89 protein-coding genes, 3 pseudogenes and 1 riboswitch (2 of these 93 running past the window's edge) are annotated in these 115,343 nt (G+C 70.9%); of the genes and pseudogenes, 66 read left to right on the top strand and 26 right to left on the bottom strand.

The genetic code is table 11. The annotated features are described in order from the left end of the window. The 8 genes from ACZ7LS_RS28355 to ACZ7LS_RS28320 form a co-directional block, all read left to right on the top strand. Positions 1-2,156: the 3' portion of a DNA translocase FtsK gene (locus tag ACZ7LS_RS28355; RefSeq protein ID WP_385134547.1), read on the top strand. 706 nt of this gene lie to the left of the window's left edge; the window shows 2,156 of its 2,862 coding nt (coding positions 707-2,862); its start codon lies off the left edge, out of view; the stop codon is at positions 2,154-2,156. A 400-nt stretch (positions 2,157-2,556) separates the two neighbouring features. After that, the gene (locus ACZ7LS_RS28350) at positions 2,557-3,330 is read left to right on the top strand and encodes a helix-turn-helix domain-containing protein (RefSeq protein ID WP_382523692.1); all 774 of its coding nucleotides are present in this window, start codon (positions 2,557-2,559) and stop codon (positions 3,328-3,330) included. 49 nt (positions 3,331-3,379) lie between these two features. Beyond that, a complete protein-coding gene (gene rimO, locus ACZ7LS_RS28345) occupies positions 3,380-4,891 on the top strand; it encodes a 30S ribosomal protein S12 methylthiotransferase RimO (protein ID WP_385134545.1) in 1,512 nt (503 codons plus the stop codon). Further along, positions 4,888-5,580, top strand: a complete 693-nt coding sequence (gene pgsA, locus ACZ7LS_RS28340; RefSeq protein ID WP_129773661.1) for a CDP-diacylglycerol--glycerol-3-phosphate 3-phosphatidyltransferase — start codon at positions 4,888-4,890, stop codon at positions 5,578-5,580. Before rimO ends, pgsA begins: the two co-directional genes overlap by 4 nt. Positions 5,581-5,729: 149 nt before the next feature. Next, the gene (locus tag ACZ7LS_RS28335; protein WP_385134552.1) at positions 5,730-6,221 is read left to right on the top strand and encodes a CinA family protein; all 492 of its coding nucleotides are present in this window, start codon (positions 5,730-5,732) and stop codon (positions 6,219-6,221) included. Positions 6,222-6,330: 109 nt separating this feature from the next. Then, positions 6,331-6,714, top strand: coding sequence for a helix-turn-helix domain-containing protein (locus ACZ7LS_RS28330; protein ID WP_030350081.1), 384 nt, complete (start codon positions 6,331-6,333; stop codon positions 6,712-6,714). A gap of 171 nt (positions 6,715-6,885) precedes the next feature. Then, positions 6,886-7,356 (top strand): Dps family protein, encoded by a 471-nt coding sequence (locus ACZ7LS_RS28325; protein WP_382671851.1) that lies wholly within the window; start codon positions 6,886-6,888, stop codon positions 7,354-7,356. Positions 7,357-7,522: 166 nt separating this feature from the next. Beyond that, entirely contained in the window at positions 7,523-7,711 is a 189-nt protein-coding gene (locus ACZ7LS_RS28320; protein ID WP_382671854.1) for a hypothetical protein, read from the top strand. Between the two features lie 114 nt (positions 7,712-7,825). Here ACZ7LS_RS28320 and ACZ7LS_RS28315 read toward each other — a convergent pair whose 3' ends face one another. Both ACZ7LS_RS28315 and ACZ7LS_RS28310 read right to left on the bottom strand, forming a co-directional pair. After that, positions 7,826-8,584, bottom strand: a complete 759-nt coding sequence (locus ACZ7LS_RS28315; protein WP_382523352.1) for an Fpg/Nei family DNA glycosylase — start codon at positions 8,582-8,584, stop codon at positions 7,826-7,828. Between the two features lie 18 nt (positions 8,585-8,602). After that, on the bottom strand, positions 8,603-13,249 hold the full coding sequence (locus ACZ7LS_RS28310; protein WP_385134543.1) for an ATP-dependent helicase: 4,647 nt from the start codon (positions 13,247-13,249) through the stop codon (positions 8,603-8,605). 81 nt (positions 13,250-13,330) lie between these two features. Between ACZ7LS_RS28310 and ACZ7LS_RS28305 the strand changes: the two genes are divergently transcribed. From ACZ7LS_RS28305 to ACZ7LS_RS28295, 3 genes are all read left to right on the top strand, one after another. Continuing rightward, a complete protein-coding gene (locus ACZ7LS_RS28305) occupies positions 13,331-14,164 on the top strand; it encodes an AraC family transcriptional regulator (RefSeq protein ID WP_385134541.1) in 834 nt (277 codons plus the stop codon). A gap of 290 nt (positions 14,165-14,454) precedes the next feature. Next, positions 14,455-15,126, top strand: a complete 672-nt coding sequence (locus ACZ7LS_RS28300) for an AzlC family ABC transporter permease (RefSeq protein ID WP_385134550.1) — start codon at positions 14,455-14,457, stop codon at positions 15,124-15,126. Then, positions 15,123-15,431, top strand: coding sequence for an AzlD domain-containing protein (locus ACZ7LS_RS28295; protein WP_382523360.1), 309 nt, complete (start codon positions 15,123-15,125; stop codon positions 15,429-15,431). Before ACZ7LS_RS28300 ends, ACZ7LS_RS28295 begins: the two co-directional genes overlap by 4 nt. A gap of 140 nt (positions 15,432-15,571) precedes the next feature. On the opposite strand, the pseudogene ACZ7LS_RS28290 reads toward ACZ7LS_RS28295, so the two are convergent. Next, positions 15,572-15,784, bottom strand: a pseudogene (locus tag ACZ7LS_RS28290) (hypothetical protein); the annotation flags it as partial. Positions 15,785-15,864: 80 nt separating this feature from the next. Here ACZ7LS_RS28290 and ACZ7LS_RS28285 point away from each other — a divergent pair. Then, a complete protein-coding gene (locus ACZ7LS_RS28285; RefSeq protein ID WP_030350089.1) occupies positions 15,865-16,059 on the top strand; it encodes a DUF3046 domain-containing protein in 195 nt (64 codons plus the stop codon). Positions 16,060-16,410: 351 nt separating this feature from the next. Then, complete coding sequence (locus ACZ7LS_RS28280; RefSeq protein WP_382523365.1) at positions 16,411-17,637, top strand: AI-2E family transporter; 1,227 nt, start codon at positions 16,411-16,413, stop codon at positions 17,635-17,637. A 103-nt stretch (positions 17,638-17,740) separates the two neighbouring features. Here the strand turns inward: ACZ7LS_RS28280 and ACZ7LS_RS28275 are convergent, their stop codons facing one another. Both ACZ7LS_RS28275 and ACZ7LS_RS28270 read right to left on the bottom strand, forming a co-directional pair. Then, on the bottom strand, positions 17,741-19,531 hold the full coding sequence (locus tag ACZ7LS_RS28275) for an FG-GAP repeat domain-containing protein (RefSeq protein WP_385134539.1): 1,791 nt from the start codon (positions 19,529-19,531) through the stop codon (positions 17,741-17,743). Between the two features lie 360 nt (positions 19,532-19,891). Further along, positions 19,892-20,023: pseudogene (locus ACZ7LS_RS28270) on the bottom strand (VOC family protein); the annotation flags it as partial. Positions 20,024-20,358: 335 nt separating this feature from the next. Here ACZ7LS_RS28270 and recA point away from each other — a divergent pair. Then, positions 20,359-21,486: a recombinase RecA gene (gene recA, locus ACZ7LS_RS28265; protein WP_382523372.1), complete on the top strand. Its 1,128-nt coding sequence runs from the start codon at positions 20,359-20,361 to the stop codon at positions 21,484-21,486. After that, a pseudogene (gene recX / locus ACZ7LS_RS28260) lies at positions 21,393-22,076 on the top strand (recombination regulator RecX); the annotation flags it as partial. The gene recA and the pseudogene recX, both read left to right, overlap by 94 nt. Before the next feature lie 210 nt (positions 22,077-22,286). On the opposite strand, the gene ACZ7LS_RS28255 reads toward recX, so the two are convergent. The 8 genes from ACZ7LS_RS28255 to ACZ7LS_RS28220 form a co-directional block, all read right to left on the bottom strand. Beyond that, positions 22,287-22,751, bottom strand: coding sequence for a rhodanese-like domain-containing protein (locus tag ACZ7LS_RS28255; RefSeq protein WP_382523374.1), 465 nt, complete (start codon positions 22,749-22,751; stop codon positions 22,287-22,289). Further along, entirely contained in the window at positions 22,748-23,347 is a 600-nt protein-coding gene (locus ACZ7LS_RS28250; protein ID WP_382523377.1) for a cupin domain-containing protein, read from the bottom strand. Before ACZ7LS_RS28250 ends, ACZ7LS_RS28255 begins: the two co-directional genes overlap by 4 nt. 75 nt (positions 23,348-23,422) lie before the next feature. Then, a complete protein-coding gene (locus ACZ7LS_RS28245; protein WP_310851512.1) occupies positions 23,423-23,494 on the bottom strand; it encodes a putative leader peptide in 72 nt (23 codons plus the stop codon). A 69-nt stretch (positions 23,495-23,563) separates the two neighbouring features. Continuing rightward, positions 23,564-25,156, bottom strand: coding sequence for an FAD-dependent monooxygenase (locus ACZ7LS_RS28240; protein ID WP_385134549.1), 1,593 nt, complete (start codon positions 25,154-25,156; stop codon positions 23,564-23,566). A gap of 384 nt (positions 25,157-25,540) precedes the next feature. Then, positions 25,541-26,422, bottom strand: coding sequence for an amino acid ABC transporter permease (locus ACZ7LS_RS28235; protein ID WP_382671874.1), 882 nt, complete (start codon positions 26,420-26,422; stop codon positions 25,541-25,543). After that, positions 26,419-27,093 (bottom strand): amino acid ABC transporter permease, encoded by a 675-nt coding sequence (locus tag ACZ7LS_RS28230; protein ID WP_382523383.1) that lies wholly within the window; start codon positions 27,091-27,093, stop codon positions 26,419-26,421. Before ACZ7LS_RS28230 ends, ACZ7LS_RS28235 begins: the two co-directional genes overlap by 4 nt. A 74-nt stretch (positions 27,094-27,167) precedes the next feature. Beyond that, positions 27,168-28,001, bottom strand: a complete 834-nt coding sequence (locus tag ACZ7LS_RS28225; protein ID WP_382523386.1) for a glutamate ABC transporter substrate-binding protein — start codon at positions 27,999-28,001, stop codon at positions 27,168-27,170. 151 nt (positions 28,002-28,152) lie between these two features. Then, entirely contained in the window at positions 28,153-28,938 is a 786-nt protein-coding gene (locus ACZ7LS_RS28220) for an amino acid ABC transporter ATP-binding protein (protein WP_129773642.1), read from the bottom strand. A gap of 296 nt (positions 28,939-29,234) precedes the next feature. On the opposite strand from ACZ7LS_RS28220, the gene ACZ7LS_RS28215 reads away from it, so the two are divergent. Together ACZ7LS_RS28215 and ACZ7LS_RS28210 are read left to right on the top strand one after the other, a co-directional pair. Next, the gene (locus ACZ7LS_RS28215) at positions 29,235-29,948 is read left to right on the top strand and encodes a response regulator transcription factor (RefSeq protein ID WP_382523389.1); all 714 of its coding nucleotides are present in this window, start codon (positions 29,235-29,237) and stop codon (positions 29,946-29,948) included. A 6-nt stretch (positions 29,949-29,954) separates the two neighbouring features. After that, a complete protein-coding gene (locus tag ACZ7LS_RS28210; RefSeq protein WP_382879824.1) occupies positions 29,955-31,346 on the top strand; it encodes a sensor histidine kinase in 1,392 nt (463 codons plus the stop codon). 61 nt (positions 31,347-31,407) lie between these two features. On the opposite strand, the gene ACZ7LS_RS28205 is transcribed toward ACZ7LS_RS28210, so the two are convergent. Continuing rightward, a complete protein-coding gene (locus tag ACZ7LS_RS28205; protein WP_385134534.1) occupies positions 31,408-32,409 on the bottom strand; it encodes a TAXI family TRAP transporter solute-binding subunit in 1,002 nt (333 codons plus the stop codon). 118 nt (positions 32,410-32,527) lie between these two features. Between ACZ7LS_RS28205 and miaB the strand changes: the two genes are divergently transcribed. Both miaB and ACZ7LS_RS28195 read left to right on the top strand, forming a co-directional pair. Continuing rightward, the gene (gene miaB, locus ACZ7LS_RS28200) at positions 32,528-34,015 is read left to right on the top strand and encodes a tRNA (N6-isopentenyl adenosine(37)-C2)-methylthiotransferase MiaB (protein WP_382523398.1); all 1,488 of its coding nucleotides are present in this window, start codon (positions 32,528-32,530) and stop codon (positions 34,013-34,015) included. 140 nt (positions 34,016-34,155) lie between these two features. Next, complete coding sequence (locus ACZ7LS_RS28195; protein ID WP_382523401.1) at positions 34,156-34,890, top strand: class III extradiol dioxygenase subunit B-like domain-containing protein; 735 nt, start codon at positions 34,156-34,158, stop codon at positions 34,888-34,890. Between the two features lie 187 nt (positions 34,891-35,077). Here the strand turns inward: ACZ7LS_RS28195 and ACZ7LS_RS28190 are convergent, their stop codons facing one another. Both ACZ7LS_RS28190 and ACZ7LS_RS28185 read right to left on the bottom strand, forming a co-directional pair. Continuing rightward, positions 35,078-35,326: an antitoxin gene (locus ACZ7LS_RS28190; protein ID WP_382523404.1), complete on the bottom strand. Its 249-nt coding sequence runs from the start codon at positions 35,324-35,326 to the stop codon at positions 35,078-35,080. 40 nt (positions 35,327-35,366) lie between these two features. Further along, a complete protein-coding gene (locus tag ACZ7LS_RS28185; protein ID WP_382523407.1) occupies positions 35,367-35,528 on the bottom strand; it encodes a gliding motility protein in 162 nt (53 codons plus the stop codon). A gap of 293 nt (positions 35,529-35,821) precedes the next feature. Between ACZ7LS_RS28185 and miaA the strand changes: the two genes are divergently transcribed. The 6 genes from miaA (at position 35,822) to hflX (ending at position 44,013) form a co-directional block, all read left to right on the top strand. Further along, entirely contained in the window at positions 35,822-36,760 is a 939-nt protein-coding gene (miaA, locus tag ACZ7LS_RS28180; RefSeq protein WP_385134531.1) for a tRNA (adenosine(37)-N6)-dimethylallyltransferase MiaA, read from the top strand. A 125-nt stretch (positions 36,761-36,885) separates the two neighbouring features. Next, positions 36,886-37,338: a hypothetical protein gene (locus ACZ7LS_RS28175; RefSeq protein ID WP_382523703.1), complete on the top strand. Its 453-nt coding sequence runs from the start codon at positions 36,886-36,888 to the stop codon at positions 37,336-37,338. Between the two features lie 34 nt (positions 37,339-37,372). Then, positions 37,373-38,374: a diaminopimelate epimerase gene (gene dapF, locus ACZ7LS_RS28170; protein WP_385134529.1), complete on the top strand. Its 1,002-nt coding sequence runs from the start codon at positions 37,373-37,375 to the stop codon at positions 38,372-38,374. Between the two features lie 117 nt (positions 38,375-38,491). Continuing rightward, on the top strand, positions 38,492-40,642 hold the full coding sequence (locus tag ACZ7LS_RS28165; protein WP_382671901.1) for a RelA/SpoT family protein: 2,151 nt from the start codon (positions 38,492-38,494) through the stop codon (positions 40,640-40,642). Positions 40,643-40,856: 214 nt separating this feature from the next. Further along, entirely contained in the window at positions 40,857-42,398 is a 1,542-nt protein-coding gene (locus tag ACZ7LS_RS28160) for a M1 family metallopeptidase (protein WP_385134526.1), read from the top strand. Positions 42,399-42,522: 124 nt separating this feature from the next. Beyond that, entirely contained in the window at positions 42,523-44,013 is a 1,491-nt protein-coding gene (gene hflX, locus ACZ7LS_RS28155) for a GTPase HflX (protein WP_382523422.1), read from the top strand. A gap of 94 nt (positions 44,014-44,107) precedes the next feature. Here hflX and ACZ7LS_RS28150 read toward each other — a convergent pair whose 3' ends face one another. Next, a complete protein-coding gene (locus ACZ7LS_RS28150) occupies positions 44,108-45,334 on the bottom strand; it encodes a trypsin-like serine peptidase (protein WP_385134524.1) in 1,227 nt (408 codons plus the stop codon). A 329-nt stretch (positions 45,335-45,663) separates the two neighbouring features. On the opposite strand from ACZ7LS_RS28150, the gene ACZ7LS_RS28145 reads away from it, so the two are divergent. The 5 genes from ACZ7LS_RS28145 (at position 45,664) to ACZ7LS_RS28125 (ending at position 53,830) form a co-directional block, all read left to right on the top strand. Beyond that, positions 45,664-47,022 carry a diaminobutyrate--2-oxoglutarate transaminase family protein gene (locus tag ACZ7LS_RS28145; protein ID WP_385134523.1) on the top strand — a complete coding sequence of 453 codons (1,359 nt, stop codon included), beginning with the start codon at positions 45,664-45,666 and terminating at the stop codon, positions 47,020-47,022. Between the two features lie 37 nt (positions 47,023-47,059). Beyond that, positions 47,060-48,973 carry an IucA/IucC family protein gene (locus ACZ7LS_RS28140; RefSeq protein ID WP_385134521.1) on the top strand — a complete coding sequence of 638 codons (1,914 nt, stop codon included), beginning with the start codon at positions 47,060-47,062 and terminating at the stop codon, positions 48,971-48,973. Positions 48,974-49,014: 41 nt separating this feature from the next. Then, positions 49,015-49,752 (top strand): GNAT family N-acetyltransferase, encoded by a 738-nt coding sequence (locus ACZ7LS_RS28135; RefSeq protein WP_382871825.1) that lies wholly within the window; start codon positions 49,015-49,017, stop codon positions 49,750-49,752. A 137-nt stretch (positions 49,753-49,889) separates the two neighbouring features. Further along, on the top strand, positions 49,890-51,821 hold the full coding sequence (locus ACZ7LS_RS28130; RefSeq protein WP_382523437.1) for an IucA/IucC family protein: 1,932 nt from the start codon (positions 49,890-49,892) through the stop codon (positions 51,819-51,821). Positions 51,822-51,859: 38 nt separating this feature from the next. After that, positions 51,860-53,830, top strand: coding sequence for an ATP-dependent DNA helicase (locus ACZ7LS_RS28125; protein WP_385134518.1), 1,971 nt, complete (start codon positions 51,860-51,862; stop codon positions 53,828-53,830). Positions 53,831-53,903: 73 nt separating this feature from the next. On the opposite strand, the gene lexA is transcribed toward ACZ7LS_RS28125, so the two are convergent. Beyond that, positions 53,904-54,689, bottom strand: coding sequence for a transcriptional repressor LexA (gene lexA / locus ACZ7LS_RS28120; RefSeq protein ID WP_030350125.1), 786 nt, complete (start codon positions 54,687-54,689; stop codon positions 53,904-53,906). Positions 54,690-55,226: 537 nt separating this feature from the next. Here lexA and nrdR point away from each other — a divergent pair. Together nrdR and ACZ7LS_RS28110 are read left to right on the top strand one after the other, a co-directional pair. Then, positions 55,227-55,736 carry a transcriptional regulator NrdR gene (gene nrdR / locus ACZ7LS_RS28115; protein ID WP_382523442.1) on the top strand — a complete coding sequence of 170 codons (510 nt, stop codon included), beginning with the start codon at positions 55,227-55,229 and terminating at the stop codon, positions 55,734-55,736. A 145-nt stretch (positions 55,737-55,881) separates the two neighbouring features. Further along, positions 55,882-58,791 (top strand): vitamin B12-dependent ribonucleotide reductase, encoded by a 2,910-nt coding sequence (locus ACZ7LS_RS28110; protein WP_385134516.1) that lies wholly within the window; start codon positions 55,882-55,884, stop codon positions 58,789-58,791. Between the two features lie 90 nt (positions 58,792-58,881). Here ACZ7LS_RS28110 and ACZ7LS_RS28105 read toward each other — a convergent pair whose 3' ends face one another. After that, entirely contained in the window at positions 58,882-59,406 is a 525-nt protein-coding gene (locus tag ACZ7LS_RS28105) for a TerD family protein (protein WP_382970961.1), read from the bottom strand. A gap of 201 nt (positions 59,407-59,607) precedes the next feature. Here ACZ7LS_RS28105 and ACZ7LS_RS28100 point away from each other — a divergent pair, with 201 nt between their 5' ends. The 6 genes from ACZ7LS_RS28100 to ACZ7LS_RS28075 all read left to right on the top strand — a co-directional run bounded on the left by ACZ7LS_RS28100 (position 59,608) and on the right by ACZ7LS_RS28075 (position 65,753). Further along, positions 59,608-60,213, top strand: coding sequence for a YdbC family protein (locus tag ACZ7LS_RS28100; protein WP_382523706.1), 606 nt, complete (start codon positions 59,608-59,610; stop codon positions 60,211-60,213). Positions 60,214-60,353: 140 nt separating this feature from the next. Beyond that, positions 60,354-61,013: a histidine phosphatase family protein gene (locus ACZ7LS_RS28095; RefSeq protein ID WP_382523450.1), complete on the top strand. Its 660-nt coding sequence runs from the start codon at positions 60,354-60,356 to the stop codon at positions 61,011-61,013. 12 nt (positions 61,014-61,025) lie between these two features. Further along, positions 61,026-61,946 carry an ADP-ribosylglycohydrolase family protein gene (locus tag ACZ7LS_RS28090; protein ID WP_385134514.1) on the top strand — a complete coding sequence of 307 codons (921 nt, stop codon included), beginning with the start codon at positions 61,026-61,028 and terminating at the stop codon, positions 61,944-61,946. A 468-nt stretch (positions 61,947-62,414) separates the two neighbouring features. Next, positions 62,415-63,968 carry a DUF4153 domain-containing protein gene (locus tag ACZ7LS_RS28085; protein ID WP_385134513.1) on the top strand — a complete coding sequence of 518 codons (1,554 nt, stop codon included), beginning with the start codon at positions 62,415-62,417 and terminating at the stop codon, positions 63,966-63,968. 297 nt (positions 63,969-64,265) lie between these two features. Further along, a complete protein-coding gene (locus ACZ7LS_RS28080; protein ID WP_382523456.1) occupies positions 64,266-64,976 on the top strand; it encodes a ribonuclease HII in 711 nt (236 codons plus the stop codon). 138 nt (positions 64,977-65,114) lie between these two features. Beyond that, entirely contained in the window at positions 65,115-65,753 is a 639-nt protein-coding gene (locus ACZ7LS_RS28075) for a hypothetical protein (RefSeq protein WP_382523458.1), read from the top strand. A gap of 95 nt (positions 65,754-65,848) precedes the next feature. Here ACZ7LS_RS28075 and ACZ7LS_RS28070 read toward each other — a convergent pair whose 3' ends face one another. Beyond that, positions 65,849-66,478 carry a hypothetical protein gene (locus tag ACZ7LS_RS28070; RefSeq protein WP_382671934.1) on the bottom strand — a complete coding sequence of 210 codons (630 nt, stop codon included), beginning with the start codon at positions 66,476-66,478 and terminating at the stop codon, positions 65,849-65,851. 215 nt (positions 66,479-66,693) lie between these two features. Then, complete coding sequence (locus ACZ7LS_RS28065; protein WP_382671937.1) at positions 66,694-68,865, bottom strand: RecQ family ATP-dependent DNA helicase; 2,172 nt, start codon at positions 68,863-68,865, stop codon at positions 66,694-66,696. A 110-nt stretch (positions 68,866-68,975) separates the two neighbouring features. Between ACZ7LS_RS28065 and ACZ7LS_RS28060 the strand changes: the two genes are divergently transcribed. The 7 genes from ACZ7LS_RS28060 to ACZ7LS_RS28030 all read left to right on the top strand — a co-directional run bounded on the left by ACZ7LS_RS28060 (position 68,976) and on the right by ACZ7LS_RS28030 (position 79,365). Next, positions 68,976-70,268: a DUF4192 domain-containing protein gene (locus ACZ7LS_RS28060; RefSeq protein ID WP_382874747.1), complete on the top strand. Its 1,293-nt coding sequence runs from the start codon at positions 68,976-68,978 to the stop codon at positions 70,266-70,268. Between the two features lie 151 nt (positions 70,269-70,419). After that, the gene (locus ACZ7LS_RS28055) at positions 70,420-72,444 is read left to right on the top strand and encodes a glycogen debranching N-terminal domain-containing protein (protein ID WP_385134510.1); all 2,025 of its coding nucleotides are present in this window, start codon (positions 70,420-70,422) and stop codon (positions 72,442-72,444) included. Positions 72,445-72,666: 222 nt separating this feature from the next. After that, positions 72,667-73,431: an NUDIX hydrolase gene (locus tag ACZ7LS_RS28050; RefSeq protein ID WP_382523470.1), complete on the top strand. Its 765-nt coding sequence runs from the start codon at positions 72,667-72,669 to the stop codon at positions 73,429-73,431. 128 nt (positions 73,432-73,559) lie between these two features. Next, positions 73,560-75,407 (top strand): ABC transporter ATP-binding protein, encoded by a 1,848-nt coding sequence (locus ACZ7LS_RS28045; protein ID WP_385134508.1) that lies wholly within the window; start codon positions 73,560-73,562, stop codon positions 75,405-75,407. 160 nt (positions 75,408-75,567) lie between these two features. Then, positions 75,568-76,455, top strand: coding sequence for a FadR/GntR family transcriptional regulator (locus ACZ7LS_RS28040; RefSeq protein ID WP_382523473.1), 888 nt, complete (start codon positions 75,568-75,570; stop codon positions 76,453-76,455). A gap of 339 nt (positions 76,456-76,794) precedes the next feature. Then, positions 76,795-78,345, top strand: a complete 1,551-nt coding sequence (locus ACZ7LS_RS28035) for an RNA polymerase sigma factor (protein WP_382671951.1) — start codon at positions 76,795-76,797, stop codon at positions 78,343-78,345. 171 nt (positions 78,346-78,516) lie between these two features. Beyond that, on the top strand, positions 78,517-79,365 hold the full coding sequence (locus tag ACZ7LS_RS28030) for a S1 family peptidase (protein ID WP_382523477.1): 849 nt from the start codon (positions 78,517-78,519) through the stop codon (positions 79,363-79,365). Between the two features lie 202 nt (positions 79,366-79,567). Here the strand turns inward: ACZ7LS_RS28030 and ACZ7LS_RS28025 are convergent, their stop codons facing one another. Continuing rightward, on the bottom strand, positions 79,568-79,798 hold the full coding sequence (locus tag ACZ7LS_RS28025; RefSeq protein WP_030350144.1) for a DUF7455 domain-containing protein: 231 nt from the start codon (positions 79,796-79,798) through the stop codon (positions 79,568-79,570). 455 nt (positions 79,799-80,253) lie between these two features. Here ACZ7LS_RS28025 and ACZ7LS_RS28020 point away from each other — a divergent pair, with 455 nt between their 5' ends. The 6 genes from ACZ7LS_RS28020 to ACZ7LS_RS27995 all read left to right on the top strand — a co-directional run bounded on the left by ACZ7LS_RS28020 (position 80,254) and on the right by ACZ7LS_RS27995 (position 87,082). After that, entirely contained in the window at positions 80,254-82,383 is a 2,130-nt protein-coding gene (locus ACZ7LS_RS28020) for a DNA gyrase/topoisomerase IV subunit B (protein WP_382523480.1), read from the top strand. Positions 82,384-82,543: 160 nt separating this feature from the next. Further along, complete coding sequence (locus ACZ7LS_RS28015) at positions 82,544-83,053, top strand: DUF1453 domain-containing protein (protein WP_385134504.1); 510 nt, start codon at positions 82,544-82,546, stop codon at positions 83,051-83,053. Continuing rightward, a complete protein-coding gene (locus ACZ7LS_RS28010; RefSeq protein ID WP_385134502.1) occupies positions 83,050-84,234 on the top strand; it encodes a sensor histidine kinase in 1,185 nt (394 codons plus the stop codon). Before ACZ7LS_RS28015 ends, ACZ7LS_RS28010 begins: the two co-directional genes overlap by 4 nt. Continuing rightward, positions 84,231-84,899 (top strand): response regulator transcription factor, encoded by a 669-nt coding sequence (locus ACZ7LS_RS28005; protein WP_382523487.1) that lies wholly within the window; start codon positions 84,231-84,233, stop codon positions 84,897-84,899. The genes ACZ7LS_RS28010 and ACZ7LS_RS28005 overlap by 4 nt, the downstream gene beginning before the upstream one ends. Positions 84,900-84,998: 99 nt before the next feature. After that, on the top strand, positions 84,999-85,493 hold the full coding sequence (locus ACZ7LS_RS28000) for a DUF485 domain-containing protein (RefSeq protein WP_385134500.1): 495 nt from the start codon (positions 84,999-85,001) through the stop codon (positions 85,491-85,493). Then, on the top strand, positions 85,490-87,082 hold the full coding sequence (locus ACZ7LS_RS27995; RefSeq protein WP_382523492.1) for a solute symporter family protein: 1,593 nt from the start codon (positions 85,490-85,492) through the stop codon (positions 87,080-87,082). The genes ACZ7LS_RS28000 and ACZ7LS_RS27995 overlap by 4 nt, the downstream gene beginning before the upstream one ends. A gap of 120 nt (positions 87,083-87,202) precedes the next feature. Here ACZ7LS_RS27995 and ACZ7LS_RS27990 read toward each other — a convergent pair whose 3' ends face one another. Then, positions 87,203-87,880: a DUF7342 family protein gene (locus tag ACZ7LS_RS27990; protein ID WP_129773601.1), complete on the bottom strand. Its 678-nt coding sequence runs from the start codon at positions 87,878-87,880 to the stop codon at positions 87,203-87,205. Next, positions 87,877-89,586 carry a sensor histidine kinase gene (locus tag ACZ7LS_RS27985; RefSeq protein WP_382671967.1) on the bottom strand — a complete coding sequence of 570 codons (1,710 nt, stop codon included), beginning with the start codon at positions 89,584-89,586 and terminating at the stop codon, positions 87,877-87,879. The genes ACZ7LS_RS27990 and ACZ7LS_RS27985 overlap by 4 nt, the downstream gene beginning before the upstream one ends. A 320-nt stretch (positions 89,587-89,906) precedes the next feature. Here ACZ7LS_RS27985 and ACZ7LS_RS27980 point away from each other — a divergent pair, with 320 nt between their 5' ends. The 7 genes from ACZ7LS_RS27980 to ACZ7LS_RS27950 all read left to right on the top strand — a co-directional run bounded on the left by ACZ7LS_RS27980 (position 89,907) and on the right by ACZ7LS_RS27950 (position 101,925). Then, on the top strand, positions 89,907-94,196 hold the full coding sequence (locus ACZ7LS_RS27980) for a galactose-binding domain-containing protein (RefSeq protein ID WP_382523498.1): 4,290 nt from the start codon (positions 89,907-89,909) through the stop codon (positions 94,194-94,196). Between the two features lie 139 nt (positions 94,197-94,335). Next, a complete protein-coding gene (locus ACZ7LS_RS27975) occupies positions 94,336-95,346 on the top strand; it encodes a LacI family DNA-binding transcriptional regulator (RefSeq protein ID WP_382523501.1) in 1,011 nt (336 codons plus the stop codon). A 228-nt stretch (positions 95,347-95,574) separates the two neighbouring features. Beyond that, positions 95,575-96,924 carry an ABC transporter substrate-binding protein gene (locus ACZ7LS_RS27970; RefSeq protein ID WP_382671974.1) on the top strand — a complete coding sequence of 450 codons (1,350 nt, stop codon included), beginning with the start codon at positions 95,575-95,577 and terminating at the stop codon, positions 96,922-96,924. Positions 96,925-96,931: 7 nt separating this feature from the next. Further along, complete coding sequence (locus ACZ7LS_RS27965) at positions 96,932-97,888, top strand: carbohydrate ABC transporter permease (protein WP_382523507.1); 957 nt, start codon at positions 96,932-96,934, stop codon at positions 97,886-97,888. A 16-nt stretch (positions 97,889-97,904) separates the two neighbouring features. Further along, a complete protein-coding gene (locus tag ACZ7LS_RS27960; RefSeq protein ID WP_382523510.1) occupies positions 97,905-98,825 on the top strand; it encodes a carbohydrate ABC transporter permease in 921 nt (306 codons plus the stop codon). Between the two features lie 38 nt (positions 98,826-98,863). Further along, positions 98,864-100,468, top strand: a complete 1,605-nt coding sequence (locus ACZ7LS_RS27955; protein WP_382523513.1) for a glycoside hydrolase family 13 protein — start codon at positions 98,864-98,866, stop codon at positions 100,466-100,468. 239 nt (positions 100,469-100,707) lie between these two features. Further along, a complete protein-coding gene (locus ACZ7LS_RS27950) occupies positions 100,708-101,925 on the top strand; it encodes a CobW family GTP-binding protein (protein ID WP_385341629.1) in 1,218 nt (405 codons plus the stop codon). A 15-nt stretch (positions 101,926-101,940) separates the two neighbouring features. Here the strand turns inward: ACZ7LS_RS27950 and ACZ7LS_RS27945 are convergent, their stop codons facing one another. Beyond that, positions 101,941-104,391, bottom strand: a complete 2,451-nt coding sequence (locus tag ACZ7LS_RS27945; protein ID WP_382523518.1) for a DNA gyrase/topoisomerase IV subunit A — start codon at positions 104,389-104,391, stop codon at positions 101,941-101,943. Between the two features lie 202 nt (positions 104,392-104,593). Between ACZ7LS_RS27945 and ACZ7LS_RS27940 the strand changes: the two genes are divergently transcribed. From ACZ7LS_RS27940 to ACZ7LS_RS27925, 4 genes are all read left to right on the top strand, one after another. After that, positions 104,594-105,961 carry a M16 family metallopeptidase gene (locus ACZ7LS_RS27940; protein WP_382523709.1) on the top strand — a complete coding sequence of 456 codons (1,368 nt, stop codon included), beginning with the start codon at positions 104,594-104,596 and terminating at the stop codon, positions 105,959-105,961. A 17-nt stretch (positions 105,962-105,978) separates the two neighbouring features. Further along, on the top strand, positions 105,979-107,361 hold the full coding sequence (locus ACZ7LS_RS27935; protein ID WP_385135816.1) for a M16 family metallopeptidase: 1,383 nt from the start codon (positions 105,979-105,981) through the stop codon (positions 107,359-107,361). Positions 107,362-107,549: 188 nt separating this feature from the next. Continuing rightward, positions 107,550-107,715: riboswitch (cyclic di-AMP (ydaO/yuaA leader) on the top strand. Between the two features lie 13 nt (positions 107,716-107,728). Beyond that, a complete protein-coding gene (locus ACZ7LS_RS27930; protein ID WP_382523520.1) occupies positions 107,729-108,505 on the top strand; it encodes a M23 family metallopeptidase in 777 nt (258 codons plus the stop codon). 193 nt (positions 108,506-108,698) lie between these two features. Further along, the gene (locus ACZ7LS_RS27925; RefSeq protein ID WP_382523523.1) at positions 108,699-109,388 is read left to right on the top strand and encodes a GntR family transcriptional regulator; all 690 of its coding nucleotides are present in this window, start codon (positions 108,699-108,701) and stop codon (positions 109,386-109,388) included. Positions 109,389-109,506: 118 nt separating this feature from the next. Here the strand turns inward: ACZ7LS_RS27925 and ACZ7LS_RS27920 are convergent, their stop codons facing one another. Beyond that, positions 109,507-109,788: an HPr family phosphocarrier protein gene (locus ACZ7LS_RS27920; protein WP_030350167.1), complete on the bottom strand. Its 282-nt coding sequence runs from the start codon at positions 109,786-109,788 to the stop codon at positions 109,507-109,509. Between the two features lie 176 nt (positions 109,789-109,964). On the opposite strand from ACZ7LS_RS27920, the gene ACZ7LS_RS27915 reads away from it, so the two are divergent. The 4 genes from ACZ7LS_RS27915 to ACZ7LS_RS27900 all read left to right on the top strand — a co-directional run. Further along, positions 109,965-112,859: a bifunctional acetate--CoA ligase family protein/GNAT family N-acetyltransferase gene (locus ACZ7LS_RS27915; protein WP_385135807.1), complete on the top strand. Its 2,895-nt coding sequence runs from the start codon at positions 109,965-109,967 to the stop codon at positions 112,857-112,859. Between the two features lie 98 nt (positions 112,860-112,957). Continuing rightward, positions 112,958-113,554, top strand: a complete 597-nt coding sequence (locus ACZ7LS_RS27910) for a DUF5998 family protein (RefSeq protein ID WP_382523529.1) — start codon at positions 112,958-112,960, stop codon at positions 113,552-113,554. Beyond that, the gene (locus ACZ7LS_RS27905; protein ID WP_382523531.1) at positions 113,554-114,750 is read left to right on the top strand and encodes an alkaline phosphatase family protein; all 1,197 of its coding nucleotides are present in this window, start codon (positions 113,554-113,556) and stop codon (positions 114,748-114,750) included. The genes ACZ7LS_RS27910 and ACZ7LS_RS27905 overlap by 1 nt, the downstream gene beginning before the upstream one ends. A gap of 69 nt (positions 114,751-114,819) precedes the next feature. After that, positions 114,820-115,343 carry the 5' portion of a thymidine kinase gene (locus ACZ7LS_RS27900; protein WP_382523534.1) on the top strand. The gene runs 118 nt beyond the window's last position, so only the first 524 of its 642 coding nucleotides appear in the window; its start codon is at positions 114,820-114,822; its stop codon lies off the right edge, out of view.

The raw sequence follows: 115,343 nt of genomic DNA, 5'->3' as shown, positions 1-115,343 counted from the left end.
TTCTGCTGCTCACCCTCTTCGGTCTGCTCGTCGTCACCGCCACCCCCGTGGCCGCCATTCCGCAACGGCTGCGGCTGCTCGGCATGAAACTGGGGATCGTCCGGCCGGACCATGAGCCGGAGCGGTTCGACGACGCGCGGTTCGACGACGAGCGGTTCGACGACGAGCGGTTCGACGACGATGAACGGTACGACGAGCAGTGGCGCGAGGCGCTGCCCTCCGGCGGCCGCCGTCCCGCCACCCGCCGGGGCGGCGGCCGCGCGGGGTACGACCCCGACCGGGCCGAGGTGGAGGCGCTCTCCACGCGGCGCCGGCCGCGCAGGGCCTCCGTGCAGCCGTCCATGGACCGTCCCATGGACGCCGTGGACGTGGCGGCGGCCGCGGCGGCGGCGCTGGACGGTGCCGTACTCAACGGGATGCCGCCCTCGCCGATCGTCGCGGACCTCACCCAGAGCGTGTCCGTGGACCGCGGGCGGAAGCCGGGGCAGCGGCCCGGCGAGCGGCAGGATCCCCCGGAAGAGCCGGCCGAGGACGCGCCAGAGCCTTCCGCACCCGTACCGACGGCGCGCGAGGCCGAGAAACCGGCCGCGGGCACCGCCGGTGTCGCGGATCTGACCAAGCCGCCGCCCGAGCGGGACAAGCCGCTGCCGCCGCGCGCCGAACAGCTCCAGCTCCGCGGGGACATCACCTACTCGCTGCCGTCGCTCGACCTGCTGGAGCGCGGCGGCCCCGGCAAGACGCGCAGCGCCGCCAATGACGCCGTCGTCGCCTCGCTCAGCAATGTCTTCATGGAGTTCAAGGTCGACGCGGCCGTCACCGGCTTCACCCGGGGCCCGACGGTCACACGGTACGAGGTGGAGCTGGGCCCGGCCGTGAAGGTCGAGCGGATCACCGCGCTCACCAAGAACATCGCGTACGCCGTGGCCAGCCCCGACGTACGGATCATCTCCCCGATCCCCGGCAAGTCCGCGGTCGGCATCGAGATCCCGAACACCGACCGGGAGATGGTCAACCTCGGTGATGTCCTGCGGCTCGCGGACGCCGCGGAGGACGACCATCCGATGCTCGTCGCGCTCGGCAAGGACGTCGAGGGCGGCTATGTGATGGCCAACCTCGCGAAGATGCCGCACGTACTGGTCGCGGGCGCGACCGGCTCGGGAAAGTCGTCCTGCATCAACTGTCTGATCACATCGGTGATGGTCCGGGCGACCCCGGAGGACGTCCGGATGGTCCTCGTCGACCCCAAACGGGTCGAGCTGACCGCGTACGAGGGCATCCCGCACCTGATCACGCCGATCATCACCAACCCCAAGCGGGCCGCCGAGGCGCTCCAGTGGGTCGTACGGGAGATGGATCTGCGCTACGACGACCTCGCGGCGTACGGCTACCGCCATATCGACGACTTCAACAAGGCGGTGCGCGACGGCAAGGTCAAGGCGCCGGAGGGCAGCGAGCGCGAGCTCTCGCCGTACCCGTATCTGCTGGTGATCGTGGACGAGCTGGCGGATCTGATGATGGTCGCGCCGCGTGACGTCGAGGACTCCATCGTCCGTATCACCCAGTTGGCCCGCGCCGCCGGAATCCATCTGGTGCTGGCCACCCAGCGTCCCTCGGTCGATGTCGTCACCGGACTGATCAAGGCGAACGTGCCCTCGCGGCTGGCGTTCGCGACGTCCTCCCTGGCGGACAGCCGGGTCATCCTCGATCAGCCGGGCGCGGAGAAACTGATCGGCAAGGGCGACGGCCTCTTCCTCCCGATGGGGGCGAACAAGCCGACCCGTATGCAGGGCGCCTTCGTCACCGAGGACGAGGTCGCGGCGATCGTCCAGCACTGCAAGGATCAGATGGCACCCGTCTTCCGGGACGACGTCGTGGTCGGGACGGCGAAGAAGAAAGAGATCGACGAGGACATCGGCGACGATCTCGACCTTCTCTGCCAGGCCGCCGAGCTGGTGGTCTCCACACAGTTCGGTTCGACCTCGATGCTCCAGCGGAAACTGCGGGTCGGCTTCGCCAAAGCCGGCCGGCTGATGGACCTGATGGAATCGAGGAACATCGTCGGCCCGAGCGAGGGCTCCAAGGCTCGCGATGTCCTGGTCAAGGCGGACGAACTCGATGGAGTGCTCGCGGTGATCCGCGGGGAGTCTCTTTCCTAGAGAGGCCGTCTCCCTCGCGGGGGAGGGGACTTCCCCGCGAGGGAATCGGAACCCCGAGGCATATCGAGGGCAACCGTTTCCCGTGCGCATACGTCAAGTTGGAGAGAGGAGAAGCGTCATGCTCCTCCACCGCGCCGTCCGGCCATTCTGATGGCGTACAAAATGCTTCCGCCCGGTTGCCCCACCCTTTCGTACCACCCATAGACTGAACGTCCAGCAGGTGGCTACACGCTCGAAAGGCGCCCCCGTGTCCATCGGCAAATCCCCCGACGGCAAGTCCCCAGACTCCCCAGACTCCTCGGACGGCAACGTTCCCGACGATCACATCGCTGATCGCGTTGACGGCCGCGCCGCGGAAAACCTCTCCGACGGCGCCGAGTCCGACGCCAACTCCCCCGCTGTGGAACGGCCTTCGATCGGCCAGGTGCTGCTGCGGGCCCGTATCGCCGCGGATCTGACGGTCGACGAGGTCAGCGGCTCCACCCGGGTGCGCATCCCCATCGTGCACGCGATCGAGGAGGACGACTTCTCGCGCTGCGGCGGCGATGTATACGCCCGCGGACACATCCGGATGATCGCTCGCGCGGTCGGGCTCGATCCCGCGCCGCTGATCGAGCAGTTCGACTCCGAGCACGGCGGGCGGCCCGTACCCACGCCCGCGGCGCCCATGTTCGAAGCCGAGCGGATCCGGCCGGAGCGCTCCCGGCCCAACTGGACCGCGGCCATGGTCGCCGCGATCGTGGCCGTGGTCGGCTTCGTCGGCTTCACGGCGTTCGGCGGCGGGGGCGACGACCCGAAGACCAAGCAGGTCGCCGAGGGGACGAAGCCCGCGAAGAACACCAAGCCGAGCCCCACGAAGTCGGCCGACCCCAAGCCCGACCCGTCCGACAGCGCCATCGCCGCCGCCCCGCTCGACAAGGTCACGGTGAAACTGTCGGCCATAGACGACAAGAGCTGGATCTCCGCCAAATCGTCCAACGGCAAGCTGCTGTTCGACGGAACGCTGAAGAAGGGCGATTCCAAGACCTTCCAGGACGACGAGCAGATCGACCTGATCCTCGGAAACGCGGGCGCGATCGAGCTCTTCGTGAACGGCAAGAAGGTCGAGGACGAGTTCGAGCCGGGCCAGGTTGAGCGACTCTCGTACACCCAGGGCGACCCCGAGGCCGGCTGAGCAACCCTGCACGGCGGGGGCGGGGCCAGGACAAAGTAGTCTTGAGCCCATGCCCGAACGCCGTACCGTCGCCCTTGTCACTCTTGGCTGCGCCCGTAACGAGGTGGACTCGGAGGAGCTCGCAGGCCGCTTGGCAGCGGATGGCTGGGAGCTCGTCGAGGACGCCTCGGGGGCTGATGTCGCCGTCGTCAACACCTGCGGGTTCGTCGAAGCCGCGAAGAAGGATTCCGTCGACGCCCTGCTGGAAGCCAATGATCTCAAGGATCAGGGCAGAACCCAGGCCGTCGTCGCCGTCGGCTGCATGGCCGAGCGGTACGGCAAGGAGCTGGCGGACGCCCTCCCCGAGGCCGACGGCGTGCTCGGATTCGACGACTACGCCGATATCTCCGACCGGCTGCAGACCATCCTCAACGGCGGCATCCACGCCTCGCACACGCCCCGCGACCGGCGCAAGCTGCTGCCGCTCAGCCCGGTCGAGCGCCAGGGCGCCGAGGTGGCCCTGCCCGGCCACGCGCAGTCCCCGGCCGAGGTGGCGCCGGCCCCCGAAGACCTGCCGGAAGGGGTCGCTCCGGCCTCCGGGCCGCGCGCGCCCCTGCGGCGGCGGCTCGACCGCAGCCCCGTCGCCTCCGTGAAGCTCGCCTCCGGCTGCGACCGGCGCTGCTCCTTCTGCGCCATTCCCTCGTTCCGCGGCTCCTTCATCTCGCGGCGCCCCTCCGATGTGCTGGGCGAGACGCGCTGGCTGGCCGAGCAGGGCGTCAAGGAGGTCATGCTCGTCTCCGAGAACAACACCTCGTACGGCAAGGACCTCGGCGACATCCGGCTGCTGGAGACGCTCCTGCCTGAGCTGGCGGCCGTCGACGGGATCGAGCGGGTGCGGGTCAGCTACCTCCAGCCCGCCGAGATGCGGCCGGGGCTGATCGACGTCCTGACCTCGACGCCCAAGGTCGCGCCGTACTTCGATCTGTCCTTCCAGCACTCCGCCCCCGGGGTTCTGCGCGCGATGCGCCGCTTCGGGGACACCGACCGCTTCCTGGAGCTGCTGGAAACCATCCGGGGCAAGGCGCCGCAGGCCGGTGTGCGCTCCAACTTCATCGTGGGCTTCCCCGGGGAGAGCGAGGCGGACTTCGCCGAGCTGGAGCGCTTCCTGACCGGGGCGCGGCTCGACGCCATCGGCGTCTTCGGCTACTCCGACGAGGACGGCACGGAGGCCGCGACGTACGCCGACAAGCTGGACGGTGACCTCATCGCGGAGCGGCTGGCCCACCTCTCCCGGCTGGCCGAGGAACTGACCTCGCAGCGGGCCGAGGAACGGCTCGGCGAGAGCCTGGACGTGCTCGTCGAATCGATCGACCCGGAGGGCGGGGAGGCGGCCGTCGGCCGCGCGGCGCACCAGGCGCCCGAGACGGACGGCCAGGTGATCTTCACCTCCCGCGAGGGCCTGCGCCCCGGCCTCATGGTCGAGGCCAAGGTGATCGGTACCGAGGGCGTGGATCTGGTGGCCGAATGTCACGATCTTCCCGGGGACGACTCCGGGATCCCGGGCGAGGAGGCTGCCAGATGACCGGAGTCCCGGCGTCCGCGGCGGGCGGCGGCGCGACACCGGTGTCCGGTGGGAACGGCTCGAAGCAGGTACCGGGCGGCAAGCTGGGGGCCGCGGCGGTCAATCAGGCCAGTCTGTGGAACATCGCCAACATCCTCACCATGATGCGGCTGGTGCTCGTCCCGGCCTTCGTACTGCTGCTGCTCCAGGACGGCGGTTTCGACCCCGCCTGGCGCGCCTGGGCCTGGGCCGCCTTCGCCGTCGCCATGATCACGGACGTCTTCGACGGTCATCTGGCGCGGGCGTACAACCTGGTCACCGACTTCGGGAAGATCGCCGATCCGATAGCGGACAAGGCGATCATGGGAGCGGCGCTGATCTGTCTGTCCGCGCTCGGTGATCTGCCCTGGTGGGTGACCGGGGTCATCCTTTTCCGTGAACTGGGCATCACGCTGATGCGGTTCTGGGTGATCAGGCATGGCGTCATTCCGGCCAGCCGCGGCGGGAAGATGAAGACGCTGGCGCAGGGGGTGGCCGTCGGGATGTACGTGCTCGCGCTGACCGGGCCGCTGGCCACGCTGCGGTTCTGGGTGATGGCCGTGGCCGTCGCGCTGACCGTGCTCACGGGGCTGGACTACGTACGGCAGGCGGTCGTCCTGCGGCGCCAGGGGCTCGCGGCGGAGCGCGCGGCGGCGGAGTCCGCGCGGTGAGTGCCGTGGAGGCCGCGGCGGGTACCGGTATGGCGGCGGGTGCCGGGGCGGAGTCCGAGTCCGGGGCCGCGGTGGTGCCCGAGTCCGGGGCCGCGGCGGTGGCGGACAGCGGCGCTTACGTGCGCTCGGCGGCCGACCGGGCGGCGCGGGTGCTGGAGATCCTGGCGGAGCGCGGCGGGACCCTGGCCGTCGCGGAATCCCTCACCGGCGGTCTGGTGGCCGCGGAGCTGACGGCGGTCCCCGGTGCCTCCCGGACCTTCCGCGGGTCCGTCACGGCCTACGCGACGGACCTCAAACGGGATGTTCTGGGCGTCGACGCGACCCTTCTGGAGGAGCGCGGCGCCGTGGACCCCGAGGTCGCGCTCCAGATGGCGACGGGCGTACGCCGCGCGCTCGGGGCGGGCTGGGGAGCGGCGACCACCGGGGTCGCGGGCCCGGATCCGCAGGACGGGCGGCCCGTCGGCACCGTGTACGTGGCGGTGGTGGGACCGGAAGGCGTGGGGAAAGTGGCCGCTCCGCGGTTGAACGGCGGCCGGGCGGACATCCGTAAAGAGAGTGTACGGAGCGTGCTCGGACTGCTCCTCAGCGAACTCTCCGGGAACGGGCGGGCACAGGATACGGAACAGAACGGGGGGAATTGATGTTTGCAGCCCTGAGTGAACACGACATCGCTCCCCGCACGGCCGCGGCACTAGGCGGTACGGTGGGGCGTGAAGGATGCGGCTACGCGGTCCGAGGAGGGAGCCACCGATGATTCTGCTCCGTCGCCTGCTTGGTGACGTGCTGCGTCGGCAGCGCCAGCGCCAGGGCCGTACTCTGCGCGAAGTCTCCTCGTCCGCCCGGGTCTCGCTCGGCTATCTCTCCGAGGTGGAACGGGGGCAGAAGGAGGCTTCCTCCGAGCTGCTCTCGGCGATCTGCGACGCGCTTGACGTACGGATGTCAGAGCTCATGCGTGAAGTGAGCGACGAGCTGTCGTTGGCCGAGCTGGCCGCGTCGGCGGCGGCGAACGAGCCGGTGCCCGCGGCAGTACGTCCAATGCTCAATTCCGTCTCTGTGACGTCGGTGGCTGGAGTGCCGACGGAACGGGTGACGATCAAGGCGCCTGCGGAGGCGGTGGACGTCGTCGCCGCCTGATCAAGCTGATCAGGCATGGAAGCTTTGACCTGAGCCCCGGTCGGCAGCGATGCCGAGGCCGGGGCTTTTGTCTGCTCCCATATGCCCGTTTTGATGTGGTTGTGTCATGGTGGAAAGTGCGTGCGCGCCGAACTGTGAACGAAGAACCGTGAGCGGAATGGGAGGACATGCATGTCTGTCGTGAAGAGTCCCCTGCCCGAGGAAGACCTGAAGCTGGTCGGCGAGGCACTGCAAGGTGCCCTCGTGGACCTGGTGGATCTTTCGCTCGTCGCCAAGCAGGTCCACTGGAACATCGTCGGGCCACGCTTCCGCTCCATACACCTGCAGCTCGATGAGGTCGTCTCCACAGCCCGGAAGCACTCGGACACGGTTGCCGAGCGGGCCTCCGCGCTCGGGGTGACACCGGACGGGCGGGCCGCGACGGTGGCGGCCACGAGCGCGATCCGCACGGTGCCCAACGGCTGGATCGCGGACGTGGACGCGATACGGACCTTGGTGGACGCGCTCGGCGCGGTCATCGAACGGATGCGTGAGCGCGTCGAGGTGACGGACAAACCGGACCCGGTGACGCAGGACACCCTGATCCAGGTGACCGCCGACCTTGAGAAGCACGCCTGGATGTTCCAGGCGGAGAGCGCCTGACCGGGCCGGAGTCCCGGTCGAAGGGCGAGGGGCCGGCCGCGCCCCTGCCGCGTTGTCGCTGCGGCAGGGGCGCGACCGGTGCCGCACGCGCACGCCGGGGAGTGCATCCGATGCGCTCTCCCGGCGGCTGATCGTTCCTTACTAGGGTCGGCCGGAGGAGGGAGCCATGGCGAGACGGTGGATCCTTCTCCCTGCGCTCGCACTGGGCGGGGTGTGGTGGTGGGCGGTCCTGCGCATCGTGCTGGTGCCCGAGAACGCCGGACTGGTGGAGGGAGCGGTGGCGGCGGGCGGCTGGGGGCTGAGCCTGCTGCCGGTGCATGTCACGTCCGCGCGGCAGCGTCGTCCCCGGTTGTGACGCGTCGTCGGCTGACGCGGCGACGGGCCGACGGGTATCACCTCGCGTTTCGACCGCGTCACCTCGCCCGTCGACCTGTCACCTCGTCCGTCCGTTCACGGGGCTGTCCGTGCGTCAACTGGCCTGGTCCGGCTGGCAGAGCGGGCACCAGTACGTGGGCCGGCCGTCCTGTTCTGCCGTACGGACCGAGGTGCCGCAGCGGGGGCAGGGGCGGTCCGCGCGGCCGTAGACATACAGCCGACGGGAGCCGCCCGGACGGTTCCGGTTCGCTTCGAGCAGCTTCTTCGCCGCGGTCACCAGCCGCTCGGGCGAGGGGAGTTCGCCGACCCGGAGCCACGGGTTCGCGCGAACGAGGAAGCAGGTCTCGGACTTGAAGATATTGCCGACTCCGGCGAGGTTGCGCTGATCGAGCAGAGCCTCCCCGACCGGGCGCGCGGGGTCGGACAGGAGGTTGCGCAGGGCCGTGGCGGCGTCCCAGTCCGGACCGAGCAGATCGGGGCCGAGATGCCCCACCACCCGCTCCTCGTCGCTGGTACGCAGCAGTTCGAGGACGGGGAGGCGATAGCCCACGGCCGTGCGGTCGGTGGTACCGAGGATCGCCCGGATCTGGTGCGCCGGACCGCCGCGCCAGCGCTCACCCGGGGCGTAGACCTTCCAGGAGCCCTCCATGCGCAGATGCGAGTGGAGGGTGAGGCCGCCCTCGATACGGGTGAGCAGATGCTTGCCGCGCGGGGTGACATCGAGGACGGTCCGGCCGGTGAGATCGGCCGTCGCGAACCGGGGCACCCGCAGGTCCGAGCGGATCAGCCGGTGCCCCGCGAGCGCGGTGTGCAGGCGCTGGGCGGCCTGCCAGACGGTGTCTCCCTCGGGCATGGCTTCAGGCTCGCACGGTCAGGCCCGAAGGCGCAGGCCCCGGGGGGTGGCATGGAAGCCCGCGGACTCCAGAGCACGCCCGAGAGGGGACGTCAGGGCAGGGGCGCCGTTCGTACGCTCCACCGTGACCGTACCGAGCGCCCCCGCGCGGGCCGCGCTCGCCAGGGCCTCCGCGGCGGACCGGAGCGAGGGGTCCTCCGGATCGGTGGGCCAGGCCAGCAGCGTCTTGCCGCCGCGCTCCATGTAGAGCGTCAGCTCGCCATCGACGAGAACGACGAGAGAACCGGCCTTGCGGCCCGGTTTGTGGCCGGCGCCGTCCGGGGGATCCGGCCAGGCAAGCGCGGCCCCATAGGCGTTGGCCGGGTCGGCGGCGGCCAGCACCACGGCGCGGGGCGAGGGGTGCGCGTCGGCGCGGTCACGGGCCGTCGCCGCCGCCCGCAGCCGGTCGACGGCGCCGTCCATCGCGAACTGGGCCGCGCCCAGGCCCTCCACGACATAGCCGCGCCGTGCCTGGCCGCTGTCCTCGAAGGCGGACAGGACGCGGTACACCGCCGAGAAGCCGCCCACGACCCCCTCGGCCGCGACCGCGCCCCGGGTCACCACCCCATGGCGGTCGAGGAGCGTGCGGGCCAGCGCGTGCGCGCGATGCGTGGGCTCGGGCTCCTGGGCGGGCAGCAGCGACCAGCGGCCGCTGACGGTCGGCGGGCCCGTACGGGAGGCGGGGCCGGCCGCGGCCGTGAGCGTGCCGTACCGCCCCCGGGGCACCGGCCGCCGGGCGCGGTGCGCCGTGGAGCCGGCGGTACGGCCCGAGCCGAGCAGCGAGCGCAGCGGCGCCAGCGTGTCGTTGGTGAGCCGGCCCGACCAGGCCAGGTCCCATACGGCGTCGGCCAGTTGAGGATCGGTCGCGTCCGGGTGCGTGGTGGCTCGGACCTGATCGGTGATCTGCCGGAAGAACAGGCCATAGCCGCCCGAGAGCGTGGCCAGCACCGATTCGTGGAGGGCGGTCAGCTCCAGGGGGTGCGGGGGCGGGAGCAACAGCGGTGCGGCGTCGGCGAGATAGAGCGAGACCCAGCCGTCCTTGCCGGGCAGGGCGCCCGCTCCGGCCCACAGGACCTCGCCCGTGGTGGTCAGTTCGTCCAGGAGCGCGGGTGTGTAGCCGGCGACCCGGGACGGCAGGATCAGCTTCTCCAGCGCCGACGCGGGAACGGGAGCGCCCTGCACCTGCTCCACGGCACGGGCGAGTCCGTCGATACCGCGCAGGCCGTTGCCGTTCAGATGCTGCCACTGCGGGAGGAAGGCGGCGAGCGCGGCCGGCGCCACCGGCTCCAGCTCCTGGCGCAGCGCCGCCAGCGAGCGGCGGCGCAGCCGGCGCAGGACCGTGGCGTCGCACCACTCCTGGCCGATGCCGGACGGATGGAACTCGCCCTGTACGACCCGGGAGCTCGCGGCGAGGCGCTGGAGCGCCCCGTCCGTGACGGCCGCGCCCAGGCCGAAGCGCTCGGCCGCCGCGTGCGAGGTGAACGGGCCGTGCGTACGGGCGAAACGGGCGAGGAGATCGCCCAGGGGGTCCTTCACCGGCTCCGTGAACGCCTCGGGGACACCGACCGGCAGCGCCGTGCCCAGGGCGTCCCGCAGCCTCCCCGCGTCCTCGATCGCCGCCCAGTGGTCGGCTCCGCCGATCCTGACCCGGATGGCGCGGCGGGCGGCGGCGAGATCCTCCGCCCAGGACGGCCGCGCGCCGCGCTCGGCCAACTCCGCGTCCGTGAGCGGGCCGAGGACCCGCAGCAGATCGGCGACGCCTTCGAGGTCCTTGACGCGGCGGTCCTCGGTGAGCCACTGGAGTTCCCGTTCCAGCTCGGTGAGGACCTCCGGATCGAGCAGCTCCCGCAGCTCCGCCTGGCCCAGCAGCTCGGCCAGCAGCCGGGAGTCCAGGGACAGCGCGGCGGCCCGCCGCTCCGCGAGGGGGGAATCGCCCTCGTACAGGAACTGCGCGACATAGCCGAAGAGCAGCGACCGGGCGAAGGGGGACGGCTCGGGGGTGGTGACCTCGATCAGCCGGACCCGCCGGGACTCGATGTCCCCCATGAGTTCCGTGAGACCCGGGACATCGAAGACATCCTGGAGGCACTCCCGGACCGCCTCCAGCACGATGGGGAACGAGCCGAACTCGCTCGCCACCTGGAGGAGCTGGGATGCCCGCTGGCGCTGCTGCCACAGCGGGGTGCGCTTGCCCGGGCTCCGGCGGGGGAGCAGCAGCGCCCGCGCGGCGCACTCCCGGAACCGGGAGGCGAACAGCGCGGAGCCGCCCACCTGCTCGGTGACGATCCCGCGGATCTCGCCGCCGTCGAAGGCGACATCCGCGGCTCCGACGGGTGCCTGTTCGCTGTCGAAAGCCGTGCTGAGACGGTCCGGCTCGTCATCGAGGAGGTCCAGGCCCATCAGGTCGGCATCGGGGAGCCGCAGCACGATGCCGTCGTCGGCGTGCATGACCTGCGCGTCCATGCCGTACCGCTCGGAGAGGCGGGCGCCGAGGGCCAGCGCCCACGGCGCGTGCACCTGGGCGCCGAACGGGGAGTGGATCACCACGCGCCAGTCGCCCAGCTCATCGCGGAACCGCTCGACGAGGATCGTCCGGTCGTCGGGGACATGCCCGCAGGCGCGGCGCTGCTCGTCCAGATACGACAGCACATTGCCGGCGGCCCAGGCGTCGAGTCCCGCGGTCAGCAGCCGCAGTCTGGCGTCCTCCTCAGAGAGAGCGCCCACCTCGCGCAGGAACGCGCCCACCGCGCGGCCCAGCTCCAGCGGACGGCCCAGCTGGTCGCCCTTCCAGAACGGCAGCCGCCCCGGGGTGCCGGGAGCCGGGGTGACCAGGACCCGGTCACGGGTGATGTCCTCGATCCGCCAGGAGGTCGTGCCCAGCGTGAAGACATCGCCCACCCGGGACTCGTACACCATCTCCTCGTCCAGCTCACCGACCCTGCCGCCGCCCTTCTTCGGGTCGGCTCCGGCGAGGAAGACACCGAAGAGCCCCCGGTCGGGGATCGTGCCCCCGGACGTGACGGCGAGCCGCTGCGCGCCCGGCCGGCCCGTGACCGTACCGGCCACGCGGTCCCACACCACGCGGGGACGCAACTCCGCGAAGGCGTCGGAGGGATAGCGCCCGGCGAGCATGTCCACCACGGCGGTGAACGCCGATTCGGGCAGCGACGCGAACGGCGCGGCGCGGCGGGTCAGGGCGAGCAGATCGTCGGCCTGCCGGGTGTCCAGCGCGACCATGGCGACCAGCTGCTGGGCCAGCACATCGAGGGGATTCGCGGGAATGCGCAGGGCCTCGATGGCGCCGGTGCGCATCCGCTCGGTGACCACGGCGGCCTGGACGAGATCGCCGCGGTACTTGGGAAAGACGACGCCCGTGGAGACCGCGCCCACCTGGTGTCCCGCGCGGCCGACCCGCTGGAGGCCCGAGGCGACGGAGGGCGGCGACTCGACCTGGATCACCAGATCCACCGCGCCCATGTCGATGCCCAGCTCCAGACTGGACGTGGCCACGACGGCGGGCAGCCGGCCCGCCTTGAGGTCCTCCTCGACCTGGGCGCGCTGCTCCTTGGAGACCGAGCCGTGGTGCGCGCGGGCCAGCAGGGCGGGCGCTCCTCTGGCAGCGCCGGACTGTCCCATCAGCTCGGCCGGGGAGTGGTCCTCGGGCATCGTCGGGGCGGAGCCGGGCGCGTCCGGAACCGCGCCCATGGCCCGTTCGTACGCGATCTCGTTCAGCCGGTTGCACAACCGCTCAGCCAGGCGACGGGAGTTGGCGAAGACGATCGTGGAGCGGTGCGCCTGGACGAGGTCCGCGATCCGCTCCTCCACATGCGGCCAGATCGACGGCTTCTCCCCGCCGTCCGTGTCCGAGGCGGGGGAGCCGCCCAGCTCGCCCAGATCCTCGACCGGCACGACCACGGAGAGATCGAACTCCTTGCCGGACCGCGGCTGGACGATCTCCACCCGGCGCTGCGGGGACAGATAGCGCGCCACCTCCTCCACCGGACGCACCGTCGCCGACAGACCGATGCGGCGTGCGGGGCGCGGCAGCAGCTCGTCGAGCCGCTCCAGGGACAGGGCGAGATGGGCGCCCCGCTTCGTCCCGGCGACGGCGTGCACCTCGTCCAGGATCACCGTCTCGATCCCGGCGAGCGCGTCCCGGGCCGAGGACGTGAGCATCAGGAAGAGCGACTCGGGGGTGGTGATCAGGATGTCCGGCGGCTTCGTGGCGATCGAACGGCGCTCGGCGGCCGGGGTGTCACCGGAGCGGATCCCGACCCGGACCTCGGGCTCCGGCAGGCCGCGCCGCACGGACTCCTGCCGGATTCCCGTGAGCGGGCTGCGCAGATTGCGCTCCACGTCCACGGCGAGGGCCTTGAGCGGTGATACGTACAGCACCCGGCAGCGCTTCCTCGCCTCGGCGGGCGGCGGCTGCGAGGCCAGCTGGTCCAGCGCGGCGAGAAAGGCGGCCAGCGTCTTGCCCGAGCCGGTCGGGGCCACGACCAGCACGTCAGACCCCTCCTGGATGGCACGCCAGGCCCCCTCCTGCGCCGCGGTGGGCGCGGAGAAAGCCCCCGTGAACCAGCCGCGGGTCGCGGGGGAGAAGGAGTCGAGCGCGGAGCGTGCCATGCCCCCCATCGTGCACCCCGCCACTGACAATCGCCCGGACCTGGGCAAACGCCCGGCGGACCGGCGGCGCAGAATGGATTCATGGCACCGCGGGAGCAGGCACGGCACTGGCGCTATTCCGAGCTGCCCGGCGTCGATCTGCTGCGGGCGCGCTACATAGACAAGGCGTTTCTGCGGCACACCCACGAGAGCTTCGTCATCGCCGCGATCACGGACGGAGTCGACGTCTTCCACCACGGAGGGGGCGATCAGTACGCCGGTCCAGGCTCGCTCGCGCTGATCAACCCCGAGACCCCGCACACCGGCCACGCCCAGGGCCCCGAGGGCTGGCGGTACGGGGCCGTCTATCCGGCCGTCGATGTCATCGCCGCCATAGCGGCGGAGACCACCACGATCCGCGGCACCCCCGGATTCGTCGCCCCCGTCGTGGACGATCCGTACACCACGCGCCTCGTCCACCAGGTGCTGCGCGCCGCCGACGAGGGCAACGCGCTCGCCGCCGACACGCTGCTGAGGGTCGCGGTGACGCGGCTGCTGCGGCTGAACGGCGGGAGGCTGCGGCAGCGCCAGGTGCGGGGCGCCGGGGCGCGGAACGCGGCACACGCGCGTGCCGTGCTGGAGGAGCGGATGGCGGACCCGCCGTCCCTGGAACGGCTCGCGGCGGACCTCGGCACCAGCCCCTACGCGCTGCTGCGGGCCTTCAGGAACGCCTATGGGCTGCCGCCGCACAGCTGGCTGACGGACGCGCGGGTGCGCCGGGCCCGACGACTGCTGGACGGCGGTACGACACCGGCCGAGGCGGCCGTGGCCGTCGGGTTCACCGACCAGCCGCACCTGAACCGCCATTTCACCCGCATGGTCGGAGTGCCGCCCGGTGCGTACCGCAGGGAGCGGACGGCCGCCGCGGAGGGCTGAGCGGGCGCTGTGCGGGCGCGGGGCCGGGCGCTGGGTGAGTGCGGCGCGCGGCGCGGGGCGCGGGGCCGGGCGCTGGGCGCTGGGCGCAAAAACGTACAAGACCCGGCCCGCGCACCCCGCGTAACGTCCCTGACGTGGCAGAACAGATAGCGTCCGCGTCCGCGGACATACCGGCGTACGGTCCCTCCCGGAGTGCCCAGGGGCCTGGCTCCGTCCCCGACCCCGCTCCCACTTCCGACCCCGCTCCCGCACCCGCACCCGCACCCGCACCCAAGTCCGACTCGGCCGTCGTGCGCGACGCCCTGGGCGTCGGCATCGCCGTCGGGCTCTCCGGCTTCGCCTTCGGCGTCACCGCGGCGGGCGCGGGGCTCACCGTCCTCCAGACCTGCGCGCTCAGCCTGCTGGTCTTCACCGGCGCCTCCCAGTTCGCGCTGGTCGGCGCCCTCGCGGCGGGAGGCAATCCGCTCACCGCCGCCGCGGGCGCGTTCTTCCTCGGCGTACGCAACGCCTTCTACGGGCTCAGACTGTCCCAGCTGCTGAAGCTGCCGGGGTCGGTACGTCCGTTCGCCGCCCAGTGGGTGATCGACGAGACCACCGCCGTCGCGCTCGCCCAGCCCACCCGGCGCGGCGCACGCATCGGCTTCACCGTCACCGGGCTCACGCTCTATGTCCTGTGGAACCTCACCACCCTGGGCGGGGCGCTGGGCGCCGAAGCACTCGGCGACACCGACGCCTGGGGACTCGACGCGGCAGGACCCGCCGTCTTTCTCGCCCTGCTCGCGCCGATGCTCCGTACGGCCACCGAGCGGGCGGTCGCCGGGATCGCCGTCGTCCTGGGGCTCGGCTTCCTGCCCGTGCTGCCCGCCGGTGTCCCGGTGCTCGTCGCGGCGCTGGCCGCACCCGCCGTCCTCTGGCTCGAAGGCCGCAGGCTCGGCGCACGTCGGAAGGGAACGGACCGTTGACCATCTGGATCGCGATCGGCGCGACCGCCGTCGGCTGCTACCTCGTCAAACTTCTGGGCCTGCTCGTGCCCGCGGGCGCGCTGGAACGCCCTCTCGTCCAGCGGTTGTCGGCCCTGCTGCCCGTGGCCCTGCTCGCCGCGCTGACCGCTCAGCAGACCTTCAGCGCGAACGGCGCACTCGTGCTGGACGCCCGGGGCGCGGGGCTCGCCGCGGCGGCTCTCGCGCTGGTGCTGCGCGCCCCGTTCCTGGTGGTCGTCGCCGCGGCGGTGGTCGTCACGGCGGGGGTGCGGGCGCTCGGCGGATAAGGCGGCGGGGGGCTTGGCGGCCAGGGGTTTTCCAGGCCTCCGGCTTCCGGCTTTCGTCTTCCGGCTTTCCGTTGAACCTCGTCAGGGCCTGACGAGGTTCAACCGATGGCGCGCCCCTCGGCGCCGTCACCCCGACCGGTCCCTCCGTCCAGGAAGTGATGGGCGAACCGTCGCTGTTCGAGCACCCGGGCCGTGAGCCAGATGAAGCGCTCGGCCCGGGAGACGGGAGACGGGCGACGAGGGGACGCCGAGAGCGCGGAGGACGCCGAGAACGCCGAGGACGGGGAAGGCGGGGAAGACCGTGACGGCAGTGGGGACGCGGAGGACTCAAAGGATGCGGCGGTGCCGGCCATGATCCGAACCGTAGGTCGGAAGCGGTTCCCGGCACGGCGGGACGGCAGGGCTGCACTCTCGGGGGCGCGATACTGGTGGCATGCGGTTGACGATTTTCTGGGAGCGCATGGCGGACCACTTCGGGGCGGCCTATGCCGACTCGTTCGCCCGTGATCATGTGATGGCGGAACTGGGCGGTCGTACGGTGCATGAGGCGCTGGAAGCCGGCTGGGAGGCGAAGGACGTCTGGCGCGGGGTCTGCGTCGCCATGGGGATTCCGCCCGAGAAGCGCTGACGCGCCCGGCCGGAGAGAGTCCCGGGAGGCGGGGGCGGCACAGAGCCCGCGGGGGCGATGTGATTTCGTCCGGCCGCGGGGCCGGTTGTCACCGCGGTAGGCGACACTTGCTCAGTGGCACCGACCGACAACTCCGCACCGGACCTCCCACCGCCGATCCCTCCGCCGGATCCCGCACCGGACACGCCTCCCGAGACGCCCGAGACGTCCTCCGCGGCGTCTTCGACGGCGTCTTCGGCGATTCCTTCCGCTGCTTCTCCACTGACGGCTCCCGCGGGCTCCTCCACGGGCTCCGCGAGCCCCGCGGGCGGGCCGGCGTCCCCTGCGAACGGGGACGAGCTGCGGCGTCAGATGCCCCGCTGGCTGCCGCGTGCCATGGTCCTCGCGCTGGCGCTCATAGCCTGCTTCCAGCTCGGCAGCTGGGCGTTCCATCAGCTCATCGGGCTGCTGATCAATATGCTGATCGCGTTCTTCCTGGCACTGGCGGTCGAGCCCGCCGTGAGCCGGATGGCGGACCGGGGGATGCGGCGTGGACTCGCCACTTTCCTGGTCTTCTTCGCGGTCCTGATCGCCAGCGCCGGCTTTGTGGTGATGCTCGGCTCGATGCTGGCGAGCCAGATCATCGAAATGGTCGAGTCCTTCCCCGAGTACCTCGACTCGGTGATCAACTGGATCAACGACACCTTCCACACAGAGCTGTCCCGCGTCGCCGTCCAGGACAGCCTGCTGCACTCCGACTGGCTCCAGCGCTATGTGCAGAACAGCGCGACGGGTGTCCTCGACATCTCCACCACCGTGCTCGGTGGGCTGTTCCGGCTGCTGACGATCTTCCTGTTCTCCTTCTACTTCGCGGCCGACGGGCCCCGGCTGCGGCGCGCCCTCTGCTCCGTACTCCCGCCGGCCCGTCAGTCCGAAGTCCTGCGGGCCTGGGAGATAGCCGTCGTCAAGACCGGCGGCTATCTCTACTCACGCGGGCTGATGGCCCTCGTCTCCGGCGCCGCGCATTACGTACTGCTGGAGATCCTGCGGGTGCCGTACGCACCGGCGCTGGCGATCTGGGTAGGGCTCGTCTCCCAGTTCATCCCGACGATCGGCACCTATCTGGCGGGCGCCCTGCCGATGCTGATCGCCTTCACCGTGGACCCCTGGTACGCGCTCTGGGTACTCGGGTTCGTGGTGTTCTACCAGCAGTTCGAGAACTACATGCTCCAGCCCAAGCTGACCGCCAGGACCGTCGACATCCACCCGGCCGTGGCCTTCGGGTCGGTCGTCGCGGGTACGGCGCTGCTGGGCGCGGTCGGCGCCCTGATCGCGATCCCGGCGGTCGCCACGCTCCAGGCGTTCCTCGGGGCGTATGTGAAGCGGTACGACGTGATGGACGATCCGCGCGTGCACGGCCGCGGAAGGCGCGACAGCGTGCCGCTCCTGCGCCAGATACGCCGCGTACTGCATACGGACGCGGGCACGAGCGGAGGGACGCGAACGGACGCGGACACGCGAACGGACGCGGATATACGCACCGACACGCGTACCGACGCGGAATCGGGCACGGACGACGAGCAGCGGCCGCGGCCCTAGGTCCTGTCCGCCCAGGAGGGCCGTACCGCCGTCCGTCGTCGGCGGTGGACCGTTCCCGACGGCCCCCCGGCCGGTGCACCGCACCGGCCGGGGGTTCGGATGCTCAGAGCAGGTCGGCGTACTGGTTCCAGCCGCCGCTGCCGATCTTCACCCGGGCCTTCAGGGGCGCGGACGCCTTGCCGGTGCCCGCGTAGAAGTACAGCTCGCCCGCCGAGTTCGAGGCCAGCAGGTCGGCGACACCGTCGCCGTTGAGGTCACCGGGAGCCGCGATGTTCTTGTACTGGCTCCAGCCCGCACCACCGACCTGCGTCTTCGCGCCGAACGGTGAACTCGCCTTGCCGGTACCCGCGTACAGGTACAGGCCGCTGGAGCTGCGCGCGAGGAGGTCGGCGCGGCCGTCCCCGGTGAGGTCACCCGCACCGACGATCTTGTTGAACTGTGACCAGCCGCTGCCACCGATCTGGACACGGCCCTTCACCGACATGCCCGTGCCGTTGCCCGCGTAGAAGTACAGGGCGGTGGAGCTGCGGGCCAGCAGGTCGCTCTTGCCGTCGCCGTCGAGATCCCCGGGGCCGATGACCAGGTTGTACGACTTGGAGCCGCCCGCCAGCTCGGGGTCGGACGAGGCGTAGGAACCGGCGTTGTACAGGTGGCCGTCGTACGTGCTGTGCTCGATCAGGTCCGAGCTGCCGTTCGCGCGCAGTGACACCGCGTGGGTCAGCCGTACCAGCGAGCGGTCCCAGCCGTCGCCGATCAGGTACTTCGAGGTGAGACGGCCGGTGCCGGTGGTGCCGTAGTAGTAGAGCGTGCCGCCGGAGGTACGGGCGAAGACGCCGGCCTTGCCGAAGTGCGGCCGGTTGCCCGCGCCCGCGTACTGGGTCACCAGTCCCCAGCCCGTGCCGACCTGCTCCCGGGCGCCGAACGCGCCGGCGCCGTTGCCCTCGTAGAGGTAGAGGGTGCCGTCGTACGCGCGGGCCACCAGGTCAGGGGTGCCGTTGCCGGTGTAGTCCGTGCCGCCGACCAACTGGTTGTACTTGTTCCAGTCGGCGCCGCCGATCTGGATCCGGTCCTTGAACGGGTAGCCGGTGGAGCTGCCGTTGCCGGGGTAGACGTACAGCCCGGTGGCGTTGCGCGCGAGGAGATCGGCCAGGCCGTCGCCGTCGACGTCGTCGACGCCGACCAGCTGGTCGAACTGGCTCCAGCCGGCGCCGCCCACCTGTATCCCGGCCTTGAAGCCCTTGCCTGTGCCGGGGAAGAGGAACAGTCCCGAGGACTTGCGGGCCAGCAGGTCCGGTGTGCCGTCACCGGTCAGATCGCCGGGGACGACCAGCTTGTCGTACGCCTGCCAGCCGGTGCTGAGCGTGGTGTACGCGGTCATACCGTCGTAGAGGGTGGCGTTCGTCCCGCTGTGCAGCCGCAGGGATCCCGTGGGCGTCACGGTGAGCAGGTCGGCCTTGCCGTCGCCGGTGAGGTCACCGGGCAGCAGCAGGTCCTTGACCTGGGAGTCGTCCGCGGAGATCACGGCCGCGCCGTCGGTGCCCCAGTCGGCCCAGACCTCGCCGTAGTCGGTGCGGTACATCAGGTCGCCGAAGCCGTCGCCGTTCAGGTCGCCGCGCTGTGCGGGAGTGTCCGCCGCGGCCCGGCCTGCGGCGAGACGGCGGTCCTGGCCCTTGGCGGCGGCTGAGGCGTCGCGGCCCGGGACACTGAAGGTGGGCCGGGTGGACGGCGGAACAGGAAGGGTGACGGCGCCGTGCGGTCCGGTGCCCGGTGCGTCGGCCGCGGAGGCCGTGGTGACCATCAGCGAACCGCTCACCAGCAGCCCGGCGCAGCCGAGCACGGCCGAGCGGGCGATCCTGCGGGGCCACTCGGCCCCGGGTCTTGCGTGGATGGACATGCTGCCTCCGGTGAGGTGTGAAGGAGCGAGCCCGGGGATCAGCGGCGGCACACGCCGGGCACGGCGGTGCGCGGGTCGCGGGGCGTCAGGTGGTGTCGCACCACTGGAATCGTCGTTGAAGTGCCGTCGGCCCATGGCACGACGGGAACCGCCCCCACAGCGATGGAACTGCCCCCCACAGCGATGACGCCCTCCCCAGGTCGTGAGGTAGGTGTATCCGGCCATGGGTTCTGTCGGCAAGTCAGTTGTGAAGTCCCGGTGGATATTTTGTTAACGAAGACGGGAAAAGAGATGAATTGCCGTGCGGGATCGAGGTCGGGGCGGCGGCCTCGTCGGGCCTGGCCGAACGCGCGCGAACGATCAGTTTCTGACCAGGCAGAAGGGATGTCCGGCCGGATCGGTGAGGACCCGCCATCTGTCCTCGTTCGGCTGGTGGTCCGGCTTGCCCGCGCCCAGCTCCAGCAGCCGGGCCTCGGCCTCGTCCAGGTCGTCGCCTCTCGCGAACCACACCCTAGAGGCGGCCACTCGCCGGCCGGACTCCGTTGGGCGGGACATGTGGACGGGTCATCTGGGCGGGGCATGCGGACGGGACATGTGACGGGGTGCCGCGTGGTGCGCTTGACAGTAAAATCGAACATCCATTCTCATGGATGACTGCCGGTGCCTCCCGGGGCGGGGCCGGCGGTGTGGTGCGGTGGGCGGGGCGTCCGGAGAGGTTGGCCGGCGGAGTTTTCCACAGGCCAGGAGGTCGTCGGGACGCGTTGTCAGTGGCAGGGGATAGCGTCTTTGACGTGAAGCGATCGACTCAAGCAAATCGGGTGGAACCCATGGCAGGAACCGACCGCGAGAAGGCGCTCGACGCCGCTCTCGCACAAATTGAACGGCAATTCGGGAAGGGCGCGGTGATGCGCCTCGGCGAGCGGCCGAACGAACCCATCGAGGTCATCCCCACCGGGTCGACCGCGCTCGACGTCGCGCTCGGCGTCGGTGGCCTGCCGCGCGGCCGTGTGGTGGAGGTCTACGGGCCCGAGTCCTCGGGAAAGACGACCCTGACGCTGCACGCGGTGGCGAACGCGCAGAAGGCCGGCGGCGCGGTGGCCTTCGTGGACGCCGAGCACGCCCTCGACCCCGAGTACGCGAAGAAGCTCGGTGTCGACATCGACAATCTGATCCTGTCCCAGCCGGACAACGGCGAGCAGGCGCTCGAAATCGTGGACATGCTGGTCCGCTCCGGCGCGCTCGACCTCATCGTCATCGACTCCGTCGCCGCCCTGGTGCCGCGCGCGGAGATCGAGGGTGAGATGGGCGACTCGCACGTCGGTCTCCAGGCGCGGCTGATGAGCCAGGCGCTCCGGAAGATCACGAGCGCGCTCAACCAGTCCAAGACCACCGCGATCTTCATCAACCAGCTCCGCGAGAAGATCGGCGTGATGTTCGGCTCGCCGGAGACCACGACGGGTGGCCGCGCGCTCAAGTTCTACGCCTCGGTGCGTCTCGACATCCGTCGTATCGAGACCCTGAAGGACGGCACCGACGCCGTCGGCAACCGCACCCGCGTCAAGGTCGTCAAGAACAAGGTCGCGCCGCCCTTCAAGCAGGCGGAGTTCGACATCCTCTACGGCCAGGGCATCAGCCGCGAGGGCGGCCTGATCGACATGGGCGTGGAGCACGGCTTCGTACGGAAGGCCGGCGCCTGGTACACGTACGAGGGCGACCAGCTCGGCCAGGGCAAGGAGAACGCGCGCAACTTCCTCAAGGACAACCCCGATCTCGCCAATGAGATCGAGAAGAAAATCCTGGAGAAGCTGGGCGTCGGCGTGCGGCCGGACGCGGTGACGGCCGAGTCCGCGGCGGCCCCGGCGGGTGCTCCGGCTCCTGCCGAGGACCCGGCCAAGTCCGTGCCCGCTCCTGCCTCCAAGGCCAAGTCGGCCAAGGCGGCCACGGCCAAGAGTTAGTCCGTCCTGTGCCTTATGCGAAGAGGCGGCGGACGGAAAGGCCGGGCGACAGCTCCGACCCGTCGAGGGCCGGGCAGGAGCTGTCGCCCCAGGATCCGGCGGAGCGGGCGCGGGGGATCTGCCTGCGCCTGCTCACGGGGACACCCCGTACCCGCAAGCAGCTGGCGGACGCGCTGGCCAAGCGGGAGATCCCCGAGGACGTGGCGCGGGAGGTGCTCTCCCGCTTCGAGGACGTGGGGCTGATCGATGACGCGGCGTTCGCGGACGCCTGGGTGGAGTCACGGCACCATGGCCGGGGCCTGGCCCGGCGTGCGCTCGCCCGTGAGCTGCGTACGAAAGGGGTGGACGCCACCCTGATCGACGAGGCGGTCGGACAGCTGGACTCCGACCAGGAGGAGGCGACCGCCCGCGAGCTGGTCGCCCGCAAACTCCGCGCCACCCGCGGTATGGAACGCGACAGAAGGCTGCGCAGGCTCGCGGGCATGCTGGCCCGCAAGGGCTATCCGGAAGGCATGGCGCTCCGGGTGGTCCGGCAGGCGCTGGAGGAGGAGGGGGAGGACACCGAGGGGCTGGACGAGGGCTTCTCCTAGGTCCCGTCCGGGACTGGGCCCAGGTCCCGTCCGGGCCTAGGCTCCGTCGTCCGGCATCGGCACGGCTTCCCTGCTGCTTGTGCTGGTCGCCCTCGCCCGTCCTGGCCACGGCCGCGCTGCCGGGCCGGGCGGTGCTTCGGAGGATCCGTCCGGTCGTCGACGCGACGGCGGTCGGGCGATGAGCAGGCCCGGAATCCCGCTCCGCCCGCCCTACGCCGGATCCCCGGCCTCCGCGCCGTCCCCTGCCGCGACTACCGGCAGGCCCTCGGCCCGCCACGCCTGGAATCCCCCGACGAGGTCGGTCGCGCGGTGCAGTCCCAGCCGGCGCAGGGACACCGCCGCGAGGCTCGACGCGTACCCCTCGTTGCAGATCACCACCACGCGCAGATCGTGGCTCGTGGCCTCGCGTGCGCGATGGCTGCCCTGGGGGTCGAGCCGCCACTCCAGCTCATTGCGCTCGACGACCAGCGCGCCCGGGATCAGCCCGTCGCGCTCGCGCAGCGCCGCGTACCGGATGTCCACCAGCAGCGCGCCGTCCGCGGCGGCCTCGGCCGCTTCCCTCGGCCCTATTCGGTCCAGGTCCTCACGGACCTGTTCCAGCAGCTCATCGATCCCCACGCGTTCGGGCTCCACGCGCTCGGTCACGGCCTGCTCGGTCACGGCCGGGTCCGTCACTGCCACTCCTCGGGACGCTCGACCTGCTCAAGGCGGAGCACGGCGCCCGTGCGGCTGTAGCGCCGCATCAGCGGCAGCGGCGGATAGTAGGCGTGTACGGAGACGGCGTGCTCGGCCCCGGACTCGTTGCGCACCTCGTGCACATGGTGCCTGCCGAACGCCCTGCCCTCGCCGGCCGTCAACTGCCGCTCACGGTCGACGCCTTCGGCCAGTTCCAGGGTCTTCCACCCCTCGGTGGGCAGCCGGGCCGCGAGCGAGTCCTCCTTGAGCGTGCCCGACGCCGTGGCGAACGCGCCGTGCGAGCCGCCGTGGTCGTGCCAGCCGGTGCCCGTGCCGGGCGGCCAGCCGATCAGCCATGCCTCGCTGCCCGCAGGACCGTTGAGCCGGATCCAGGTACGGCCCTCCGGGTCCAGCGGGAGGGAGGAGACCAGCTCGGCGTCCGCCACGCTCCTGCGGACGAAGTCGAGCAGCTCGGCGGGGGTGGGCCCGGCGGCCGAGGGCTTCACACCGGCGTCGACAGTGCCAATGGCATCGGCGGCGCGACCGGCATCAGCGGCGTCGGTGCCGGATGTGGAGGTGCGTACGGGTAGAGACATGGTGACCGTCCTGGGAAGTTCGCGAAGAGGTGCTGCCGCGGCGCCGCGCGGCGAGCGTGTGGAGAGAAGGGCGAATCAACAGGACGGGCGACACACGCAGCCCGCATAGCGGAGCAAGTCCATATGGACTCTCCGCCACAGGCGCACATCGGTGTCAGTCACGTTCCGGAGTACACCATGCGAGCCCGCGACGGTCAATCGATGTTCGCAGTGTGGTCAGGGGGCGTCCGCGGGAACCTCAGTCGGGGCGGAAGGACTGCCTCCGCGCGCCGCGTCCGCCGCCGCGTAGAGATCGGCGGGGCGCACCCCGCCGAAGGCCGCCACCAGATGCCCGTCCGGCCGCACCAGCAGCACGGTGTGCGCGGACGCTCCCGGGTACGCCTCCGTGACCAGCAGCTCGGCGCGTACCGGCAGGGCGGTCACCGCCGCCGCCAGCCGCGGCATCACCCCCGCCGTCAGCCAGTGCCGCCGGTCCCACACCCCGGTGCCGGGCGCGACCAGTACCACCAGGTGCAGGCCACGGCCGAGCCGGTCCCCGAGCCGTACGGTCGTGCCGTCCGGCGCGGTCACCCGTACGTCCTCGACGGCGGCGCCGGGGGGCGTACCGACAGCCGTCTGCGTCGGGGCGTGCGGAGGCGCGAGGGGGGAGTGCGGATAGGCGGGCGGTGCCCCCAATGGCCCGTGCCCCAGATGCCCGTCGGCGAGCAGGGTGTCGTGTCCGCGTGTGGCGCCCGGCATGTACGTACGCAGTCCACCGCCGCCCCGCAGTATCGGCAGCGACTGGTCGGCCGCGCGCAGCCGGGCGGCGACGGCCGTGCGCCGCTCCGCCTGGTAGCTGTCCAGCAGGGTCTCCGACGCCCCGTGGTGCCAGTCCTCGGCGATCTTCCAGGAGAGGTTGCTGACGTCCCGCAGTCCCTCGTCGAGCCCCTGGGTGCCCACCGCGCCCAGCAGATGGGCGGCGTCCCCGGCGAGGAAGGCCCGGCCGGCGCGCCAGCGCCTGGCCAGCCGGTGATGCAGGGTGTAGACGCCCGTGTCGAGCAGTTCGTACGGCGGTGTCTCGCCGCACCAGCCGGCCAGGGTGTCCCGTAAACGCGTCACCAGCGCGTCGGGCGTGACCAGCTCGCCCCGGGAGGGCAGCAGCCAGTCGACCCGCCACACACCGTCCGCGAGCGGCCTGGCGGACACTTCCTCGCCGCTGCCGGGCCAGGGCGGCTGCCGGTGGAGCAGTGCCTCGCCGGGCCACGGCAGCTCGGCGCGGAGCGCGGCGACCGCGTGGCGCTCCACCGCCGTACGCCCGGGGAAACGGATGCCGAGCAGCTTGCGGACCGTGGACCTGGCGCCGTCGCAGCCGACCAGATGGCTGCCGCGCCACCAGGTCGCCCCGGGGCCGCGGGTGTGCACGGTGACACCCCGGGCGTCCTGCTCCAGTGAGTCGAGCCGGTCGCCGGTGACCACGCGCACCAGCTCCTGGCCCGCGATGGCGCTCCGCAGCCCGCGCGAAAGGGCGTGCTGGGGGATGTGCAGGGGCGTGGGGGCGCCGTCCTCGCCGAGCGGCAGCTCCCGCATCAGCTGCTTGCGCCGCATCAGACGCCAGCCGGTCCAGCGCGCGCCCTCGTCACCGAGGGTGGTGCAGCCGAGCCGGGCCACCAGGGCGGCGGTGTCGGGCCGCAGTATGGCGGTACGGGCCGGACGCGGATCGTCCGTACCGGTCCCCTCGTCCAGGACGACGGAGGGGACACCCTGCGCGGCGAGCGCCAGAGAGAGCGCGAGACCGACGGGGCCCGCGCCGGCGACGATCACCGGGTCCACGGCGCGACCCCTCCGGCCCATGTGGTCATACGGTCAGGGGCGCTGGGGCGTGTTTCGAAAGCGGCGCCGTCCGCCCGACGGGTGGGCTCGGCGGCGTCCGGTGTACCGCGCTCGCTGCGCTCACTCCGTCTCGGCGCCTGATTCCCCCTTCGGATGCCGAGCGGCGATCGCACGACGGACGGGCGCCCCAGTACTGGACGTACTGGGGCGATGGCAACGCCGCGAGCGTGCGGGCCGGGCGTCGCCGAGCAGGCGGGACTTTGAAGACAGGCCCTGGGAGCCCGGTGCGTGATCACAGAACGTATGCAACCGACTGGGGGTGCCCGCGTCAAGCGACGGCCTGGGCGGCGCGTACGCCGCCCAGACCCGCCAGTCCCGTCTGTCTCAGATGTCCCCGACGTAAGTTCCGGCGTTGACATCGGGGAGCACCGCGCCCGTGCTCTTCTTGCCCCGGCGCAGTCGCCTCTCCAGCCAGCTCGCGAACGTGGTGAGGATGAAGTTCAGCACGATGTAGATCAGCGCGATGACGACGAGCGTGGCGATGGTGTTGGCGCCGTAGTTCGCGGTGATCGTGCGGTTCTGCGAGAGCAGTTCGGACAGCCCGAGGATCGCGCCGCCCAGCGCGGTGTCCTTGACGATGACGACGAGCTGGCTGACCAGGGCCGGCAGCATCGCCGTCACGGCCTGGGGCAGGAGCACGTACGCCATGGTCTGGCCCTTGCGCATGCCGATCGCCTTCGCGGCGTCGGTCTGGCCGTTGGGCAGCGTGAGAATGCCTGCCCGGACGATCTCGGCGATGACCGAGGCGTTGTAGAGCACCAGGCCCGTCACCACGGCGTACAGCGGCCGGATGTCGGACGAGACATCGGTGAAGTGCGCGTACGCCGTGGCGGCGAACAGCATCATCAGCAGGACGGGGATGGAGCGGAAGAACTCGACGACGGCGCCGACCGGTACCCGTACCCAGGCGTGGTCCGAGAGCCGGCCGATACCGAGCAGCGCGCCGAACGGCAGGGCTATCACGATCGACAGCGCCGCCGACTTGAGGGTCTCACCGAGCCCCGGCAGCAGATAGGTCGTCCATACCTTGGCGTCCGTGACGAACGGACTCCACTTCTCGGACGCCAGCTGGTTCTTGTCGTTCATCTGAACGAGAACCCACCAGGCGGCGAGCACGAAGACGACCAGGAACACGATCGTGTAGAGGATGTTGCGCCGCTTGGCGCGCTTACCGGGAGCGTCGTACAGAACGGACGTGGCACTCATCGCTTCACCGCCACTCGCTTGCTGACCCAGCCCAGGAGCAGACCGGTCGGGAGGGTGAGAACGACGAATCCGAAGGCGAACACCGCGAACACCATGAAGAGCGCGCTGGTTTCGTTCTCGATCATTGTCTTCATCAGCGCCGACGCCTCGGCGACGCCTATCGCCGCGGCGACCGTCGTGTTCTTGGTCAGCGCGATCAGCACGTTGGCCAGCGGTGCCACCACGGAGCGGAACGCCTGGGGGAGCACGATCAGCCTCAGCACCTGGAAGAAGCTCAGACCCAGGGCGCGGGCGGCTTCGGCCTGCCCCACGGGCACGGTGTTGATACCGGAGCGCAGGGCCTCGCAGACGAAGGTGCTCGTATAGGCGATCAGGCCCAGTACGGCCAGCCGGAAGCCGATGGACTCGAAGTCCCCGCCGCCGAGCGTGATCTGGAGGGTCTGGCCGAGCCCCAGCGAACAGGCGACGAGGACCACGGTCAGTGGGGTGTTACGCACTATGTTGACGTAGGCGGTACCGAAGGCACGCATCAGCGGCACGGGACTGACACGCATCCCGGCCAGCAGCGTTCCCCATATGAGAGAACCAACTGCGGAGTAGAGGGTGAGCTGCACCGTCACCCAGAAGGCGCCGAGCAGGTCGTACTGCCCGGAATCAAGAAAGTCGAACACGATGCCCCGCGCTCTCCCCTGGTTGGCTGGTCGGTACGCGCCGCCGGACCGGCCGGCGGCGCGTCACTGCTGTCTCAGCTGCCTTCGGTGATCTTCGGGGCAGGCTCGTTCTTGTAGTTGGCCGGACCGAAGTTGGCCTTCACGGCCTTCTCCCAGGAGCCGTCCGACTCCATCTTGGTCAGCGCGGCGTTGATCTTCTTCTGAAGGTCGGTGTCGCCCTTCTTGAGGCCGATGCCGTAGGGCTCGTCGCTGAGCTTGAGGCCCGCGAGCTTGAACTTGCCCTGGTGCTCCTGCTGCGAGGCGTAGCCCGCGAGGATGGAGTCGTCCGTGGTCAGGGCGTCAACGGCCTTGTTCTCCAGGCCGGTCAGGCACTCGGAGTAGCCGCCGACGTTCTGGAGGTCGGCCTTCGGCGCGAAGTCGTTCTTGACGTTCTGCGCCGAGGTGGAGCCGGTCACCGAGCAGAGCTTCTTGGAGTTCAGGTCGGCGGCCTTGGTGATGGAGCTGTCGTCCGAGCGGACCAGCAGGTCCTGGTGGGCGAGGAAGTACGGTCCCGCGAAGTCGACCTTCTTCTTGCGCTCGTCGTTGATCGTGTAGCTGGCGGCGACGAACGTCACGTCACCGTTGGAGATCAGGTTCTCGCGCTCGGCGCTGGGCGACTCTTTCCACTCGATGTTCTTGGCGTCGTAGCCCAGTTCCTTGGCGACATAGGTCGCGACATCGACGTCGAAGCCCGCGAACGTACCGTCCGGCTTCTTCAGGCCGAGGCCCGGCTGGTCGAACTTGATACCGATGGTGATCTTGTCGCCGCCACCGTTGCCGCTGTCCGCGCTGTCGCCGCCGCAGGCGGTGGCGGTCAGGGAGAGGACGACAACGGCGGCCGCCGCGGCGCTTGCCTTGCGAAGCTTCATGCGTGAACTTCCCTCGGGTGAGACGTGAACGAACCGGTTCTGCCGCACTCGGCAGAACCGTAAGCAGAGCCGTGATGAGCCGTGCGAACGATCCGGACGAAAGGATCCGGGCGAAAGAACCCGGGTGAGTGATCCGTGTCCAGAGCGGGGATCAGTGATGCAGGATCTTCGACAGGAAGTCCTTGGCGCGGTCGCTGCGCGGGTTGCTGAAGAACTCGTCGGGCGTGGCCTGTTCGACGATCCGGCCGTCCGCCATGAAGACGACCCGGTTCGCCGCGGAGCGCGCGAAACCCATCTCATGGGTGACGACGACCATCGTCATTCCGTCGCGCGCCAACTGCTGCATGACCTCAAGTACTTCATTGATCATCTCGGGGTCCAGCGCGGAGGTGGGCTCGTCGAAGAGCATCACCTTCGGGCCCATCGCCAGCGCCCGCGCGATGGCGACACGCTGCTGCTGGCCGCCCGAGAGCTGGGCCGGGTACTTGTCGGCCTGCGAGCCGACGCCCACGCGGTCGAGCAGCGCGCGCGCCTTCTCCTCGGCGTCCGCCTTGCTCGTCTTGCGGACCTTGATCTGGCCCAGCGTGACGTTCTCCAGCACCGTCTTGTGTGCGAAGAGGTTGAACGACTGGAAGACCATGCCGACATCGGCGCGCAGCCGGGCGAGCTCCCTGCCCTCCTCCGGCAGCGGCTTGCCGTCGATCGTGATCGCGCCCGAATCGATCGACTCCAGGCGGTTGATGGTGCGGCACAGTGTGGACTTGCCGGACCCGGAGGGCCCGATGACGACCACGACCTCGCCACGGGCGATGGTCAGGTCGATGTCCTGGAGCACATGCAGCGCGCCGAAGTGCTTGTTCACGTTGCTCAGTACGACCAGGTCACCCGTCGCGGGCACGGCGCCCTCGGCGCCCTTGGTCACTGACACTCCGCTCATCGGCTTTTTGCTCCGTCCTCCTCGGTTGGGAGGACCTTAGTCACGCACTGCGATCAGCGTCATTACATCTGAGCGGAAATTGAGCATAACGATCCGGCCGCAACCGGACACTCCGCGTGAAGAGGGCGGTGAGGGGAGTACCGGGTGGGTAACGGAAACCTTGGCGTAACGGGAAGACCCTTGACTGACCGTGCGCGATCGGCGTGGATGCCTGGTACGTACTAAGAGTGCGCGCAGAGTGCGACGTATTGACACGACCGACGTCGCGACCCGAACCGCGACCGTGAAGGGGGCCCGTGAGACTGCTGCTCGTGGAGGACGACGACCATGTGGCCGCCGCCCTGTCGGCCGTGCTCGCCAAGCATGGATTCCAGGTCGTACATGCCCGCAGCGGTGAGGAGGCGCTCCAGGCGGTGCTGCCCGCGGCCAACGTGGGCAAGACGCCGTTCTCGGTCGTCCTGCTCGACCTCGGACTGCCCGACCAGGACGGCTACCAGGTCTGCGGCAAGATCCGCAGGATCACCTCGACCCCGGTGATCATGGTGACCGCGCGGGCCGATGTCCGCTCCCGGATCCATGGCCTCAACCTGGGCGCCGACGACTACGTGGTCAAGCCGTACGACACCGGCGAACTGCTCGCCCGTATCCACGCCGTCAGCCGGCGCACCGTGAGCGGGGACGAACCGGCCCCCGCCCCCGAGGGCGCCCAGCGGCTCGGGCGCCTCAGCCTCGAACTGCCCACCCGGCGCGTGAGCGTGGACGGCACGGCCGTCCAGCTGACCCGCAAGGAGTTCGATCTGCTGGCCCTGCTCGCCCAGCGCCCCGGTGTGGTGTTCGGCCGCGAACAGATCATCAGCGAGGTCTGGCGCACCAGTTGGGAAGGCACGGGCCGCACGCTGGAGGTTCATGTGGCCTCCCTGCGCGGCAAGCTCGGTATGCCGGCGCTGATCGAGACCGTCCGGGGCGTCGGCTACCGCCTGGTCGTCCCCGGCGCGCACCAGGGGCCGTAACGCCCCGTGCGCACCCGACTGCTTCCGCTGCTCATCATCCTCATGGCGGGCGTGCTCCTCGCTCTGGGCTTCCCGCTCGCCGTGAGCCTCGCCGCCGCCGAGCAACAGCGTGTCGTCATCGACCGGATCGACGACACCTCGCGGGTCGCGGCCCTCGCCCAGTTCGTCTCCGAGAGCCGCCCGGGCGCCCAGGAACGGCGCGCGATGCTGGACGCGGAACTGACCAGGTACTACGAGGTGTACGGGGTCAGGGCGGGCGTCTTCTACCGCGACAACGGCGTCATGGCCCGCGCCCCGGAGGGCTGGAGCGTCCCCGCGGAGGGCCCCGCCCGGCAGTCCTTCGAGGAGGCGCTGCTCGGCCGCCGCAGCGGCGACCCCGAGCAGGTCTGGCCCTGGCAGAACGGCCGGCTGATCGTCGACTCGCCGGTCGTACGGGACGGAGACGTCGTCGCCGTCGTGGTGACCGACTCACCGACCGGCCAGATGCGTTCGCGCGTTCTCCGCGGCTGGCTGATCATCGCCGCGGGCGAGGCGGCGGCCATGCTGCTCGCCGTCGGGGCCGCGATCCGGCTGACCGGCTGGGTGCTCCGTCCGGTACGGGTACTGGACGCGGCCACCCACGACATCGCCACCGGCCGGATGAACTCCCGGGTCGCCGCGGCCGGTGGTCCGCCCGAGCTGCGACGGCTGGCCAGCTCCTTCAACGAGATGGCCGACAACGTCGAGGATGTGCTGGAGCAGCAGCGCGCCTTCGTGGCGGACGCCTCGCACCAGCTGCGCAATCCGCTCGCCGCGCTGCTGCTCCGTATCGAACTGCTCGGCCTCGAACTGCCCAAGGGGAACGAGGAGATCGCCTCCGTACGGACCGAGGGCAAGCGCCTCGCACAGGTCCTCGACGATCTGCTGGATCTGGCGCTGGCCGAGCACACCGCCGCGGATCTGCGGCTCACCGACATCGGTGAGCTGGCGGCCGAGCGGGTCGCCGCCTGGCGGGCCCTCGCCGAGGAGAAGGGCGTCAGGCTCACCGAGCACCGCGCCGCGGTCACCGCCTGGGCCGACCCCATCGCGCTCTCCAGCGCCCTGGACGCCGTGATCGACAACGCGCTCAAGTTCACCCCGGCCGGTGGGGAGGTCACGGTGACGGTGGCCCGCAACGGCACGACCTCGATGGTCGTCATCAACGACGGCGGTCCCGGTCTCACGGATGACGAGCTCGCCAGGATCGGGGACCGTTTCTGGCGCAGCAACCGCGACCAGAACATCAAGGGATCGGGCCTCGGCCTGTCGATCGCACGGGCCCTGCTCGCGGCCGGCGGCGGTTCGATCGACTACGAGCACGGCGAACCGCGCGGACTCCGGGTCACGCTCAGCGTTCCGAGATCATCCCCGACGGCCTGACCACAGCCCGCCCATGGCCCGACCCGACGGCATGATCAGGCGCTTGCCCGGCTGACGGGAGCTACGGCTTCTCCGACCGGTAGTACCGCTTGGCGCCCTCGTGCAGCGGCAGCGGGTCCGTATAGATCGCGGTCCGCAGATCCACCAGCTGGGCGGGATGCACCTCGTCGCCTATCCGGTCCCGGCTGTCGATGACCGTGCGGGTGAAGCCCTCCGTCAGCCCGGCGCTCATCCGGTCGGTGGTCACCAGCAGATTCGCCACCGCGACCGTCGATACCGCCGTGCCGTTCTGCGCCTTGCCGTACGCGTCGGCGGGTATCACCGCGGAGCGGTAGTAGCGGGACGCCGCCTCGCCCGAGGCATGCAGCCTGTCGACCAGCGCGGGCTCCAGCGGCACCAGCCGGATGTCGAAGCGCTCCGACAGGTCCTGTACCGCGCCGGTGGGCAGCCCGCCCGACCAGAAGAAGGCGTCCAGCTCGCCCCGTTCGAGCAGGCCCGGCATCGTGTCGATCCCGACCGAGAACGGGACGATGTCCTTCCGCGGATCGAGATCCGCCGCCGAGAGCACCCGGTCCGCTATCAGCCGGACCCCCGAGCCCTCCTGCCCCACGCCCACCTTCTTACCGCGCAGACCGGCGGTGGAGCGGATGTCCGAGTCCTTCGCGACGACCAGCTGCACATAGTCGTCGTACAGCCGGGCGCAGCCGCGCAGCCGGTCCGCGTCAGGCTTGCCGTCCTTCTGGTACTTGGCGACGGCGTCCGCGGTGGCGATGGTGAAATCGGCCTCGCCGGCCGCCACCCACGCGATGTTCTGCTGCGAGCCCTCGCTGGTCCTGAGCTGTATCGACACATCCGGCAGATCACGGGCGAGATCCTGCTTCAGGAGCGTTCCGTACCGCTGGTAGACCCCGGTCTTCACGCCCGTGCTGAACGTGACCGAGCCGGCCGGCGAGGACGTCCCGATCGGCAGCAGCCACCACAGCAGCAGCCCGAGCAGCACCAGCACCGCGGCGGCGCCCCGGAGAGCGCGGCCGCGGCTGATACGGGACACGGGGCCGAACATGTCCCGATCCTGTCAGCTCACTCCCCGTAATGGCCAGGCCTTGTCTTCTGCTCGCCACGGGCGCCGGGGGGAATCCCCGGGCAGCCGAACCGGGTGACCCCGTACCCTGGTGGGCGAGATGAGCGCGAAGACTTACGAGGTACGCACCTACGGGTGCCAGATGAACGTCCACGACTCCGAGCGGCTGTCGGGCCTGCTGGAGGGAGCCGGATACGTCCGCGCGCCCGAAGGCTCCGACGGGGACGCGGATGTCGTTGTCTTCAACACCTGCGCGGTGCGGGAGAACGCCGACAACAAGCTCTACGGCAATCTCGGCCGGCTGGCGCCGATGAAGACCAAGCGGCCGGGCATGCAGATCGCCGTCGGCGGCTGCCTGGCGCAGAAGGACCGCGACACGATCGTGACGCGCGCCCCCTGGGTCGATGTCGTGTTCGGTACGCACAACATCGGCAAGCTGCCGGTGCTCCTGGAGCGCGCACGGGTCCAGGAAGAGGCCCAGGTCGAGATCGCCGAGTCGCTGGAGGCCTTCCCCTCCACGCTGCCGACCCGCCGCGAGTCCGCCTACGCCGCGTGGGTCTCCATCTCCGTCGGCTGCAACAACACCTGCACCTTCTGCATCGTCCCCGCGCTGCGAGGCAAGGAGAAGGACCGCCGCCCCGGCGACATCCTGGCCGAGATCGAGGCGCTGGTCGCCGAAGGCGTCTCCGAGATCACGCTGCTGGGCCAGAACGTCAACGCGTACGGATCCGACATCGGCGACCGCGAGGCCTTCTCCAAGCTGCTGCGGGCCTGTGGCGCGATCGAGGGCCTGGAGCGGGTCCGCTTCACCTCACCGCACCCGCGCGACTTCACGGACGACGTGATCGCGGCGATGGCCGAGACGCCGAACGTGATGCCGCAGCTCCATATGCCGCTCCAGTCGGGCTCGGACACCATCCTGAAGGCGATGCGCCGCTCGTACCGGCAGGACCGGTATCTCGGCATCATCGACAAGGTGCGCGCCGCCATCCCGCACGCCGCCATCTCCACCGACATCATCGTGGGCTTCCCGGGCGAGACCGAGGAGGACTTCGAGCAGACCATGCGGGTCGTGCGCGAGGCGCGCTTCGCCCAGGCGTTCACCTTCCAGTACTCCAAGCGCCCCGGGACCCCGGCCGCCGAGATGGAGGGGCAGATCCCCAAGGCGGTCGTCCAGGAGCGCTATATGCGGCTGTCCGCCCTCCAGGAGGAGATCTCCTGGGAGGAGAACAAGACACAGGTCGGCAGGACGCTTGAGGTCATGGTCGCGGAGGGTGAGGGGCGCAAGGACGGTGCCACGCACCGGCTCTCCGGACGCGCCCCCGACAACCGCCTCGTGCACTTCACCAAGCCGGACGAGGAGGTGCGTCCCGGCGATGTGGTCACCGTCGAGATCACCTACGCCGCGCCGCACCACCTGCTCGCCGAGGGACCGACACGGAAGGTACGCCGTACCCGTGCCGGAGACGCCTGGGACCGGCGTAACGCGACCGAGGCGGCGAAACCGGCGGGTGTGCTGCTGGGGCTGCCCACGGTCGGGGTGCCGGCCCCGCTGCCGGCGGTGACGGGCGGCTGCTCCGTCGAGTGACGGGCCACCGCCCGCCGGGCGGACGCGCCTTCTCACCTGACGCGCCTTCTCACCTGACGGGCCCTCTGACCCGACGGGCCTTCTCACGGACAGGTCTTCTCACGGACGAGCTTCGGATCCGCTCGTCTAGGCTGCGGATCATGCTCGTAGCCGCCGCCGTGTGTCCCAGCCCGCCCCTGCTCGTACCCGCCGTGGCCGCCGGAGCCGCCCCCGAGCTCGATGCCGCGCGCGCCGCGTGTGCCGATGCCCTCGGGGTGCTGGCGGCCGCCAGGCCGCAACGGCTGATCGTCGTCGGGCCCGCCGAACGGGACCGCCGCGGGGAGCACCCTCCGGGGACCGCCGGGTCCTTCCGCGGCTTCGGCGTGGACCTCGATGTCGTACTGGGCGCGGGCCCGGCCGCGGCGGAAGCCGGCTCCGGTGAAAGCCCAGGTCGGGAACTCCCCGCGTCCCTGGCGGTCGCGGCCTGGCTGCTCGCACACACCCACTGGACCGCCGCTCCCGTCAGCGGACTGGGCGTGGGGGAACGCCTCGACGCCGAACGGTGCCTGCGGACGGGACGGGGGATCGCCGCGGAGGACGGCCGGGTGGCGCTGCTGGTGATGGGCGACGCCAGCGCGTGCCGCTCCCTGAAGGCGCCGGGCTATCTGGACGAACGGGCGGCCGGATTCGACAAGGAGGCCGCCAGGGCCCTGGGTACGGCGGACGTGGCGGCGCTGAAGGCGCTGGACGCGGAGCTGGCGTACGAACTCAAGGTGGCGGGCCGGGCGCCCTGGCAGGTGCTCGCGGGCGCCGCGGAAGAGGCCGGCCTGGGCGGCGAGCTGCTGTACGAGGCCGCGCCCTACGGCGTGGGGTATCTCGTCGCGGCCTGGTCGTAGAGCCTTCCCGGTACCGACGGGCCGTGACGGCGCCGATGGGCCGTGACGGCAGGCCCGGTCCGGAGTGCACAGCACCCGTGGGCGGACAAGGCGACGGCCGCGAAGCGCTGCGCGGCGCCCCGCGGCCGTCCCGGCCGGTGGTGTCCGGCCATTCTGTGCCGAGGATCAGGACAGAAACAGGAGAGGATCAGGAAGCGGGCGGCGGTGGCGGCGGAGTGGTGCCGTCATCCTTGTGAGCGAGCTTGCCCAAGGCGTCCTTGGCCTTGCCCGTCCCGCTGTCGATCTTGCCGCTGTACTTGCCCTTGGTCTTCTGATCGACCGTACGGGCGGCCTTCTCCAGCCCGTGCTCGATCTTGTCCCCGTGCTGCTGAGCGAGGTCAGCGACCTTGTTCTTGGCCGGGCCGATCTTGGCCTTCAATGAATCCAGGAAGCTCATGGGCCACCTTCCCTCGGAGAGACAACAGCCTACTTGCAGCCTACTTGCGGGTGCTCTTCCCGGCCTCATTGTCCGCCGCGGCCTCCGCCGACTGCTGCTTCGGGATCTCCAGGCCCTCGGCCGCCGCCGTCCCGGACCCGGCGCTCTCCGCAGGCTCGGCCGTCGCCGCTCCGGTCTCCCCGGATTCCGCCTCCGCCGCCACGACAGCGCTGTCCGCGGCGGAATCGGCCGTCGGAGTGGTGGCCGGTGCCTCTGGGGTTGACGCCTCGGACGCGGCTACCGACTTCCGGCGAAACCGTGAAAAAACACCCATATCTTCTCCATACATTACTCGTGGGGGCGAAATTCCGCGCCGCCCGGAGCGTCCCATTGCGCCGCCCAGGGGCACCGGCCAGAAAACCGGCGGCCGGAACCTCGCAACAGGCAACGAAGCCGACCGTGTGCCGTCACGTAACTCGTTCGGGGAGCGGCCTGTGTGTTTGCGAGACTGGGACAGTGAGAAGCGCAGCTACCCCACCGCGGGTCATCGCCGTCGTCGGTCCCACCGCGGCCGGCAAGTCAGATCTGGGCGTTCATCTCGCCCGGCAACTCGACGGTGATGTCGTCAACGCCGACTCCATGCAGCTCTACCGGGGGATGGATATCGGCACCGCCAAGCTGACGGCGGAGGAGCGTGCCGGCATCCCGCATCACCTCCTGGACATCTGGGAGGTCACCGAGACCGCCAGCGTCGCCGAGTACCAGCGGCGCGCGCGGGCGGAGATCGACCGGCTGCTCGCCGCGGGCCGTACCCCCGTCCTGGTGGGCGGCTCCGGACTGTACGTACGCGGTGCCATCGACGCCCTCGACTTCCCCGGCACCGACCCCGAGGTGCGCTCCCGGCTGGAGAGCGAGCTCACTTTGCGCGGGTCCGGCGCCCTGCACGCCCGGCTGTCCGCCGCCGATCCCCAGGCCGGCCGCGCGATCCTGCCCAGCAACGGCCGCCGTATCGTCCGGGCACTGGAGGTGATCGAGATCACCGGCAAGCCGTTCACCGCCAATCTGCCGGGCCATGACTCGGTCTACGACACCGTGCAGATCGGCGTCGATGTCGCCCGCCCCGAGCTGGACGCGCGGATCACACAGCGCGTGGACCGGATGTGGGACGCGGGACTGGTGGACGAGGTACGGGGCCTGGAGGACCGGGGCCTGCGCCAAGGACGCACCGCCTCGCGCGCGCTCGGCTACCAGCAGGTGCTCGCGGCGCTCGCGGGGGAGTGCACCGACGACGAGGCGCGCGCCGAAACCGTACGCGCCACCAAGCGCTTCGCGCGCCGCCAGGACTCCTGGTTCCGCCGCGACGCGCGGGTCCACTGGCTGGGCGGCGGATCGGAGCACAGGGAGGAACTGCCGCGCCGGGCGCTGGCGTTGGTCGAACGAGCGGTCACAGCCTGATCACGTGATGGCATCGGGACGCTCCGTGCGCCCTCGCGGTACCTCCGGGCGTGCCATCATCGAGCATCGATCGACCATCGGGCATCGATCGACCAGTGAAGTCCGATTGGGGAGGGCGCGTGGCGATGGAGGCCGGCCCTCGCGACAGAGAACCCACGGCACCGGGCATTCCGGAAGCCTCTCCCGGGCTGAGCCCGGACGGGCCGGAGGACGAGACCACGCCCCCGGAGGTCGAGACCCCGGAGGTCGAGGTCGAGCTGCGTCCCCAGCGTCGGCTGCGGATCTGGCAGCTCGCCCCGATCGTGGGGCTCGCCGCGATCGGCTCGCTGATGTTCGCCTTCCCCCTCGCCTTCGGCACCGGGGACGGCGGCGCGGTCGTCGCCATGCTGGGGCTGCTGATCAGCTGCTGCGCGGCGGGCTGGGGCATGATGGCCGCCCGCAGGGTCGGCCACACCTGGCCGGGCCTGCCGACCCGCGCCTCCGGCGAACGCCCCGACTGGCGGGTCATCGCCCTGTACCTCTCCGTGGCCGCGGCCCTCGTCGCCCTCGCCGTCTGGCGGGTCGCCCGGCTGCGCTGACCGCGCGGTCGTGATGTCGGACCCGGCTCGTACGATGGATCCCGTGAGCACTTCCCCGACCACGCCGGTCGCCTTCCTCAAGGGACACGGGACCGAGAACGACTTCGTGATCGTGCCCGACCCGGACAACGCCATCGACCTGCCTCCGCATGTCGTCGCCGCCCTGTGCGACCGCCGGGCCGGCATCGGCGGCGACGGGCTGCTGCATGTCGTACGGTCCGCCGCGCATTCCGAGGCGCGCGCCATGGCAGGTGAGGCGGAGTGGTTCATGGACTACCGCAACGCCGACGGGTCCGTCGCCGAGATGTGCGGCAACGGCGTGCGGGTCTTCGCCCGCTATCTCCAGCGGGCCGGCCATGTGACGGCGGGCGATCTGCCGGTGGCCACGCGCGGCGGCGTGAAGTGGGCGCATCTCCCCAAGAGCGCCGCGAGCGCCGCGAGCGCCATGAGCGGCACGATCACCGCGAGCACGGACGACAGCGCGGACAGCGCGGCAGGGGCCGAGGACGGCGGCATCACGGTCCGTATGGGACGTGCGGTGCTCCCCGCCGACGCGGTGACCGTGGCCGTGGGCGGCCGGGAGTGGCCCGCGCGGAACGTCAACATGGGCAATCCGCACGCGGTCGCCTTCGTGGAGGAGCTTGCACACGCCGGGGACCTGTTCTCCGAGCCGCCGGTCAGCCCCGCGTCCGTCTACCCGGACGGAGTGAACGTCGAATTCGTCGTCGACCGCGGCCCCCGCCATGTCGCCATGCGCGTCCATGAGCGCGGCTCGGGCGAGACCCGCTCGTGTGGTACGGGCGCCTGCGCCGTGGCCGTCGCCGCGGCCCGCAGGGACGGCACCGATCCCGCGGTGACCGGAGCCCCCGTCACCTACACCGTGGACCTGCCCGGCGGACGGCTCGTCATCACGGAGCACCCGGACGGCGAGATCGAGATGACAGGACCCGCCGTCATCGTCGCGGAGGGGCACATCGATCCGGCCTGGCTCGAAACGGCCTTCGCAACTCGCCCTGAAGCTCGCTCGAATGGGTGATCCGTTTCACGCCGGGCGAGAGCGGGACTGCTCCACGTGGTGGGCTCGGTAGCATCAAGCACCGGCCCGGAGGGCGCCCTTGCTCTTCACCGCCGGTCGAAGCTGCCGGAGGTGCCCATGAGTGCAGAGGCCGCCAACCCTGGTGCCCAGATCAGTCGCAGACGCGGCCTTCCCCGGATCGACCTGCGCAGAATCGGCCGGGCCGCGTTACTGGGCCCCACCTCAAGGGGCCGGCTGCCCGACGCCATGGGCCATGTCGCGGACGCCCACCGCGCACACCACCCGGACGCCGACCTCGGCGTGCTGCACAAGGCGTATGTCCTCGCCGAGGCCTCGCACCGCGGGCAGTTCCGCAAGAGCGGCGAGCCGTACATCACGCATCCGCTGGCCGTGACCCTGATCCTCGCCGAACTGGGCGCCGAGACCACGACTTTGACGGCCTCTCTCCTCCACGACACCGTGGAGGACACCGACGTGACGCTCGATCAGGTGCGCGCGGAGTTCGGTGAAGAGGTCTGCTATCTGGTCGACGGGGTCACCAAACTGGAGAAGGTCGACTACGGCGCCGCCGCGGAGCCCGAGACGTTCCGCAAGATGCTCGTGGCCACTGGCAACGATGTCCGAGTGATGTCGATCAAGCTCGCGGACCGGCTGCACAACATGCGGACCCTCGGTGTGATGCGCCCCGAGAAACAGGCCCGTATCGCCAAGGTCACCCGCGACGTCCTCATCCCGCTCGCCGAACGCCTCGGTGTGCAGGCCCTCAAGACCGAGCTGGAGGACCTGGTCTTCGCCATCCTCCACCCCGAGGAGTACGCGCACACCCGTGCCCTGATCGCCGACAACGCCACCGCGGGGGACGCTCTCGCGGCGATCTCCGAGGACGTCAGGAAGGTGTTGCGCGAAGCGGGCATCGCCGCCGAAGTCCTCGTACGGCCGCGGCACTTCGTCTCCGTACACCGGTCCGGGCTGAAACGCGGCGAGCTGCGCGGCACGGACTTCGGACGGCTGCTGGTGCTCGTCGGCGAGGACGCCGACTGTTACGCGGTCCTGGGCGAGCTGCACACCTGTTTCACGCCGGTCATCTCCGAGTTCAAGGACTTCATCGCCGCGCCCAAGTTCAACCTGTACCAGTCGCTGCACACCGCGGTGGCCGGCCCCGACGGGGCGGTCGCCGAAGTCCTCATCCGTACGCACCAGATGCACAAGGTCGCCGAGGCGGGGGTCGTCGCCCTCGGCAATCCGTACGCGTCCGTGGAGAACGCGAACGCGCCGGACGGTACGGGATCCGCCTCCGGGACCGCCGCCCCGGCCGGTACCGCGACGGAGTCCGCCGGGGAGCCGCAGGACGGCGAGCGCGCCGACCCGACCAGGCCCGGCTGGCTCTCGCGGCTGCTGGAGTGGCAGCAGGCGGCGCCCGACCCGGACACCTTCTGGACCACGCTCCGCGCGGACCTCGCCCAGGACCGGGAGATCAGCGTCTTCCGCGCCGAGGGCGGCATGCTCGGGCTCCCGGCCGGGGCGACCTGCGTGGACGCCGCGTACGCGCAGTACGGCGAGGCCGCGCACGGCTGCATCGGGGCGCGCGTCAACGGCCGGCTGGCGACACTCAGCACCGTCCTGAGCGACGGCGACACCGTCCAGCTGCTGCTGGACGGCGACGCGGTCTCGGGGCCGTCCCCTGAGTGGCTGAGCCACGCCCGTACCGCCGCCGCCCGGATCGCGATCACGGGATGGCTCGCGGCGCACCCGGAAACGGTGGGGCTCCCCGCCGCCACGCCCCGCGCGGCCCTCGCCGTCAGCACGGGCCGGCGGGACGTCGCCAACGCCGTGGTGGACCTGCCGGGCGCGACGGTCCGGCTGGCGGGCTGCTGCACGCCCGTACCCCCCGACGCCGTCACCGGCTTCGCGGTCCGCGGCGGCGTGGTCACCGTCCACCGGCAGGAGTGCCGGGCGGTGGAACGGATGCGGGCTCTCGACCGCGCCCCCGTCGCGGTGAGCTGGGGAGACGCGCCGGAGTGCCGGGTCACGCTGTACGCCGAGTCCTTCGGGCGTCCGCGGCTGCTCGCCGATCTCACGGAAGCCATCGCCACGGCGGGCGCCGCGATCGTCGCGGCCACCGTGGAGCCCCCCAGCGAACAGCGCGTACGGCACACGTACACGCTGGAGCTGCCGGACGCGGCGGGCCTGCCCGGTCTGATGCGGGCGATGCGCGACGTACCGGGGGTGTACGACGTCAGCCGCGCCCAGCAGCCGGCGACGGCCTGACCCTTCCGCCGGGTGTGTCCGTCGATCACGACGGCGCTCGTCCGATCACGACGGCGCTCGTCCGGCCACGGGAGTGCTCGTCCGGCCAGGACGGTGTTCGTCAACCGTGTGCCGATCGGCATCCGGCCCGTGCCCGCGCTCTGACCTGCCCCTTTCGGGTGGGTGCGGAGCGCGCCGTCACGGTGCGCCAGGGAGGCGCTGGTAGCCGTGGGGCATGCTCCTCACCAACCGCCGACTGCGCGCCGCCCTGCTGGCCGCCGCCTCGGTCTCCCTCGTCGCCGCGACCCTGCCCGCCCCCGAGCCGCTCGGCATCGGCGATCCGCTCTTCCCGCGGCTCGGCAACCCCGGCTACGACGTGCTCACCTACGACCTCGACTTCACCTACGGCGGCGACAACACCAAGCCGCTGGACGCCGTCACCAAGATCGACGCCCAGACGACCCAGCGGCTGCAACGGATCAACCTGGACTTCACCCACGGAAAGGTCCGCTCGGTCCAGGTGAACGGCGCGGCGGCGCGCTTCGCGACGGCCGGTGAGGATCTGGTGATCACCCCGGCCGCGCCGGTCGAGGACGGCGCGCGGATGCGGATCACCGTCAGCCACACCAGCGACCCCACGGGCAACCGCGGCGGCTGGGTACGGACCGGCGACGGACTGGCGATGACCAACCAGGCCGACGCCGCCCACCGCGTCTTCCCCAGCAACGACCACCCCGCCGACAAGGCCTACTTCACCTTCCGGATCACCGCGCCCGCACGGCTGACCGCCGTGGCCAACGGCGTACAGGAAGGCAGGGCACGCGCGGGCGCGATCGCCACCTGGACCTACCGCACCCACCACCCCATGGCCACCGAACTGGCCCAGGTCTCCATCGGTGACTCGGCCGTGGTGCGTCGCCAGGGGCCCGGCGGACTGCCCGTACGGGACGTGGTGCCGGCCGCGGACCGCCAGAGGCTGGAGCCGTGGCTCAAGAAGACGCCGGACCAGATCGGCTGGATGGAGCGGCAGGTCGGGCCGTACCCGTTCGAGAACTACGGTGTGCTGGTCGCGGGCGCCGACACCGGCTTCGAGCTGGAGACCCAGACCCTCTCGCTCTTCGAGCGCTCCCTGTTCACCCAGCCCGGATACCCGGAGTGGTACGTCGACTCGGTCATGGTCCATGAGCTGGCCCACCAGTGGTTCGGCGACAGCGTCTCCCCGCGCAGGTGGTCCGACCTCTGGCTGAACGAGGGACACGCCACCTGGTACGAGATGCGCTACGCGCAGGAGCACGCCGGGCAGTCGATGGAGACCCGGATGCGGGAGGCGTACCGGCAGTCCAACGGCTGGCGCGCGGCGGGCGGCCCTCCGGCGAGCCCGAAACCGCCGGTGGAGGGGCAGCCGATCAGCCTGTTCCGGCCGGTGATGTACGACGGCAGCGCGCTGGTGCTGTACGCGCTGCGCCATGAGGTCGGCGAGCAGGCCTTCGCCCGCCTGGAACGGGACTGGGTACGGATCCACCGGGACGGGACGGCGACGACGGCGGACTTCACCGAACTGGCGTCGTCCGTCGCGGGGCGTGATCTGTCCGCGTTCTTCACGGCGTGGCTGTACCGGCAGAAGACTCCGCCGATGCCCGGCCACCCCGACTGGCGCTCCGAGGCACCGGCCGGCAACCAGAACGCCCCGCGGAACCGGCACGCCGTACCGGACCGGACGCCCCACGGCACCGGGGCACCGCACGGCACCGGGGCGCCGCACGGGAACAGGGCGTGAAACCCGAGTGACGGCCGGACGGAACCGTGTCACCATCGAATGGTCGACGACGCGGTCGGGAATCATTTCCCGTCGTCACGCGTTGTGACTGACGTAGCGGATTTCTCTTCGACGTAAGGATCCAATGACCTCCTCTTCCTCCCCTTCCCAGGACGTACAGCGTTTCGCGGACCCCCGCACGGAAAGCCTTCGGGCCGATGCCCTGATGGAAGAGGACGTCGCCTGGAGCCAAGAGATCGACGGAGACCGGGACGGCGATCAGTTCGACCGTTCCGAGCGCGCCGCGCTACGGCGTGTGGCGGGCCTTTCCACAGAGCTGGAAGACGTCACCGAGGTCGAGTACCGGCAGCTGCGCCTGGAGCGCGTGGTGCTGGTCGGCGTATGGACCTCGGGGACCGTACAGGACGCCGAGAACTCACTCGCGGAGCTGGCGGCGCTCGCCGAGACGGCGGGTGCGCTCGTGCTCGACGGTGTGATCCAGCGCCGTGACAAGCCGGATCCGGCCACGTACATCGGCTCGGGCAAGGCCCAGGAGCTGCGGGACATCGTGCTGGAGAGCGGCGCCGACACCGTCGTCTGCGACGGTGAACTGAGCCCCGGCCAGCTGATCCATCTCGAAGACGTCGTCAAGGTCAAGGTCGTCGACCGTACGGCCCTGATCCTGGACATCTTCGCCCAGCACGCCAAGTCCCGTGAGGGCAAGGCGCAGGTCGCGCTGGCACAGATGCAGTACATGCTGCCGCGCCTGCGCGGCTGGGGTCAGTCGCTGTCCCGTCAGATGGGTGGCGGCGGCGGTGGCGGCATGGCCACCCGCGGTCCCGGTGAGACCAAGATCGAGACGGACCGGCGGCGCATCCGCGAGAAGATGGCGAAGATGCGCCGGGAGATCGCGGCCATGAAGACCGGCCGCGAGATCAAGCGGCAGGAGCGGCGGCGCAACAAGGTGCCGTCGGTCGCGATCGCCGGATACACCAACGCGGGCAAGTCCTCACTGCTCAACCGGCTCACCGGCGCGGGCGTGCTGGTGGAGAACGCGCTGTTCGCCACCCTCGACCCGACCGTGCGCCGGGCCGAGACCCCGAGCGGCCGGATCTACACCCTGGCCGACACGGTCGGATTCGTCCGGCATCTGCCGCATCACCTCGTCGAGGCGTTCCGCTCCACGATGGAAGAGGTCGGTGACTCCGATCTGATCGTGCACGTGGTGGACGGTTCGCACCCCGCGCCGGAGGAGCAACTCGCCGCCGTGCGTGAGGTGATCCGCGATGTGGGCGCGGTGAACGTACGCGAGATCGTGGTGATCAACAAGGCCGACGCGGCCGATCCGCTGGTGGTCCAGCGGCTGCTGCGCGCGGAGCGGTACGCGATCGCCGTCTCGGCGCGTACCGGCCAGGGGATTGGCGAGCTGCTCACGCTCATCGACGAGGAGCTGCCCAGGCCCGAGGTCGAGGTCGAGGTGCTTCTCCCGTACACCGAGGGCTCGTTGGTCTCCCGGGTCCATGCCGAGGGCGAGGTGCTCTCCGAGGAACACGCCCCGGAGGGCACGGTCCTCAAGGCGCGTGTCCATGAGGAGCTGGCCGCCGCGCTCGCTCCGTATGTACCGGTGGCCGGCTGACCGCAGGCCCCGGGGTCCGTACAGGACGAAGCCCGCCCCTTCCGTGAGGAGGGGGCGGGCCTTCGTGCGTACGGGCCCCGGACGGGCCCGCGCGTCACTGACCGGCGAACTTCTCGCTGACGCCGTCGAAGACGCCCTCGGCGACCTCACCGAGACGCGGTCCGGCGAGCCAGCCCGCCGTGACCGGACCGATGGAGGTGTTGGACACCAGGGCCGGCCTGCCGTCCGCGCCGTTCGCGACCCAGCCGCCACCGGACGAGCCACCGGTCATGGTGCAGCCGACCCGGTACATCGTCGGGTCGTCGGCCGTCAGCGACAGCCGGCCCGGCTTGTCCTGGCACTGGAAGAGCTTCTGGCCGTCGAACGGCGGCGCCGCCGGGTAGCCGGTCGCCGTCATGGCGTCGATCTGCGGGGTGGCCGGAGCGTTGAACTCCACAGGCAGCGCAGAACCGACCGTCTCCTCCAGGGACTTGCCGGTGCCGCCCTTCTCCGGAGTGACATGGACGACCGCGAAGTCGTACGGAGCCCCCTGGCCGCCGGTCGAGGCGCCCTGCGAGATCCACTGCTCGGAGGTCTGTGCCCAGTCGGCCCACCACACGCCCTCCGGAGCGATCTGCTCCTTGGGGGCCGTCTCCAGATCGGCCGTCGACAGACCGCTGTTGTTGTACGACGGGACGAAGGCGAGGTTGCGGTACCAGCCGCCGGTCCTGCCCGCGTGCACGCAGTGGCCCGCGGTCCACACCAGGTTGGACTTGCCGGGGTGGGCCGGGTCCTCGACCACGGTCGCGGAGCAGACCATCGACCCCTCGGGGCCGTCGAAGAACAACTTGCCCGCCTCGGCGGCGTTCTCGCGGTACGGCGCGTTCACGGCCTGCGCGGTGACCGGATCCGGAGTCGGGTCGGTCACGCCCGCGTCGCCGGAGATGTCCTGTTCCGCGACGGCCTTCTCCGGCGGCTTCTCCGCGTCCCGCATCCGGTCCGGGTCCCAGAGACCCTCGATGATCGGGTTGATGTAGTCCTTGGCCTCACGCAGCCAGGTGTCCTTGTCCCAGTTCTTCCACTCGCCGTTCCTCCACTTGTCCAGATCGAAACCGCGCTCCTTGAGCCGGTCCTTGAGCTCGTCGGGTATCTGGATCTTGCCGTCGGACGAGGCGGTGGCGGCGTCGCTCGCCTGACCGGTGGCGTTGTCCTCCTCCGGCCCGCAGGCCGTGGCCGTCAGCGCGAGCGCCGCGGCCATCGCCGCCGAGGCGAGGACGGGGGAGGTTCTGCGCCGTGGGCTCCTTCCACGGCGTGCGGCGAGCGTGGTGCGAATGGGTCGCATGGCGTGATCCCCCTGGGACTTCGGACAATTCGGAACGGTGAAACGTATGGTGCGCCCCGGTCGCGGTACCGGAGCCGGGACGACGGCCCCCCACTATGCCGGTGCCGATGGCGACGGCGTGCGGCAGGGCGGCGGTTCCGCGTCCCAAGGATCTTTCAACTGCCCGTGATCCCGGGCACTTCCCGTCGTTTGTACGTAAGGGACGGGCGCCCCGTCTCACGTCGGCGTGCACCGGTCGAACATTCGGCGGGCGAGCGCCGTACTGACAGACGACGAACGACAACTGACTGACTGTGACACGAAGTGTGACAACGGGAGGACCGACAGCCGTGGCCGTGACCGAACCCCTTCCAGCGGCACCGACCGTCGCCCACGAGGGCATTCTCCGGCGGCAGTCCTTACGGGAATCGGCGGCCCGCACCTATGCGAGGTCCCTGCCCATCGTGCCCGTGCGCGCGCGGGGACTGACCATCGAAGGCGCCGACGGGCGGCGGTATCTGGACTGCCTCTCCGGCGCGGGCACGCTGGCCCTGGGGCACAACCATCCGGTCGTGCTCGACGCGATCAGGAAGGTCCTCGACTCCGGGGCCCCGCTCCATGTCCTCGACCTGGCGACACCCGTCAAGGACGCGTTCACCACCGAGCTGTTCGCCACCCTGCCACCGCGGTTCGCCGACAACGCCCGGGTGCAGTTCTGCGGCCCCGCGGGCACCGACGCCGTCGAGGCCGCGCTCAAGCTCGTCCGTACCGCCACCGGCCGTTCCGGGCTCCTCGCCTTCACCGGCGCGTACCACGGGATGACGGCCGGAGCCCTCGCCGCCTCCGGAGGAGCCGAGGACGTACGGGTGACCCGGCTGCCGTATCCGTACGAGTACCGCTGCCCGTTCGGCATCGGCGGGGAGCGCGGTGCCGAACTCGCCGCCCGCTGGACCGAGAACCTCCTCGACGACCCCAAGGGCGGCCTGGCCACCCCCGCCGGGATGATCCTCGAACCGGTGCAGGGCGAGGGCGGGGTGATCCCCGCCCCCGACAACTGGCTGCGCAGGATGCGCGAGATCACCGCCACCCGTTCCATCCCCCTCATCGCCGACGAGGTGCAGACCGGGGTCGGCAGGACCGGCACCTTCTGGGCCGTCGAGCACAGCGGGATCACCCCCGATGTGATGGTGATGTCCAAGGCCATCGGCGGTTCCCTCCCGCTGGCCGTGATCGTCTACCACTCGGATCTCGACTGCTGGCCGCCCGGCGCCCACGCCGGCACCTTCCGCGGCAACCAGCTCGCGATGGCGGCGGGCGCGGCCACCCTCGCCTACGTACGGGAGAACCACCTCGCCGACCGCGCCGCGATCCTCGGCGCGCGCATGCTGGGGCAGCTCCAGGGGCTGGCGGCCAGCCATTCCTGTATCGGAGACGTGCGCGGCCGTGGTCTCATGATCGGTGTGGAACTCGTCGTCCCGGAAGCCGGTGACCCGGCCCCGCCGGATCCGGCCCTCGCCACAGCCGTCCAGCGGGAGTGTCTGAGCCGCGGCCTCATCGTGGAACTGGGCGGACGTCAGGCAGCCGTCGTACGGCTGCTCCCGCCGCTCACGCTCACCGACGAGCAGGCCGTCGCGGTCCTCGACCGCTTCGCCGACGCCCTGGCCGCCGCCGAGCGCGCCGCACTCCGCCGGAAAGAAACCGGCCCCTAGAACTGCCCCCGGACACCCTCACAAGGAAGCCCCCGCCGTGAACTCCACCCCCGCACCTGATGTGCCCGAGGCCGCCGGCCGCCCCACCGCCCACCCCGGAGAACACGACCGGGGGCAGGACGCGTCCCGCGCCTCCGGCACCGTCGAGCCGACGACGGTGCCACGGCAGCCGACGGGCGGCTTCGACGGCCAACTCGCCACCGGTGCCGACACATTCGCCGGAGTCCCGGTGGCCGACCAGCTCGACCACCCCGATCCGCTGAAGGCCGCCGACGCGGCGGCCGTCGAGAATCTGCTGCGCTGCTGGGTCAGGGAGAACGATCTGCCCCGCCCCGAGGACCACGTCCTGCGGATCCCCCTCCACGCCAGCGGCACCGCACTGCTCGTCCCCGTCCGGTACTGGTCGGTGACGGGCTGGCACCGCTTCGGGATGCCATTCCTGGAAAGCGCCCCCCGGGACGCCCCCGCCGCCGAGGCCGTCACCGTCGCCGCCCTCCTGGGCCGGGAGTCGGGCCGCTACCAGGGCGGAGAACTGGTCGGCAGAGTCGCCAACTCCCTGCTCCACACCGCCGACTTCCTCACCGAGCGGCGACGCCGCCCAGAAGCCGCGCCCGACGCCGACCTCTTCCTCACCGCCGAGCAGTCGCTCCTCCTCGGCCACCCCCTGCACCCCACGCCCAAGAGCAGGGAAGGGCTCTCCGAGGCCGAGGCACGGCTCTACTCACCGGAGTCGCGCGGCTCGTTCCCGCTGCACTGGATGGCCGTCGACCGGTCCGTACTCGCCACCGACTCCGCCTGGACCGAGCAGGGCCGCGTCCTGCCCGCCGAGAAGCTCACGGCGCGCCTGCTCGGCGACGTCCCCCTTCCCGAACACACCGTCGCCCTGCCCCTCCACCCCTGGCAGGCACGTGAGGTGAGGCACCGCCCCGCCGTGGCCCGCCTCTTCGACGCCGGTCTCCTCCACGACCTGGGCGCCCACGGCGCACCCTGGCACCCCACCTCCTCGATCCGTACCGTCTACCGGCCCGGCGCCCCCGCCATGCTCAAGCTCTCCCTCGGGGTACGCATCACCAACTCCCGCCGCGAGAACCTCCGCAAGGAACTGCACCGCGGCGTGGAGGTCCAGCGGCTGCTGCGCAGCGGACTCGCCAAGGAGTGGCAGGCCGCCCACCCCGGCTTCGACATCGTCCGCGACCCCGCCTGGCTCGGCGTCGACACCGAGGACGGCGAAGCCGTGACCGGACTCGACGTCATGCTGCGCCACAACCCGTTCACCGCCGGGGACGACGCCGTCTGCATCGCCGGACTCACCGCGGCGCGCCCCTGCCCGGGCCGCACCGGCATGCGGTCGCGGCTGGCCGGGATCGTCTCCACGCTCGCCGCCCGCACCGGCCGCTCCGGCGGGGCCGTGGCCGCCGAGTGGTTCCTGCGCTACCTGGACCAGGTCGTACGCCCGGTGCTCTGGCTGGACGGTACGGCGGGCATCGCCCTGGAGGCACACCAGCAGAACACCCTGGTCCTCCTGGACGCCGCGGGCTGGCCCGTCGGCGGGCGCTACCGCGACAACCAGGGCTACTACTTCCGCGAGTCCCACCGTGCCGCGCTGGAACGCAGGCTGCCCGGCATCGGCGCCGCCAGCGACACCTTCGTCTCCGACGACGTCACCGACGAGCGTTTCGCCTACTACCTCGGCATCAACAACGTCTTCGGTCTGATCGGCGCGTTCGGCGCGCAGGGCCTCGCCGATGAACGCGTACTGATCGCCGCCTTCCGCCAGTTCCTCGCCGGGGCGGCCGGGCTCGGCTCACCGCTGCCCGAGCGGCTCCTGGAGGCCTCCACCCTCCGCTGCAAGGCCAACATGCTCACCCGGCTGCACGGCCTCGACGAACTCGTCGGGCCCGTCGACACCCAGTCCGTCTACGTCACCATCGCCAACCCCCTTCGCCGTTGAAGGGCATGAATCGTCCACACCGCCGAGAGGAGAACTCCCCTGTGTCTCCCACCGATGCCGGCACCGACACCGGAGCCGGCCCCACCCCGCGTACGGGCGGGGGCACCGACGACACCCTCGACATGCGGTGGTCCGACGAACTCGTCGCACTGTTCGGAGAGGGTGATCCGATGGCCCTGACCCCGTCGCGCGACGACCCCGCCGGCGGAGATCTGCTCGACGCCCCGGCCGGATGGGGTCCCGCCGCCACTTCCACGGGTGTCTTCCAGCTCGTGCCGGTACGCCTCGCCCGCGATGTGGCGCTGATCAGCCGCTGGATGAACGACCCCGCCGTCGCCGCCTTCTGGGAGCTGGCGGGGCCGGACGAGGTCACCGCCGCCCACCTGCGCCCGCAGCTCGAAGGCGACGGCCGCAGCGTCCCCTGTCTCGGTGTGCTCGACGGGGTCCCGATGAGCTACTGGGAGATCTACCGCGCGGACCTCGACCCGCTCGCACGGCACTACCCCGCGCGCCCGCACGACACCGGGATCCATCTCCTGGTGGGAGGCGTCGCCAACCGCGGCCGCGGAGTCGGCACGACCCTCCTCGGAGCCGTCTCCGATCTCGTCCTCGACCACCGTCCGCGCTGCGGGCGCGTGATCGCCGAGCCCGACCTCCGTAACACGCCCTCCGTCTCCGCCTTCCTCAGCGCCGGCTTCCGGTTCTCCGCGGAAGTCGATCTGCCCGGCAAACGAGCCGCTCTCATGGTCCGCGAACGTGCCCTGCGCGACCTGCTGTGAACGATCGGCTCCCCTTGGCCGGCCCGCCTCGACGCTCAGCCCGCCGCGACGCCCCTTCCGCCGCGATGCCCGCCCCGCTCGATCGACCTACAGCTCGATGACCTCGTTCCCATCGGTTCCCTCCCCGAGGAGTCCACGTGCCGACGTCCCCTGCGACCCATGACTCCGCCGGCCCCACCGGCCCCATATCCCCCAGCGAATCCAGCGGCTCCAACGGTTCCACTCGTGCCACCGAGCCGGGCGGGCTGTTCTCCCCACCCGAGCTGAACCCGCGGGCCTGGGAGCGGGCCGCCGGCCGCCTTCTCGCCAAACTGATCGGTGAGTTCGCGTACGAGGAGATCATCGAGCCGGCACCTGTCCGGGGAGCGGCAGAGCCGGCGGTCCCGGCGGCGGCACCGGTCCCGGCGGCGGACGGACTCCCGTACGCCCTGACTCTCGACGGCGGTGAGACGCTCACCTTCCGCGCGACACGCGGCGCCTACGGCAGCTGGCGCGTCGAGCCCGGCTCCCTCGCCTGCGACGGCCGCCGCTTCACCGATCCCCTGCGCTTCCTGCTGCTGTCCCGCCGGCTGCTCGCCCTCGACGGCGCGACCCTCGGCCATCTCGTCCGCGAGCTCACCACCACCATCGCGGCCGACGCGAAGCTCGACCACACCGCCCTCAGCGCCGCACGCCTCGCCGACCTCGGCTACGCCGAACTCGAAGGTCACCAGACCGGCCACCCCTGGATCGTCCTCAACAAGGGCCGGGGCGGCTTCTCCGCCACCGACGCCGACCGCTGGGCGCCCGAGGCCCGTACGCCCACCCAGCTGCCCTGGATCGCGGCCAGCACCTCGCTCGCCACGTACCGGGGAGTCGGCTCGCTGGACACGCCGGACCGGCTCTACGCCGGCGAGCTCGACGACGCCGTCCGCGAGCGCTTCGACTCCGTACTCCGCGGCCGGGGGCTCGACCCCGCCGGCTATCTCTACCTCCCTGTGCACCCCTGGCAGTGGGACGAGGTACTGCTCCAGCTCTACGCCCCCGCCATAGCCGAGGGAGCGATCGTCCCGCTCCCCACCGACGGTGATCTCCGGCTGCCGCAGCAGTCCATCCGTACCTTCCTCAACCTCGGACGGCCCGACCGGCACACGGTCAAACTGCCGCTGTCCATCCTCAACACCCTCGTCTGGCGCGGCCTCCCCACGGAGCGCACGCTCGCCGCCCCCGCCGTCACCGCGTGGATGCACGGGGTGCGCGACTCGGACACCTTCCTCCGCGACGAATGCGGGGTGATCCTGCTCGGTGAGGTCGCCTCCGTCACGGTTGAACATCCCCTCTACGATCACCTCCCCGAGGTCCCGTACCAGTACAAGGAACTGCTCGGCGCGATCTGGCGCGAGCCCCTCCAGACCCGCCTGGCCTCCGGTGAGCGCGCCCGTACACTCGCCTCCCTCATCCATACGGATCCGCACGGCCTGGCGTTCACCGCCGAACTGGTCGCGCGTTCGGGACTCACGCCCGCCGACTGGCTCCAGCGGCTCTTCGCCGCGCTGCTGCCGCCCCTGCTGCACTTCCTCTACCGCTACGGGACGGTCTTCTCCCCGCACGGTGAGAACGCCATCGTCGTCTTCGACGGCCAGGACGTGCCGGTACGGCTCGCGATCAAGGACTTCGTCGACGATGTGAACATCAGCGCGCGGCCGCTGCCCGAGCACGACTCGATGCCCGAGGACGTGAAGAGCGTCCTGCTGACGGAAGAGCCGTCCTTCCTCACCCAGTTCATCCATTCAGGGCTCTTCGTCGGCGTCTTCCGCTATCTCGCACCGCTGTGCCAGGACCAACTGGGCGTGCCCGAGGACGAGTTCTGGTCCCTCGTACGGGCGGAGATCCTCCGGTACCAGTCACGGTTCCCCGAACTGAAGGAGCGGTTCGAGACATTCGACCTGCTCACGCCCCGCATCGAGCGCCTCTGCCTCAACCGGAACCGGCTGCATCTCGACGGCTACCGGGACCGTTCCCACCGGCCGCACGCCGCCGTGCACGGTACGGTGCCGAACCCGCTCGCCGTCCGGCGGGCGGGCGAGTGACCTCCGTTGTCAGCGGGGCCCCGTAGGGTGGTCGGGCTATGACGAAGCCATCACTCCCCGAGCTCCTGCACGCCGCCGTCAGCTCCGTCGGCGGTGTGGAACGGCCAGGCCAGGTCACCATGGCCGAGGCCGTCGCCGAAGCCATCGACGCCCCGTCCCATCTGCTCGTCCAGGCCGGCACCGGCACCGGTAAGTCACTGGGCTATCTGGTGCCGGCCCTGGCCCACGGCGAGCGGGTCGTGGTGGCCACGGCCACCCTGGCGCTGCAGCGCCAGCTCGTGGAGCGAGACCTTCCGCGTACGGTCGACGCCCTGCATCCCCTGCTGCGGCGGCGGCCGGAGTTCGCCATGCTCAAGGGCCGCTCGAACTATCTCTGTCTGCACCGGCTGCACGAGGGGGTGCCGCAGGACGAGGAGGACGGCCTCTTCGACCAGTTCGAGGCGGCCGCGCCCACCAGCAAGCTGGGCCAGGACCTGCTGCGCATACGGGACTGGGCGGACGAGACGGAGACCGGCGACCGCGACAATCTGACCCCCGGGGTCTCCGACCGCGCCTGGTCCCAGGTCTCCGTCTCGTCGCGGGAATGCCTGGGGGCGACGAAATGCGCCTATGGCGCGGAGTGCTTCGCCGAGCTGGCGCGTGAGCGCGCCAAGCTCGCCGATGTCGTCGTCACCAACCACGCGCTTCTGGCGATCGACGCGATCGAGGGCGCCCCGGTGCTTCCGCAGCACGAGGTGCTGATCGTCGACGAGGCCCATGAGCTGGTCTCGCGGGTCACCGGAGTCGCCACCGGCGAGCTGACCCCGGGGCAGGTCCACCGCGCCGTGCGCCGCTCGGTGAAGCTGGTCAACGAGAAGGCGGCGGACGCCCTCCAGACGGCGGCCGAGACCTTCGAGCGGCTGATGGAGCTGGCCCTCCCCGGGCGGCTCGAAGAGATCCCCGAGGACCTCGGCTACGCGCTGATGGCGCTGCGCGACGCGGCCCGTACGGTCATCTCGGCGCTCGGCTCGACCCGTGACAAGTCCGTCCAGGACGAGGATGTCGTACGGAAGCAGGCGCTGGCCTCCGTCGAATCCGTCCACAGCGTGGCCGAGCGGATCGCCAACGGTTCCGAGTGGGACGTGGTCTGGTACGAACGGCACGACCGGTTCGGCGCGTCCCTGCGCGTCGCCCCGCTCTCGGTCTCGGGGCTGCTGCGGGAGAAGCTCTTCACCGACCGCTCCGTCGTGCTCACCTCCGCGACGCTGAAGCTCGGCGGCGACTTCAACGGCGTGGGCGCCTCGCTGGGGCTGGCGCCGGAGGGCACCGAGGGCGACGACGTCCCGCAGTGGAAGGGCATCGATGTCGGCTCGCCCTTCGACTACCGCAAGCAGGGCATCCTCTATGTCGCACGCCATCTGGCCACGCCCGGCCGGGAGGGCTCACGCGACGACATGATGGATGAGCTGGCGGAGCTGGTGGAGGCGGCGGGGGGCCGTACGCTCGGGCTCTTCTCCTCGATGCGGGCCGCCCAGGCGGCCGCCGAGGAGCTGCGGGGCAGGCTCGACGCCCCGATCCTGCTCCAGGGCGAGGAGACGCTCGGCGAGCTGATCAAGGCGTTCGCCGCCGATCCGAAGACCTGTCTGTTCGGCACGCTGTCCCTGTGGCAGGGCGTCGATGTGCCGGGCCCCAGCTCCCAGCTCGTGGTGATGGACCGGATTCCCTTCCCCCGCCCCGACGATCCGCTGATGAGCGCACGGCAGAAGGCGGTCGAGGAGGCCGGCGGCAATGGGTTCATGGCCGTGGCGGCGACGCATGCCGCCCTGCTGATGGCCCAGGGCGCCGGACGTCTGGTGCGGGCGAGCGGGGACCGGGGCGTCGTGGCCGTACTGGACCCGAGGCTGGCGAACGCGCGGTACGGAAGCTTCCTGCGGGCGTCACTGCCCGACTTCTGGTACACCACGGACCGTAATCAGGTACGGCGCTCCCTCGCGTCGATCGACGCGGTGGCCCAGGCCGAGGGGCACTGAGGTCCCCGACACACAGCAGGGCCCCGGAACCGGCGCAGTGGGTTCCGGGGCCCGGTCGGAGCCGGTGGAGTGCTCACACCCGGCGCAGGACCGCCACCACCTTGCCGAGGATCGTCGCCTCGTCACCGGGGATCGGTTGGTACGCCGCGTTGTGCGGGAGCAGCCAGACATGACCGTCCTCGCGCCGGAAGCGCTTGACCGTCGCCTCGCCGTCCAGCATCGCGGCGACGATGTCGCCGTTCTCCGCGACCGGCTGACGGCGGACCGTCACCCAGTCGCCGTCGCAGATCGCGGCCTCGATCATCGAGTCACCGACGACCTTCAGTACGAACAGCTCTCCGTCACCCACCAGCTGGCGGGGGAGCGGGAAGACATCCTCGACGGACTCCTCCGCGAGGATCGGTCCGCCTGCGGCGATCCGGCCGACCAGCGGGACATACGAGGCGGCGGGCTTGCCGGTCGTGTCCGTCTGCTGGGTGCTCGGCTGGTCGGAGCCGCGCACCTCGTACGCCCGCGGCCGGTGCGGGTCACGCCGCAGGAAGCCCTTGCGCTCCAGAGCCATCAGCTGATGGGCGACCGAAGAGGTGCTGGAGAGGCCCACGGCCTGGCCGATCTCCCGCATCGAAGGCGGGTATCCGCGCCGCTGCACGGAGTCACGGATGACCTCGATGACCCGTCGCTGCCGGTCCGTGAGACCCGAGCTGTCCGCCCTGATTCCTGGAGGTCGGCCGGGCAACGAACGTGTGGGCTTGGCGCCCTCCGGGTTCGTGAGTACGTCATTCATGGCATGCACCGGCTCGAGTCGGCTCTGGGAGCGGTCCTGGGCAGTGATGGTGGCGCTGTCTGCGGTGGTGGTCACGTCGGCCCCTCTCGAAATGTTCTCCCTAGCTGGACAACGGTAGTAGCTTTCGAAAGGTTGCGCCAAACACACGTTCGAGTGAAAAATTGCGGAGAGACCGTCTTGAGCATCTGACTGGGTGTATAGGCAGGCTCAATGGTCGCGGTGCGGGGCCGGTCGCCACCGTACCGTCCTGCTCCCGGCCGCCGCCCTCCGCGGCGGGGCCAGTGTTCCACCGGGCGGCCCGGAAGGCCGTGCGCCGCGCCCTTCCCGTACTCTCGTGGCCGGTCCGCCCGGCCCCGTGAATCCGCCGCCGGATCCGGCCCCGCGCCCTCCCGGCGCCCGTGTCGGCACCCGCCTCGACACGCGACACGCGCCGGGGCATAGGATGCGGTCAAACCCCAGATCTAGTGGTTGGATTGTCGCAGCCACCCAGAAGTTGTGGTCCCCCCGCTTTCGGGGGTGAAGCCATCGCCTATGCTGGAGGTGCTTCGAGGGGCTCGTTTCCGGGCCCTGACGGGGCTATTCAGTCGCGCTGTGTAAGGAGGGTAGGGAACCATGCACTGTCCCTTCTGCAGGCACCCCGACAGCCGTGTCGTCGACAGTCGCACCACCGACGACGGGACGTCGATCCGCCGCCGTCGTCAGTGCCCCGACTGCTCCCGCCGTTTCACCACGGTGGAGACCGCCTCACTGATGGTGATCAAGCGCAGCGGCGTGACCGAGCCCTTCAGCCGTACCAAGGTCATCTCCGGCGTGCGCAAGGCATGCCAGGGACGGCCGGTCACCGAGGACGCCCTCGCGCAGCTCGGCCAGCGGGTCGAGGAAGCGGTGCGCGCCACCGGGAGCGCCGAGCTGACCACCCACGACGTGGGACTGGCCATACTCGGCCCACTGCAGGAACTCGACCTCGTCGCCTACCTGCGCTTCGCATCCGTGTACCGGGCGTTCAACTCGCTCGAAGACTTCGAGGCCGCCATCGCGGAACTGCGCGAGCGGCCCCCCTCAGAGGAAACCGGCGTCGACGGGGGCCGTGCGGTCCCCGTACCCGCCATCGCCGCGGACTGACCGGCCGGCCCGATCCTGGCCGCTCCGCGGTGACGAAGACCTGTCACGGGTGCGCCTGTGCGCACCCGAGGCATCAGACACACACGCCGTGCCACGGGAAGAACATGGCACTTCGGCGCGTTTTTGTACGTATATGGGAGGCGGCATGACAGAGACGGCGAGCGGCTCGGCACGAGGTTCCCGAGCCAAGGGGGCCAAGGCCGGCGGCAAGGGGCTGCGTATCGAGCGCATTCATACGAGCCCCGGCGTGCACCCGTACGACGAGGTGGCCTGGGAGCGCCGTGACGTCGTCATGACCAATTGGCGCGACGGCTCGGTCAATTTCGAGCAGCGTGGCGTCGAGTTCCCCGACTTCTGGTCTCTGAACGCGGTCAACATCGTCACCAGCAAGTACTTCCGCGGGGCCCTCGGCACCCCGCAGCGCGAGACCGGCCTCAAGCAGCTCATCGACCGGATCGTGAAGACGTACCGCAAGGCCGGCGAGGACCACCAGTACTTCGCCTCGCCCGCGGACGCCGAGATCTTCGAGCACGAGCTGGCGTACGCCCTCCTGCACCAGGTCTTCAGCTTCAACTCGCCGGTGTGGTTCAACGTCGGCACGCCCCAGCCGCAGCAGGTCTCCGCCTGCTTCATCCTGTCCGTCGACGACTCCATGGACTCGATCCTCGACTGGTACAAGGAAGAGGGGATGATCTTCAAGGGAGGCTCGGGCGCCGGTCTGAACCTCTCCCGGATCCGTTCCTCCAAGGAACTCCTCTCCTCCGGAGGCAACGCCTCCGGCCCGGTCTCCTTCATGCGCGGCGCCGACGCCTCCGCCGGAACCATCAAGTCCGGTGGCGCCACCCGCCGCGCGGCCAAGATGGTCATCCTCGATGTCGACCACCCCGACATCGAGGACTTCATCCAGACCAAGGTCAAGGAAGAGGAGAAGATCCGCGCCCTGCGTGACGCGGGCTTCGACATGGACCTGGGCGGCGACGACATCACGTCCGTCCAGTACCAGAACGCCAACAACTCGGTCCGGGTGAACGACGAGTTCATGAAGGCCGTCGAGGCCGGCGGCAAGTTCGGGCTGCGCGCCCGGATGACCGGTGAGGTCATCGAAGAGGTCGAGGCGAAGTCACTGTTCCGCAAGATGGCCGAGGCGGCGTGGGCCTGCGCCGACCCGGGCATCCAGTACGACGACACCATCAACCGCTGGCACACCTGCCCCGAGTCCGGCCGGATCAACGGCTCGAACCCGTGCAGTGAGTACATGCACCTGGACAACACCTCGTGCAACCTGGCCTCGCTGAACCTGATGAAGTTCCTCAAGGACGACGGCAAGGGCACCCAGTCCTTCGAGTCCGAGCGCTTCGCCAAGGTGGTCGAGCTGGTCATCACCGCGATGGACATCTCCATCTGCTTCGCGGACTTCCCGACGCAGAAGATCGGTGAGAACACCCGCGCCTTCCGTCAGCTCGGCATCGGTTACGCCAACCTCGGCGCCCTGCTGATGGCCACGGGCCACGCGTACGACTCCGACGGCGGCCGCTCGCTGGCCGGCGCCATCACCTCGCTGATGACCGGCACCTCGTACCGCCGCTCCGCCGAGCTCGCCGCGGTCGTCGGCCCGTACGACGGATACGCCCGCAACGCCGAGCCGCACAAGCGCGTCATGAAGCAGCACTCCGACGCCAACGCCACCGCGCCCCGGGTCGACGACCTGGACACCCCGGTCTGGGCCGCGGCCACGGAGGCCTGGCAGGACGTGCTCCGGCTGGGCGAGAAGAACGGCTTCCGCAACGCGCAGGCCTCGGTCATCGCGCCCACCGGCACCATCGGTCTCGCGATGTCCTGCGACACCACGGGACTGGAGCCCGACCTCGCGCTGGTCAAGTTCAAGAAGCTGGTCGGCGGCGGCTCGATGCAGATCGTCAACGGCACCGTCCCGCGGGCCCTGCGCCGGCTGGGCTACCAGGAGGAGCAGATCGAGGCGATCGTCGCCCACATCGCCGAGCACGGCAATGTGATCAACGCGCCGAGCCTGAAGACCGAGCACTACGAGGTCTTCGACTGCGCGATGGGCGAGCGCTCCATCTCCGCCATGGGCCACGTCCGCATGATGGCGGCGATCCAGCCGTGGATCAGCGGCGCGCTGTCCAAGACGGTGAACCTGCCGGAGACCGCCACCGTCGAGGACGTCGAAGAGGTCTACTTCGAGGCGTGGAAGATGGGCGTCAAGGCGCTCGCCATCTACCGCGACAACTGCAAGGTCGGTCAGCCGCTCTCCGCGAAGAAGAAGGACGAGAAGAACGAGAAGGTCGCGGAGAAGGCCGAGGACACCATCCGCCAGGCGGTGGAGAAGGTCATCGAGTACCGCCCGGTCCGCAAGCGTCTCCCGAAGGGCCGCCCCGGTCTGACCACCTCCTTCACGGTGGGCGGCGCGGAGGGCTACATGACCGCCAACTCCTACCCCGATGACGGTCTCGGCGAGGTCTTCCTCAAGATGTCCAAGCAGGGCTCGACCCTCGCGGGCATGATGGACGCCTTCTCGATCGCGGTCTCGGTCGGTCTGCAGTACGGCGTCCCGCTGGAGACCTACGTATCGAAGTTCACCAACATGCGCTTCGAGCCGGCCGGCATGACGGACGACCCGGACGTAAGGATGGCGCAATCGATCGTCGACTACATCTTCCGCCGCCTCGCGCTGGACTTCCTCCCGTTCGAGACCCGCTCGGCCCTCGGTATCCACTCCGCCGAGGAGCGTCAGCGTCACCTGGACACCGGTTCGTACGAGCCGTCCATGGACGATGACGACATGGACATCGAGAATCTGGCCCAGTCGGCCCCGCGTCGCCAGGAGACGCTGAAGGCGGTCACCCCGACGCCGGCCGGGCCGTCGGCGGCCGTGGTCCCGGCGCCCAAGGAGGCGCACACCTCGGCCGAACTGGTCGAGATGCAGCTCGGTATCAGCGCCGACGCGCCGCTCTGCTTCTCCTGCGGCACGAAGATGCAGCGGGCCGGGTCCTGCTACATCTGCGAGGGATGCGGCTCCACCAGCGGCTGCAGCTGAGCCGTGGCGCGGTAAGTCCCCCCGAGGGGCGGTGGCCCGAGTGGCCGCCGCCCCTCGGGGCCGTCGCGGTCAGGCGCCGCCCATCGCGGGTCAGGCGCCGCCCATCAGGGCGCCGAAGGACTGGAGGTCGGTGTCGAATCCGCGGATCGCCGTACGGAAGTGCCAGGCACCCGAGGCGTCCCGGGTGAACTCCGCGAACGTGGCAGCCGTGGAACCGGTCACCCCGGCGAAGTCATGGGCGGCCAGCTCCGTGTACCCCTCCAGGACACGGACCGAGGCATTGACTATGTCGCTGAACGTCCGCCGCCCGTCGCGCTGCTGGATGGCCACGCCCACCAGGACGCGGGTGTAGGAGGGCGCCAGCCGCACCAGCTCCAGCGTCATCTCCTCGTCGGAGCCGAATCCCTGCCCCGTCCGGCTCTGCCGGTCCAGCGTGATCGTGCCGTCCGGCGAACGGCTGTCGAAATGGACCAGATAGGCGGGAGCGCCACTGGGGGCGTCGGAGGTGTACGTCGCGGCGACCAGGTCGAGATCGTGCGGGGGAGCGCCCAGGGGACTGGGGTCCCATTTGAGCGTGACCTCGATCTTCTCCACCCCTCTGTTGAGGCTGTTCACCAGTCTTCCCCCTCTTCCGAACCTGGCCGGATCTCCGAGCCTTGGGACAAGGCTAGTCCGGGGCGCTGACAACTCGCCTCGCGATCTGTCCAGTTGACGCCACGTTGGCCGATACTCGCCTCGTCGGCCGTCGGAACGGCGGCTCTGTCCCGTCCACGAGGAGCGTGACCGATGCCACGTTCCGCGCCGTACGATGGCGCGGTGCTGGTCAAGTGGATTCGCTGCACCGTGACCGACCGTCGCGGTTTCGAGCGCGGGCAGCGGAAATGGGCGGGGTTGCTCGGTGAGCCGGGGTTCCGGGGGCAGAGCGGAGGATGGAGCAGAGCGAGGCCGGGCGTCGCGCACGTCTTCTCGTTCTGGGAGAGCCGCGCGTTCTACGACTCGTTCATGGCGCGCTCACACGACCGGCTCGCCGCCGCACAGTCGGGAACGCATCGCGACATTCAGGTCAAACTCTTCGATTACCGCTTCGATGTGAAGACCGGTTTCGAGCCGCGCTTCACCGACGCCGACGTGGTGCGCGTCGCGCACTGCAGGGTGCACGAGGACCGGGTCGAGCACTTCGCGCTGATGCAGGAGAAGGTCTGGAACCCCGCGATGGCGGGGTCGCCGGGAATGGTGCGCGGGCTGTTCGGAGAGGCGCCCGGCCACGAGTTCATAGTGCTGTCCATGTGGCAGTCGGCGGCCGAGCACGGAAAGTACCGGGTCGAGCGGGTGGAGCGGCTGACGCTGCGCGCGCAGACGGCCGCGGATGTGGCCGCGCTTGCGGGTGACGTCGTCGACCTCGAATCGACCTGGACGGTGTGATCAGGTCGCCAGGCCTTGCCCGGGAGGCCGCTGTCGGCCGCCTGCGACCGCCCGGCCGCCCGGGAGGCCGCTACGCCGGATGGTCTCCCTCCGCACCGGGCGGTGACACGGCGCGATCCGGACCGTTCTAGGGTCGTTGCATGGCACGACCACGGCGCATCGTCCTCGTCCGGCACGGCGAGTCGGTAGGCAACGACGACGACACGGTGTACGAACGCGAGCCCGACCATGCCCTGCGGCTCACCGAGAAGGGCAGGCGGCAGGCCCTGGAGACCGGCGTACGCCTGCGTGAGCTGTTCGGCCGGGAGCCGGTCAGCGTCTTCGTCTCCCCCTACCGCCGCACCCACGAGACGTTCGAGGCGTTCGGCCTCGACCCCGACCTGGTGCGGATACGGGAGGAACCCCGGCTGCGCGAGCAGGACTGGGGGAACTGGCAGGACCGGGAGGACGTGCGGCTGCAGAAGGGCTACCGGGACGCGTACGGGCACTTCTTCTACCGCTTCGCGCAGGGCGAGTCGGGCGCCGATGTCTACGATCGCGTCGGCGCGTTCCTGGAATCCCTCCACCGGAGCTTCGAGACACCGGACTCGCCGGAGAACGTGCTGCTGGTGACCCACGGACTGACCATGCGGCTGTTCTGTATGCGGTGGTTCCACTGGTCGGTGGCGGAGTTCGAGTCCCTGTCCAATCCGGGCAACGGGGAGACCCGCACCCTGCTGCTTGGCGCGGACGGGCGATACACGCTTGACCAGCCGTTCGAGCGCTGGCGCACCCCCGAGCCCTACGGGCGTACTGGATAGAATGACCGTGCGATGACCGCTGATTCCACACCCGCCGAATCCTCAACCGGCCGGCCAACCGATCCGCGCTACGACCGCGCCGTGGCGAGCCTGCGCGGGCTGGCGGTGGGCGACGCTCTCGGTTCCCAGTTCTTCGTCCCCTCGAACTATCCGCTGCTGAAACGGCGCGAGCTGCCGCCGGGGCTCTGGCAGTGGACCGATGACACCGAGATGGCCGCGTCGGTCCTGGCCGTCCTGGCCGCGCATCACCGTGTCGACCAGGACGCACTGGCCCTGTCCTTCGCCGCGCACCATGACTTCGACCGGGGTTACGGGCCCGCCGTGAACCGTATGCTCCGGTTGATCAGGGAGGGCGGCGACTGGCGCGAACTGGCCGCCGAGCTGTTCAACGGGCAGGGCTCGTGGGGCAATGGGGCCGCCATGCGGATCGCTCCGCTCGGCGCCTGGTACGCGGACGATCCGGAGCAGGCCACGCATCAGGCCGAGATCTCCGCCTACACCACTCACCAGCACCGCGAGGCCGTGGTGGGCGCCATGGCGGTCGCGGCGGCAGCGGCTCTCGCCGCGGATCCCGCGGGGCCCCCGGCGCCGGAGGCGCTGCTCGACGGTGTGGTGGCGCTCGTACCGCGCAGCGCGGTCGGGGCGGGGCTGCGCCGGGCGCGGGACATGCTGGACTACGCCGACGCGGGCACGGTGGCCGCGGTTCTCGGCTGCGGTCGGCGCACCAGCGCGCATGACACCGTGCCGTTCGCCCTCTGGTCGGCGGCGCGGGCTCTCGGCGATTTCGAGCGCGGTTTCTGGACCACGGCCCAGGTCGGCGGCGATGTGGATACGACATGCGCCATCGCGGGGGGCGTGATCTCCGCGTCGAGGACCGGGGCGCCGCCGGCGCGTTGGCTGGAGCGGACGGAAGCGCTGCCGGGCTGGCTGTGAGCGCCGTAGGCGGCGCCCGTGGCTGACCGCCCGTGGTCGACGGCGGTAGCCGTCCGCCCGTGGGTGTCCGTCCGTAGGTGTCCGCCCGTAGTTGTCACGGTCCTGCCACACCTGCTCCCGCAACCGGGGAAGGCGCGAGAGCGCGCGGTTACTCTGTCGGCCACGCCGCCCCGGTGATCTTCGAGGGGCGTGCGCCGACAAGACGCCGGGCCGTACGCGCCACTCCGCTGCCGCGAAGGGACCCGGCCGGGAGGGGGTCCCGTGACAGATCCGGGCAGAAGACAGGAATCCGACGGGGAGCGGGGGCGGGAGCCGGCCGACAACCAGGGACCGGCCGACACTCAAGGGCGCAGCCGCGCGCAGGGGCGGGGCGGCGCGCAGGGGCGGGGCGGCGCGCACGCGCCGGGGGGTGCGCAGGCGCCGGGCCGCGCGCGGAGTGAAGGAGACGCGGCCGCTCGGTCCTCCGCCGTGCCCGTGCTCACCAAGCAGCGCCAGGGTGGTCCGCCGCCGCCCGACTGGCAGCAGTGGCAGCCGCGCCCAGGAGAGCAGTCCCGCCGGCTCACCGAGATACAGCCCGCCGGCCCTGCCCCGGTCCGTGCCGCCACCCTCTGGTCGGTCCTGGCGACCGCCCTGCTCAGCGCCCTGGTGCTGGGGGAGGGACTCGGCCTGAATCTGCTGATCGTGGCCGTGCCCGCGGCGCTCGCCGCCTACTTCGCGGCCCAGGCCGCCGGCCGCCGCCCACGCCCCTGGACGCTGGTCTGGGCTGTCGGCGGCATCGCTCTGCTCGCCGTCCCCGCACTGCGGGACGCCGGGCTGCCGACCTTCCTGGCGGTCGTCTCCGCGCTGGCGCTCGGCTCGCTCGCCCTGCACGGCTGCCGTACCTGGCCGGGTGTCGTGTTCGGCCCGCTGGGCCTGATCGGTTCCCTCGGGCCCGGCATGTTCTGGGGGTGGGCCGGCCTGCGGGCACGCGCCGGGGGCTCGCGCGGTCGTGTGATGCCGGCCGTGCGCGCCGTCGCGGTCGCGGTCGTGCTGTTGATCGTGTTCGGCACCCTCTTCGCCAACGCCGACGCGGCGTTCGCCGATCTGCTGGGCCAGTTGACCCCCGACGTCTCGCTCGACGACGGGCCCTGGCGGTTCGTGGCGTTCCTGGTAGGAGCCGTCGGCGCGCTCGCCGCCGCCCACACCGCCGCCGCGCCGCTGCGCTGGGACCGGATCACCGTACGCCCCGGGCGGGCCCGCGGCCGGATGGAGTGGGCGCTTCCGCTCATCGTCCTCAATCTGCTCTTCGCGGCCTTCATCGCCATCCAGCTCGCCGTGCTCTTCGGCGGGTACGACAAGGTCCTCAGCGAGACCGGTCTGACCTACGCCGAGTACGCGCGCCAGGGCTTCTGGCAGCTGCTCTGGGCCACTCTGCTCGTCCTGCTCGTGATCGGGCTCGCCCGGCGATGGGCCCCGCGCGACGGAGCCGGTGACGCCGCGCTGGTCCGGGCCGTGCTCGGTGTCCTCTGCGTGCTGACCCTGGTCGTGGTGGCCGCGGCGCTGCGCCGGATGGATCTGTACGTCGACGCCTACGGGCTGACCCGGCTGCGGGTCTCGGTGGCGGCGGTGGAGATGTGGCTCGGTGTGGTGATCGTCCTGATCCTGGTGGCCGGGGCGCTCGGCGGTCGGTGGCTGCCGCGCGCCGTCGCCGCGAGCGCCGGGGCCGCCGTCCTGGCCTATGGCCTGATCTCGCCCGACGCGCTGGTCGCGGAGCGGAACGTGCAGCGGTACGAACGTTCGCACAAGATCGACATCGACTATCTCCAGGAACTCTCCGCCGATGCCGCACCGGCGCTCGACCGGCTCTCCGAGCCGCTGCGTTCGTGCGCTCTGGCCGGAATCGACCGGAATCTCAGGGGCGCGTCCGAGCCGTGGTACGCGACGAGCTGGTCGGAGAGCAGGGCCCGCGAGATCGTGGCGAAGCGCGAGATCGATCCGTCCTCCACCTGCTACGGGCTGGGGCGTGAACTCGACAGGCCATGAGCGCTGGTGGGTACGGGACGCCCCTCCGGACGTCCCGTACCCGGCGTCAACCGCCGTGCGATGCCACGGGCTGATTCCCGCCGGTGCCGTCGAGCCGTGCGCCAGGCTCGTCGAGGGCGTACGCCCGGCTCGTCGAGGGGGTGGTGAACCGGGGGTCCCGCGAGGTGAACCCGCCATCCCGCACGGCGAACCCGGGCGGTCCCGCGTCGCGACGCGCGTCCCGATGACACCGGCGGACACCACGGCCGGTACCCGGTCTGTCGCGTGGCGTTCGGGCGGCGTAACCTGGCTGGTGCCATGCCGTACGAAGCACCCACGCACACTGTCGAGCGCTCGCTGCGCGCCACCACCGAGGCCAGGATCATCGCGGGCGTCGATGAGGTCGGGCGCGGAGCGTGGGCCGGTCCGGTCACGGTGTGCGCGGCCGTCACGGGGTTGCGCAGACCTCCGGCCGGCCTCACCGACTCCAAGCTCATCAGCCCCAAGCGCCGTACGGAGCTGGCCGATGAGCTGGCGGGGTGGGTCACCTCGCACGCGCTGGGACACGCCTCCCCCGAGGAGATCGACGCCCTGGGGATGACCGCGGCGCTCAGGCTCGCCGCCGTACGCGCCCTGGAGGCGCTGCCGGTGCGGCCCGACGCGGTGATCCTCGACGGCAAGCACGACTACCTCGGAGGACCCTGGCAGGTGCGTACGGTCATCAAGGGCGATCAGTCCTGTGTCTCGGTGGCGGCCGCCTCGGTACTCGCCAAGGTGCGCAGGGACGCCATGATGGCCGAACTCGGCGCGGGGGCCGAGGAGTACGTCCCCTACGCGTTCGGCGCCAACGCGGGCTACCCCTCACCGGTGCACAGAGCGGCGCTGGAGGAGTGGGGGCCCACACCGCACCACCGGCTCTCATGGGCCTATCTCGACGCGCTGCCCCGGTGGCGGCACCTCAAGAAGGTCCGGGTCTCCGCGGAGGCCACCGCTATGGAAAGCGGGGGCCAACTCGGCTTCGACTTCTGAACTGCCGATTTTCTGGAAGGTCCGACTTCCGGAACTTCCGGTGAACCTTGAATCTGTGTGGCTCGCGCCCGCAGACATGGGTACAAATATCCCCACCTGCCGATGCTTTTCGCACCGGTGTTTGATAGACATCCAGTCATGCCTCTCATCCCTCAGGAGCCTCAGATTCACGAGAGAGCCCAGGGTGCCAGCGCCACTCCGGCCACCGGCCGTACGGCGCCGACCCCTCGTCCTGTACCCGGTCCGCGTCCCGTCCCCGGGCCGCGCTCCGCGACAACACCGCGGCCCGGACGTCCGGGCCCCGGTCCCGCGAGGCCCGCGCCGCCGGCGCAGCGCTCGCACAACTCCGCCGGGCAGCCCCAGGCTTCCGGCGCCACGACTCCTTCCGTCCCTCAGATCCAGCTGATTCCGGCTCCGGTCGGCGGTGCGCTCGACGCCGCCGAGGAAGCGGTCGATCTGCTGCTGGAGGCGGGGCGGGCGCCGGGCGACATCCTGGTGCTCACCACCGGGGAACAACACCCGTGGGCCACCCACGAGCTGTCCTTCGGTGAGGCCTCCTACTGGGCTCAGCACGACGCCCGCGAGGACGTGTTCTTCGCGGACGGCGGCGCCGTCGCCCGTGCGCAGTCACGGCCCGTCGTGGTCGTCGCCGTCAACGGAGGCGGTGACGACGCCATCGCCCGGGTGCTTCCGCAGGCCAGGGAGAAGGCCGCCGCGCTGCTTGTCGTGTGCGGTGGCTCGGAGCGGATCAACACCGTGCTGGGCGCGGGCGTCTGAGCCGTACGACGCCGGTCCTGCCGTGACCCGGCTGCCCGTTCAGGGGGCGGCCGGGCCGCTGTGACGGGCCTGACGGGCGGCGGGCGCCCGGCTGCTCAACGGGCAGCCGTGCGCCGCAGTACCTCCACCGCACCGCCGCCGCCGCGCGCCGGCGACGGGTCGGGGTCTGCCAGCGTCTCGGACAGATCCGCGGGCGGGCTCTCGGAGCTGGGCCGCCGCCCACCGCGGCCTTCCCCCAGCACCTGCCAGCCGCCGCGGGTCAGTGTGATGTACGCGCCGCAGCGCAGCCCATGGAGTGTGCAGGCGTCCCGCAGCCCCCACATCCAGGCCCCGTCCTCCTCCGTCCAACGCCCGTCGCCTTCGCGGCAGTAGAGCAGGACGGCGGTGCGTACGGGCGTACGACGGCGCAGGTCGTGCGGGATGACCCGGCGCAGATGCGCCAGCAGCGCGTTGCGGAACTCCCATCCGTCGACCGGTGCGGCACGCGGTGCGAACGAGGCGCTGGCGGTGAGCCGTTCCTCGTAGTCGAGTACGGCCACGACAGCGGTCGACGGGGTCGGCCGGTGCCGGCTGTGCAGACCGCTGACCACCTCACGGGGGTTGCGCAGCAGTGGAATACCCGCCTCCGCCCATTCGGCGGGTTCGAGCATTCTGGCGAGGCGGCTGACGGAGTCGGCGGGTGTGCTGACCGAAGTGTCCGCGGACGGAGCGAATCCGAAGGTCACGTTCCTCCCTTCGCATACGCGCCCACAGTGCGGGCTGGGTCGGACGGGGGCGCGCCGCGGCACGGCCTTGACGGACGGCGAGGGACCGTGCGGGGGCAGTGCCAATTCTCGCTGGCGTATCGGCGTGCGGCAACGAGCAATTGGCGCTGTCGTCCCGAATGCGGGGATATGGCAGTCATATCCCCGCCTGAACTCGCCACTGGTGCGATGACGCGTCACGTCTGAACGGCGAGGACCAGCGGAAACACCCCCTCTGCTCCGGCCTTGCGCAGCAGCCGCGCCGCCACCGCGAGCGTCCAGCCACTGTCCGAGAGATCGTCGACGAGCAGTACGGGGCCGCCCGCGGAGACCAACGCCTCGGCCAGTTCGGGCGGTACGGTCAGCGTCTCGTGCAGGGCCCGTACACGTTGCGCGCTGTTGGTGCGGGAGATCCGGGAGTCGGCCGTGCCCGGCGCGTACGCGACGGTGCCGAGCAGCGGCATCCTGCCGGCCTCCGCGATCCGGCTGCCGAGCGACCCCACGAGCCGGGGCCTGCCGTGCGACGCCACGGTGACCACCCCGACGGGCCTGTGCGGCGCGTCGGGCGCGCCGGAGGCCCAACCACCGGGCCCCTTCGCCCAGTCGGCGAGCACACTCACCACGGCGGTCACCACATCGTCCGGTACCGGAGCGTCGGCGGCCTGCGGCGCGAGCATCGGCCGCAGCCGGTTTCCCCAGCCGATGTCCGACAGCCGGCCGAGCGCCCGGCCCGGGAAGTACTGCTCACCCGCCGGAATACGTCCCTTGAGGTCGACGCCGACGGCGGTGAGCCCGGTGGGCCACATCTTCCGCGGCTCCACCTCCACGCCCGGCCTGCCCAGCTCGCCGCGCGCCGCGTCGAGGGCGGCGGCGGTCACCTTGTCCTCGAACCGCGCCCCCGCGCAGTTGTCGCACCGCCCGCAGGGGGCCGCCTCCTCGTCGTCCAACTGCCGCCGCAGGAACTCCATCCGGCACGCGGTCGCCGACGCGTAGTCGCGCATCGCCTGCTGCTCGGCGTCGCGCTGGCGCGCCACCCAGGCGTACCGCTCGGTGTCGTACACCCACGGCCGGCCGGTCGAGGTCCAGCCGCCCTTCACGCGGTGCACCGCCCCGTCCACGTCGAGGACCTTGAGCATCGTCTCCAGCCGCGTGCGCCGCAGCTCGACCAGCGGCTCCAGGGCGGGCAGCGACAGCGGCCGGTCCGCCCGGCCCAGGACATCGAGCGTGCGCCGGACCAGCTCCTCGGGCGGAAAGGCGACCGAGGCGAAGTACTTCCAGATCGCCTCGTCCTCCCGGCCGGGCAGGAGCAGCACCTCGGCATGCTCCACCCCGCGGCCCGCGCGGCCCACCTGCTGGTAGTAGGCGATGGGGGAGGAGGGCGAACCGAGATGCACCACGAATCCGAGGTCGGGCTTGTCGAACCCCATGCCCAGCGCGGACGTGGCGACCAGCGCCTTGACCCTGTTCGCCAGCAGATCGTCCTCGGCCTGCTGCCGGTCGGCGTTCTCGGTACGGCCGGTGTACGACGCGACCGTATGCCCGCACTGGCGCAGATACGCCGTGACCTCCTCGGCCGCGGCGACCGTCAGCGTGTAGATGATCCCGGAGCCCGGCAGCTCGCCCAGGTGGTCGGCCAGCCAGGCCAGCCGGTGCGCCGCGTCCGGCAGCTTGAGGACATGGAGGCTGAGACTCTCCCGGTCCAGCGGCCCGCGCAGCACCAGCGCGTCCGTCCCCGCCCCCGTACCCAGCTGCTCGGCGACATCGGCGGTCACCCGGGCGTTCGCCGTGGCGGTCGTGGCGAGGACCGGAACGCCCGCGGGCAGTTCGGCGAGCATTGTGCGCAACCGCCGGTAATCGGGCCGGAAGTCATGGCCCCAGTCGGAGATGCAGTGCGCCTCGTCGACCACCAGCAGGCCGGTGGCCGCCGAGAGCCGGGGCAGGACCTGGTCGCGGAAGTCCGGATTGTTCAGCCGCTCCGGGCTGACCAGCAGGACATCGACATCACCCGCGGCGATCTCGTCCTGGATCGTCTCCCACTCCTCCGCGTTGGACGAATTGATCGTCCGGGCGCGGATCCCGGCCCGCGCCGCGGCCTCCACCTGGTTGCGCATCAGCGCGAGCAGCGGCGAGACGATCACCGTCGGGCCCGCGCCGAGCTCGCGCAGCAGGGAGGTCGCGACGAAATACACCGCGGACTTGCCCCAGCCCGTGCGCTGCACGACCAGTGCCCTGCGCTTGTCGGCGACGAGCGCCTCGATGGCCCGCCACTGGTCTTCGCGCAGCCGGGCGGTGCCGGTGGTGTCACCGACGAGGCGGGCGAGTACGGAGTCGGCCGAGGCCCGGAGAGCCGTGCGGTCTGCGTTGGTCATGCCCCCATGCAACCCGATGGCTCCGACAAACCGCGAATGCCCCGTCCAGCCTGTGGATAAAGTTATCCACAGGGGTCGCGGGATCCGGCCCGGCGCGGGACCGTCGAGCCATGAACAAGCACCACGAACCGACCGGATCCGCCGACGAGCAGCAGATCACCCTGCGCAGTCCCGCGGAACTCGCCGACGCTCTCCCGTATTTGCTCGGATTCCACCCCACCGATTCCATCGTCATGGTCGCGCTCCAGGGTGACCGGGGGCGCTTCGGCGGGCGGCTCAGGCTCGGTATCCCGCGCTCGCCGAAGGAATGGCCACCGGTGGCCGATCAGCTCGCCGAGTGTCTGATCGAGGGCAGCGAGAAGCGTGGCGGCCGTCCCGGGGGAATCGTCGTCTTCCTCTGCCAGGACCCGGCGGCGGGGGAGACGGGCCGGCAGGTGATGGAGCGGCTGCGCCCCCTCGCGCAGCGGCTGCGCACCGCGTGCGGGAGTCTCGACGTTCCCGTGCACGAGGCGCTCTGTATCTCCGACGGGCGTTTCTGGTCCTACTGCTGCCCGGATGTCCGCTGCTGTCCGCCCGAGGGGACCGGGCTGGCCCTGCCCGGTACGTCGGTGATGGCGGCGGCCGCCGCGTACGCCGGTGTCCAGGTACGCGGATCGCTGCGGGAGATGGAAGCCCGTCTGGAGCCCTGGCGTACCCCCGCCGCGGCGGAACAGGAACGGGCGCTGGACGACGCGGGCGCGGCGCTCGTGCCCAGGATCCTGGGCGGCGGAAGCCGGGAGCGGGTCGGTGAGGAGACACTGCGGCTGGCGCGCGCCCTGATCGGGCGGCTGAGGCAGGCTCCGGGCGCGGGCCGGGCCGACACGGACACCGAGGACGACCGGCTCATCACCCACGAAGAGGCGGCCACCGTCATCCTCGGACTCCAGGACAGGCAGACCCGCGACCGCGCCGCCGAGTGGATGGAAGGGCCCGAGGCCGCGCCCGCCCTGAGGCTCTGGCGCGCACTGTCCCGGCGCTGCGTCGGTTCGTACGCGGAGCACGCGACCGCCCCGCTCACCCTGGCCGGCTGGGTCGCCTGGTCCACCGGCGACGAGCCGAGCGCGCGGGTCGCCCTGGGACTCGCGCTGCGGCTCGATCCCCAGTACGTCTTCGCGCGACTGCTCCACCAGGCATGCAACGAAGGACTGGATCCCGAGACGCTGCGCCGTTGTCTGCGCGAGGAGCGCGGGGCACGGGCGCTGCCGGGCCCGCGCGGGACGAGTGGGCGGCCCAAGCTCCGTCCGGTGCGCCGGCCCGTTCCCCGGAAGAGTCTTCCGCCCAAGGGGTCCGTGTCCGGTGCGCCGGCTGCGCGCGAGCGACGAGCCAGGCGCAGCGGCCGGCGCGGGACCAGGAGTGGCCGATGAGAGCCGTGACCCGGCCGCCCGGCCAGCCGTTCACCTCTGTGGCGAAGTCGTACGAGCCGCGCCGCCGTACACAGCGCGGCTCTCCGGAGCGCACAGAAGGCAGAGCAGAGCACCCATGGCCCTCACCGCCCTTCCCTCACACACCCCTGGCATGTCGAGCGGCGACCCGTCGCGTGCCGCACCCTCGCGTGCCGCACCGTCCGAAGTCGTACGGAGCGGTGCCCCACCGCGTGGCGAGCTGCCCGACGTGCACCGCGCGCTCCTCTGCGTCGCGCTGCCGCGTCTCGCCGTCTCGGCCGAGCACGGACAACTCACCGGCCAGGGGCTGGAGGGCTTCTACCAGTCGGGCCGCCGTCTCCTCGCCCGCTGCCTGCTGCGGATCGCCGGACGGGAACCCCTCCCGTTGCAGGGGCGGATGGTCGCCGCCGACCGGGCGCGGTTCAGCGCGGTGGTCCGTACGCCTGCGGACGCCGGACCCGATCCGGAGATCAGTGTCGAACGGATCCGGGACGCCGACGGCACCGAACGCATCACGCTGCACAACGCGGCCCGCGGAGTCCGCCGGTTCCCGGTGGAGATCACTCTGGGGACGGATCTGGCGCAGCTGGCCGCGATCGCGGTCGGCCGCGCGGGGCCCGAACTCCCGGCGAGCGTCCACGCCGCGGGTCTGCGCTGGGCCGCGGCCGACGGCGGACACGCCATCGTCTCCGCCGACCCGGCCCCGCGCGACGCGATGGCCACGGCCGGACTGCTCCGCTGGGACCTGGAGCTGGCCCCTGGGGCCTCTCGCACCATCGAGCTGCGGATCCGTACGGACCGGCCCGCGCGGCCGACCGGCCGGACCGCGAGCAATCCCCTGCCGGAGGCGAGCGCCGAGGGCGACGACCCCAGGGTGCGGCCCCTGTTCGCCGCGAGCCTCGACGATCTCAGGGCGCTCCTGCTGCGCGGTCCGGGCGGTTCCACGGATGTCCATCCCGCCGCGGGTGTGCCCTGGCGCTGCGGGCCTCCGGCCGCGGAGACCCTCTGGGCGGTGCGGATGGCTCTCCCGCTCGGCACCCGGCTGGCCGCCGGCACGATGCGCACGCTCGCCCGCACCCAGTTCCGCGGCTCCGGAAGGGACTTCGGGCGTATTCCCGGACCGCTGCGGGACGCCGGGCCCCATCTGCCCCCGAGCTGTACGGGAGTTGAGGCCACGCTCGCCTTCCCCGCGGTCCTCGCCGAGGCCCGCCGCTGGGGTCTTCCCGAGAGCGACCTCGCCGAACTGCTCCCCACGGCGGAGCGCTGTCTGCACTGGCTGCGTACCGCCCTCGGTGCCGACGGGCTGCTCGGGGAGCCGGGCCCCGCCGGGCCACGGCGCGTCGAGACCCAGGCCCACGCGCATCGCGCCGCGCTGCTCGGGGCGGATCTGCTGGAGTCCTGCGGACGGCCGGGGGCCGACGGCTGGCGGGAGTGGGCGGGCGCGCTGCGGCTGCGGTTCCGGCGGACATTCTGGGCCGACGGGTCCACGGGCGGACGCCCCGCCGCGGCGCGGTGGCCCGACGGCCGGCTGCTTCCCCATCCCAGCGCCAGCGCGGCCCATCTGCTGGACACGGGCCTGCTCGGCGGAGGGAAGCGGGCCCCTGGGCTGCTGGACGCGCAGGAGACCGAGCGGCTGGTCGGCATGGTCAGGGGAGCGGAGCTCGACTCGGGATGGGGGCTGCGCGGCCTCGGGGGCAAGGAGCACGGACACAATCCGTTCGGCCACCGCGCGGGGGCCGTACGGGTCCATGAGACGGCCGTCGCGATCAGCGGTCTGATCGCGGCCGGGTACGAGGAGGAGGCAAGTTCACTGCTCCGGGGCGTGCTGGACGCGGCGGAGGCGTTCGGTCACCGGCTCCCCGAGATGTACGCGGGAGAGCGGCGTACCGCGGGCGGCGCTCCCGTACCGCACCCCGCCGCGTGCCGTCCGGCGGCCGTGGCGGCCGCCGCCGGAATCCATCTGCTCACCGCTCTCGCCGGTATCCGCCCGGACGCGCCCGCGCGCACCGTCGCGCTGCGTCCGGTCCGCGGCGCCCCGCTCGGGGCCCTGCAGCTCACCGGATTGCGGGTGGCGGAGGAGCCGTTCTCCGTACGGGTCAGCGGACTCGGGCTTGGCATGGTCGAGGAAGCGGCCCCCGGCCTTCAACTGGGCCTCTGAGACGGGGACGTCCGTAGTCCCGTCCACCCCGTCCGCCCGGGAGGGGACGGGACTACCTCGGCCGCGTCCCGGACCCGGCGGAGCCCCGTCTCGGACCCGGCGGCCACGCGGGCCGGGCCCGGCCCGCGAAGATCACGAGGACGGCGGGAAGACGGCGAAGAAGTGGGTAGCGCGAGTGACGGAAGGAGTGTTTATCGTCAGGCAGACGACTATGATCGCGGCATGTCGCCCTACGACCCGTCGGCCTTCCCCGCGTTCGCTGTCACCGTCGACCTGGTCGTGCTCACCGTGCGCCGCCACGCGCTCTGCGCGCTGGTGGTACGGCGCGGAGAGTCGCCGTTCCAGGGCCGGTGGGCGCTGCCCGGCGGTTTCGTCAGGGAGGACGAGGACCTCGCCGGCGCGGCGGCGCGCGAACTCACCGAGGAGACGGGCCTGTGCGCGCACGACCCGGTCTCCCCGGCGCCCGGGAACGCGGCCCATCTCGAACAGCTCGCCACCTACGGGGATCCCGGGCGTGATCCCCGTATGCGGGTGGTCAGCGTGGCTCATCTGGCGCTCTCGCCCGACCTTCCCGCGCCCCGCGCCGGAGGCGACGCCAACAGCGCCCGCTGGGCCCCGGTGGACGCGCTGCTCCACCAGGAGGGCGGTTTCGCACGCGAGGACGAACAGCCGGCCCAACTCGCCTTCGACCACGCCCGGATCCTCGCGGACGGGGTGGAACGGGCCCGTTCCAAGATCGAGTACTCCTCGCTCGCCACCGCGTTCTGCCCCTCCGAGTTCACCGTCGGTGAGCTGCGCCGGGTGTACGAGGCGGTGTGGGGCGTGGCGCTCGATCCGCGCAACTTCCACCGCAAGGTGACCGGCACGCCGGGATTCCTCGTCCCGTCGGGCGGGACCACGACCCGGCAGGGCGGCAGGCCCGCGCAGTTGTTCCGGGCCGGCGGGGCGACCGTACTCAACCCGCCGATGCTGCGCCCGGAGGTCTGACGGGGGCCACGTGCCGGACGTCTGACACCCGGAGACGCCGCCCTGCGCCACAAGTCGGACATGTCGCGTTATCTTGCTGCGGTAACCGCCCAGCCGCCGAGCGGTCTCACCTCCCCGCGAGAGAAGCGATGCTCCAGGCCATCGGACTGACCAGCAACCCCCGTCGAGACCTCCCGCCCGCGGTTGACGATCTGACCTTCGAGGCGCGGTCCGGCTCCGTCACGGCGCTTCTCGGCGCCCCCGGCGCGGGCAAGACCACCGCGCTCCGGCTGATGCTCGAACTCGAACCAGGTCGCGGGGTCACCTACTTCCGCGGTCGCCCCCTCCACCGCATCGTCCATCCCGCACGTGAGATCGGGGTGCTCCTCGGGGACGTGCCGGGCCATCCCGCGCGCTCCGTCAAGGGCCAGCTCCGGATGCTCTGCGCCGCCGCCGGAGTACCCGCCTCGCGCGCCGACGAACTCCTCGACGTCGTCGGTCTCGGCGGTCTGCGCGACGAACGGCTCGGCTCGCTCTCGGTCGGCATGGACCGCAGACTCGGGCTCGCCTCCGCGCTGTTGGGGGATCCGCACACCCTGCTGCTCGACGCGCCGTCGGCCGATCTGTCACCCCGCGAGAACAGCTGGCTGTTCGGACTGCTGCGCGCGCACGCCGACCACGGCGGCACCGTTCTCTACACCACACAGGACGCCAAGGAGGCCGCGCGCACCGCCGACCGTGTCGTCACCCTCGACGAGGGACGTCTCGTCGCCGACCAGGACGTGGTCTCCTTCGCCCGTACCCGGCTGCGCCCCCGCGTCGCCGTCAGGACGCCGCACGCCGCCCGCCTCGCCGACGCGCTCAGCCGCGAAGCACGCGCGGACCGGCGTTCCGTCGAGGTGGTCTCCGAGCCCGGTGTGGGCAGTCTGCTCACCGTCTACGGCAGCAGTTGCCCGGAGATCGGTGAGACCGCCTTCCGTAACGGCGTCCTCGTCCATCAGCTCTCCGACGAGTTCGGCGACACAGGTCCCGCGCCGGTTTCCGTGCCCGTGCCGTCCCCGGCGCCCTCCTACGACTCCGCCTGCGACTCCGCCTTCGAGCCCGCTTTCGAGTCCGACCGCGGCTACGGCTACGAGGGCGGGCCCGACCACGGCCATGGGGACGGCGGCGCCCCCCGGCGGCGCGACCGCGGTCCGCTCCCTGCGCCGCTGCCGTCGGGGCCGGTGCGCAGTCCGCTCCGGCCGCTGCGCTACGAACTCCGCCGTATGTTCGGGATCCGCACCACCGCGCTGATCGCCATCGCCGTCCTCGTCGCCTCCATGGTCCTCGCCGTGCCGCTCGCCCGTACCGGCAGGACCCCGCTCGCCGGCCTGCTCGCCGCCTGGCCCGCGTTCCTTCCCCTGCCGCCCGCGGCGCTCGGCGCGGGGCTGCTCGGCGCGTACTCGTTCGGTGACGAGTACCGCTATCCCGCGCTCGCCGGCGCACGCGGTACCGTCCCGCGCCGCCTCGGGCTGCTCCTCGCCAAGCTCGCCGTGACAGCGGCGGCGGCGCTGGCGCTCGCGTTCGTGACCGTGGCCGCCGACGCCGGGGCCCTGCGCCTGGTCTACGGCGCCGACGCCGTGCCCGTCCCGGGCAACTGGTTCGCGCTGAGCGCCGGTTGGGCCGGACTGACCGTCGGCTGCGCCTGGGCGGGCCTGCTGGGGGCCGGGGTCTTCCGGCTCACGGCCGCGGGGATGACCGCGGTCGTCGCGGTACCGACCCTCGTCGTACCCCTGGTTCAGCGGGCGCTCGCCGGTCCGTCCGCGCGTTCGGCCGTCGGACTCCCGGGCCGGTTGCGCGAGCTGGCCTGGCTGGACTGGCCGCGTCAGGCCGACCACTGGCTGATGGCCACGTTCAGACTCGTCGCCCAACCGGTCGCCGCCGCCCTGACGTTGTCGCTCTCGGCCCTGCTCTGCGCATATCTGCTCACCGGCCTTCGCCGCAGGGCCCGTTGGTGACCATGGAACGACCGGACCGTTCCCCGGTGTTCGCAACTCCCCTGACAGTGCCCGCTTCTTTCCGATAAGGCGTCAATCGAAGGGCGAGCGCCGATCACCCTTTCGTGTGCTTTTCACCAAAGACCTCAAGGGTCGTGGAAGCAACGCCGACAAAGGATGCGTGAGTACCCTTGCGCACACCATGATGACCGCCGCCCGTTCCGTCGAGTCCGGCCTCGCCGAGCCGGGTGAACTCGACCGCTACCCCTTCGCGGAGGCGCCCGGCGCCGACCGCGTCGCCGCCCCCGTCTGGGAGGGCGCAGACACCGACTTGGGCCGGGTGGGACGACGTACGACGAGCAGCCGTGGCCGCGGGCTGCACGGCCAACTCGTCCAGCAGCTCGGCCAGATGATCGTCTCCGGTGACCTGGGCGCCGACCGGCCGCTCGTACCCGAGGAGATCGGCCAGCGCTTCGAGGTCTCCCGCACGGTGGTGCGGGAGTCGCTGCGCGTGCTGGAGGCCAAGGGCCTGGTGAGCGCCCGGCCCAATGTCGGTACCCGTGTCCGTCCGGTGAGCGACTGGAACCTGCTCGACCCCGACATCATCGAATGGCGCGCTTTCGGGCCGCAGCGCGACGATCAGCGCCGCGAGCTGAGTGAGCTGCGCTGGACGATCGAGCCCCTCGCCGCGCGGCTGGCGGCCGGCCACGGCCGGGCCGATGTCCAGCAGCGGCTCTCCGACATGGTGGGGATCATGAGCCACGCCCTCGCGCAGGGTGATTCGATCACCTTTTCGCGTGCGGACGCCGAATATCACTCCCTGCTGATCCAGCTCGCCGGCAACCGCATGCTGGAGCATCTCTCGGGCATCGTCTCGGCGGCCCTCCAGGTCTCCGGCGGCCCGGTCACCGGATGCGACCGGCCCACCGAGGCGTCGCTCGCGCACCACGCGCGGATCGCGGACGCCCTCGCCACCGGTGACGCGCACGCCGCCGAATCGGCCATGCGCCAACTGCTCACCGTCCAGCCTGAGGTGGAGCGCGTCGTTCCGGCCCCGCGCGAGCACTGAGCGCCGCCGAAGGCCGGGCATAGGGGATGTACGCATCGTGTGTCGCCGGACCCAGGGGGGTCCGGCGACGCGATTGTGGGGCCTTAAATCCCCCTTCTGGTCATTTGTCGCAAATGGAGTGTGACTCGGGCCACGTGGAATGGGCGTAACACTCCTGGAGACAGCGCGATGACCTAAGAGGTGACAGCCGAGGAGGGAATACGTCCGCCGCGCATGGCGCTGTATTCACCTCTGAGGCCCAAGCCCGCGCCGTCGGCACATCCCCAGCCGACGGTCGTCGGCTCCGGCCCGATCCTGGGCGGGGCCGGAAGCCGTTTCCATCGTTCCGAGAGGTTGTTCGTGTCGGCCAGCACATCCCGTACGCTCCCGCCGGAGATCGCCGAGTCCGAGTCTGTGATGGCGCTCATCGAGCGGGGAAAGGCTGATGGGCAGATCGCCGGCGATGACGTGCGTCGGGCCTTCGAGGCCGACCAGATTCCGCCAACCCAGTGGAAGAATGTTCTGCGCAGCCTCAACCAGATCCTCGAGGAAGAGGGTGTGACGCTGATGGTCAGTGCCGCGGAGTCGCCGAAGCGCACCCGCAAGAGCGTCGCAGCGAAGAGCCCGGTCAAGCGCACCGCCACCAAGACCGTCGCGGCCAAGACGACCACGACGAAGACCGTCGCGGCCGCCACCGCGGCTCCGACGGCAGAGATCGTGGAAGCCGCGGCCGATGAGGCCGGAGCCCCTGCCAAGAAGGCGGCCGCGAAGAAGACCGTGGCCAAGAAGGCCACGGTCAAGAAGACCGCCGCGAAGAAGACGACGGCCAAGAAGGCCGTCGGCAAGAAGGACTCCGACGAGGCCGCCGACGGCGAAGAGCCCACCGATGAGGTGCAGGGCGGCAAGGGCGAGGAGGAGGAGACCGAGGGCGAGAACAAGGGCTTCGTACTCTCCGACGACGACGAGGACGACGCGCCGGCCCAGCAGGTCGCAGTCGCCGGTGCCACCGCCGACCCGGTCAAGGACTATCTGAAGCAGATCGGCAAGGTCCCGCTCCTCAACGCGGAGCAGGAGGTCGAACTCGCCAAGCGCATCGAGGCCGGTCTCTTCGCCGAGGACAAGCTGGCCAACTCCGACAAGCTCGCGCCGAAGCTCAAGCGCGAGCTGGAGATCATCGCCGAGGACGGCCGCCGGGCCAAGAACCACCTGCTGGAGGCCAACCTCCGACTGGTGGTCTCGCTGGCCAAGCGCTACACCGGCCGCGGCATGCTCTTCCTGGACCTCATCCAGGAGGGCAACCTCGGTCTGATCCGCGCGGTCGAGAAGTTCGACTACACCAAGGGCTACAAGTTCTCCACGTACGCCACCTGGTGGATCCGTCAGGCGATCACCCGCGCCATGGCCGACCAGGCCCGCACCATCCGTATCCCGGTGCACATGGTCGAGGTCATCAACAAGCTCGCGCGTGTGCAGCGCCAGATGCTCCAGGACCTGGGCCGCGAGCCCACCCCGGAGGAGCTGGCCAAGGAACTCGACATGACCCCCGAGAAGGTCATCGAGGTCCAGAAGTACGGCCGTGAGCCGATCTCGCTGCACACCCCCCTGGGCGAGGACGGCGACAGCGAGTTCGGAGACCTCATCGAGGACTCCGAGGCGGTCGTCCCGGCCGACGCCGTGAGCTTCACGCTCCTCCAGGAGCAGCTGCACTCGGTGCTCGACACGCTCTCCGAGCGTGAGGCGGGCGTGGTCTCCATGCGCTTCGGTCTCACGGATGGCCAGCCCAAGACGCTGGACGAGATCGGCAAGGTCTACGGCGTGACGCGTGAGCGCATCCGCCAGATCGAGTCCAAGACGATGTCGAAGCTGCGCCACCCGTCACGTTCGCAGGTTCTGCGCGACTACCTGGACTAGGCCCCGCTGCCTGGAGCGGGCGCGGGCGCTCCCGAGGGGGCGCGCGAAGCACGAGTGAAGGCCCGGATGCCACCGAGGATCCGGGCCTTCGCGTTGTGCGCGGGGGTGCGAGACTCGACCGGTGGGATGACTCTGGGTAGATCGGAGTCCACCGGAGAGTCAGGAGACTGTATGCGTCGTTCCGTAGCCCGAGTGCTGACCGGAGGACTGGCCGTGATCACCACGGGGGCGGTACTGCCACTCGTCGCGCCTGTCTCCGCCGCCGCCGATCGGGTGATCATCGGTGGTCAGGCGGTGCGGATCGCCGACAGTCCATGGGTCGTGGCCCTGTCCAGCCGTGACCGCTTCGGGGGTACGCGTGCGGGCCAGTTCTGCGGAGGCGTGGTGGTGGCGCCGACGAAAGTGCTGACCGCCGCCCACTGCGTGGGCCGGGACGTCCTCGGGGCGGCCCCGAAGGACGTACCGGACCTCCGGGTCATCGCGGGCCGTGAGCAGCTGCGGGGGTCCGGCGGGCGTGAGATCGCCATTCGGTCCGTCCAGGTGGATCCGGCGTACGAGCCGCGCACGAACACGGCGGATCTCGCCGTACTGACGCTCGCGCGCGCCCTGCCCGAGGAGTACGCGATCCGGCCGGCGGAGCCGGGTGATCCCGCCTCGGCGCCGGGCACCGACGCGGCGGTCTACGGCTGGGGTGACACCTCGGGTGACGCCGACTACGCGCAGGTGCTGCGCTCCGCGCCTGTGAAGGTCCTGCCGGACTCCAGCTGCGAGCGGGCGTACCCGGGAGGCTCAGGGGACCGTTACGAGGCCTCCACGATGCTCTGTGCGGGCGATCCCCGGGGCGGGCATGACGCGTGCCAGGGCGACAGTGGCGGGCCGCTGGTGGCCCAGGGACGGCTTATCGGGCTCGTCTCCTGGGGGAGCGGCTGCGGGCGCGCGGACAGTCCGGGTGTCTACACCAGGGTCACCACGGGTGCGCGACCCGTCGCCGACGCGGTCGGGGCACGGGCCCCACGGTGACGGGCGGCGGCCCGCGCCGGTCGTCGTGGGTCTCCCCTGACCGGAACGGGCACGGCTGATCAGAACGGGCATGACAGCCGGAAAGGCCATGACGGGCCCGGACGGCCACGACGACGAGAACGGGCGGTCACCCTGCGGTACAGGGGTGGCCGCCCGTCGGCCGGCTCGGGGCCGACCCTTGGCTCGTCGTGGATGCGAGGTGTCAGTGTTCCTCTTCACCGCCGCCGGCCGGTACGGCCGTCAGTCGGTCGGTCTCATCCTGTATTTCCGCGGCGATCTTCTTGAGTTCCGGCTCGAACTTGCGCCCATGGTGGGCGCAGAAGAGCAGTTCACCACCGCTGGACAGGAGGACGCGCAGATAGGCCTGGGCGCCGCACCGGTCGCAGCGATCAGCCGCGGTCAGCGGGCTCGCGGGGGTCAGAACAGTAGTCACGTCGCCTCTTCTCTAGCTCGACGAGCTGTCGTACCAGGGTCAACATCCAACCAGGCCGGAAACGTTCCCGCTCCCGGCTTTTCCTCGAATATTTCTTCCGTTGTGGCTGACTGCTGACGATTGGCGGCGAATGGGCCGTATTGCTCGCGGGGCTTCGCACTACGGGTTTCGCGTTGCTTGACGTTGCTTGTCAGGGGGATCGCCCTCGCCGGCCGGCTTGCCGGTTGTTGATGAGGACGTGCCCGGAGCCTAAATGGTTCATGCCTGGAAGGGAACGTGATGTGTGCTTCACTCCATCGAAGGATCGAACACCTATGCGACCTTGGACTAGCATGAGAATTCGCGAGGGTGGCGTGACAACGGCTCTACCAGGCCTCTGTACCCTCTGACCGGTGACAGACGCCGGGCCTTTACCCCACGGGGGCCCATCTCAAATTCAGCGAGGAGCGAACCGCGTGACCGCCGATACGTCCGTGCCGTCCACTGCGCTGCTGACCGCAGACCGTGACGGCTCCAACTACACCGCGCGGCACCTGCTCGTCCTTGAAGGGCTCGAAGCGGTCCGCAAACGCCCCGGAATGTATATCGGCTCGACCGACAGCCGCGGCCTGATGCACTGCCTCTGGGAGATCATCGACAACTCCGTCGACGAGGCCTTGGGCGGCTACTGCGACCACATCGACGTGATCCTCCACGAGGACGGCTCGGTGGAGGTCAAGGACAACGGCCGGGGCATCCCCGTCGACGTCGAGCCCAAGACCGGCCTCTCCGGCATCGAGGTCGTGATGACCAAGCTGCACGCCGGCGGAAAGTTCGGCGGCGGCTCGTACGCCGCGTCGGGCGGTCTGCACGGCGTGGGCGCCTCCGTCGTCAACGCCCTCTCCGCCCGGCTGGACGTCGAGGTGGACCGCAGCAGCGTCACGCACTCGATCAGCTTCCGGCGCGGTGTCCCGGGGATGTTCACCGAGCAGGGCCCCGACAGCCCCTTCGATCCGGCGAACGGGCTGCGCAAGGCCAAGCGGGTGCCCAAGAAGACCCGTAACGGGACGCGCGTGCGCTTCTGGCCCGACCGGCAGATCTTCCTCAAGGACGCCAAGCTCTCCCTGGACACGCTCCACCAGCGTGCGCGGCAGACCGCCTTCCTGGTGCCGGGACTGACGATCGTCGTCAGGGACGAGCGGGGCCTCGGCGAGAGCGGGGGCGACGGCCCGGTCGAGGAGACGTTCCGGTTCGACGGCGGCATCAGCGAGTTCTGTGAATATCTCGCACAGGACAAGGCCGTCTGCGATGTGCTGCGGCTGACCGGCCAGGGCACCTTCAAGGAGACCGTGCCGGTCCTGGACGACCGCGGGCACATGACCCCCACCGAGGTCACCCGCGAGCTGGGCGTCGATGTCGCCCTGCGCTGGGGCACCGGGTACGACACCACCGTCAAGTCGTTCGTGAACATCATCGCCACCCCCAAGGGCGGCACCCATGTGAGCGGATTCGAGCGTTCCCTGACCAAGACCGTCAATGAGGCGCTGCGCTCGGCCAAGATGCTGCGCGTCGCGGAGGACGACGTCGTCAAGGACGACGCCCTGGAGGGCCTCACGGCCGTGGTCACGGTCCGGCTCGCCGAGCCGCAGTTCGAGGGCCAGACCAAGGAGGTCCTCGGTACGTCCGCGGCCAACCGGATCGTCGCCAACGTCATCGCCAAGGAGCTCAAGGAGTTCCTGACCTCGACCAAGCGCGATGCCAAGGCGCAGGCGCGCGCCGTGCTGGAGAAGGCCGTCGCCGCCGCCCGTACGCGGATCGCGGCCCGCCAGCACAAGGAGGCGCAGCGCAGGAAGACGGCGCTGGAGTCCTCGTCGCTGCCGGCCAAGCTCGCCGACTGCCGCAGTGACGACGTGGAGCGCAGCGAGCTGTTCATCGTGGAGGGTGACTCCGCGCTCGGTACGGCCAAGCTCGCGAGGAACAGCGAGTTCCAGGCGTTGCTGCCGATCCGGGGCAAGATCCTCAACGTCCAGAAGTCATCCGTCTCGGACATGCTCAAGAACGCCGAGTGCGGGGCGATCATCCAGGTCATAGGGGCCGGCTCGGGCCGGACCTTCGACATCGACGCCGCCCGCTACGGCAAGATCGTGCTGCTGGTCGACGCGGATGTCGACGGCGCCCATATCCGCTGCCTGCTGCTCACGCTCTTCCAGCGCTACATGCGGCCGATGGTGGAGGCGGGCCGGGTCTTCGCCGCCGTGCCGCCGCTGCACCGGATCGAGCTGGTCCAGCCCAAGAAGGGCCAGGACAAGTACGTCTACACGTACTCGGACAACGAGCTGCGGCAGACGCTGCTGGAGTTCCAGCGCAAGAACGTGCGCTTCAAGGACTCCATCCAGCGCTACAAGGGCCTCGGCGAGATGGACGCCGACCAGCTGGCGGAGACCACGATGGACCCCCGCCACCGCACCCTGCGGCGGATCAACATCGGGGACCTGGAGTCGTCCGAGCAGATCTTCGATCTGCTGATGGGCAATGAGGTCGCTCCCCGCAAGGAGTTCATCACCAGCTCGGCGGCGACGCTGGACCGCTCGCGCATCGACGCCTGAGGCGCGCCCCCGGGACCCGTGGAAGTCCCGTGGACGTACGGTCTCCACCCGTGGGTGGAGACCGTACGTCCACCTGTGGTCAACCCCCGCGCCGATGCTCTGACCAGGTGTTTCTCCGTAGCGTCGAAGTCGTTGAACTTCTTCGTCCCCGGAGGCCCCGATGTCCTCGCTCGTCAATGTGCTGGTGGCCGTCGCGGTGGTCGCCCTGATCGCCGCCCGTCAGCTCAAGCCCCAGCGGATCACCGCCGACGGGCACCGCTGGCTGGTGCTGCCCGTCATCCTGGTCGTGATCGCGCTGCGCGAGCCCGGCCTCCTCGACGCACGGGATCTGCCGCTGTCGGCGCTGCTGCTCGGCGCCGAACTGGTCGTGGGGGCTCTGATGGGCGTCGGCTGGGCCCGCACCAGCCATGTCTGGACCGAGCGGGACGGCTCGGTGTGGTCGAAGGGCACGAAGGCCACCGTCGGGGTCTGGATCGCCGGTATCGCCCTGCGGCTGGGACTCATGGGCGTCGGCGCGCTGATCGGCGTCCGTCAGGGCACCGGCGCGATCCTGCTCGCGCTCGCCGCCTCGGTGCTGGTCCGCAGGGGGCTGCTGGTGCGGCGGGCCCGCGCGGGCCGGGCGTCGTACGGTGACGGCGTAGCCGCCGCACCGTGGAAGGACCGTGTGTGACCCCCGAGGCCTGGACGGACTGGCCCTCCCGGGAGGCTCTCTCCCGGGAGCGCCGCACCGATGCCCGGCGATGGCTGAGTCGCGGGGTGCGCGTGCTGGCCCTCGGCGCCCTGATGTGGTCCACCTTCAGCGAGCGCCGGGTGGACGGCTGGGCCGCGGTCGCGGCCGTCGCCGCGGTGCTGCTCACCGGGTTCCTCGTCTGGTGCTTCTTCCGTACCACGCTGCGCAACGATCTCTGGCCGTCGGTCGGGCTGCTCGTCCTGCTGATGGGCGGGACGGTCGCCGCGCGGCATGGCGGGTTCGAGGTCGCGGCGACGGTGCTGTGGAGCGTCTGCGCGATCGTCGCCATGGAACGGCTGCCGCTCGTCGCCGCGCTGCCCACCGCCCTCGCCGCCCTCGGCGGCCTCGTGGCGTACAACCAGGAGCACTGGATCACCACCACGATCACCACCGCCGGGCTGCTCCTCGCCGGATACGTCCTGCGGCTCGACGCGGAGGCGCGCGGCAACGCCCAGCGGCTGCTGGCCCAGGAACGCGCCGCCCGCGCCGCCGAGGCGGAGTCGGCCGCCCTCGCGGAACGGGCCAGGATCGCCCGGGACATCCATGACGTCCTGGCGCACAGCCTCTCCGCGCAGCTCGTCCATCTGGAGGCCGCGCGGCTGCGGATCGAGAGCGAGCCGCACAGCCCGTTCCGCGACCAGATCCTGGAACGGGTCGTCGCCGCGCGCTCCATGGCGCGCGAAGGGCTCGCCGAGACCCGCCAGGCACTCTCCGCGCTGCGCGGTGAGATGGCACCACTCGGCGACTATCTGCGCGAACTGGCCGCCATGGACGGCGCCGAGGTCGAGATCGGCGGTGCTCCGCGGCCACTGCCCGCGGAGGCGTCCCAGACGGTGCGCAGGGTGGTGCAGGAGGCGCTGACCAACGTACGGAAACACGCCCCGGGCGCGCGGGTGCTGATCCGGCTCACGTACGGCGCGGACGAGGTGACACTGGAGGTACGGAACACCGGCGGGAAGGGCGCGGCCCCGGCCGGGCTGGGCGGGTCGGGCTCCGGGTACGGTCTGCTGGGGATGAAGGAGCGCGCCGAGCTGCTCGGCGGCACTCTGGAGGCCGGTCCCGGAGGCCCCGAGGACCCCGGCGAGAAGGGTTTCAGCGTGCGTTTGCGAGTGCCCGCATGACGGCGAGGGTGATCGTCGCCGACGACCAGTCCGTGGTGCGCGAGGGCATCGTGATGCTGCTGGGGCTGCTGCCGGGCATCGAGGTCGTCGGTGCGGCGGGAGACGGCGAGGAAGCCGTGGCCCTCGTGGCCGAACTCGCTCCCGATGTCGTGCTGATGGATCTGCGGATGCCGCGCTGCGACGGCGTGGAGGCCACCCGCCGTATCCGCGCGGAACACCCCGGCACGCAGGTCGTGGTGCTCACCACGTACGCCGACGACGACTCGCTGTTCGCCGCGCTGCGGGCCGGCGCGCGCGGCTATCTCACCAAGGACGCGGGCGGCGAGGAGATCGTCCGGGCCGTCGACGACGTACTGGCGGGGCAGGCCGGGCTGGCTCCCGCCGTACAGCGCCGGCTGCTGGACCGGGTCACGGCCCCGCCCGCGGCGCCCGCCCCCGCGGAGCTGCCCGACGGGCTCACCGCCCGCGAGGCGGAGGTGCTCTCGCTGGTCGCCGAGGGGCTCTCCAACAAGGAGATCGCGCAGCGGCTGCACATCGGGGCGGCCACGGTGAAGACCCACATCAACAACCTCTTCGCCAAGACCGGCGTGCGCGACCGCGCGCAGGCCGTGCGCTACGCCTATCAGCGCGGACTCATCCCGCCTCCCGGGCCGGCCATCACCTGATGGAGTGAAGCCGGGGGAGAGGGGAGTCCGGGATCTTCCCCCTCTGTCCATCCTTCTTGCACGCGGCCGAAACGGTTCGCCGACAAGGAGAGTTGACCGGTGGAGAAGCAGGAAGTGCGTCACGCCGCGGCGGTGCGGCTCGGCGACCCGTGGTACGAGGCACTGTCCCCGGAGTGGCGCGAGTGGGCCGGTACGGGCGGCTCCGCGGCGCCCGCCGTGCGGGACCCCGGGGCCCCGGGCGGCGCGGCCGGGGCCGAGGCCGCCGGGATCTACGCGGAGATCCAGCGCGGCGCGGCCTTCCGGGAAGTGCGCGGCCGGTACCGCCGGTTCGTCGTCCCCGCCTCGCTCGCCTTCCTCGGCTGGTACCTGGTGTATCTGGTGGCGGCGACGGCCGCGCCGGAGCTGATGGCGCGGCCGGTCGCGGGCGCGGTGAATGTGGCGATGGTCGCGGGCCTCGGCCAGTTCCTCTCCACCTTCCTGCTGACCTGGGCGTACGCGCGCCATGCCCGGCTGCACCGGGACCGCGCGGCGCTCGAACTGCGCTGGGCCGTGTTCGACCGGCGTACGCCCGGCGGGGAGGGAGAGGGACGGTGAGCGGCGGCCACCAGACCCTCGCGCTGGTGCTGTTCAGCGCGTTCGTCGCGGTCACGCTGGGGATCACCACCTGGGTGAGCCGCCACCGGCGCGGTTCCGCCGAGGAGTTCTACGCGGGCGGCCGGCTCTTCTCGCCCATGGAGAACGGATTCGCCATCTCCGGGGACTACATGTCCGCGGCCTCCTTCCTCGGGATCTCGGGCCTGATCGCGCTCTTCGGCTACGACGGTCTGCTCTACTCGGTCGGCTTCCTCGTCGCCTGGCTGGTCGTGCTCTTCCTGGTGGCCGAACTCGTCCGTAACGTCGGCCGGTTCACCCTCGCCGATGTGGTCGCGGCCCGGATGCGGGAGCGTCCCGTACGGATCGCCGCGGGCACCTCCTCGGTGACCGTCTCCGTGCTCTATCTGGTCGCGCAGATGGTCGGCGCGGGCAGCCTGGTCGCGCTGCTGCTCGGCGGCACGAGCGGCGCGGCACGCACCTGGACCGTGATCGGCGTGGGCGCGCTGATGGTCGTCCACGTCTCGCTCGGCGGGATGCGCGCCACCACCTGGATCCAGATCGTCAAGGCCGTCCTCCTGATGGCCGGCGCGATCGCGCTGACGGTGCTCGTCCTGGTCCGTTTCCACGGAAACGTCAACGACCTGCTCAACACCGCGGCGGCACAGAGCGGCCACGGCAAGGATTTCCTCGCGCCGGGACTGCGGTACGGCGGGGACTGGACCGCGCGAGTCGACTTCATCAGCCTCGGGCTCGCGCTCGTCCTCGGCACGGCCGGACTGCCGCACATCCTGTCGCGCTTCCACACCGTGCCGACCGCGCTCGCCGCCCGCCGTTCGGTGATCTGGTCCATCGGGCTGATCGGCGGCTTCTATCTGATGACGATCGTGCTCGGGTTCGGCGCGGCGGCGCTGGTCGGCACGGACGCGGTACGCGCCTCCAACGCGGCCGGGAACACCGCGGTCCCGCTGCTCGCCCTCGATCTCGGCGGCGGGGCGGGAACGACCGGCGGAACGGTGCTCTTCGCGGTGGTCGCGGCGGTCGCCTTCGCGACCATCCTCGCCGTCGTCGCGGGCATCACGCTCGCGTCCTCGGCCTCCGTCGCCCATGATCTCTACGCCTCGTTCAAGCGCGCGCACACGAAGGAGCGTGACGAGGTGGCCGTGGCGCGCCTTGCGGCGGCCGGAATCGGCGCGGTGGCGATCGCGCTCAGCCTGCTGGCCCAGAACCTGAACGTGGCCTTCCTGGTCGGGCTCGCCTTCGCGGTCGCGGCCTCGGCGAATCTGCCCGTACTGCTCTACTCGCTGTTCTGGCGGAACTTCACCACGCGCGGCGCGGTCTGGTCCGTGTACGGCGGGCTGATCCCGGCGGTCCTGCTGGTGGTGGTCTCGCCGGTGGTCTCGGGGAGCCCCGAATCGCTCCTCCCCGGCGCCGACTTCGCGTTCTTCCCGCTCCAGAACCCCGGTGTGGTCTCCATTCCGCTGGGCTTCCTCGCGGGCTGGCTCGGTACGGTCACCTCCACCGAGCCGCCGGACGCGGCCAGACACGCGGAGACCGAGGTCAGGTCGCTGACCGGGGCGGGAGCGGTCTGAGGGTGCGAGTGGCATGGGAGCGGGTACGAGGGCGGGCCCCGGCGCGGCGCCGGTGACACGGCCCCGCCGCCCGGGGGACACACGGCCCTGTCCCCGGGCACGGGCCGGCGACAGGGCTTCTCAGCCGCTCGTCGCCCAGGCGTACCGGTGCTCCGGCCGCCCCGTCTCCCCGTACCGCAGTGTGAGCCGTACCCGCCCGGCCCGCTCCAGCAGCTTGAGATAGCGCTGCGCGGTCTGCCGGCTCATGCCCGCGCGCTCCGCGATCTCCTGCGCCGAGAGCGGTCCGTCGGCGCCCATCAGCACCTTGCGCACCACCTCGGCGGTGGTGGGGGAGTGGCCCTTGGGGAGGGCGGGGGCGCTCGCCGCGGAGAGCGCCCCGAACATCCGGTCCACCTCCGACTGTTCCGCCTCGCCGCCGCCCTCCAGGGTGCGGCGCAGCGTCGCGTACGCCTCCAGCTTGGCCCGCAGTCCGGCGAAGTTGAAGGGTTTGACCAGGTACTGGAGGGCGCCGTGGCGCATCGCGGACTGGACGGTGGCGACATCGCGCGCCGCCGTCACCATGATCACGTCGGTCTGATGGCCGAGGCGCCGCAACTCCCGTACCACCGCGAGCCCGTTCTCGTCCGGCAGATAGTGGTCGAGCAGGATGAGATCGACGGGGTGACCGGCGATCCGGTCCAGAGCCTCGGCGGCGGTGTGGGCCTGCGCCACCACCCGGAAGCCCGCGACCTTGGCCACATAGGCCGTATTGATCTGCGCGACCCGGATGTCGTCGTCCACGACCAGTACGTCGATCATCGCGTCTCCCCTGCCGTGGCCTGCTCACGGGCCGTCCCGGGCGCCGCGCCGGGTCCCGTGGTCCCGTCCGGCTCCATGCTCCCGCCCGGTCCGTCCTCCGTCAGCGCCTCCGGCAGCACGACCGTGAACTCCGCACCGCCGTGCGCCCCCGCGCCGACCCGTGCGCTGCCGCCCTGCCGTTCGGCGAGTCTGCGCACCAGGGCCAGCCCGAGTCCGCGTTTGCCGTGGGCCGGTGGCTCCTTCGTCGACCAGCCCTCGGAGAAGACCAGTTCACGCTGGTCGGGCGGGACACCGGGGCCGCTGTCGGAGATCACGAGCACGACCGTACGGCCTTCGGCGCGCAGTTCCACCTCGATCCGCGGATCCTCGGAGCCGGCCGCCGCGTCCAGCGCGTTGTCGACGAGGTTGCCGACGACCGTGACCAGACCCTGCGGGTCGATCAGCCGGTCCGGCAGCAGCGTGCCGGGGGAGAGCCGCAGCGAGACGCCCCGCTCCGCGGCGACCGTGGCCTTGCCGACCAGCAGCGCGGCCGGCAGCGGATCATGGATGCGCTCGGTGATCTGCTCGGCGGTGGCCCGGTGCACCCCGACGACCTCGGTGACGAACTCCACCGCCTCCTCGTGCATCTCCAGCTCCAGCAGCCCCAGCAGCGTATGCATCCGGTTCGCGTGCTCGTGGTCCTGGGCGCGCAGGGCGTCGATCAGTCCCTTGGTGGCGTCCAGCTCCCGGCCGAGCCGCTCCAGCTCCGTACGGTCGCGGAAGGTCACCACGGCGCCCCCGTCGTCCGTGGGCATCCGGTTGGCGACCAGGACGCGGCTGCCCTGGACGGCCAGCAGGTCCTCGCCGACCACCCGCCCCGCCAGTACCTCGGTGGTGCGCCCGGTGCCGAGCACCTCGTCCAGCGGCCGTCCGATGGCCTCGGGGCCGAGCCCGAGCAGCCGCTGCGCCTCGTCGTTCATCAGCCGGATCCTGCCGGTCCCGTCCAGCGCCACGACGCCTTCCCGCAGGCTGTGCAGCATGGCCTCGCGCTCGGTGAGCAGCGCCGAGATATCGGAGAAGGCCAGGTCGTGGGTCTGCCGCTGGAGCCGCCTGGAGATCAGATAGGCGGCGAGCGCCCCGGCGGCCAGCGCACCGCCCGCGTACGCGAGCAGCCCGGGGATCGCGGCCAGGAACCGGTCACGGACGCTGTCGTACGCGATACCGACCGAGACGGCCCCGACGATCCGCCCGCTCTCGTCGCGCAGCGGCACCTTGCCCCGGGCGGACCGGCCCAGCGTGCCGTTGTCCAGCTCCATGATGTCGTTGCCCGCGAGGGCGTCGCTGGGATCGGTGGAGACGACCCTGCCGATCTGGTCCAGGTCGGTGTGCGACCAGCGCACCCCGCGTCTGTCCATGATCACCACGTACTCGGCGCCGGTGGACTGTCTGATGCGCTCGGCCTCGGCCTGTACGGGACCGTCGGCCGCCGGGTCCGTGGCGACGAGGTCGGCGGCCACATCGGTGGACGCCGTGGTCTCGGCGATCGCCAGCGCGCGGCGCATCGCCTGGTCGTCCAGCTCGGCGCTGAAGGGCGCGAGGAAAAGGCCCGTGGCCAGCACGGTGACGCCCGCGGCGATGGCGAGCTGCATCAGCAGCACCTGCGAGAAGACCCGGCGTGGCCAGCCGAATCGCCGTCGTCTGCCCGCGGTGCTCGGAGCGGCGTTCATATGTACGAACGGTAGAGGGCTGGGCGCCCTTTTCGAAACTTCCACAATCACGCAAATGGCTTGCGTTATTTGCGGCGCGCTTACGCTTCCCTGCTGAGCGGCCGGAAACGGGCATGTGGGGCGCGCGGGCCGTCAACTCGGGTGGGGATCCTGGTGATTTCGTTCTGTCCGAGCGGTGGACGCACTCGCATTTCTCTGCAACTCTCTGACCGCAAAACGCAAAAGACTCTGTTCAGCAATGCAGAAATGCCTGTCATGCAGGTACGCAGCCAGAGCCGCGCCCTCGTCGCCCCCGCGCCGAGGCCGAAGATCGGGGATCCATGAGATCGCTACGCCGGAGATGGCGGGTCCTCTCCGCCGCCATAGCCACCAGTCTGTTGATGATCGGCTGGCCGTCGATGACCGCGATGGCGGCCGACGGTCCCAACATCGCCGCGGGGCGGACCGCGGCCGCGAGCACGACGTCGGGCGACGGGACCGCCCGGAACGTGACGGACGGGGATCAGTCCACGTACTGGGAGGGTGACGGCAAGAAGTTCCCCCAGTGGGTGCAGTCGGACCTGGGGTCGAGCAAGCGCGTCGACCAGGTGGTGCTGAAGCTCCCCGCAGGGTGGGAGTCCCGTAAGCAGACGCTCTCCCTCCAGGGGAGCGCGGACGGCACCAGCTTCGCGACGCTGAAGTCCTCCGCCACGTACACCTTCAGCAAGGGCGCGGGCAACAAGGTCACCGTGTCCTTCCCGGCCACCAAGGCCCGCTTCGTACGGGCGAACATCACGGGCAACACGGCGGGGAAGAAGGCCCAGCTCTCCGAGCTGGAGGTGCACGCGGCCGCCGCGGCGTCGGTGAACCTCGCCCTCGGCAGGACGCTCACGGCGAGCAGCTTCACCGAGGTCTACGGCCCCGGCAACGCCAATGACGGCAACAAGGCCAGCTACTGGGAGAGCAGGAACAACGCCTTCCCGCAGTGGATCCAGGCCGACCTCGGCTCCTCGGTCCGCGTCAACCAGGTGGTGCTGCGGCTGCCGGACGGCTGGGGAGCCAGAAACCAGACGCTGAAGATCCAGGGGAGCGAGAACAACTCCGCCTTCACGGATCTGACCGCGTCCAAGGCGTACACCTTCAACGCCGCGGGCGGACAGGCGGTGACGATCCCCTTCGACGCCGTCACCACGCGCTATGTCCGGGTGCTGATCACGGCCAACACCGGCCAACCCGGCGGTCAGCTCTCCGAGCTGGAGATCTACGGCCCCGAGACCGGTGACACGCAGGCGCCCAGCGCGCCCGGCGGGCTCGCCTTCACCGAGCCGGCCACCGGCCAGATCAAGCTGACCTGGAACGCGTCCACCGACAACACGGGCGTGACCGGCTACGACATCTACGCCAACAACGAGCTGCGCACCAGCGTCGCCGGCGATGTCACCACGTTCACCGACACCCAGCCCGCCGGTACGACCGTCTCGTACTACGTACGGGCCAAGGACGCGGCCGGAAACGTCTCGGGCAACAGCAACACCGTCACCCGCCAGGGCGACAGCGGTGACACCCAGGCGCCCACCAGCCCCGCCAACCTCGCCTTCACCGAGCCGTCCTCCGGTCAGATCAGGCTGACCTGGGGCGCCTCGACGGACAACAGGGGCGTGACGGGGTACGAGGTCTACGCCAACAACGTGCTGCGCCAGACCGTGGCCGGCGACGTCACCACGTACACGGACACCCAGCCCGCCGGTACGACCGTCTCGTACTACGTACGGGCCAAGGACGCGGCGGGCAACCGCTCCGGCAACAGCAACACGGTCACCAGGAACGGCAGCAGCGGCTCGGCGTCGAACCTCGCCGTCGGCAAGCCGATCTCCGCGTCCTCGGTGATCCACACGTTCGTCGCGGAGAACGCCAACGACAACAGCGTCACCACCTACTGGGAGGGCGCGGGCGGCAGCTACCCCAACACCCTCACCGTGAAACTGGGCGCCAACGCCGACACCCAGAGCGTCGTCGTCAAGCTCAACCCCGACAGCAGCTGGGGACCGCGGACCCAGAACATCCAGGTCCTGGGGCGTGAGCAGAGCGCCTCGGGCCTCACCAGTCTGGTGGCCGCCAAGGACTACGCGTTCAGCCCGGCGAACGGCAACGCGGTGACCATCCCGGTCAGCGCGCGCGTCGCGGACGTCCAGCTGAGGTTCACCTCCAACACCGGCTCGGGCGCGGGACAGGTGGCGGAGTTCCAGGTGCTCGGCGACCCGGCGCCCAACCCCGACCTCCAGGTCACGGCGGTCAGCGCGGCCCCCGCCGCGCCGGTCGAGTCGGACCCGATCACCCTGTCGGCGACCGTGCGCAACGCCGGAGCGGTCGCCGCGCCGGCCAGCACGGTCGAGTTCCAGCTCGGCGGCAGCAAGGCCGCCACCGCTTCGGTGGGCGCCCTGGCGGCCGGGGCCTCCGCCACCGTCACGGCGGACATCGGCCCGCGTGACGCCGGTTCGTACCAGCTTGGCGCGGTCGCGGACCCGGCCAACACGGTCATCGAGCAGAACGAGACCAACAACTCCTACACCAGCCCCAGCGCGCTGGTGGTGAGGCCGGTCTCCAGCTCGGACCTGGTCGCAGCGACCGTCTCCACCTCACCGTCCTCGCCCTCGGCCGGGGACACCGTCACCTTCTCGGTGGCGATCAGGAACCAGGGCACGGTGGCCTCCGCGGCCGGCGCCCATGGCATCACGCTCTCCCTGCTCGACTCCAAGGGCGCCACGGTCAAGACCCTGACCGGCGCGCACAACGGCGCCATCGCCGCCGGGGCGACCACTCCGCCGGTGGGCCTGGGCACCTGGGCCGCGGCCAACGGCTCGTACAGCGTGAAGGTGGTCCTCGCCGACGACGCCAACGAACTGCCGGTGAAGCGCGCGAACAACACCAGCACACAGCCGCTGTTCGTCGGGCGCGGCGCCAACATGCCGTACGACATGTACGAGGCCGAGGACGGCACGGCGGGCGGCGGCGCACAGGTCGTCGGCCCGAACAGGACCGTCGGCGACATCGCGGGCGAGGCATCGGGCCGTAAGGCCGTCACGCTCAACAACACCGGCAACTACGTCGAGTTCACCACCAGGGCCAGCACGAACACGCTGGTCACGCGGTTCTCGATCCCGGACTCCGCGGGCGGCGGTGGTATCGACTCCACCCTGAACGTCTATGTCGACGGCACCTTCCTCAAGGCGATCGACCTCACCTCCAAGTACGCGTGGCTGTACGGGGCGGAGGCCGGCCCCGGCAACTCGCCCGGCTCCGGTGCGCCCCGGCACATCTACGACGAGGCGAACATCATGCTGGGCAAGACCGTCCCGGCGGGCAGCAAGATCAAGCTCCAGAAGGACGCGGCCAACACCACCACCTACGCGATCGACTTCATCAACCTGGAGCAGGCCGCGCAGATCGCCAACCCGGACCCGGCCACGTACACGGTCCCGGCCGGATTCACCCACCAGGACGTGCAGAACGCCCTGGACCGGGTCCGGATGGACACCACGGGGAAGCTGGTCGGTGTCTATCTGCCGCCCGGCGACTACCAGACGGCCAGCAAGTTCCAGGTGTACGGGAAGCCGGTCAAGGTCGTCGGTGCCGGGCCCTGGTACACCAGGTTCCGCGCCCCGGCGACGCAGGACAACACCGATGTCGGCTTCCGCGCGGAGGCGGCGGCGAAGGGCTCGTCCTTCTCCGGCTTCGCGTACTTCGGCAACTACACCTCGCGTATCGACGGTCCCGGCAAGGTGTTCGACTTCTCGAATGTCACCGACATCGTGATCGACAACATCTGGAACGAGCACATGGTCTGCCTCTACTGGGGCGCCAACACGGACAACATCACGATCAAGAACTCCCGGATCCGCAACATGTTCGCCGACGGCATCAACATGACCAACGGCAGCACGGACAACCACGTCGTCAACAACGACGCGCGGGCCACGGGCGACGACAGCTTCGCGCTGTTCTCGGCGATCGACGCCGGGGGCGCGGACATGAAGAACAACGTCTACGAGAACCTGACCTCGACCCTCACCTGGCGGGCCGCGGGTGTGGCCGTGTACGGCGGCTACAACAACACCTTCCGCAACATCCACATCGCGGACACGCTCGTGTACTCGGGCATCACGGTCAGCTCGCTGGACTTCGGTTATCCGATGAACGGCTTCGGGACCGATCCGACGACGATCGAGAACGTGTCGATCGTCCGGGCCGGCGGCCACTTCTGGGGTGCGCAGACCTTCCCCGGGATCTGGCTGTTCTCGGCGTCCAAGGTGTTCCAGGGGATCCGGATCAACAACGTCGACATCGTCGATCCGACCTACAGCGGCATCATGTTCCAGACCAACTACGTGGGCGGTCAGCCGCAGTTCCCGATCAAGGACACCATCCTCAGCGACATCTCGATCTCCGGGGCGCGCAAGAGCGGTGACGCGTTCGACGCCAAGTCCGGCTTCGGGCTGTGGGCCAACGAACTGCCGGAGGCGGGTCAGGGGCCGGCCGTCGGTGAGGTCACCTTCAACGGTCTGACGCTCAACAACAACGCCGTCGACGTGAAGAACACCACGCCCAACTTCAAGATCCACATCAACCCGTAGGAGGGGGCAGGGGCCCCTGGCGGGCCGTAGTGTGGTGCCGGCCGGTCGCTTCCGGCCGGCACCTCGCTTACCGGCGCCTTTACGCTCGAATTACGCTCTCAAGCAAGTAGCTTGCATGCCTTGCGATAGTCTTGCGTGTATGACGCGACGACTTGCTCAGGTGGCGAAGAAGGTTGGGGTCAGCGAGGCCACGGTCAGCCGGGTGCTCAATGGCAAGCCGGGGGTCTCCCAGGCCACGCGCCAGTCGGTGCTGACCGCGCTCGACGTCCTGGGTTACGAGCGGCCGACACAGCTGCGGGGCGAGCGCGCCCGGCTCGTCGGTCTGGTGCTGCCGGAGTTGCAGAACCCCATCTTCCCCGCGTTCGCCGAAGTGATCGGCGGGGCACTGGCCCAGCAGGGCCTGACGCCGGTGCTGTGCACCCAGACCAAGGGCGGCGTCTCCGAGGCGGACTATGTGGAGCTGCTGCTTCAGCAGCAGGTCTCCGGGGTGGTCTTCGCCGGCGGGCTGTTCGCGCAGGCGGACGCCCCGCACGACCACTACCGGCTGCTCGCCGAGCGCAAGATCCCGGTCGTCCTGATCAACGCGCCGATCGAGAACCTCGACTTCCCCTGTATCTCCTGCGACGACGCCGTGGCCGTCGAGCAGGCCTGGCGCCACCTCGCCTCGCTCGGCCACGAGCGCATCGGTCTCGTCCTCGGCCCGTCCGACCATGTGCCCTCCCGGCGCAAGCTGGCCGCGGCGCTGGCGGCGGCGAAGGCCGCCCGGACGAAGCTCCCCGACGAGCACGTCGAGCGGACCATGTTCTCGCTGGAGGGCGGGCACGCGGCGGCGACACGGCTACTGGACCGCGGTGTCACGGGCATCATCTGCGCGAGCGACCCGCTGGCGCTCGGTGCCGTACGGGCCGCCCGCCGGCGCGGTCTCGACGTACCGCGTGAGGTGTCCGTCGTCGGCTTCGACGACTCCGCTTTCATGAATTGCACCGAGCCGCCGCTGACCACCGTCCGGCAGCCCATCGAGGCCATGGGGCGGGCGGCCGTCGAGATGCTGAGCGCCCAGATCCAGGGCGGCGCGGTGCCCTCCGGTGAGCTGCTGTTCGAGCCGGAGCTGGTGGTACGCGGTTCCACGGCGCAGGTCCCGCGCGGCTGACAAGGCGGGCACGCCACGATCCGGGCCCCGCACGCGAACAGCGTGCGGGGCCCGCCGCGTTGCGGGGTCGTTCCGCATATAGATGACCGGACATGCGCACCAACTGTCAAGTATTTGCGAAATCGGGGCGACATATTGCGGACATCCGTAGTTGGTGGTTGAGTGAGCGCCGCCACACAGCGAGCAGCTGTGGGTTTCCCACGCTCCTGCCCAAGAGGGGTCCCACCGATGAGACGTTCCGGGTTCCGCCGTACCTGCACCGCCGCCATAGCCTCCGCGCTCGCCCTCACTGGTCTGGCCGCGTGCGGCTCGGGCAGCGAGGACACCGCCGGGGGCAAGACGAGCATCACCGTGAACTGCATGCCGCCGAAGAGCGCCAAGATCGACCGGCAGAACTTCGAGGACGACATGAAGACGTTCGAGAAGGCGAACCCGGACATCGACGTCGTCGGCCGTGACGCCTTCCCCTGCCAGGACCCGAAGACCTTCGACGCGAAGCTCGCCGGCGGTCAGATGGAGGACGTCTTCTACACCTACTTCACGGACGCCAAGCACGTCGTCGACATCAACCAGGCGGCGGACATCACGTCGTACGTGAAGGACATGAAGGGCTACAGCGACATCCAGCAGTCGCTGCGCGACGTCTACACCGTCGACGGCAAGGTCTACGGCGTTCCGCGGACGAACTACTCGATGGGCCTCCTCTACAACAAGAAGCTCTTCCAGCAGGCCGGACTCGACCCCGCCAAGCCGCCGGCCACCTGGGAAGAGGTCCGCGCCGCCGCCAAGAAGATCGCGGGACTCGGCAAGGGCTACGTGGGATACGCCGACTACAGCGCGCAGAACCAGGGCGGCTGGCACTTCACCGCCGAGATCTACTCGCAGGGCGGCGACGTCGTCACCGCGGACGGCAAGAAGGGGAGCGTCGACACCCCCGAGGGCAAGGCCGTCCTGCAGACCCTCAAGGACATGCGCTGGACCGACAACTCGATGGGGACCAAGCAGCTCCTGATCCTCAACGACGTCCAGCAGATGATGGGCTCGGGCAAGCTCGGCATGTACATCTCCGCGCCCGACAACGTGCCGATCCTGGTCAAGGAGAAGGGCGGCAAGTACGAGGACCTCGCGCTCGCCCCCATGCCGGGCGGCAAGGGCACGCTCATCGGCGGCGACGGCTACATGTTCAGCAAGAAGGCCTCCCCCGAGCAGATCAGGGCCGGCCTGAAGTGGCTGGAGTTCCAGACGAACGCCCCGGGCACCGGGCTCAACAACTGGAAGCGCGCCGCCGATCTGAAGGCCCCGGTCGGTCTCCCCGAGCCCCGGCTGTGGACCGGCGCCACGGACGCCAAGGACCAGGAGCTGAAGAAGCAGTACGCCAACGTCCCGGTCGAGAACTACCAGGCGTTCCTGGACGGCAGCCAGCAGCTCAGCGCGAAGCTGGAGCCGCCGAAGGCCCAGCAGATCTACTCGGTCCTCGACGGAGCCGTCTCCTCGGTCCTCACCAAGAAGGACGCCGACATCGACGGTCTCCTGAAGGACGCGCAGTCCAAGATCGACGGAATCCTGGCGCGAGGCTGACGCGTCGATGAAGACTGCCCAGGCCCCCCACCGGTCCGCCGCCGCGCCGCCCGCCACCCCGGGGCCGCGCCCGGCGGGCCGCGCCGCCGCGGGCCCCCTCCGCCGCAGGCTGTCCCATCAGGCGCGCGCCTACGGGTTCCTGATCGGCGGCCTCATCTGCTTCGCGCTGTTCTCCTGGTACCCGGCGATCCGCGCGGTGATCATCGCCTTCCAGAAGTACACCCCCGGATCGGCTCCGGAGTGGGTCGGAACCGCCAACTTCACCCATGTCTTCGCGGACCCCGAGTTCGGGGCGGCCTGGCGCAACACGCTCACCTTCACCCTGATCGCCCTGCTGATCGGCTTCGCGGTCCCGTTCGTGATGGCGCTCGTCCTCAACGAACTGCGCCATGCCAAGGCGTTCTTCCGTGTGGTCGTCTATCTCCCGGTGATGATCCCGCCGGTGGTCAGCGCCCTGCTGTGGAAGTGGTTCTACGATCCGGGCGCCGGTCTCGCCAACGAGGCGCTGCGCTTCCTCCATCTGCCCACCTCGAACTGGACCAACGGCGCCGACACCGCGCTCCTCTCGCTCGTCATCGTCGCGACCTGGGCGAACATGGGCGGCACGGTCCTGATCTACCTCGCCGCGCTCCAGGGCATCCCGGGCGAGCTGTACGAGGCCGCGGAGCTGGACGGCGCGAGCATCTGGCAGCGCGTGCGCCATGTGACCGTTCCGCAGACCCGCTTCATCATCCTGATGCTGATGCTGCTCCAGATCATCGCCACGATGCAGGTGTTCACGGAACCCTTCGTGATCACCGGCGGCGGACCGGAGAACTCCACGGTCACGATCCTCTATCTGATCTACAAGTACGCGTTCCTCTACAACGACTTCGGCGGGGCCTGCGCCCTGAGTGTGATGCTGCTGATCGTGCTCAGCCTCTTCTCCGCCCTCTATCTGCGGCTCACCCGCACCGACGACTGAGAGAGGAGCGCGGCGCATGATCCGACGTACCTCGGCCGTACGTACCCCCGCTGTACGCACCCCGGCCGTACGCACCCTCGTCTCCCCGCTCGCGCTCGCGAGCACCCGGGGCAGGACGCTCTACTGGATCGTCTTCGGCGGTGTCGTCCTCGCGTTCGTCCTGGCCTTCCTGTTCCCGGTGTACTGGATGGCCTCCGGGGCCATGAAGTCCCCGGACGAACTGGTGCGGACGCCGCCGACGCTGATCCCCGACACCTGGCACCTCAGCGCGTACACCGACGCCTGGGACCTGATGCAGCTGCCCACCCATCTGTGGAACACGGTGGTCCAGGCCACCGGCGCCTGGATCCTCCAGCTCGTCTTCTGCACGGCGGCGGCCTACGCCCTGTCCAAACTGAAGCCGGCGTTCGGGAAGGTGATCCTGGGCGGCATCCTCGCCACCCTGATGGTTCCGGCCCAGGCGCTGCTCGTACCGAAGTACCTGACCATCGCCGATCTGCCGCTGATCCACACCAGCCTGCTCAACGACCCGCTGGGGATCTGGCTGCCGGCCGTGGCCAACGCGTTCAATCTCTATTTGCTGAAGCGTTTCTTCGACCAGATCCCGCGCGATGTGCTGGAGGCGGCCGAGATCGACGGCGCGGGTAAGCTCCGTACGCTCTGGTCGATCCTGCTGCCCATGTCACGGCCGGTGCTCGGGGTGGTCTCCATCTTCGCGCTGGTCGCCGTCTGGCAGGACTTCCTCTGGCCGCTGATGGTCTTCTCGGACACCGACAAACAACCCATCAGCGTCGCGCTGGTCCAGCTGTCGCAGAACATCCCGCTGTCGGTACTCATCGCCGCCATGGTGATCGCCAGTATCCCGATGGTCCTGATGTTCCTGGTGTTCCAGCGCCACATCATCGCCGGCATCAGCGCCGGCAGTACCAAGGGCTGACCAGGACCCCAGGGCCGAACATCGTGAAAGGAAGTCGCATGAAAGGCAGCCCTCTGGCGCCCGCCGACTCGAACTGGTGGCGCGACGCCGCCATCTACCAGATCTACGTACGCAGCTTCGCCGACGGTGACGGAGACGGCACCGGAGATCTCGCGGGTGTACGGGCGAGGCTGCCGTATCTCGTGCAACTCGGTGTCGACGCCATCTGGTTCACCCCCTGGTATCTCTCGCCCCTCGCCGACGGCGGCTACGACGTGGCGGACTACCGCGCCATCGACCCCGCCTTCGGCACCCTCGCCGAGGCCGAGAAACTCATCGCCGAGGCACGGGAACTGGGTATCCGTACGATCATCGACGTCGTACCCAACCATGTCTCCGACCAGCACGCCTGGTTCAAGGCCGCGCTCGCCGCGGGCTCCGGCAGCCCCGAGCGCGAACTGTTCCACTTCAGACCCGGGCGCGGCGAGAACGGTGAGATCCCGCCGAACGACTGGACCTCCGAGTTCGGCGGCACCCCCTGGACCCGGCTGGACGACGGCGAGTGGTACCTGCATCTCTTCGCCTCCGAGCAGCCCGACCTCAACTGGGCCCATCCCGCGGTGCGCCGGGAACACGAGGACGTCCTGCGCTTCTGGTTCGAGCGCGGCGTCGCCGGCGTACGGATCGACTCGGCCGCGCTGCTCGCCAAGGACCCGGCGCTGCCGGACTTCACCGCGGGCCGCGACCCGCACCCCTACATCGACCTCGACGAACTCCACGACATCTACCGGTCCTGGCGTTCCATCGCCGACGAGTACGACGCCATCTTCGTCGGCGAGGTCTGGCTGCCCGACACCGAGCGCTTCGTACGCTATCTGCGGCCGGACGAACTGCACACGGCGTTCAACTTCAACTTCCTGGCCTGCCCCTGGGACCCGGACCTGCTGCGGACCGCGATCGACGAGACGGTCGCCGAACACGCGCCCGTCGGCGCCCCGGCCACCTGGGTGCTCTGCAACCACGACGTGACCCGCACGGTCACCCGGTACGGACGCGAGTCCAGCGGCTTCGACTTCGCGGCCAAGGCGTTCGGCACCCCGACCGACACGGACCTCGGCACCCGCCGGGCGCGCGCCGCCGCGCTGCTCTCGCTGGCGCTCCCCGGCGCCGTCTATCTCTACCAGGGCGAGGAACTGGGGCTGCCCGAGGTGGAGATCCCGCGCGACCGGATCCAGGACCCGATGCACTTCCGCTCCGGCGGCACGGACCCGGGGCGTGACGGCTGCCGGGTGCCGCTGCCCTGGACGGCGGGCGAGCCGTACGCGGGATTCGGCTCGACGGCCGAACCGTGGCTCCCGCAGCCGGAGTCATGGGCCTCGTACGCCGCGGACCTCCAGGGGGCCGATCCGGCGTCGATGCTCACCCTCTACCGCGAGGCCCTGCGGCTGCGCCGTACGGAACCGGGCTTCGGGGACGGGCCGATGAGCTGGCTGGAGGCCGCTCCTGGGGTGCTGGCCTTCGCCCGTACCGACGGTCTGGTCTGTGCCGTCAACCTCGCGGAGGAACCGGCGGAACTGCCCGCCCACACACGTGTCCTGCTCACCAGCGGCCCGTTGGACGACGGGCGGCTGCCGCGGGACACGGCGGCCTGGCTGCGGAGCTGAGCCGCCGGACCCACTCGTCCGGGCACCCCGCCAGGCCCTGCCGTACGGCCCTCGTCCGCTCAGGACGGGGGCCGTTGTGCCGCCCGACGCGGTCGGCCGGAGCGCCCATATCCTGGAGCGGGCGGTGGATTCCACGATCATCCGCCCGGCGGCCCGGTACGTGGGACCGCCCCCGCCCCGCCGGTGCCGGCACGGCTGAGCGGGACGCACCGGACCCGGCACGGCACGGAGGCGCGCGCGTGAGCAGGAAGCAGATCCCGGTGGTCGTCCTCACCGGCTTTCTGGGATCGGGCAAGACGACCTTGCTCAACCATCTGCTGCGCCGCCGCGCGGGCAACAGGATCGCGGTGGTCGTCAATGACTTCGGCGCCATCGAGATCGACACGATGACGGTCGCCGGGCAGGTCGGCTCGACGGTCTCGCTCGGCAACGGCTGTCTGTGCTGCGCCGTGGACGCGAGCGAACTCGACGGCTACCTGGAGCGGCTGACCCGGCCGTCCGCCCGGATCGACATCGTCGTCATCGAGGCCAGCGGACTGGCGGAACCGCAGGAACTCGTCCGGATGATCCTCACCGGCGACCATCCGCACGCCGTGTACGGGGGGCTGGTCCAGGTCGTCGACGCCGCCGAGTTCGACGCCACCCGCGCGCGCCATCCCGAGATCGACCGGCATATCTCGATCGCCGATCTCGTCGTGCTCAACAAGACCGACCGGGTCCCGGAGGCGGAACACCGGCGCATCCTCGCGACCCTGGACGGACTGGGCCCGGGGACGCCGGTGGTCTCCGCCTCGTACGGCCGGATCGACCCGGAACTGCTCTTCGATCCCGCGGTCCGTCCCGACGAGGAGGAGAAGGTCCGCCAGCTCTCCTTCGAGGACCTGTACGAGGACCTGTACGAGGACCTGTACGAGGACACGCGCGACGCACACGACGACCACTTCGCACACGACGGACACGCCTCCCACGACGGCCACCTTCACGCGGCCTACGAGAGCGTGTCCTTCACCGCCGGGGCCCCGATGAACCCGCGGCGGCTCATGGCCTTCCTCGACTCCCGGCCCCCGGGGCTCTACCGGATCAAGGGATTCGTCGACTTCGGCGCGGCCGACCCGGCCAACCGCTATGCCCTGCACGCGGTCGGCCGGTCGCTGCGCTTCCACCCGGCGCCCTGGGGCGGCGGTGCGGAACGCCTCACCCAACTGGTGCTGATCGGCTCGGGGATCGACCGGGAGGCCCTGCTCAAGGAGCTGGAGGCCTGCGAGGAGCGGGAACCACGGGCAACGCCGGCGCGGGACGCCGTCGTCGACGAGAGCGGTATGTGGGGCGTCCTGCGCTACGTACCCGACCTGACCGAGCCCGAGGACGGGGCCGACCCCGGGTCCGATCCCGAGCACGGAGGCGACTCCGGGTCCGAGCCCGAAGGCCCGGACCCGGAGTCGCCGTACATGCCGTGAGCTGACCGGCCGCCGTCAGTGCGCGGGGCCCGCCAGTGTCTCGACCGCCTTCGCGAACGGCGTGCCCGAACCGTCCCTGCGCGGGTCGGGCTCCGGCAGCTCCACCGGAGCACCGGTCTTCGTCGCCGCCCGCGCCGGACTCGCGCCCGCCCAGGCCAGGACCAGCATGTCCTCGCCCTTCAGGAACCGGTGACAGCGCACACCGCCCGTCGCCCGGCCCTTGCGCGGGTACTGGTCGAACGGGGTGAGCTTGGCCGTACGCACCGAATCGTCCAGCGTGCCGTGCGACCCGGTGATCGTGAAGACCACGCCGTCCGCCGCCGGATCCACCGCGGTGAACGAGATCACCGAGGCGCCCTCGGTGAGCTTGACTCCCGCCATACCGCCCGCGGGCCGGCCCTGCGGCCGTACCTGCGAGGCCGGATAGCGCAGCAACTGGGCGTCGGAGGTGATGAAGACCAGATCCTCCTCGCCCGTCCGCAGCTCCGCGCCGCCGACGATCCGGTCGCCCTCCCTGAGGCTGATGACCTCCAGCTCGTCCTTGTTGGACGGATAGTCGGGCACCACCCGCTTGACGACGCCCTGGAGCGTGCCCAGCGCGAGCCCCGGGGACGACTCGTCCAGCGTGGTCAGACAGACCAGCTTCTCGTCACCCTCCAGCGCGAGGAACTCCGAGACCGGCGCCCCGCCCGACAGATTCGGCGCCGAGGCCGTGTCCGGCAGCTGGGGCAGGTCGATCACCGCGATCCGCAGCAGCCGGCCGGCGGAGGTCACCGCGCCGACGTCACCGCGCGCCGTCGCCGGCACGGCCGAGACGATCACATCGTGCTTGACGCGCTTGCCGTCGCCGCCCTCCAGCGGCTCGCCGTTGGCCGTACGGGCCAGCAGACCGGTGGACGAGAGCAGCACCCGGCACGGGTCGTCCGCGACCTCCAGCGGCACCGACGCGACGGACGAACTCGCCGACTCCAGCAGCACCGTGCGCCGCGGGGTCCCGAACTTCTTGGACACCGCGGCCAGTTCGGACGAGACCAGCTTGCGCAGCTCGGTGTCCGACTCCAGGATGCCGGTCAGCTCGTCGATCTCGCCGTTGAGCCGGTCGCGCTCGCTCTCCAGCTCGATCCGGTCGAACCGGGTGAGCCGGCGCAGCGGCGTGTCCAGGATGTACTGCGTCTGGATGTCGCTGAGCGAGAAGCGCTCGATCAGCCGCTCCTTGGCCTGCGCGGAGTTGTCGCTCGACCGGATGAGCCGGATGACCTCATCGATGTCGATGAGCGCGACGAGCAGTCCCTCGACCAGGTGAAGCCGGTCACGCCGCTTCGTCCGCCGGAACTCGCTGCGCCGCCGCACCACCGTGAAGCGGTGGTCGAGGTAGACCTCCAGCAGTTCCTTCAGACCCAGCGTCAGCGGCTGGCCGTCGACCAGCGCCACATTGTTGATCCCGAAGGTCTCCTCCATCGGCGTCAGCTTGTAGAGCTGTTCGAGCACCGCCTCGGGCACGAAGCCGTTCTTGATCTCGATGACCAGCCGCAGTCCGTGCGCGCGGTCCGTGAGGTCCTTGACGTCCGCGATGCCCTGGAGCTTCTTGGCGGAGACCAGATCCTTGATCTTCGCGATCACCTTCTCCGGACCGACCGTGAACGGCAGTTCCGTGATGACCAGGCCCTTGCGGCGCGCGGAGACGTCCTCCACCGTCGCGGTGGACCGGATCTTGAACGTCCCCCGGCCCTTCTCGTAGGCGTCCTTGATGCCGGTCAGCCCGACGATCCGGCCACCGGTGGGCAGATCGGGACCCGGCACGAAACGCATCAGCGTGTCCAGGTCGGCGCCGGGGTGCTTGATCAGATGGCGCGCCGCCGCCACGACCTCCCCGAGATTGTGCGGCGGCATGTTCGTCGCCATCCCGACCGCGATCCCGGAGGCGCCATTGACCAGCAGGTTCGGATACGCGGCCGGAAGCGTGACCGGTTCCCGCTCCTGGCCGTCGTAATTTGACTCGAAATCGACGGTGTCCTCGTCGATCGACTCCGTCATCAGTGACGTGGCGTCGGCCATCCGGCACTCGGTGTAACGCATGGCGGCCGGCGGGTCGTCGTTGCCGAGCGAACCGAAGTTGCCATGGCCGTCCACCAGCGGCAGCCGCATCGAGAACGGCTGCGCCATGCGGACCATGGCGTCGTAGATCGACGCGTCTCCGTGTGGGTGGAGCTTGCCCATCACCTCACCGACGACACGCGCGCACTTCACATAGCCGCGGTCGGGGCGCAGGCCCATCTCGTTCATCTGGTACACGATGCGGCGGTGCACCGGCTTCATACCGTCGCGGGCGTCCGGCAGGGCCCGGGAGTAGATCACCGAGTAGGCGTACTCGAGGAAGGAGCCCTGCATTTCATCGACCACGTCGATGTCGAGGATCTTCTCCTCGAAGTCCTCCGGCGGCGGGGTCTTCGTGCTGCGGCGGGCCATCGCTGCTGCGGCTCCTTCACAGGTTCTGAACGGCAACTTCTCTGACTGACGCGGACCATTGTGGACCGCGCCACTGACAACCCCGACCTCGACCCGTCGTTGAGCACGCGCCGGGGGTGTGCGGCACCGGGAACTTCGCCAGGTGCGAGCACGCTTGCATACAGTGGCAGGACTTCTCCATATCGCGATCGAAGGGACGTACATGCCCATGGGTCACACGGCCACAGCGCAGGCCGGTTCCGGCGGCCTGACAGCGACCGAGCACCGCCTGGCCAACGGCCTGCGCGTGGTGCTCTCCGAGGACCACCTGACCCCGGTCGCCGCGGTGTGCCTCTGGTACGACGTCGGCTCACGGCACGAGGTCAAGGGCCGTACGGGACTCGCCCACCTCTTCGAGCACCTGATGTTCCAGGGCTCGGCGCAGGTGAAGGGGAACGGCCACTTCGAGCTGGTGCAGGGGGCCGGCGGCTCCCTGAACGGCACCACCAGCTTCGAGCGCACCAACTATTTCGAGACGATGCCCACCCACCAGCTGGAGCTGGCGCTCTGGCTGGAAGCCGACCGGATGGGCTCGCTGCTCGCCGCGCTCGACGACGAGTCCATGGAGAACCAGCGGGACGTCGTCAAGAACGAGCGCCGCCAGCGGTACGACAACGTGCCCTACGGTACGGCCTTCGAGCGGCTGACCGCGCTCGCGTACCCCGAGGGCCATCCGTACCACCACACCCCGATCGGCTCGATGGCCGACCTGGACGCGGCGACCCTGGAGGACGCCCGCGCGTTCTTCCGTACGAACTACGCGCCGAACAACGCGGTGCTCTCGGTCGTCGGCGACATCGACCCCGAGCAGACGCTCGGCTGGATCGAGAAGTACTTCGGCTCGATCCCCTCCCACGACGGCAAGCAGCCGCCGCGCGACGGTTCGCTCCCCGACACCATCGGTGAGCAGTTGCGCGAGGAGATCCACGAGGAGGTCCCGGCCCGCGCCCTGATGGCCGCGTACCGGCTGCCGCACGACGGCACCCGCGAGTGCGACGCCGCGGACCTGGCGCTGACCGTCCTCGGCGGCGGCGAGTCCTCCCGGCTCCATAACCGGCTGGTGCGCCGCGACCAGACCGCGGTCGCCGCGGGCTTCGGACTGCTGCGCCTGGCGGGCGCGCCCTCCCTCGGCTGGCTGGACGTGAAGACGTCCGGCGGGGTCGAGGTCCCGGAGATCGAGACAGCGGTCGACGACGAGCTGGCACGCTTCGCCGCGGAGGGCCCGACCGCCGAGGAGATGGAGCGGGCCCAGGCCCAGCTGGAGCGCGAGTGGCTGGACCGGCTCGGTACGGTCGCCGGCCGCGCCGACGAACTGTGCAGGTACGCCGTGCTCTTCGGCGACCCGCAGCTGGCGCTGACCGCCGTGACCCGCGTCCTGGACGTCACCGCGGAAGAGGTACGGGCCGTCGCCGCGGCGCGGCTGCGCCCCGACAACCGCGCGGTGCTGGTCTACGAACCGGTCACCGCCGACGGCGACGACGCCTCCGCCGATGAAGACGAGACCGACGAGCACGAGGGGGCGGACCAGTGACCGACGCTGCCGTGACCATGGACTTCCACCCGCGTCCGACAGCCGGCGAGGCCAGGCCCTGGGCCTTCCCCGCCCCCGGGCGCGGCGCTCTCGACAACGGACTGACGGTGCTGCGCTGCGACCGTCCCGGCCAGCAGGTGGTGGCGGTCGAGATCAATCTCGACGCCCCGCTGGACGCCGAGCCCGAGGGGCTCGACGGCATCGCCACCATCATGGCGCGGGCCTTCTCCGAGGGCACCGACAAGCGCAGCGCCGAGGAGTTCGCCGCCGAGCTGGAGCGCTGCGGCGCCACGCTCGACGCGCACGCCGACCACCCGGGCGTCCGGATCTCCCTGGAGGTCCCCGTCTCCAGGCTGCCCAAGGCGCTCGGTCTGCTCGCCGAGGCGCTGCGGGCCCCCGCCTTCGCGGACAGCGAGGTCGAGCGGCTCGTACGCAACCGTCTCGACGAGATCCCGCACGAGACCGCCAACCCGGGCCGCCGCGCCGCCAAGCAGCTGTCCAAGGAGCTGTTCCCGGCCTCCTCGCGCATGTCACGGCCGCGCCAGGGCACCGAGGAGACGGTGGAGCGCATCGACGCCGCGGGCGTGCGCGCCTTCTACGAGGCGCATGTGCGCCCCGCCACGGCCACCGCTGTGATCGTCGGTGATCTCACCGGCGTCGATCTCGACAAGATCCTCGCCGACACCCTCGGCACCTGGACCGGCGACACCGTCGCCCCCCGTCCCATGCCGCCCGTGACCGCCGACGACACGGGCCGTGTGGTGATCGTGGACCGCCCCGGCGCCGTCCAGACCCAGCTGCTGATCGGCCGCATCGGCGCCGACCGGCACGACCGGGTCTGGCCCGCCCAGGTCCTCGGCACGTACTGCCTGGGCGGCACGCTCACCTCCCGGCTCGACCGGGTGCTGCGCGAGGAGAAGGGCTACACCTACGGCGTACGGGCCTTCGGCCAGGTGCTGCGCTCCTCGGCGCCCGACGCGCCGGGCGGTGCGGCCGGCGCGGCGATGCTCGCCATCAGCGGCTCCGTGGACACCGCGTCCACCGGCCCGGCGCTGGACGACCTCTGGAAGGTGCTGCGCACCCTCGCGGCCGAGGGGCTGACCGACGCCGAGCGCGATGTGGCCGTCCAGAACCTGGTGGGGGTGGCCCCGCTGAAGTACGAGACGGCGGCCTCCGTCGCGAGCACGCTGGCCGACCAGGTCGAGCAGTACCTGCCGGACGACTTCCAGGCGCAGCTGTACGCGCGGCTGGCCGAGACCGGCACCGTCGAGGCGACGGCCGCGGCCGTCAACGCCTTCCCGGTGGACCGGCTCGTCACCGTGCTCGTCGGTGACGCCGCGCAGATCAAGGAGCCGGTCACGGCTCTCGGGATCGGCGAAGTGACGGTCGTCACGGGCTGATCCGGCCTCTTCGTGGAACCCCGGTGGCTTCGGCCGCCGGGGTTTCCCTTTATGTCCCTCTTTGAGGGGGAGGGTGGTTGTCTGCCCTGTGGTGTGCGCTACAAAGGGGCCTGTCTGTTTGGTGATTGAAAGACCACCCGCTTAACGTCGGTCCGGCTGTCCGCCAGTTGCGCCGCGTCCGCGGCACCGGACAGTCATCGCCGAGTCCCCGTCAGGCGCGAGCCTGGGGAGCCGGGGACCCACGAAGTCCCTGGGGTGAATCGGGTGTCGCCGCCGTGAGTGGCAGGCACGCCCGTAGGAGACCTTCCTGCTCCGAACCCGTCAGCTAACCCGGTAGGCGAGAAGGAAGGAAAGGACCAGCCACCCCATGGCGTTCACCCGTGCCACCGGGAAGCATCGTGCCCGCAGCCGTATGAGCCGCAGGAGCGCGGGCGTCGCGGGTGCCGCGACCCTCGCCGCCACCGGCGTCATCAGCACCCTCGCCGCTTCCCCGGCGCTCGCCGCCGACACCGGCGTGGCCGCCGCCCGGCCGACCGGTCTTGCCCAGGCCCTGGTCATCAACGACTCCCTCGCCGGCACCATCGACGCCCAGGCCGACGCGCAGCGCCGGGCCGCCGCCGAGGTCAGGGCGAGGGCCGCGGCGAAGGCGGAGGCGGCGCGCAAGGCGGAGGCCCGCGCCCAGGAGCTCCGCGCGGAGAAGGAGCGCGCGGCGCGGGCCGCCGAGCGCGAACGCCTCAACGCCTTCCAGCTCCCCATCGCCGGCTCGTACGTCACCACCGGTTACCGGGCGGGCGGCTCGCTCTGGTCCTCCGGCAGCCACTCGGGCGTCGACTTCCGCGCCGCCTCCGGCACGTCCGTCGTGGCCGTGGGCGCGGGCACCGTGGTCGAGGCGGGCTGGGGCGGCTCGTACGGCAACAACATCGTGCTGCGGATGAGCGACGGCACGTACACCCAGTACGGCCATCTCTCCTCGATCGGCGTCGCCGTCGGCCAGAGCGTCACCCCGGGGCAGCGGATCGGCGTCTCGGGCGCGACCGGCAACGTCACCGGGCCGCACCTCCACTTCGAGGCCAGGACGGGCCCCGACTACGGCTCGGACATCGACCCCGTCGCGTATCTGCGCGCGCACGGCGTGAACGTCTGACCACTCCGCCCCCCCGAAGGCCCCGGCGCAGCGCCGGGGCCTTCGGCGTCGCGTCCGCGCCCGCCGCGGTCCGCTGGCCAAAAGATATCCATGGATTCCGGGCACCCATCGGAAATTCGCGATGATTGCAATAGAGTCACGGAACAGGCGTCGATCGGCAGCGTTTCGCGCGGATTAAGGCGGAGGTTCGGACATGCGCATTCCCGCGCACTCGGTATGCACGGCTATTCGCGACGACATCATCTCCGGCGTATTCGAACGCGGCAGCCGGCTCACGGAGGAGCACCTGGCACGGCGCTACGGCGTCTCCCGCGTCCCGGTGCGCGAAGCCCTGCGCACGCTGGAGTCGGAGGGCTTCGTGACCACCCGCCGCCATGTCGGCGCCTGTGTGGCCGAGCCCACGGAGCAGGAGGCGGCCGACCTGCTCGACGTGCGGCTGCTGCTGGAGCCGCTGGGCGCCGCGCGCGCCGCCCAGCGCCGTACGGAAGCCCATCTCAAGGTCCTGCGCGGCCTGGTCAGACTGGGGCAGGAGCGGGCCCGCAGAGGCCAGGGCGAGGATCTGCGCTCACTGGGCGCCTGGTTCCACGAGACGCTCACGCAGGCGTCGGGAAGCCCGGCGCTCACCGCCCCGCTCACCCAGCTCCGGCACAAGATCGCCTGGATGTACGTGGTCGACCAGCCCGCCAGCCCCCTGGAGTCCTGGGCGGAGCACGGCGCGATCGTGGACGCCGTGGCGCGTGGCGACGCGGAGCGGGCGCGGACGCTGACGGCGCTGCACGCGGAGCGTACGGCGGCGGCGCACCGGCTGAAGCGACCGGAGCGCGGCCGGGAAAAGGTGAGGGTTTCGCAACATGCCGTAAACATCGCGAGCGTCCGCAATTAACAATCACGCCGTATACAAAGAAGAGAAATAGCCCGGCTGTCCTTTTTGCTGCCCGCATGGAAAACGGAGCCGGGGTCCACTGAATTCAGTGGACCCCGGCTCCGTCGTGGAAATACGCTCAGACCGTCTCGGGAAGCTCGTCGAGCCCTTCCGCGACCAGCTTCGCCAGCCGGTCGAGAGCGGCGTCGGCGCCCTCCGCCTCGGAAGCGAGGACGACCTCCTCGCCGCCCTGCGCGCCCAGGCCGAGCACCGCGAGCATCGACGCGGCGTTGACGGGGTTGCCGTCGGCCTTCGCGATCGTCACCGGGACGCCGGCGGCCGTGGCGGCGCGGACGAAGATGGAGGCGGGACGGGCGTGCAGGCCCTCGGCCCAGCCGACATTGACGCGGCGCTCAGCCATGGTGTTGCCCTTCAAGTCTCAAAAACGATGTCTAGACCAGCGTCTCATGTGCCACGAATTGCTCCGGTGCCGCCCCGGGACGGACCACGCCCCCGGCACCGGACGGACCTCGCCCCCGGTGCCGTACCTGCCCCGGACCCCGGGCCGTGGCGGCGCCCGCGCCGTAGGCTTTGCCCATGGAGACGCCGCCGGACCATGCGTACCCCGATCACTGGGAAGCGGACGTGGTGCTGCGCGACGGAGGCACCGCGCGGATCAGGCCCATCACCACCGCCGACGCGGAGCGGCTGGTCAGCTTCTACGAACAGGTCTCCGACGAGTCGAAGTACTACCGGTTCTTCGCCCCCTACCCGCGTCTCTCCGACCGGGACGTGCACCGCTTCACCCACCACGACTACGTGGACCGGGTGGGCCTCGCCGTGACGGTGGGCGGCGAGTTCATCGCGACCGTACGGTACGACCGCATCGACGAGCGCGGGCTCCCGGCGGCCGCGCCCGCCGACGAGGCCGAGGTCGCCTTCCTCGTCCAGGACGCGCACCAGGGACGCGGTGTCGCCTCGGCCCTGCTCGAACACATCGCGGCGGTCGCCCGCGAACGGGGCATCCGGCGCTTCGCCGCCGAGGTCCTGCCTGCCAACAACAAGATGATCAAGGTGTTCCGGGACGCCGGCTACACGCAGAAGCGCAGCTTCGAGGACGGCTCCGTACGTCTCACCCTGGACCTCGAACCCACCGCGGAATCCCTCGCCGTGCAGCGTGGCCGCGAACAGCGCGCCGAGGCGCGCTCGGTGCAGCGCCTGCTCACGCCCGGCTCGGTCGCCGTCGTCGGCACCGGACGCGCGCCCGGCGGCGTCGGCCGCACGGTCCTGCGCAATCTGCTCGAAGCGGGCTTCACCGGACGCGTGTACGCGGTGAACCACGCCTTCGCCGAGGACCTGGCCGAGCTGGACGGCGTCCCCGCCTTCCGGTCCGTCGCGGCGATCGGCGACCCGGTCGACCTCGCGGTACTCGCCGTACCGGCGGAGCGGGTGCCGGAAGCGGTCGCGGACTGCGGCCGGCACGGTGTCCGCGGTCTGGTGGTCCTCTCCGCCGGTTACGCGGAGAGCGGCGCCGAGGGCCGGGAACGCCAGCGCGAACTGGTGCGGCAGGCCCGCTCGTACGGGATGCGCATCATCGGACCCAACGCGTTCGGGATCATCAACACGGCCGAGGCCGTCAGGCTGAACGCCTCGCTCGCGCCCGAGCCGCCCGACCGGGGCCGTATCGGGCTGTTCACCCAGTCGGGAGCCATCGGCATCGCCCTGCTCTCCGGGCTCTACCGGCGCGGCGCGGGCCTGTCGTCCTTCATCTCCGCGGGCAACCGCGCGGACGTCTCCGGCAACGACATCCTCCAGTACTGGTACGAGGACCCGGACACCGATGTCGCCCTCCTCTACCTCGAATCGATCGGCAACCCGCGCAAGTTCACCCGGCTCGCCCGTCGTACGGCGGCGCTGAAGCCGGTCGTGGTCGTCAAGGGAGCGCGGCACAGCGGCAGCGCGCCGCCCGGCCACGCGGTGCCGGTCACCCGTATCCCGGACGCGACGGTCTCGGCGCTGCTGCGGCAGGCCGGGGTGATCCGGGTCGACACGGTCACCGAACTGGTCGACGCGGGCCTCCTGCTCGCCTCCCAGCCCCTGCCGGCCGGCCCGCGCGTGGCGATCCTCGGCAACTCCGAATCCCTCGGCCTGCTCACCTACGACGCCTGTCTGACGGAGGGCCTGCGCCCCTTGCCGCCCCGCGACCTCACCACCGCCGCGACCCCGGAGGACTTCCGCGCCGCCCTCGCCCCGGCCCTGTCCGACCCGGCCGTCGACGCGGTGGTGGTGACCGCGATCCCGCACGTGGGGGAGACCGGTACGACGGACCCCGCCAACGGCGGCGCGCTGGGCACCGTACTGCGCGAGACCGTGACGAGCGCCCCGGGGAAGCCGGTCGCGGTGGTCCATGTGGAGATCGAGGGCCTGGCGGAGGCACTGGCGGCGGTGGAGGGCAGCGCGCGAGGCCCGGCCGGGTCCGCCCCCATCTCCACCGACGCGCCCCCGCCCGCGCCTGCGCGCCCCGCCGCCGCACCGCCCGCCCCCGCCTCACCGCCGACTCCTTCAGCCCCCGGTGTGCCGCCCGCGTCTGCCGTACCGCCCGCCCCCGCCGCCTCCGGCCGCATCCCCGCCTATCCCGCCGCGGAACGCGCCGTCCGCGCGCTCGCCGAAGCCGTCCGGTACGCGCAGTGGCGACGGCAGAGCGCCGAGCCGGGCAAGGTGCCCGAGTACCTCGACGACGCCATCGACGAGAGCGCGGCCGCCGCGCTCATCGCGCGGCTGCTCGGAGACGCGCCCGACCCCCACGGCGTGCCGCTCGGCGGGGCCGACACCCGGGAACTGCTCGGGCTGTACGGCATCCCCGTACGGCCCACCCTCCCCGCGCCAGGTCCCGACGACGCCGTGGCCGCCGCGCACCGGCTCGGCTACCCCGTCGCGCTCAAGACGACCGCGCCCCATCTGCGCCACCGCTCCGACCTCGGGGGCGTACGGCTCGACCTCGCCGACGAGGCACAACTGCGCCTCGCCCACCGCGAACTGACCGAGTCCCTCGGCGGCCCCGCCGAGCTGCGGCCCGTCGTCCAGGCCATGGCCCCGCGCGGCGTGGACACCGTCGTTCGGGCCGCCATCGACGCCGCCGCCGGAGCCGTGCTCTCCTTCGGGCTCGCCGGCGCGCCCTCCGAACTCCTCGGCGATCTCGCCCACCGGCTCGTACCGGCCACCGACCGCGACGTCGCCGAGCAGATCCGGTCCATCCGCTCGGCGCCCCTCCTGTTCGGCTGGCGCGGCTCCACCCCGGTCGACACCCTCGCGCTGGAGGAACTGCTCCTGCGGGTCTCCCGGCTGGTCGACGACCACCCCGAGATCGTCTCCGTCACCCTGGAGCCCGTGGTCGTCGCCACGCGTGGACTGACCGTCCTCGGCGCGAACGTCCGGCTCGCACCGGCGCCCGCCCGCGACGACCTCGGCCCGCGCAGCCTCCCCAGCTACTGACCGGCGCCGGGCCGCCGGTCCGGTCCCTGAGGTTCCGGCCGGATGAGGCCCCTGCGGAGCGTCTCCGGCAGCCACCCGGCCACCGTAGGATGGAGCCCATGGCGAAGACCGGTACGACGACCCAGGGGCTGCGCACGGCGATCGAGCGCAGCGGCTACTACCCGGCTCTCGTGGCCGAGGCGGTGGAGTCCGCCGTCGGTGGCGAGCCGATCGCGTCGTACCTGGTGCACCAGGAGACGACCTTCGACGCCAACGAGGTGCGCAGGCATGTCACCGTCCTCGTGCTGACGGCCCACCGCTTCATCGTGAGCCACACCGACGAGCAGGCCGCCGACTCCAGCTCGCCGACCCCGTACGCCACCACCTCCACCGAGTCGGTCAAGCTCGACCGGATCTCATCGGTCGTGGTCAGCCGCGTCGTCGCCAACCCGGAGTCGTACACCCCCGGCACCCCGCCGCGTGAGGTCGTTCTCACCATCGGCTGGGGCGCCGTCTCGCGGATCGATCTGGAGCCCGCCGCCTGCGGCGACCCGAACTGCGAGGCGGACCACGGCTACACCGGCAGCTCCACCGCCGACGATCTGAGCCTGCGCGTCAGCGAGGCCGGTGACGGCCCCGACACCGTCCGCCAGACGCTCGCGTTCGCCCAGGCCCTCTCCGAAGCCACCGCCGCCGGCACGGCGCCCGGCCGCTGATGGCCGCCGAAGCCCTCTGGCAGGACCCCGTCCCGCTCGCCCTCGACACCGCGCCGCTGCCCGAGTACGGCAGCGGCTCGCTCGCCGACCTGCTGCCCACCCTCGCGGCCGGCCAGGGCGTACCGAACCTGACCGCGGCCATCCCTGAACTGACCCCCGCCGACCGGAACTGCGTCTTTCTGATCGATGGCCTCGGCTGGGAACAGATCACGGCACATCCGGACGAAGCCCCCTATCTGACCTCGCTGCTCGGCAGCTCACGCGGCAACACGGGACGCCCGCTCACCGCGGGTTTCCCCGCCACCACCGCGACCTCCCTCGCCTCCGTGGGTACGGGCCTGCCGCCCGCCGTCCACGGCCTGCCCGGCTACACGGTCCGCGACCCCGCGACCGGCGCGCTGATGAACCAGCTCCGCTGGAAGCCCTGGACCGCGCCGCACGTCTGGCAGCCGTACCCCACCGTCTTCCAGCTCGCCGACGCCGCGGGCGTCCACACCGCCCAGGTCTCGTCACCGACCTTCGCCCACACCCCGCTCACCGAGGTCGCGCTCAGCGGCGGGACCTTCCTCGGCCGGCTCTCCGGCGAGGAGCGGATGGATCTGGCCGCCGAGCAACTCGGCGCGGGGGACCGGTCGCTGGTCTACACGTACTACAGCGAGGTCGACGGCAAGGGCCATCGCTTCGGCGTCGACTCCGATGCCTGGCGCGGCCAGTTGATGTATGTCGACCGGCTCGTCCAGCGCCTCGCCGAGCAACTGCCGCCCCGGGCCGCGCTCTATGTGACCGCCGACCACGGCATGATCGACATCCCCTTCGACGAGGAGTCGCGCATCGACTTCGACGAGGACTGGGAGCTGCGCGCTGGGGTGGCGCTGCTCGGCGGTGAGGGCCGGGCCCGCCATGTCTACGCCGTACCGGGCGCCGGGGCCGATGTGCTCACCGTCTGGCGCGAGGTGCTCGGCGAGCGCTTCTGGGTGGCGAGCCGGGACGAGGCGATCGCGGCGGGCTGGTTCGGACCGCCCGGCGCGATGGACGAGCGGGTGTACGGCAGGATCGGCGATGTCGTCGCGGCGGCCCACGACGATGTGGTGATCACCGCCTCCGTACGGGAGCCGCACGAGTCGGCGATGGTCGGGATGCATGGTTCGATGACCCCCGTCGAGCAGCTCGTCCCGCTCCTCGAAGTACGCTCTTAGCGCCTGACGGACCGCGCGTCGCGGTTTCCGGGCTCTCCTCTCTGCTCACCGAAAGGCCGTCACCCCCTCATGCCAGAGCTGGTGTTCTTCTCCGGAACGATGGACTGCGGAAAGAGCACCCTCGCTCTTCAGATCGAGCACAACCGCTCCGCGCGCGGGCTCCAGGGCATGATCTTCACCCGTGACGACCGCGCGGGCGAGGGCAAGCTCTCCTCCCGCCTCGGCCTGGTGACCGACGCCGTCGAGGCCGCCGAGGGCTTCGACTTCTACGCCTATCTGGTGGACCGGCTCTCCAAGGGCGGCCGGTGCGACTACGTCATCGCCGACGAGGCCCAGTTCCTCGCACCCGACCAGGTCGACCAGCTCGCCCGGGTGGTGGACGATCTGGAACTGGACGTCTTCGCCTTCGGTATCACCACCGACTTCCGCTCCAAGCTCTTCCCCGGCTCCCAGCGGCTGGTGGAGCTGGCCGACCGGGTCGAGGTCCTCCAGGTCGAGGCGCTCTGCTGGTGCGGAGCGCGCGCCACGCACAACGCGCGGACGGTCGGCGGCGCCATGGTGGTCGAGGGCGCGCAGGTCGTGGTCGGGGATGT

Source organism: Streptomyces sp. NPDC039430, assembly GCF_055639435.1.
Note: the sequence above shows the minus strand (reverse complement) of the source record. Positions and strands in the feature narration are given on the sequence as shown.

What these genes read in the sequence shown, in the direction of transcription:
- rimO (WP_385134545.1), top strand. Translation starts at nt 3,380, where the DNA reads ATGCCCGAACGCCGTACCGTCGCCCTTGTCACTCTTGGCTGCGCCCGT.
- pgsA (WP_129773661.1), top strand. Translation starts at nt 4,888, where the DNA reads ATGACCGGAGTCCCGGCGTCCGCGGCGGGCGGCGGCGCGACACCGGTG.
- ACZ7LS_RS28330 (WP_030350081.1), top strand. Translation starts at nt 6,331, where the DNA reads ATGATTCTGCTCCGTCGCCTGCTTGGTGACGTGCTGCGTCGGCAGCGC.
- ACZ7LS_RS28325 (WP_382671851.1), top strand. Translation starts at nt 6,886, where the DNA reads ATGTCTGTCGTGAAGAGTCCCCTGCCCGAGGAAGACCTGAAGCTGGTC.
- ACZ7LS_RS28320 (WP_382671854.1), top strand. Translation starts at nt 7,523, where the DNA reads ATGGCGAGACGGTGGATCCTTCTCCCTGCGCTCGCACTGGGCGGGGTG.
- ACZ7LS_RS28315 (WP_382523352.1), bottom strand. Translation starts at nt 8,584, where the DNA reads ATGCCCGAGGGAGACACCGTCTGGCAGGCCGCCCAGCGCCTGCACACC.
- ACZ7LS_RS28310 (WP_385134543.1), bottom strand. Translation starts at nt 13,249, where the DNA reads ATGGCACGCTCCGCGCTCGACTCCTTCTCCCCCGCGACCCGCGGCTGG.
- ACZ7LS_RS28305 (WP_385134541.1), top strand. Translation starts at nt 13,331, where the DNA reads ATGGCACCGCGGGAGCAGGCACGGCACTGGCGCTATTCCGAGCTGCCC.
- ACZ7LS_RS28285 (WP_030350089.1), top strand. Translation starts at nt 15,865, where the DNA reads ATGCGGTTGACGATTTTCTGGGAGCGCATGGCGGACCACTTCGGGGCG.
- ACZ7LS_RS28280 (WP_382523365.1), top strand. Translation starts at nt 16,411, where the DNA reads ATGCCCCGCTGGCTGCCGCGTGCCATGGTCCTCGCGCTGGCGCTCATA.
- ACZ7LS_RS28275 (WP_385134539.1), bottom strand. Translation starts at nt 19,531, where the DNA reads ATGTCCATCCACGCAAGACCCGGGGCCGAGTGGCCCCGCAGGATCGCC.
- recA (WP_382523372.1), top strand. Translation starts at nt 20,359, where the DNA reads ATGGCAGGAACCGACCGCGAGAAGGCGCTCGACGCCGCTCTCGCACAA.
- ACZ7LS_RS28250 (WP_382523377.1), bottom strand. Translation starts at nt 23,347, where the DNA reads ATGTCTCTACCCGTACGCACCTCCACATCCGGCACCGACGCCGCTGAT.
- ACZ7LS_RS28235 (WP_382671874.1), bottom strand. Translation starts at nt 26,422, where the DNA reads ATGAGTGCCACGTCCGTTCTGTACGACGCTCCCGGTAAGCGCGCCAAG.
- ACZ7LS_RS28225 (WP_382523386.1), bottom strand. Translation starts at nt 28,001, where the DNA reads ATGAAGCTTCGCAAGGCAAGCGCCGCGGCGGCCGCCGTTGTCGTCCTC.
- ACZ7LS_RS28220 (WP_129773642.1), bottom strand. Translation starts at nt 28,938, where the DNA reads ATGAGCGGAGTGTCAGTGACCAAGGGCGCCGAGGGCGCCGTGCCCGCG.
- ACZ7LS_RS28205 (WP_385134534.1), bottom strand. Translation starts at nt 32,409, where the DNA reads ATGTTCGGCCCCGTGTCCCGTATCAGCCGCGGCCGCGCTCTCCGGGGC.
- miaB (WP_382523398.1), top strand. Translation starts at nt 32,528, where the DNA reads ATGAGCGCGAAGACTTACGAGGTACGCACCTACGGGTGCCAGATGAAC.
- ACZ7LS_RS28195 (WP_382523401.1), top strand. Translation starts at nt 34,156, where the DNA reads ATGCTCGTAGCCGCCGCCGTGTGTCCCAGCCCGCCCCTGCTCGTACCC.
- ACZ7LS_RS28190 (WP_382523404.1), bottom strand. Translation starts at nt 35,326, where the DNA reads ATGAGCTTCCTGGATTCATTGAAGGCCAAGATCGGCCCGGCCAAGAAC.
- ACZ7LS_RS28175 (WP_382523703.1), top strand. Translation starts at nt 36,886, where the DNA reads ATGGAGGCCGGCCCTCGCGACAGAGAACCCACGGCACCGGGCATTCCG.
- dapF (WP_385134529.1), top strand. Translation starts at nt 37,373, where the DNA reads ATGGATCCCGTGAGCACTTCCCCGACCACGCCGGTCGCCTTCCTCAAG.
- ACZ7LS_RS28165 (WP_382671901.1), top strand. Translation starts at nt 38,492, where the DNA reads ATGAGTGCAGAGGCCGCCAACCCTGGTGCCCAGATCAGTCGCAGACGC.
- ACZ7LS_RS28160 (WP_385134526.1), top strand. Translation starts at nt 40,857, where the DNA reads ATGCTCCTCACCAACCGCCGACTGCGCGCCGCCCTGCTGGCCGCCGCC.
- hflX (WP_382523422.1), top strand. Translation starts at nt 42,523, where the DNA reads ATGACCTCCTCTTCCTCCCCTTCCCAGGACGTACAGCGTTTCGCGGAC.
- ACZ7LS_RS28150 (WP_385134524.1), bottom strand. Translation starts at nt 45,334, where the DNA reads ATGCGACCCATTCGCACCACGCTCGCCGCACGCCGTGGAAGGAGCCCA.
- ACZ7LS_RS28125 (WP_385134518.1), top strand. Translation starts at nt 51,860, where the DNA reads ATGACGAAGCCATCACTCCCCGAGCTCCTGCACGCCGCCGTCAGCTCC.
- nrdR (WP_382523442.1), top strand. Translation starts at nt 55,227, where the DNA reads ATGCACTGTCCCTTCTGCAGGCACCCCGACAGCCGTGTCGTCGACAGT.
- ACZ7LS_RS28110 (WP_385134516.1), top strand. Translation starts at nt 55,882, where the DNA reads ATGACAGAGACGGCGAGCGGCTCGGCACGAGGTTCCCGAGCCAAGGGG.
- ACZ7LS_RS28095 (WP_382523450.1), top strand. Translation starts at nt 60,354, where the DNA reads ATGGCACGACCACGGCGCATCGTCCTCGTCCGGCACGGCGAGTCGGTA.
- ACZ7LS_RS28090 (WP_385134514.1), top strand. Translation starts at nt 61,026, where the DNA reads ATGACCGCTGATTCCACACCCGCCGAATCCTCAACCGGCCGGCCAACC.
- ACZ7LS_RS28080 (WP_382523456.1), top strand. Translation starts at nt 64,266, where the DNA reads ATGCCGTACGAAGCACCCACGCACACTGTCGAGCGCTCGCTGCGCGCC.
- ACZ7LS_RS28075 (WP_382523458.1), top strand. Translation starts at nt 65,115, where the DNA reads ATGCCTCTCATCCCTCAGGAGCCTCAGATTCACGAGAGAGCCCAGGGT.
- ACZ7LS_RS28065 (WP_382671937.1), bottom strand. Translation starts at nt 68,865, where the DNA reads ATGACCAACGCAGACCGCACGGCTCTCCGGGCCTCGGCCGACTCCGTA.
- ACZ7LS_RS28060 (WP_382874747.1), top strand. Translation starts at nt 68,976, where the DNA reads ATGAACAAGCACCACGAACCGACCGGATCCGCCGACGAGCAGCAGATC.
- ACZ7LS_RS28055 (WP_385134510.1), top strand. Translation starts at nt 70,420, where the DNA reads ATGTCGAGCGGCGACCCGTCGCGTGCCGCACCCTCGCGTGCCGCACCG.
- ACZ7LS_RS28050 (WP_382523470.1), top strand. Translation starts at nt 72,667, where the DNA reads ATGTCGCCCTACGACCCGTCGGCCTTCCCCGCGTTCGCTGTCACCGTC.
- ACZ7LS_RS28045 (WP_385134508.1), top strand. Translation starts at nt 73,560, where the DNA reads ATGCTCCAGGCCATCGGACTGACCAGCAACCCCCGTCGAGACCTCCCG.
- ACZ7LS_RS28030 (WP_382523477.1), top strand. Translation starts at nt 78,517, where the DNA reads ATGCGTCGTTCCGTAGCCCGAGTGCTGACCGGAGGACTGGCCGTGATC.
- ACZ7LS_RS28015 (WP_385134504.1), top strand. Translation starts at nt 82,544, where the DNA reads ATGTCCTCGCTCGTCAATGTGCTGGTGGCCGTCGCGGTGGTCGCCCTG.
- ACZ7LS_RS28005 (WP_382523487.1), top strand. Translation starts at nt 84,231, where the DNA reads ATGACGGCGAGGGTGATCGTCGCCGACGACCAGTCCGTGGTGCGCGAG.
- ACZ7LS_RS27990 (WP_129773601.1), bottom strand. Translation starts at nt 87,880, where the DNA reads ATGATCGACGTACTGGTCGTGGACGACGACATCCGGGTCGCGCAGATC.
- ACZ7LS_RS27985 (WP_382671967.1), bottom strand. Translation starts at nt 89,586, where the DNA reads ATGAACGCCGCTCCGAGCACCGCGGGCAGACGACGGCGATTCGGCTGG.
- ACZ7LS_RS27980 (WP_382523498.1), top strand. Translation starts at nt 89,907, where the DNA reads ATGAGATCGCTACGCCGGAGATGGCGGGTCCTCTCCGCCGCCATAGCC.
- ACZ7LS_RS27975 (WP_382523501.1), top strand. Translation starts at nt 94,336, where the DNA reads ATGACGCGACGACTTGCTCAGGTGGCGAAGAAGGTTGGGGTCAGCGAG.
- ACZ7LS_RS27970 (WP_382671974.1), top strand. Translation starts at nt 95,575, where the DNA reads ATGAGACGTTCCGGGTTCCGCCGTACCTGCACCGCCGCCATAGCCTCC.
- ACZ7LS_RS27965 (WP_382523507.1), top strand. Translation starts at nt 96,932, where the DNA reads ATGAAGACTGCCCAGGCCCCCCACCGGTCCGCCGCCGCGCCGCCCGCC.
- ACZ7LS_RS27960 (WP_382523510.1), top strand. Translation starts at nt 97,905, where the DNA reads ATGATCCGACGTACCTCGGCCGTACGTACCCCCGCTGTACGCACCCCG.
- ACZ7LS_RS27955 (WP_382523513.1), top strand. Translation starts at nt 98,864, where the DNA reads ATGAAAGGCAGCCCTCTGGCGCCCGCCGACTCGAACTGGTGGCGCGAC.
- ACZ7LS_RS27945 (WP_382523518.1), bottom strand. Translation starts at nt 104,391, where the DNA reads ATGGCCCGCCGCAGCACGAAGACCCCGCCGCCGGAGGACTTCGAGGAG.
- ACZ7LS_RS27940 (WP_382523709.1), top strand. Translation starts at nt 104,594, where the DNA reads ATGCCCATGGGTCACACGGCCACAGCGCAGGCCGGTTCCGGCGGCCTG.
- ACZ7LS_RS27935 (WP_385135816.1), top strand. Translation starts at nt 105,979, where the DNA reads ATGGACTTCCACCCGCGTCCGACAGCCGGCGAGGCCAGGCCCTGGGCC.
- ACZ7LS_RS27930 (WP_382523520.1), top strand. Translation starts at nt 107,729, where the DNA reads ATGGCGTTCACCCGTGCCACCGGGAAGCATCGTGCCCGCAGCCGTATG.
- ACZ7LS_RS27925 (WP_382523523.1), top strand. Translation starts at nt 108,699, where the DNA reads ATGCGCATTCCCGCGCACTCGGTATGCACGGCTATTCGCGACGACATC.
- ACZ7LS_RS27920 (WP_030350167.1), bottom strand. Translation starts at nt 109,788, where the DNA reads ATGGCTGAGCGCCGCGTCAATGTCGGCTGGGCCGAGGGCCTGCACGCC.
- ACZ7LS_RS27915 (WP_385135807.1), top strand. Translation starts at nt 109,965, where the DNA reads ATGGAGACGCCGCCGGACCATGCGTACCCCGATCACTGGGAAGCGGAC.
- ACZ7LS_RS27910 (WP_382523529.1), top strand. Translation starts at nt 112,958, where the DNA reads ATGGCGAAGACCGGTACGACGACCCAGGGGCTGCGCACGGCGATCGAG.
- ACZ7LS_RS27905 (WP_382523531.1), top strand. Translation starts at nt 113,554, where the DNA reads ATGGCCGCCGAAGCCCTCTGGCAGGACCCCGTCCCGCTCGCCCTCGAC.